The following is an 82,238-nucleotide window of genomic DNA, read 5'->3' on the forward strand; positions in this document are numbered from 1 at the left end:
GGCCTGGAGGCCACCCGCCGCATCCTCGCCGCTCCCCGGGACCACGACTCCGTACGGGTGGGGCAGGGCCCGTTCCCCGACCGGCCCCGCGTCATCATCCTGACCACCTTCGACCTCGACCGGTACGTCTACGCGGCGCTGTCCGCCGGGGCCAGCGGCTTCCTCCTCAAGGACGTCACCCCCGAGCAGCTGACCGCGGCGGTCCGTTTGGTCCGTACCGGTGACGCTCTCCTCGCGCCCGCCATCACCCGCCGCCTCGTACAGCGGTTCACCCGGGCCGGCGGCGACACCGCCGCCCCCCACCGCGACCTCGCCGCGCTCACCCCGCGCGAACTGGAGGTCCTCGGTCTGCTGGCCCGTGGACTGAGCAACGCCGAGCTCGCCGCCCGTCTTCACCTGGCCGAGGCGACCGTCAAGACGCACGTCGCCCGCATCCTCGCCAAGCTCGGACTCCGTGACCGGGTCCAGGCCGTCATCGTCGCCTATGAGACGGGCCTGATCAGCGTCGGCGAACGCGAGGCCGCGCAGCAGTCCGACGAACGGACCGGATGAGCGGCCCGACCGATGAGCCGCCGGTCTCCGCCACCGCGGCGGCGCTCCTCACCACCGCCCCGCCTCCACGATCCGCCGCAGGAACCGCTGCGTGCGCTCCTCCCGGGGCGCGCCGAACACCTCGTCCGGCGTGCCGCGTTCCAGCACCACCCCCGCGTCCAGGAAGCAGACCTGGTCGGCGACCTCGCGGGCGAAGGCCATCTCGTGGGTGGCGATGACCATCGTCATGCCCTCGCCCTTCACCTCGCGGACCAGGCCGAGCACCTCGCCCACCAGCTCCGGGTCCAGGGCGGCGGTGATCTCGTCCAGGAGCAGCAGGCGGGGCCGTACCGCCAGCGCCCGGACGATCGCCGTCCGCTGCTGCTGGCCGCCGCTCAGCCGGTCCGGGTACTCGTCGGCCTTCGCGCCCAGCCCCAGCCGCTCCAGCAGTTCGCGGGCCCGCGCCTCCGCCTCGCGCCGGGAGAGGCCGTGGACGCGCTGCGGGGCGAGCGTGATGTTCTGGAGAACGGTCAGGTGGGGGAAGAGGTTGTACGCCTGGAACACCACGCCGATCCGCCGGCGCACCGCGTCCGCGTCGGCCCGGGGGTCGGTGATCTCCTCGCCCTCCAGCCAGATCGCCCCGTCGTCGATCTCCTCCAGGAGGTTGGCGCACCGCAACAGGGTCGACTTGCCGGACCCGGACGCGCCGATCAGCGCGGTGACCGTGTGCGGGGCGACCTCCAGGTCCACGTCCCGCAGCACCAGCGACGTACCGAACGACTTGCGGACCGCCTCCATCCGCAGCACGGGCGCTGTGCTCATACCAGTCCTCCCTGGGCCCGTCGCCGGTCCATCCGGGCCGTCACCCAGTCGGTGAGCCGGGTCATCGGGATGGTCAGCGCGACGAAGACCAGACCCGCCACCACGTACGGGGTGTAGTTGAAGTCCTTGCTGGCGATGATCTGCGCCGCGTACACGGCGTCGACCGCCCCGGCGATCGAGACGAGACCGGTGTCCTTCTGGAGGGAGACCAGGTCGTTCAGGAGCGGCGGCACCACCCGGCGCACCGCCTGGGGCAGCACGACGAACCGCAGCGTCCGGCCGCCGCTGAGCCCCAGCGACCGGGCGGCGGCCCGCTGCGAGGGGTGCACGGACTCGATGCCCGCCCGGAAGACCTCCGCGACGTACGCCGAGTACGTCAGCACCAGAGCCGCGCCGCCCAGCAGGACCGGATCGTTGGTCACGCCCTCCAGACGCAGTGCGGGGACCCCGAAGACCACCATCAACAGGCAGATGATGAGGGGCAGTCCGCGGAAGAAGTCCGTGTACGCGGTGGCCAGCGCCCGGATCGGGAAGAACACCGGACCGCGCAGGGTGCGGGCCACGGCCAGCAGCAGCCCGAACGACAGCACGGCGCAGCCGCACACCGCCAGCAGCCGCAGATTCAGCCACAGGCCCTCCAGGACCTGCGGCAGCGCCACGCGTGCGTAGTGGGGGCTGAAGAACGTCTCCCGCGTACGGTCCCAGCCGGGCGAGCCCGTGATCAGCAGGAACAGCACCACGCCCGTCACCAGGGTGCTGGTCGCGGCGATCGCCGTGGCCCGCCGGGTACGGGCCCGCCGGTGGCGTTCGCGGGCGATCCGGCGCTCGGAGGGGACGTAGGAGTCCTCGCCGGCCGGCGTTTTGTGCAGCGTCACTTGAGCACCGGCGCGTCGACGGCGTCGGAGAGCCACTCCTGCTCCAGGGCGGCGAGCGTGCCGTCCTTCCGCAGGGCGTCCACCGCGCCGCTCACGCAGGAAACGATGGTGGACTCCTTGTCCAGCACCAGCCCGAACCGCTCAGGCTTGTCGGGGGAGTTCGGGAACTGTCCGACGACCTTCGCCTCGGGCGCCTCGGCCCCGGTGATGTAGAAGGCGGTGGGCAGGTCCACGACGATGGCGTCCACCTGGCCGGTCTTCAAGGCCGACTTGGCGAAGTCGTTGCGCTGGTAGACGGCGGGCTTCTGGTCGGGCTTCACCAGGTCGTTGATGAAGTCGAGGCTGGTGGTGCCCACTTGGGCTCCCAGCTTCACCTTCTTCAGGTCGGCCACGCTCGTCGCCCCGGCCGCCTTCGACGACTTCAGGGCGACGACGGCCTGGCGTACGTCGTAGTAGCCGGAGGAGAACGCGACGGCCTTCTTGCGGGACTCGCTGATGGAGACCTGGTTGATGTCGAAGTCGAACTTCTTCGCACCCGGCGCGAACGCGCTGTTGAACGGCACGTGCTGCCAGACCACCGCATCGCGCTCGTAACCGAGCTCCTTCGCCACGGCGTACGCGACCGCCGACTCGAACCCCTTGCCGTTGGACGGCTCGTCGTCAAAGAACCACGGGGCGTACGCGGGCTTGTCCGTGCCGACGGTCAGCTTCCCCTCCACCTCGGTGGCGAGCCCGCCCGGCGCGCAGGCCGCCTTCGTGGCGCCGGCCTGCCCGGACGCCTCCTTCTTCTCCGCCTGCGGGGCGCAGCCGGTCAGGGCGGCGCAGAGGGCGACGGCGGAGCAGACGGCGGTGACCGCGGTGACCAGGGAACGGTTGGCGAGATGCATAGCGGGAGACTGGCAGTGCCCGGGCCCCTCTGTCGAGATTTTCGAGCAGCTGTCCGCATAGTGGGAACGGGTGTTGCGGTGATGTGAACAGAGGCCCCTCAGCAGGCCGTACGCAGTCGACCCCTACCCCGCGCCGGGCTCCCGCAGGTCCACGATCCGCCGGATCTTGCCCACCGAGCGCTCCAGTGACTCCGGGTCCACGATCTCGACCCCCACCGACACCCCGATCCCGTCCTTCACCGCCCCCGCGATCGCGGCCGCCGCCCTCTCCCGGTCGGCCGCCGTCGCGTCCGCCCGCGCCTCCGCCCGCACCGTCAGCGCGTCGAGGCGTCCCCGCCGGGTCAGCAGGAGCTGGAAGTGCGGGGCGACGGCGGGCGTACGCAGCACGATCTCCTCGATCTGGGTCGGGAACAGGTTCACCCCGCGCAGGATCACCAGGTCGTCGCTGCGCCCGGTGACCTTCTCCATCCGGCGGAAATTCCGGGCCGTTCCCGGCAGCAGGCGTGTCAGGTCCCGGGTGCGGTAGCGGATCACCGGCATCGCCTCCTTGGTGAGCGAGGTGAAGACCAGCTCCCCCTCCTCGCCGTCCGGCAGCACCTCACCGGTGAACGGATCCACGACCTCCGGGTAGAAGTGGTCCTCCCAGATGTGCAGCCCGTCCTTCGTCTCCACGCACTCCTGCGCCACTCCGGGGCCCATCACCTCCGAGAGCCCGTATATGTCGACCGCGTCGATGGCGAACCGGTCCTCGATCTCCCGGCGCATCGCCTCGGTCCAGGGCTCCGCGCCGAAGATCCCGACCTTGAGGGAGGTCGTGCGCGGGTCGACGCCCTGCCGCTCGAACTCGTCCAGCAGCGTCAGCATGTAGGAGGGCGTGATCATGATGATCTCGGGCCGGAAGTCCTGGATCAGCTGGACCTGGCGCGCCGTCATCCCGCCGGACGCGGGGATCACCGTGCAGCCGAGCCGCTCGGCCCCGTAGTGCGCGCCGAGCCCGCCGGTGAACAGGCCGTATCCGTACGCCACATGGACCTTGTGGCCGGGCCTGCCGCCCGCCGCGCGGATCGACCGGGCGACCACGTCCGCCCAGGTGTCCAGGTCCCCTTCGGTGTAGCCGACGACGGTGGGGCGGCCGGTGGTGCCGCTGGAGGCGTGGACGCGCCGTACGTCCCGCTCCGGCACCGCGAACATGCCGAACGGGTAGTTGTCGCGCAGATCGGCCTTGGCGGTGAAGGGGAAACGCGAGAGATCGGCGAGCGTACGGCAGTTCTCGGGCCGCAGCCCCGCCCCGTCGAAGGCCGTCCGGTAGAAGGGCACGTTGTCGTAGGCGTGGCGCAGCGTCCTTTGGAGCCGGTCGAGCTGCAAGGACTCCAGTTCCGCGCGGCCGAGCCGTTCCGCCGCGTCCAGCATGGGCGTCATCAGGTCCCTTCCACTCCCGAAGCGGGCGACCGATCATTCGGTCGATCTTCCTGGGAGCAGTAATTCAGGAGGCCGGGGGCGCTGGCAAGAGGGGCGCACGGATCACCCGCGACCGGCCCGCGGGTTCACCGGGAAACCGGCCGGCGGCGAAGCCCGGTGCGTCCGGCCGCGGGTTGCTGTTTGGATGGACGCCATGCCGACCTTCTCCGCGTACGACACGACCCGCCTCGCCTACCACCTGGTGGGGGAGGGGGAGCCGCTGATCTGCCTGCCCGGCGGACCGATGCGGGCGAGCGCGTACCTCGGAGACCTCGGCGGGCTCTCCGCCACCCGCCGGCTGGTCCTGCTCGACCTGCGCGGAACCGGTGACTCCGCCGTGCCCGACGACCCCGCGACGTACCGCTGCGACCGCCTCGTCGACGACGTGGAGGCGCTGCGCGAACACCTCGGCCTGGACCGGATCGATCTGCTGGCCCACTCCGCGGGCGCGAACCTGGCCCAGCTGTACGCCGCCCGGCACCCGGAGCGGCTGCGCACCCTCACCCTGATCACCCCCTCCCCCCGGGCCGCCGGCATCGAGGTGACCGACCAGGATCTCCGCGAGGCCGCCGCACTGCGCGGCGGCGAACCCTGGTACGCCGAGGCCCGGGCCGCCCAGGAGGCGCTGCTCGCCGGCGGGCCCTTCGCCGAGCTGTGGCCCGCCGTCCGGCCGCTCACCTACGGCCGCTGGGACGACGCGGCCCGGGCCCACGCCGCGGCCTCCGCCGGGCAGACCAACCCCGAGGCGCGCGGCCGCTTCGACGAGGGCGCGTACGACCCCGCCGCCACCGTGCCGGCCCTGCGCGAGCTGGCCGCGCCGGTGCTCGTGCTCGCCGGGGAGTACGACGGGCACCCGAGCCCGGACCGTGCGACGGAGCTCGCGGCGCTCTTCCCGCACGGGGAGCACGCCGTCCAGCGGGGCGCCGGGCACTTCCCGTGGCTCGACGACCCGGGAGCCTTCTCCCGTACCGTGGCGGCCTTCCTCGACGGGGACGTCCTCAGCGTGCGGGCGGGCGGCGTCCGGCTCGCGTACCGGGTGTGGGGCGAGCCCTCCGCGCCGCCCGTCGTCCTCCTCCACGGCCGGGGCGGCTCCTCCCTCACCTGGACCCGGATCGCCGAGGAGCTGGCCGCCGAACACCGCGTGTACGCCTTCGACTTCCGGGGCCACGGGTTGAGCGACTGGCCCGGCCGCTACTCCTTCGAGCTGTTCCGCGACGACCTGCACGCCTTCCTGGAGGCCCGCAACCTGGCCGGCGCCACCGTCGTCGGGCACTCCATGGGCGGGGTGGCCGCCTACCTCCTCGCCCAGCGGGTGCCCGGCCTCATCGGGCGGCTGATCATCGAGGACGCCCCGACGCTCCTCCCGCTGAGCACGCCCCGCCCGCCCGCCGTGCGCCCCGAGGGCGAGAGCGACTTCGACTGGCCCGTGGTCCCGGACACCGACGCCCAGCTGAACGACCCCGACCCCGCGGCCCGCGAACGGCTGTCGGAGATCACCGCCCCGACCCTGGTCATCGGCGGCGGACGCGACAGCCACATCGACCAGGGGCAGCTAGCCCGACTGGCGGAGACGATCCCCGGCGCCGCGTTCGTCACCGTCGAGGCGGGCCACCTCGTCCACACCACCCGGCCGGACGCGTTCCTCGCGGCGATCAGGTCGTTCGGCCTGGTGTGACGTCAGCGGTCCGGCGTGACGTCAGCGGTCCGGTGGGGTCATCAGTGGTGCGGCGGGGCCGGGACCAGCCGGTACGCGTCGCCCGCGCGCCGCACGTATCCGGCGGTGGGCGGCGGGAAATGGGTCCCCAGCAGCAGGGCCGGGGTGTCGGCGAGCGAGTCGAGCAGCCGGCGCCGGGTCCTGGCCGCGAGGTCCGGCGCGATGTCCGCGCAGCTGCAGATCCCGGGATGCGACAGCTGGACGGGGTGGTGGATGCTGTCGCCGGTGACGAGCGCCTTCTCGCCGCGGCTGCTCAGCTCCACCGCCACCTGCCCCGGCGTATGCCCGGGGGCCGGCAGCAGGCGAACGCCCGGGGCGATGTCCGTACCCTCGTCCGCGACGTCGACGAGGTCGAGGAGCCCCGCCTCCCAGACGGGGTGCACGGAGTCCCGGAACATCTGCCGCCGGGGCCCGTCCATCTCGGCGTCGGCCCAGTAGTCCCATTCGGTCCGGGCGGTGAGATAGCGCGCGTTGGGGAACGTGGGCACCCATGTCCCGCCCTCGTCCCGCGTGTTCCAGCCCACGTGGTCGGTGTGCAGATGGGTCAGGACGACGAGGTCGACGCTCTCCGGGGCGAAGCCCGCCGCCCCCAGCCGCTCGGCGTAGTCGCTGCGGAGCTCGTGCCAGGCGGCGTTGGCCCGCTGCTTGCCGTTGCCGATGCCCGTGTCGACCAGTATCCGCGCCCCGTCCACCTCGACGGCGAAGGTGTGGCTGGCCAGGCGGAGAACGCCTTGCCCGTCGGCGAAGTCGGGGCGCAGCCAGGGCGTTCGGGCCACCAGGCCGGCGGTCGCGCCGGGGAGCAGCCAGGGGCCGGTTTCCGGCGGCAGGGCCGTCTCGTCGATGCGCCGGACGGTGTGGTCGCCCACGGACCACGAGGGGATGGGGTGCGGGGCGGCCGGGCCTGGCCGTGATGACCTGATCACAGGGGTAGTTCCCTCCCGAGCTGAGGCGATGGGTTCGCGTCAGTCGACCGTAGGCCCTGCGGTCGACGCGCTCCCCGGCGGCCCGGACGGCGGCGACGCCGTCCGGTGCTCCGCGTACGCCGCGCGAGCTCGTCGCGAACGCCCCCGGCGGTCCGCCGAGCCGCCGGCCCGCCGGAGGGAGACGCGCCCGGCTCAGCCCTCTGCCGCGCCCGCCGCCACCGCCTTCGCCCAGCGGTAGTCCGCCTTGCCGCTCGGGGAGCGCTGGATGCGGTCGGCGAGCACCAGGGCACGGGGGATCTTGTACCCGGCGAGCCGGGTGCGGCAGTGCGCCTGCACCGCCGCGAGGTCCAACGCCGGTGCGCCCTCGCGCAGTTCGAGCACGGCCGCGACCCGGTTGCCCCAGCGTTCGTCGGGCACGCCCGCGACGAGCGCGTCGTACACGTCCGGGTGGGACTTGAGGGCCTGCTCGACCTCCTCCGGATAGACCTTCTCCCCACCGGTGTTGATGCACTGCGAGCCCCGGCCCAGCACGGTGACGATGCCCTCCGCGTCCACGGTCGCCATGTCGCCCAGCAGCACCCACCGCTCGTCGCCCTTGCGGAAGAAGGTGTCGGCGGTCTTGGCCGGGTCGTTGTAGTAGCCGAGCGGGACATGGCCGCGTTGCGCGATGCGGCCCGGTTCGCCCGGCGCCACCGGCTCGTACGTCACCGGATCGACCACCGCCGTACGGGTGTTGACCTGGACCCGGAACCCTCGCTCGGGGCCCGAGTCGGCGGTCGCCGTACCGTTGAAGCCGGACTCCGACGAGCCGAAGTTGTTGAGCAGCAGCACGGTCGGCACGAGCCCCTGGAACTCCGCCCGCACCGAATCCGACATGATCGCGCCGGAGCTGGAGACGGAGAACAGCGACGAACAGTCCGTCCCGCGCAGCGGCCCGTTCAGGGCGTCGATCAGCGGACGCAGCATCGCGTCGCCGACCAGCGACACACTGGTGACCTTCTCCCTCTCGATCGTCCGCAGCACCTCTTCGGGGACGAACTTGCGGTGGATGACCACGCGTTGGCCGAAGTTGAACCCGATGAACGCGGTCAGCGTCGAGGTGCCGTGCATCAGCGGGGGAGTGGGGAAGAAGGTGATGCCGTCGCCGCCCGCCGCCACCCGCTCCGCCAGCTCCCGAGGACTGCTCACCGGCTCGCCGGTCGGCGCGCCCCCGCCCAGGCCGGAGAAGAACAGGTCCTCCTGACGCCACATCACGCCCTTCGGCATCCCGGTCGTGCCGCCGGTGTAGATGATGAACTGGTCGTCGGCGGAACGCGGTTCGAAGCCGCGTGAAGGTGAGCCGGACGCTTCGGCATCGGCGAAGGGAACGGCCTCCAGGCCCACGGGCGCGGCCGCCGGCCCCACCCGGACCAGGTGGCGCAGGGCCGGAGCCTGCGCGGACGCCGCCGCGACCCGCTCGTCGAACTCGCCGTCGAAGACCAGCGCCGCCAGGTCCGCGTCCCGGTAGAGGTAGACCAGCTCCTCCTCCACGTAACGGTAGTTGACGTTCACCGGCACCAGCCGGGCCTTCAACGCCCCCAGGACCGTCTGGAGGTACTCGACGCCGTTGTAGAGGTGCAGCCCCAGGTGCTCGCCCGGACGGAGCCCCGCGTCGATGAGGTGATGGGCGATCCGGTTGGCGGCGGCGTCCAGTTGGCCGTAGGTGAGACGCCGCTCGGCGCCCGTACCGGGATGGTCGACGTACAGGAGCGCCTCGCGGTCGGGGACCACGTCGACGACCGACTCGAACAGGTCGGCAAGGTTGTACTCCACCGTTCCTCCTGACCCCGGATGACTGGCGACTCGGCCGTCATTAGAGCGCCGGGCGGCACAAGTGGGAAGAGGCGGCGTCGAAAGAATCTGACTGACTGTCAGAAAACTATTGAACTGCGACCCCGCCTACTGCAACCTGTTCCAGGTCTGGAGACGGGAGTTCGTCATGGGCGGTACGGAACACCTCACCGTGGAGCGCCGGGGCGCCACGCTGGTGCTCACCTTGAACAGACCACAGGCCAGGAACGCGTTGTCGCTGCCGATGCTCGTCGGCCTGTACGACGGGTGGCTCGCGGCCGACGCGGACGACGGGGTGCGCTCCGTCGTCCTGACCGGGGCGGGCGGCGCGTTCTGTTCCGGGATGGACCTCAAGGCGCTGGCGGGCGACGGGATGGAGGGCGAGGAGTACCGGGAGAGGATGACCGCCGACCCGGACCTCCACTGGAAGGCGATGCTGCGCCACCACCGCCCGCGCAAACCGGTGATCGCCGCCGTGGAAGGCCCCTGCGTCGCCGGCGGCACCGAGATCCTCCAGGGCACGGACATCCGCATCGCCGGAGCGGACGCCGTCTTCGGGCTCTTCGAGGTCCGGCGCGGCCTCTTCCCGATCGGCGGCTCCACCGTCCGGCTGCCCCGCCAGATCCCCCGCACCCACGCCCTCGAAATGCTCCTCACCGGCCGCCCGTACACCGCCGAAGAGGCCGCCGCCATCGGGCTCGTCGGCCGCGTCGTACCCGCCGGCGCCGCCCTGGAGGAGGCCCTCGCCGTCGCCGAGCGGATCAACGCCTGCGGACCGCTCGCCGTCGAGGCCGTCAAAGCCTCCGTCTACGAGAGCGCGGAGCTGACCGAGAGCGAGGCCCTGGCCGCCGAACTCAAGCGCGGCTGGCCCGTGTTCGCCACAGAGGACGCCAAGGAGGGCGCGCGCGCCTTCGCCGAGAAGCGCCCGCCCGTCTACCGGCGCGCCTGAGCGCTGAGCCTTTGGAGTAAGCCATGACCGACGTCCTCAGCGCACCGCTGGTGGTCGAATTCCCCTTCACCCGCTCCCTCGGCCCCGTCCAGAGCGCCTTCCTCACCGGGCTGCGCGAACGCACCGTCCTCGGGGTCCGCACGGACGACGGCAAGGTCCTCGTCCCGCCCGTCGAGTACGACCCCGTCACCGCGAACGAACTCCGCGAACTCGTCGAGGTCGCCGCCACCGGCACCGTCACCACCTGGGCCTGGAACCCGTCCCCGCGCCGCGACCAGCCGCTAAAGACCCCGTTCGCCTGGGTGCTCGTCCGCCTCGACGGGGCCGACACCGCGCTCCTGCACGCCCTGGACGCCCCCGGACCCGACGCCGTGCGCACCGGGATGCGGGTCCGGATCCGCTGGACGGCCACCCGCACCGGGGCCATCACCGACATCGCCTGCTTCGAGCCGTACGAAGGTGAGCCCGGCCCGACCGAACCGGCCGCGCACGACGGGGAGTTCCCCGAACCCGTCACCGGCGTCGTCGCCCCCGCCCGCCTCGACTACGTCCACACCCCCGGCCGCGCCCAGAGCGCCTACCTCAAGGCCCTCGAAGGCCACCGCATTGTCGGAGAACGCTGCCCCGCCTGCCGCAAGGTCTACGTACCGCCGCGCGGAGCCTGCCCCACCTGCGGCATCGCCACCGGTGAAGAGGTCGAGGTCGGCCCGCGCGGCACCGTCACCACCTTCTGCATCGTCAACATCAAAGCCGCTCACACGGCGAATCTCGACATCGAAGTCCCGTACGTCTACGCCCACATCGCCCTCGACGGCGCAGACCTCGCCCTGCACGGCCGCATCGCCGGCATCCCGTACGACCAGGTCCGCATGGGCCTGCGCGTCGAACCCGTCTGGGCGGAGGGCGCCCGCCACCCCGACCACTACCGGCCCACCGGAGAACCCGACGCCGACTACGACACGTACAAGGAGCTGGTGTAGATGCCGGACGTGGCGATCGTCGCCTTCGCCCAGACCGCGCACCGGCGGCGTACCGACGACCTCACCGAGGTCGACCTCCTGATGCCCGTCCTCCACGAAGTCCTGGAGGCGACGGGCCTGAAGGCCAACGAGATCGGGTTCACCTGCTCCGGCTCCGCCGACTACCTCGCCGGACGCGCCTTCTCCTTCACCATGGCGCTCGACGGCGTCGGCGCCCACCCGCCGATCTCCGAGTCCCACGTCGAGATGGACGGGGCCTGGGCGCTGTACGAGGCGTGGGTGAAGATCATGACCGGTGAGGCGGACACCGCGCTCGTCTACTCGTACGGCAAGTCCTCGCCCGGCGAGGTCCGCGACGTCCTCACCCGCCAGCTCGACCCCTACTACCTCGCCCCGCTCTGGCCGGACTCCGTCGCGCTCGCCGCCCTCCAGGCGCGGGCGCTCATCGACGCGGGCGACACCGACGAAGCGGCCCTCGCCCAGGTCGCCGCCCGCAGCCGCACCGCCGCCACCGCCAACCCGTACGCCCAGCTCACCGGAGACGTCCCCGCCGGCGACTACCTCGTGCACCCGCTGCGCACCGGCGACTGCCCGCCCATCGGCGACGGCGCGGCCGCCGTGGTCCTCGCCGCCGGGGACACCGCCCGCGCCCTGTGCGCGCGCCCCGCCTGGATCCGGGGCATCGACCACCGTATCGAGGCCCACAGCCTCGGCGTCCGCGACCTGACCGAGTCGCCCTCCGCACGGCTCGCGGCCCGGCACGCCGGAGCCTTCGAACGGCCCGTCGACACCGCCGAGTTGCACGCCCCGTTCACCTCGCAGGAGGTCGTCCTGCGCAAGGCCCTCGGACTCGGCGACGATACCCGGATCAACCCGTCCGGCGGGGCGCTCGCCGCCAACCCCGTCATGGCGGCCGGCCTCATCCGGCTCGGCGAGGCCGCCGCCCGCATCCACCGCGGCGAGTCCGACCGGGCCCTCGCCCACGCCACCTCCGGGCCCTGCCTCCAGCAGAACCTGGTCGCCGTCCTGGAAGGGGAGAGCGCTCATGCCTAAGGAGCCCGTGGCCGTCGTCGGCATCGGCCAGACCAAGCACGTCGCCGCCCGGCACGACGTCTCCATCGCGGGACTGGTCCGCGAGGCGGCTCTCCGCGCCCTGGAGGACGCCGGCCTGACCTGGAGCGACATCGACGCCGTCGTCATCGGCAAGGCCCCCGACTTCTTCGAGGGCGTCATGATGCCCGAGCTGTATCTCGCGGACGCGCTGGGAGCCGTGGGCAAACCCATGCTCCGCGTCCACACGGCGGGATCGGTCGGCGGCTCGACCGCGCTCGTCGCCGCCAACCTCGTCGCCGCCCGCGTCCACCGGACCGTCCTCACCCTCGCCTTCGAGAAACAGTCCGAATCCAACGCCATGTGGGGGCTCTCCCTGCCCGTCCCGTTCCAGCAGCCGCTGCTGGCCGGCGCGGGCGGCTTCTTCGCACCGCACGTGCGCGCGTACATGCGCCGTACCGGAGCCCCCGACACGGTCGGCTCCCTCGTCGCGTACAAGGACCGGCGCAATGCGCTCAAGAACCCCTACGCGCACATCCACGACACCGGCATCACCCTGGAGAAGGTCCAGGCCGCCCCCATGCTCTGGGACCCGATCCGCTACTCCGAGACATGCCCCTCCTCGGACGGGGCCTGCGCGATGATCCTCACCGACCGGGACGGGGCCGCCCGCGCGCCCCACCCCGCCGCATGGGTGCACGGCGGCGCGATGCGCAGCGAACCGACGCTCTTCGCCGGCAAGGACTTCGTCTCCCCGCAGGCGGGCAAGGACTGCGCCGCCGACGTCTACCGGCAGGCCCGGATCACCGACCCGCGCCGGGAGATCGACGCCGTCGAGATCTACGTCCCCTTCTCGTGGTACGAACCGATGTGGCTGGAGAACCTCGGCTTCGCCGGTGAGGGGGAGGGCTGGAAGCTCACCGAGGCGGGCGTCACCGAACTCGACGGAGACCTCCCCGTCAACCCCTCCGGCGGTGTGCTGTCCACCAACCCCATCGGCGCGTCCGGCATGATCCGCTTCGCCGAGGCGGCCCTCCAGGTGCGGGGGAGGGCGGGCGAGCACCAGATCGACGGGGCGGCCAAGGCGCTCGGCCACGCCTATGGCGGTGGGGCCCAGTTCTTCGCCATGTGGCTCGTGGGATCGGAGCCGCCGCCGGGGTGAGCCGGTGGCCCGGGGTGGTCCGGTGGGCCCCGGCGGGGGACCGGATCACCCCGGCCGGTCGGCCCCCGGGGGGCGGCCCGCTCACCGTGTCAGTCGCCGGACGCCAGGGGGCAGCTGAGCGGCAGCACGCGTTCGGTCAGCCGGCCGGTGAGGCGGCCGTCGCCGATCTCCGCCTCGGTGAGCCAGTCCGCCGCCGTCAACTGCTCCACCATGGGCTCCAGTTCCCCGGCGTCGACGGCGCACCAGGAGGCGAGGGCCGCCAGATCGACGCCCTGGCCCTCGGCCCCCAGCCGTCCGTCGGCACTGGTCCGGACGGCCAGGGCCAGGGCCAGCAGCCGGGTACCGGCACCGGTCTTCTTCTTGCGGAGCTTCTTGTCGCCGACGACCTTCTGGGCCCATCCGCTGAGCTTGGGGCGTGTCTTCCTGCCGAAGTCGAACGGTCCCCGGCCGCTGTCGTCGGGCGTCAGGGTCGAGATGGTGATCGGGGTGGGGCTCTCCGGGCGGGACTCGAGCAGATCGTCGGCGGTGCACGGGATGGACAGCCAGCCGCAGTCCACGAGCCGGTCGATCAGCTCCTCGGGGTCCGTCAGGGGCAGCCCCCGCACGTCCTGCCCCACCAGGTTGCCGGTGCCGGTGAGCGCCGAGCGCAGGGTCAGCATCACCACCATCAGACGGGCCTCCGGGCCGGGCAGCGGGGTGTGATCGGCGACGTGCGCGAAGATCGTCCGCACGTGCTCCCAGTGCGTGGCGGAGGTCAGCAGACGGCTCGTGACCTGCCCCTCGCCGACCGGGCTGAGGCCGGTGCGGTGCTGGTGCTGGAGGCGTGCGGCGGCCGCCGCCTGCTCGGCGCGCCCCGCCTCGAGCCGTAGCTCGGTCTCGCCGGTGACCTCCGCCCAGGTGGTGAACGCCCTCGCCTTGCGGGCGTGGAGCTCGGCGAGCTCGGCGAGGTCGGGTTCGCTGCGCTGCTGGTAGGCGCGGAAGAGGTCGCCCAGCTCCATCAGCTCCTCGCGCAGGGCGACGGGGTGCATGTCGTGCGGCACGATCCGCTGCGCGATCTTCCCGTGCCGCGGGGTGCGCCGGGTCTTCGCGGAGCGGGAAGCGGGCACCTTCCGCGGGGGGGCCGGGGTGGCCGGTGCGGCCGGGGTGGCCGACCCGGACGCGGGGGCGTGGGAGAACTGCGGGGCGGCCGCGGCGACGCCGGGCGGGCGGCGCGCGGCGGAGTGGGCTCCGGCCGCCGGGGCAGGTCCGCCGGTGGCGGTGGCGACGATCTTCGCGGAGGGGTGAGCGGCCGCACAGCGCGCACAGCACTCCATCGCCCGCCACCAGCGGCCCTGCCGGTCGGAGATGACGGCCAGCACGACCGGGCCTCCGCACCGCCACGGCGTGCCCCGGTCGCGGGGGCCGGCGGGCTGGATGTGCAGGCGGCAGTCCTCGGCCTTGCAGACGCAGAACGCCCCGGCCCGAGGCTCGGCGGCGGCCTGCAGATGGGTCTTGATGTGCGCGACCGCGGCCGCGCGGCCGGCGGCGGCGGACGGCAGGAGCCGGGGCGCGCAGGCCGGACGGCTGCACGAGACGCGCACCGCCGCACCGCCCCGGTCGGCCGCGTCCACCCGCACCATCCATTCGCGTCCCACCAGTCGGTCTTCCGCCCCGTTCGCCGTGGCCTCCACCGTCATGCTGTGCCGTCCCCTCCGCTTCCGATGCGTCGCCGTACCCGCACGTGCCGCTGCCACGACGGGCGGGCACGGCGGTGGATCCAACGGTATGCGGCAAGAGCCCTTCGAGCGGACGAATTCGCCTCGATCCACTCCTTCAGGTGGTGCGGCGCTTCTCGGCCACCGGAGGGCCGTGCGTACGGCGTTCCCGTCCCGGGCCCGGCTCCGCAACGTGAGCCCGGCCACGTAACATGGCTGCATGTCCTTCCTCCGCCGCCGTAGCGCCGCAACACCCGCGGGCCCGGACTTCGACGTCCTGGCCATGGACCCGGGGGACTGGCCCGGCAACCTCGGCGCCGGTCTGCTCCCCGCGCCCGACGGCAGCTGTCAGGGCGTCTTCCTCCGTTACGACCTGTACGGCGGCCGCGGCCCGGCCATGATCATCGGCAATCTCCCGGCCGGTTCGCCCGCCCGCGAGACCGAGGACGGCCAGGTTCCCTTCGAGGTCGCGCAGTTGCTGCTGGCCCTGGAGAACGACGAGCCGATCGAGGTCGTCAGCAGCGAGGACGTCCCCGTGATGCAGGGCGACAATCTGCTGATCGTCCGCCGGGTGAAGCTCTCGGAGAGCCGCATCGCCTGCGTCCAGTTCGACCGCAGCGACGGTGTGCTCGTGACCATCGCCAGCTGGGACCGTCCCATCACCGACGATCTGTACACCCTCCTCAAGCCCCTTCCCGCAGAGTTGTTCCAGCAGGGCTGAAACGTATCTGCATAGGCCGCCCGCATATGCCGGGCGGCCTTTTTTCATGCCCGGACCGCCGGGGTGATGTCGATCCCGGCCCGGAACGCGTCCGGAAATGTGCGTTGACACGGATGGCAGGGGAGCGGCTACGGTAAGAAAATGTAACGAGTGTTCAATGTGTAGCGCTCGTTCAGTTTCTTTCGGCTTCCTTCCCCCCTTCCCGTCCGGAGGTCCCTCCCATGGCCAACCCCTACGGCGCCCTCTTCACGGCGCCGGGCTCCGTGGCCTTCTCCGCCGCGGGCTTCGTCGCCCGTATGCCGCTCTCGATGGCAGGCATCGGCATCATCGCGATGCTGTCCCAGATGCGAGGGGACTACGGTCTGGCGGGAGCCGTCTCCGCCGCCTTCACCCTCTCCATGGCCCTCTGCGGCCCCCGGATCTCCCGGCTGGTCGACCGGCGCGGCCAGGGCAGGGTGCTGCTGCCCGCCACCGGACTCAGCGTCGTCGCCATGGGCGTACTGCTCCTCTGCGCCCGCTACGACGCTCCCGTCTGGACGCTGTTCGTCAGCGCGCTGGCGGCCGGCACGATGCCCAACATGGCCGCCATGGTCCGCGCCCGCTGGACCCACATCCACCGGGGCTCCGACCGGCTGCACACGGCCTACTCGCTGGAATCGGTCGTCGACGAACTCACCTTCGTGGTCGGACCCGCCCTCGCGGTCGCGCTGAGCACCGCATGGTTCCCGGAGGCGGGCCCGCTGGCGGCGGCGGCGCTGCTCACCCTCGGCGTGCTCATGTTCGTACCGCAGAAGCGCACCGAACCGCCGGTGATCCAGCCGTCCGCGCACGATGCCCGCAGCACCTCGGCGCTGCGCGGCGGGCCGCTCGTCCTGCTGGCCCTCACCCTCGTCGCGGGCGGCACGATCGTCGGAACCGTCGACGTGGTCAGCGTCGCGTTCGCCGAGGAGCAGGGCTCACCGGCCGGTGCGGGCATCGTCCTCTCCGTCTACGCGGTCGGCTCGGCCGGGTCCGGACTGGTCTTCGGCGCACTCAGGCTCACCACACCGCTGCCCCGGCTTCTGCTCCTGAGCACGGCCGGCACCGCCCTGACGACGCTCCCGCTGCTGCTCGTCGGCGATATCGCCACCCTCTCCGCCGCCGTCTTCTTCTCCGGCCTCTTCTTCGCGCCTACCATGATCGTGGTGATGGGACTGGTGGAGAGGACGGTGCCGCCGGCCGTCCTCACCGAGGGGATGACCTGGGCGATCACCGGCCTCAGCGTCGGCGTGGCGCTCGGCGCTTCGGTGTCGGGCGGCATGGTCGACCGCTTCGGCCCCTCCGGCGGGTTCACGGTCGCGATCGCGGCGGGCGGCGCGACGGTGCTGCTGGCGCTGATCGCCCAGCGCCCCCTGGACCGACGCCTGCGGGGGGCCGCCGAAGCGTCCGCCGACCGGGCGGCCGACGAAGGGCGGGCGAAGTCCGCCCGGTAGACGCCGGGCCCCGCACCACCGGGAAGGGGACGGCCCGCCGTCCCCGCCCCGCTCCGACCACGACGCCCGGAGGGCACGATGCACACACCGCGGACAGACGGACGCCTCCTCAAGGGCGAACTGCGGCGGCGGGAACTCATCGAGGCCACCCTCCGGGTGGTCGCCCGCGAGGGCGTCGCAGGCGTCAGCCACCGGGCGGTGGCACGCGAGGCGAACCAGCCCGCCACCGCCGCCGCCTACTACTTCAAGAGCATCGACGACCTGCTCACCGCCGCGCTCACCGCCTGTATGGACCAGGACGCCGAACGGATGCGCCGCCTGGCCGAGGACGCGGACGGCAGCCCCGAGGGCCTCACCGCCCTCGCCGAGCTGCTCGCCGAGGTCGTGTCCGGTCCGGACCGGCTGCTCGCCGAGTACGAGCTCTACCTCCTCGCCGCCCGCCGTCCGGAGCTGCGCACGTCCACCGGACACTGGCTGGACGCCATCGCCGGGTACGCCCACCGCTACACACGGGACCCGGTCCGGGTGCAGGTCTTCAAAGGCGTCGTCGACGGCCTGCTCCTTCAGGGGCTGCTGACCGACACACCGCCGACCGCGGCGGAGTTCGAGGCGGTGCTCCGGCACGTTCTGCTCTGAGGCCCCTGGGCCAGGAGCCCCGCGCACGAGCGGCCACGGCCCGCCGTGACCTTCTCACGACGGGCCGCGCCACCGGCGGCCGCATTTCCGGCAGGTCTTTCGCAGAGCCCTGAACTACGCCCTGCTGCCCGCCAGTTCCGCCATCAGGCGCGTCACCTGGGCCGCTGAGGTGCCGAGCCCCGTGGGGCCGCTCAGGCGCCAGGGCGCGCCGTGCCCGCGCCGTAGGTCCTCCTCGCGGTACCGGCGGCAGCCCCGGTGCCAGATCAGGATGCCCGCGAGCCAGTGCTTGAGCTCCTGCACATAGCCCGCCAGTACCTCCCGCGCCTCGGCGTCCAGGTCGAAGTCGTCGTACAGAACCGGCAGTTCGACCTCCGCCACATGCAGGAACTGCCGCAGCCGGGAGTTCATCAGGTCGTGCACGATCGCCACGCCCGTTGGATAGTCGACGCCGAAGAAGTTCTGCACGACCAGGACGCCGTTGTGCACCTCGCCCTCGTACTCGATCTCCTTCTGGTACGAGAACAGGTCGTTCAGCAGGCACGCGTAGTCCGCGGCGGCGTTCTCCAGCGACCGCATGGGGCCACTGCGGTAGACCGCCTCGGGCACCTTCCGGCGGTGTGCGAGCCGGCACAGGCTCATCGTCAGGTCCGAACCGAAGGTCGCCCGCCGCATCTCGACGTAGTCGACCGGATCGGGGATACGGTTCTGCGCCTGGTTGGCCAGCTCCCACAGCCAGCTCTCCGTCATCGACTCGATCGCGGTCCGGAAGGTGCGCCGCGCCCCCGGGTCCATCGGCTCCGCCGTCCGGTGCCACAGGTCGCCCAGCGACCGCTCCAGCGCGTTCACCGGCTCGGGAGTCCCCTCGCCGTCCAGCGGCATGAAGAGGGAGAGCCGCTCGTTGGCCAGCCGGGCCCCGGCCAGGTCCCTGGTCCGCCCGTGCACCACGGGGAACCAGTCGTCACCGTACGTACCCCAGGCCAGCCAGCCGGAGGAGATGTCCAGCTCGTCCGGTGCGGCGTCCGGATGGATGCCCGCCGCGCAGAGGGGGAGGTCGATCGCGAGGAGCCGCTCCTCGTCCCAGATGTGCGAACCCGGCACTCCGGGCTGCGCCTCCAGGATGCCCATCCGGTGCGCCCAGTCGACCAGCCGGACCCTGGCGCCCTCCAGGTGCGGGCTCAGGGTCGTGCCGAACGGCAGCTTGAGATCGGGGACGATCGAGGGGCCGACGTGCTGGTGGGGCCGGTGGCTGTGGCTGCGGGCCCGGGCCGTCTCCGAACGCGGCGTGAACCTGATCGAGGCGGCGGACATGCCGAAGCCCGCCACCGCCTCGCCGGCCCCGCCGCCGTTCATGTACCGGCTGGAGCGCATGTGCCACTCATGGCCGCCGGACTGCCAGTCCTGGAGCCCCTTGACGTACGCGAGGACGGACGCGGTCCGCGCCGGATCGAGGCCCTTCTCCGCGCAGAGCGGGCCCAGTTCGGTGAGGGCGGTGTTCTCGAACTGATGGAGCCGTGAGGTCAGCAGGTCGTTGACGGCCTCGGCCGCTTCCTGTGTGGAGCAGCCGAGGAACTTCTCCAGGACCAGCACCCCGTTGCTGTTCTCGCCCTCCTCCTCGACCTCGCGCTGGTACGAGAAGAGGTCGTTGCGCAGGTGGACCCCGTCGGAGAAGGCGTCGCGCAGGACGCGCAGCGGACGGGCGTCGGCCACTTCGGCCGGGACCTCGGCATCGGCCGCGTACTCCACGAGCCCGGCCGACCAGGGCGCGCCGCCGACCTTGCGGCGCATCTCGATGTACTCGACGGGATTGGCGATGCGGCCCTCGTTGATGTTGGCGAGCTCCCACAGCGACTCGTTGAGGAGGTTCTCCGTCGCCTCCGCGAACCGGGCCCGCCAGGCGTCGGACATCGCGGGGATCGTCCGGGTCCACAGATCGGCGAGACCCGCCTCGACGGGGTTCTCCGGCTCCGGGGTCGCCGCCCCGCGCTCCATCGGCATGAAGGCGGGGAGCCGGTCGAGATACCGCTTGGCGCCCTCACGGTCGGGCGTGCGCTTGAACAGCTCCAGGAAGTGGTCGTCGAAGAAGAAGACCCACACATACCAGTCGGTCACCAGGGACAGCGCCTCGGCCGAGCAGTCGGGGTGGGTATAGGCGCAGAGCAGGGCGTAGTCGTGCGCCTCCAGGTCCTTCTCCTCCCAGACGCCGGACCCCTCCAGCATCCCCATCCCGCGCGCCCATTGGCGGGTGTGGACCCGCGCCGCCTCCACATGAGGGTTGAGCCGCGCCGGATACGGAACATAGAAGTCCGGCAGTGAGAAGGGCTGTGCCATGTGCGTGGCCTTTCCAGAAGGCTCCGCGCGGGGCCGCGCGGACCGGTGGTGTCCGCGCCAGCCCTACCCTTCGGCCATCCGAGGCACGCACAACGGCCATTAGTCACATAATCGCGGCCCTGGCGGAGACCTCAGTGAGTCCCGGATCGGCCCCAACGGTGAGGCCCGAGCCGGCGTCCCTCGGTGAGGTCCGAGCCGGCACCTTCGGTGAGGCCCGAGCCGGCGTCCTCGGTCGGGCCCGTGCTGCAGGGTCCGCTCAGTAGGCGGAGTCGACGTTGTCGATCGTGCCGTACCGGTCCGCGGCGTAGTTGGCGGCGGCGGTGATGTTGGCGACCGGGTCGGTGAGCTTCTTCGGGGTGCCCTTGACGTGGTAGGCGTCGAAGGTGGGCTGGATCACCTGGAGCAGACCCTTGGAGGGGATGCCGTTGCGGGCGTTGATGTCCCAGTCGTTGACGGCGTTCGGGTTGCCGCTGGACTCGCGCATGATGTTGCGGTGCAGCCCCTCGTACGAGCCGGGGATGTTCTTCTTCTTCATGATGTCGAGCGACTCGCGTATCCAGCCGTCGAGGTTGTTCTTGTACTGCTTCGGCGCGGCGACGGCCTTGCGCTCGGTGGAACGGTTGGCGGCCTGCTTCTCGGAGCGCGCCTTCTCGGCGGCCTTCTGCGCGGTGGCCTCGCGGTCGGCCACGGCCTTCTTCGCGGCGGCTTCCTTCGCGGTGGCCTTCTTCGCCGCGGACTCCTCGGCGGCCTTCTTGGCCGCCGCGTCCTTCGCCGTGGGGATACCGGCCGCTGCGACCGGCTCGACGGCCACGGAGGACCGGGCGGCGGAGGGCTGTGCGTCGCTCTGCTCGCTGGTCGCGGCGATGGCCGTGACCGAACCGGCCGCGACGAGCACGGCGGTGGCGAGCTTGTGCGAGCGGGTGACGCGGATGGTGCGGGGCATGCGTGAGCTCTTCCTGTTGGGGACGGGATCGGCGGCCTGTTCGCCGCGTGAGCAGAGACCGAGGGGGAAGGTCTGCGGCCGCCGGTGGGCGCTCGTCGCAGGCTCGGTCTCGGTGCTTGCCGGAATCCATGGTTAACGGGCATCCACGGAGGAGGCAATGACCCCTTTTACTACCCTCAATAGGAGATGAGCGGGAATGGTCGTTTTGCGGGATTTATTGCACGGTGGGAGAGGTGTCGCGCCCACTACCGAAGGTCGTAGGTGACGTGGGTCTCGTGGCATGCCTCACCTGCCGGGCGCCCCGGTGTGGCGCTGGGTCAGCACCCGGTCACCCGGGGAAGCGGTTCTGCGGCACACAGAACAGCGCGCTGCGGGCCCGGTGTGTCGGCACCGGTCCCGCAGCGCGCTTCCTCTTCGCAGTGGCCTTCTTCCATCAGGTCTTCGGCGCGCGGCCGCTCGCCCGTCCGCCCCTGGGGCTCAGCGCGGTCGCGCTGAGCCCCAGGGGCGGACGGTTGCCGCGCGGACTCAGCGCGTCCCGACCGCCGCCCGCACCGCCCGACGCGCCATCGCGCAGTCGTCGTGCAGCCTGCGCAGCAGCAACCGCTGCTCCTCCCCGGAGGAGAGCGCGCCCGGCCGGTCCTGGCCCGCGCTCACCGAGGGCGCTTCGCGCATCGTGCGCTGCACGGCCGTCTCGTAGTTTCGGATCTCCCGGGTCAGCACCAGCATCAGGTTCACCAGGAACGCGTCCCGCGCCGCCGGCCCCCTGGCCTGGGCCAGCTGGCTGATCTGGCGTCGCGCGCCGACCGCGTTGCCGAGCACCGACCACAGGGTGGCCAGGTCGTAGCCCGGCAGATACCAGCCCGCGTGCTCCCAGTCGACCAGCACGGGACCGGTCGGCGACAGCAGGATGTTGGAGAGCAGCGCGTCACCGTGGCAGAACTGGCCCATGCTGTGACGGCCGCCTGCGTGGGCCAGACCGTGCAGCAGCTTCTGGAGGTCACCGAGATCACGGTCGGTGAAGAGACCGAGCTCGTGGTAGCGGGCGATCCGCGAGGCGTAGTCGAGCGGCGCCTCGAACAGTCCGGCCGGCGGCCGCCAGGCGTTCACCTGGGCGATCGCGCCGAGCACGGCACGGATGTCGGCCCGCGGCGGGGCCTCCGCCGGGTGCCGGGTCAGCGCGGCCACCCGGCCGGGCATCCGCTCGATCACCAGCGTGCAGTTCTCCGGGTCCGCTGCGATCAGCCGGGGCGCCCGAACCGGGGGGCGGTGCCGGACGAACGCGCGGTACGCCGCTATTTCGTGCCGGAACCGCTCCGTCCACGCGGGGGAGTGGTCCAGTAAACACTTCGCCACGGCGGTGGCCCGCCCGGTCGTGCCGACGATCAGGACCGAACGGCCGCTGCGCCGCAGGACCTGCACCGGATTGAACTCGGGGCAGATGCGCTGTACGGAGGCGATGGCCATCCGCACCTGCGCGCCCTGCGGCCCGGAGAGGTCGATGCGCCCGCTGAGCGGTCCGGCACCCGGTCCCGCCGCCCGCCGGGGCCGGCCCAGACCCTGCGCCGGCGCACCGGGATGAGGGGCGAGGTACGGCCCGCCGCCCGTCCCCATGGGACGGAGCGGCCGGGGAGGGGCGGACACGGAGGACGATGCTGTGTACATGGGCGAGACAGATCCCTTCGTGCGCCGACAGGTCACGTGCGCCAACCCGGCCGACGGCCGTTCGGCACCCTGGGGAGTACCTAGGGCTGCCGGGCGGGGTGGCGCTTTCCTACCTGACACCGGGGCGCGGGTGGCAGACCATCTGGCGGACCCTGGCGAACCCTGGCGAATAGTCACAGCGCATCTGACAGGGGGTTAGTGTCAAGTCAGCCGAGAACCTGGGGGCTTGACGTGACCGGAGAACCCAACACCCGCCTTTGCGACCTGTTCGGCCTGGCCGGCTGGTCCAAGGGTGAACTCGCGAGAATGGTGAACCGGAAGGCGGCGGCCATGGGCCACCCGCAACTGGCCACCGACACCTCGCGCGTCAGGCGCTGGATCGACACGGGGGAATCCCCCCGTGATCCCGTGCCCGAAGTGCTGGCAGCCCTGTTCACCGAGCGGCTCGGCCGTGTCGTGACCATCGAGGACCTCGGGTTCGGCCGACGCGGGCGTATGGGGAAACGGCGTGACTCCGGGACGGAACACGATCCCGATCAACTGCCGTGGGCGCCCGAGCGGACGGCAGCGGTCCTCACCGAATTCACGGGAATGGACCTCATGCTCAACCGACGCGGCATGGTGGGCGCGGGCGCCGCGCTCGCCGCCGGCTCAACCATCGCCGGCCCCATGTACGACTGGCTGCACAGCAACCCCGCCCCGGCGGTCGACGCTCCACGCGCCAACGATCCCCAGCACGCCGACCCCGCCGGCTTCGACCGGTACGAAGCCGCGCCCGTGGGCTCCGACGAGATCGAGGCACTGGAGCGCTCGGTCGACGTGTTCCGCGCCTGGGACGCCTCCCACGGCGGCGGACTCCAGCGCAAGGCCGTGGTGGGCCAGCTCAACGAGGTGGGCGGCATGCTCGCCTACCGCCACCCCGACCACCTCCAGCGCCGCCTGTGGGGCGTTGCCGCCAACCTCGCCGTACTCGCGGGCTGGATGTCCCACGACGTCGGCCTCGAACCCACCGCCCAGAAGTACTTCATCATCGCCGCCCACGCGGCCAGGGAAGGCGGTGACCGGCCGCGCGCCGGCGAAGCCCTCTCCCGCGCGGCACGCCAGATGGTGCACCTGGGCCGCCCCGACGACGCACTGGACCTGATGAAGCTCGCCAAATCCGGCTCCGGGGACGCGACCCTGCCCCGTACGCAGGCGATGCTGCGCACCATCGAAGCCTGGGCGCAGGCATCCATGGGCCGGGGCCAGGCCATGCGGCGCACGCTCGGCGAGGCGGAGGAGCTCTTCGTCTCGGACAAGAGCGACGTGCCGCCGCCGAGCTGGATGCAGATGTTCGACGAGGCGGACCTGCACGGCATGCAGGCGCTGGCGTTCCGCACCCTGGCCGAACACGACCCGACCGTCGCGGTCATCGCCCAGCGCCACGCCAAACAGGCCCTCGAACTGCGGATCAACGGACGCCAGCGGTCCAAGATCTTCGACTACATCTCGCTCGCCTCGGCCTGCTTCATCGCCAACGACCCCGAACAGGCCGACCGCTACGCCCGGTTGGCGCTGGTGTCGATGGGGGAGACCTCCTCGCACCGCACCTGGGACCGGCTGCGCGAGATGTACCGGCTCACCGGCCAGTTCGCGGGCTACGGCAAGATCCAGGACCTCCGGGAGCAGATCGAGCGCTCCCTCCCGCACAGCCCGGCCGCCAAGAAGGCCAGGGGCGCGCAAGCCTGATCCCCGTACCGCCCGCGTCGCTCACCGGACGCCGAACCCGTTCCGTAACCCTGCCACCGTGACATCCCGGCAGGTCTCACACCGTCCCGCGCCTACGCGCTTCCTCACGCCCCGACCCGGGCGACCAGCACGCAACCGACGTCCAGGCGTTCAGCCGCGCCCGACTCCTCGACCACGCACCGTACGCACTCCTGTGCCGTGCGGGCCTGTGCGAGGCGGGGGGCGAGGGCGAGCAGTGCCTCCGGGCCCGCACCCCGGTCGCCGCGCGACGTGGGTCCGCCGGTGTGCAGCACCAGCACGTCGCCGGGGAGCAACCGCACCTCGTCCTGCTCGAAGGCCGCCCCGGAGGCGGTCTCGGAGGCCGCCCGAGGGGTGGTGGTGAGCCGTGCCCCGTCCAGCGACGGCAGCGGCCGTGCCGTTCCGTCGCGGAACAGCAGCGGCGCGGGGTGTCCCGCCCGCGCCCAGGACAGGGCGCCGGTGGCCGGGTCGAAGCGGCAGCACAGGGCGCTGCCCGGCGCGGTCCCCGCCGACGAAAGGAGGAGCTGGTCGAGGTGGCCCGTCAGGGCGCCCGGCTCGATGCCGGCGACGGCCATGCCGCGCAGCGCGCCCAGCAACATCGCCACGTCAGGGGCGCCCGGCATGCCGCGTCCGGTGAGACGGCCGGCGGCCAGCAGGGTCCGGCCGTCCGGCAGCCGCATCGCGTCGTACCAGTCGCCGATGAGGCCGCTCGACGAGAAAGGGGAAGGGGGGTAGTGAGCGGCGATGTCCAGAACGCCGGGGGCGGGCTGCGGGAGACGGAGGAGGTCGTGCCACGGCGGCAGGACCGTCCGCTCGGGCTCCACGGCCGTCCGGTGCTCGGAGCGCCGGGTGCGTTCGTCGTGCTCGTCGGGCTGTGCCGTGTCCCGGCTCCCGTCTACGGTCTCCTCACCGTGCCGCAGCTCGCTGACGTCCCGGAGCACGGCCCACATGGCGGCGGTGCAGCCCTCGGAGTCGAGGACCGGCTCGCCCGTCATGTGCAGTGTGCGCACCTCGCCGTCGGGGCGCACGATGCGGAACTCGCCGTCCATGGGCCGCCCGTCGACCAGGCAGCCCGTCACCATGGAGGTCAGCCGAGGCTGGTCCTCCGGCAGCAGTACGGACGGCAGGTCGTCCAGTGAGAGCGGGGAGGAACCGGGGGGCCGGCCGAAGATCTCGTACAGCTCCTCGGACCAGCTCACCTCGTCGGTGAGGAGGTTCCACTCCGCGTTGCCGACGCGGGACCGCGCGGCGTCGGCCGGTGGGCCGTCCGTCGTTCCGCGGCCGTCCTGGGGTCCGACGTCCTGACCGCGTCGGGCGTGCAGGCCGGCCCTGAGCTGCCCCAGACGCCCGTCGAGGTCGTCCAGGTGCTGAACGGCCAGATCGCACAGAGCACGCTGCAACCGCGCCTGCGAACTGTTCCCCTCGGCCTCCGCCACGCTCCGTCCCACGGTGTCCACGTCTCCGCGCAGCTGCCGCGTCCGGTGGATCAGGGCGTCGACGGCATCGTGCGCGGGAGGCTGTGGTGCGGGACGGTCCGCGAACAGATGGGACGGCATCTCGTACTCCGATACAGGCGCGGCGCGGCCGGGTCTCAGGGGTGGACCGTCATCGACTGTGGCACAGGCCGCGGCGACCCGTAAGAGGTTTGGCAATACTCGATACGTTGTTGCTTCTGGCATATGCCATAGGCCATACGGGGTCACGATTTCCCGAACGGGCGTACGTATCAAGGCTGTTGTGAAGGCCGACCGGCCTCGCGCCGGGTGACCCGGGCCGGGAATGCCGACGAGGGGCGCCGCGTTATGACACCAGAACGAAAACGAATCCCATTCCCGCTACGGGAGTGGAATCGTCGAACACCACGGGAGGCGCCCATGGCGCGCAGCGAACTCAGGCCCGTCGTGACCCTCCGGTCCACTGCCGGAACGGGCCGTACCTATGTGACCCGCAAGAACCGCCGCAACAGCCCCGACCGGCTGGAGCTGCGCAAGTTCGATTCCGCGGCCGGACAGCACGTCCTCTTCCGCGAGTCCCGCTGACCGCGCGGAACCGGACCGGCCGCACCGCGCAGACTCGTCCCCGGTACGCCACCGCCATCCGCGGTGAGGAAGGAACGCATCCATGAAGTCCCGCATCCACCCCGTCTCCCGCCTCGTGGTCTTCCGGGACCGCGCCGCGGACACCGCCTTCCTCACCCGCTCGACCGCCGACTCCGGCGAGCGCGTGACATGGGAGGACGGCAACGTCTATCCCGTCATCGACGTGGAGACGTCGTCGGCGAGCCATCCGTTCTACACCGGCGGCCGCCAGGTGCTCGACACGGCCGGCCGCGTCGAGCGGTTCCATCGCCGCTTCGGCGCCGGTGACCGCCGTCACGGCGACGGCGACGCGCCCCGGAGCTGACGGGACCGGGCCCGCACCGGGGGAGGGGCCAGGGCCGGAATCAATGATTCCGTGCTGTGGATCACATCGGGGGGAGCGGGTTCCCGGGAAGAGCGGTAGATGGTTTATCGTTCATCTATAAGTGGACGTGAGGGGACAGTGTCCCCAAGGCTCCCGCCGAGAGGCGACCGCCCTTCACCTCCGCAGCAGAGCCGCCCCGGCCGGATTCCCCCGATCCGGTCGGGGCTTCCCCGTATCCGGCCGCGTTCGCCGGTCACGTCGTCGCGTGGAGATCCTTCGCGTAGTGCTCGATGGCCGACCGGTACCGCTGGACGTGCCGGTCGTCACTGGTCGACGCCAGCAGCCGCAGCAGCAGCCGCATCGCCTCGTGGTGTTCGCCCGTGTGGAACAGGGCCATCGCCAGGAACGTCTTGAGCGCACCGTCGTCCGGGAACTCCTCGACGCCCCGGCCGAGCGTCTCCACGGCCTGCCCGTACCGCCCCAGCACCCGGTACGTACTGCCCAGCCCCAGCAGCGCCCCCCGCCGGTCCTCGGCCCCGAGCCCGGCGCCCGCCAGGCTGCGTTCGTAATACGGCGCCGCCTCGGTCTCCAGGCCCATGGCGTCATGGACGCACGCGGTCCGGTAGGCCACCTCCGCGTCGTCGGGGAACCGGGCGGTCAGGGCGAGCAGTCGCTCGCGCGCCTCCTCCTGCCTGCCCTCCTCGCGGAGCCGGTCGGTCTCGGCCAGCAGGTCCTTCTTCTCGCGTGTGCTCATGCGGCCATCCTCGCAGGCGGCCACGGGGCGGCCGGACTATTTGCGGCTCCGGCGCCCGCCCGGGTGTTTTCCGGCCCGGCGCGGGCATCCGTCCGCCATGACTTCAGAGGCGAAGGCCCGTACGGGGCAGGGGACATGGGCACGCGTACTGTTGCGGGTGACCGTCCTGACGGTGGTATTGCTGGGGCTGGTGGTGTTCTCCATCTTCCTGGCCAAAGTGACGCTCACACCCTCGCCGGCCTCCGCGGACATCGTGACGTCGAATCTGCGGCCGGGCCGCTCGCTGCGCCAGTACGCCGAGGACTACACCTTCCTCGCCGCGTGCAAGCAGGCGGGCGGAAACGTGCTGCTCGGCGTGCCCTTCGGGCTGCTGCTGCCGTTCCTCGTGCCGCGCCGCCTGCGCGTGGTCAGCATGACGCTGCTGACCGCCGCCGCCATGATCGTCGTGGAACTGATCCAGGGGGCCCTGGTCACCGGGCGCGCCTTCGACATCGACGACGTCATCCTCAACACGGCGGGTGCCCTGCTCGGGTACTTCCTGCTCGGCCGCCGCATCAGCCACCGCTACCACGCCTTCGCCCACCCGCCCCGGGCCGGTGCGGCCGGGCCCGGGACCGGACCGGAGCCCACGGACGCGACGACGGACGGAAAGCCCGCGCCCCGGTCCCGTACCAAGGCGGGCGCCAAGGCCGGGACCGAGTCCGGGGCCAAGGCCGGGACCGAGGACGCGCCGCCCTCGCGGGCCGACCGGACCAGGACGAAGCCCCGGGCGACGGCGGCATCCGGCACCGGCGCGAGCGCGAAGAGGGCCACCGGTTCGGGCGGGCGCGGCGCGGATGGCGGCGCGCCTCCCGGCGTCGGCCGCCCCTTGCTGGACCGGCTCCGCAGGCGCTGACCGCGGGGGCCCGCCGAGTCTCGGCGGGCCCCTCGTGCGTCTGCGTCCGTGTAATCGAACTGGCCTGTTTCACACGGGAGATGGAGTGAAACCGCCGTGGCGGGTCACACGCACTCCATGACGTCCAGCGACGCAACGACCCACCCCGCCCCGCAGAGCGGGAAGAAGAGCGCACCCCGTCCCGGACGGGGCTGGCTGAAGGTTCTCGGCATCTGCGCGGCCGTGATGGCCCTGCTGTTCGCCGGTGGCCGGCTCAGTCTTCTGCCGGGCCTCGACAGCCTCTTCGGGGAGAAGACCCACGACCGGTCCGGTCCCGCGGTCCTCAAGTCGATCCAGGACATGAGCGCGTACGAGGCGGCCTCGGGCAACTTCCAGGTCGTCGTCGACCTGGAGAAGGACGCGAAGTTCCTGCCCGACGCCGTGCGCGGGACCCGCACCCTCTTCGTCGGCGCGGGCACCGTGGGCGCCTCCGTCGACCTGGGGAAGGTCACCGAGAACGGGGTGGTCGTCAACGAGGACCGCACGACCGCCGAGATCCGGTTGCCGCACGCGAAGCTGGGCAAGCCGGCGCTCGACCCGGACCGCTCCTACGCCGTCTCCAAGCAGCGCGGCATCCTCGACCGGCTCGGCGACCTCTTCTCCGACAACCCGAGCAGTGAACAGGCGGTCAACCAGCTGGCCGTCAAGCACATCGGCGAGGCGGCGAAGGAGAGCGGGCTGACGGCCCGCGCCGAGAAGAACACCGCCGACATGCTCAAGGGTCTGCTCGGTTCCCTCGGGTTCGAGCGCGTGACGGTTCGCTACGGCGACGACCAGGGCTGACGGACCCCAGGGGCGGGCCCGGAGGCCGTTCAGCAGGGTCCGGGCCCGCCCCTCGTACCGCTCGCACCCGTCCCGCCACTCCCGCCTCTCCCTTGACGCGTACGCGGCGATGAGTATGGTCTAGGCCAAGTGCAAAACCTTTCCGGCACCTGTCATCAGGCTTGTCCGGCAAGGGATTTGCAGCCCTTCGCGCCTCGTTGGCCCCACACTCGCGAGGTCTCGCCGCCGAAGCCGGGCCCCCCACGGCCCGCCACCGCGCGGTGCGGTCTCATGTGAAGGAGAAGCATGCACGCCAAAAGGAAGACCGCACTGGCCGTCGGCGCCCTGCTCGGCCCGGTCCTCGCCCTGAGCCTCCCGGCGAGCTCCGCCAGCGCCCACGGCTACATCTCCGACCCGCCCAGCAGGCAGGCCCAGTGCGCCGCCGGAACGGTCAGCTGCGGTGCGATCAGCCATGAGCCGCAGAGCGTGGAAGGCCCCAAGGGCCTCACCAGTTGCAGTGGCGGCAACAGCGGGTTCGCCGAGCTCGACGACGACTCCAAGGGCTGGACCGTCACCCCGGTGAACCGCACACAGCAGTTCGAGTGGAAGCTCACCGCCCGCCACGCCACCAGCACCTGGCAGTACTACGCGGGCGGCGAGAAGATCGCCGAGTTCGACGACGGCGGGGCCCAGCCCGGCGCGACCGTCACCCACCAGGTCGACTTCGGCGGCAAGACCGGCCAGCAGAAGGTCCTCGCGGTCTGGAACGTCGCGGACACCACGAACGCCTTCTACGCCTGCATCGACGTCAACGTCAGCTAGCCGAACCTCTGTTCCGTCAGTCGAACCTTCCGTTCCGTCCACCGCGCCCCGGCCGGGCCCGAGCTCCTCCCGGCCGGGGCGCGGTGCTGCTCCGGCGCGTCCGAGCACGGCATGGCGCAGATACTCCACCGTAGTCGAACGGTTACCCTTCGTCAGTTGTCCGATCGATCGTCAGCGCCTGAGGGGATCCCCGAATGAACCGTATGCGTACCGTACTTGCCGCGCTCGGCATCACCGCCGGACTGATCACAGCGCCCGCCGCGAGTGCCGCACCGCAGCCCGACGCGCCCGCCGCCGACCGGCACGAACCCTGCACCGGCGCATACCGAGGCGACGCCCGGCTCGGCCCGAAGTGGCTGCCGAACAACCGCCTGGCCCCGGTCGGCCCCCTCCTCAAGGGCTATCAGCGCACCGGCAACCTCTCCCCGCAGAACTTCCTCAAGAAGTACTGGGAAGGGCCCGCCGACACCGGAAGCTGGAAGTACCCGCCCAACGACGGCTTCGGCGAGGTCAACGGGGAGATCGACAAGGAACCCGCCAAGCTCCGCGCCGGCCAGCGGCTCGACCGGTTCGGCTCCGAGTACGGCGGCTATCTGGCCCCCGCCGGCGACGCCTACGCCGAACGCGCCCTGCCGCCGCAGAACCTCAACACCCGTGAGGCGGCGACCCCCTGCGACTACCGCGTCTACAAGGTGGCGAAGCCCTTCTGGGTCTGGCAGGGCAGCATCGCCCCGTGGTTCGAGCAGCCCGGCGGCGGACAGCAGATCAAGCTCGACCCCGTCTTCCTGAACCCGGGCGAGGGAGAGCGGCTGAACGTGAAGTGGCTGCTGGACCACGGCTACCTCACGCCCGCCGGCGCGTAACACCCCGTGGACCGCGAGGCGTTGCACGCCGCACTCGTCGAGGGCCGTGTCCCCGGCGGCTATTACCGCATCGAAGGCGTCCACGAGCCCACCCCCACCCCGCCCGACTTCCTCTTCCTGCGCCGGGCGGCGGACGGCGGGTGGGAGACCGGGGCGTACGAGCGCGGCCGGGACGAAGTCATCGCCCGCCACCCGGACGAGGCCGCCGCCTGCGCCCACCTGCTGCGGCTGCTCGTCTGACCTCGCCCGCCGACCGTACGGGAACGGCGAAGCCGCCCGCCCGCGGTCGACCGGGCGGAGGCGGCCATCGGGCGCCCCCGGGTGCGCGAGGCGGCGGCCGGCGCGTGTGTCGGAGCGTGGTTCGCGCGGGCCGGGAGGCGAAGGTGAACGCATGAACAGTGCGCACATGCTCGCCGAAGCGTTCGACCGCGTCAGGGAGGCCGTCCACGCCGCCGCCGAAGGACTGGGCCCCGAGGATCTCAACGCCAGGCTCGACGACGGAGCGAACTCGGTCTCCTGGCTGATCTGGCACCTCACCCGGGTCCAGGACGACCACATCGCCGACGCCGCCGGGACCGAGCAGGTCTGGCTCACGAAGGGCTGGGCCGACCGCTTCGGGCTCCCGTTCGACCGGGCGGCGACCGGATACGGGCACAGCGCCGAAGAGGTCGCCGCCGTCCGCGTCGACTCCGCCGAACCGCTGCTCGGCTACTACGACGCGGTCCACGAACAGACCCTGGCCTTCATCCACGGACTGGACGGCCGCGCCCTCGACCGGATCGTCGACGAGGCGTGGTCGCCCCCGGTGACCCTGGGCGTCCGGCTGATCAGCGTCGTCGCCGAAGACCTCCAGCACGCGGGGCAGGCCGCCTTCGTCCGGGGCGTACGGGAACGCGCCTGAGCTCCGGCGGCGGACGAAGCGCCTCCGCACCCCGTGCACCCGCCTGACAGCGGTGCCATACTCGAAAGCAGTCCGCCACACAGGCTTGTCATCGTCCGAAAGGCGACTCGTATGAGCTGGGCATCGTGGACGACCAGCGGTGTCTTCGCGGGGACCGGCGGAGTCCGCACCGAAGAAGCAGGCATCCTGAGCGGAGACCTCACGGTGCACACGACGTGGTCCGACGGTCAGGCGTCGGTGGCCGTGCAGTACAGCGGCTCCTCGGACTGGTTCACCCTGGCCGGCAGCCCGGTGCCGTGCGCCTCCGAGGAGGAGAGCCGCGCGTTCCACCAGAGCGTCGTCGAGGCCGTACGCGCCGGAGCGGGCGCCTCCGTGCCTCCGGACGGGGCCGCCCCCGCCGTACCGCCCTCACCCGCCTCCTGAGAAGCCGTCCCGCCTCCCGGAAGGCCGCCCGGTCTCCCGGGGAAGTCCGGCCCACGCGGCGACCACTGCGTATCCACCGCCCCATAGAGTGACCGGACAAGATCCGTTCCCCCACCGGGACGGGCGGGCGGGACACGGGGCGAGGAGCGGCGTAATGGTGCGTGCGGGTGCACGGCGGACGCGGACGAGGAAACAACGGCCGTTCTGGGTGGAGCTCCCGCTCCTCATCGGAATCGCCCTGGTCCTGGCCCTGCTCATCAAGACCTTTCTCGTCCAGGCGTTCTCCATCCCGTCCGACTCCATGCAGAACACCTTGCAGAAGGGCGACCGGGTCCTCGTCGACAAATTGACCCCGTGGTTCGGATCGGAGCCCGAGCGCGGCGAGGTGATCGTCTTCCACGACCCGGCGGGCTGGCTCGACAACATGGCCGTCGACCCGCCCAACACCGTGCAGAAGGTGCTCAGTTTCGTCGGGGTCATGCCGTCGGCCGAGGAGAAGGACCTCATCAAGCGGGTCATCGGAGTCGGCGGCGACACCGTCGAGTGCGCGGGCGACGGACCGCTGAAGGTCAACGGCGCCGCCCTGGACGAGCCCTATGTGTTCCCCGGGAACACCCCGTGCAGCAACGACGACGGCGGAACCTTCAAGGTCACCGTCCCGCACGGAAAGCTCTGGTTGATGGGCGACCACCGCCAGGCGTCCTCGGACTCGCGCTACCACCGCGACGACCCCAACAACGGGATGGTCCCGGTGGACCAGGTCGTCGGCCGTGCCGTCGTCATCGCCTGGCCGGTCGACCGCTGGAGCAGCCTGCCCGTCCCCGACGCCCTCTCCACCGCGGCCGGGGCGGCGGCCCTCCCGGGCTCGGCGGTCGCGGTCGCCGCCGCCCCTCTCGTTTTGCTGCGCCGCCGCCGGGCGTCGCACTGACGGCGGCCGACCGCCCGGCGGCGGGCGCGGACTACCCGGGCCGCCCGAACTTCCTTACGTAGCGGCGCTGCCACGGAGTCTCGACCGCCCGCGGGTGATAGCCGCGGCGGACGAACGCCACCGCGTCCTCGGCGGGGACCCCGTCCAGAACCGCCAGACACGCCAGTGCCGTCCCGGTCCGGCCGATCCCGCCTCCGCAGGCGACCTCGACCCGCTCATCAGGGGCCCGTCGCCAGACTTCCCCCAGAAGCTCGCGGGCCTGGGCGGGGTCCGCCGGCAGCCGGAAGTCCGGCCATCGCAGCCATCGGGACTCCCATTGGACCGGGGGAGGGGTACGCCCCAGCAGATGGACGGCGAAGTCCGGCTCGGGACCTTCGGGCAAGGGGTTGCGCAGCCCCCGGCCGCGTATCAGGCGTCCGGAGGGCAAGGTTAGTACGGCGCGTTCGGCCGCGTCCCAGCTGTCGTTCATGCTGCTCAACCTAGCGGCCGGAAGAGGGCCGGGGGGAGCGAATGGGGTGCAAGATCAGAGATCGTGCACCCCATTCGCTCGACGTTCCCTCCCCGTGGCGGGGCTCAGGCGGTGACGCCCACCCGGGGCTCGGCGGCCGCGGCCCCCGCCTCTCCTGCCGGAACCGCCGACTCCCGGCGGGCGCCCTTGAGCAGGACGACCAGCGCGGCCGCCACGAAGGTGCCCACGGCGATCGCCAGCAGGTACAGATACGGTTCGCCGATCAGCGGGACGACGAAGGCGCCGCCGTGCGGAGCGCGCAGCGTGCACCCGAAGGCCATCGACAGCGCACCGCTGACCGCGCCGCCCGCCATCACCGAGGGGATCACCCGCAGCGGGTCGGCGGCGGCGAACGGGATGGCGCCCTCGGTGATGAACGAAGCCCCCAGCACCCAGGCCGCCCGGCCGTTCTCCCGCTCGGTCCTGGTGAACAGCTTCTTGCGTACGGTGGTGGCCAGCGCCATCGCCAGCGGCGGGACCATCCCCGCCGCCATGACCGCGGCCATCACCTTGAGGCTGCCCTCGGTCGGATCGGCGAGCCCGCCGACCGCGAAGGCGTAGGCCACCTTGTTCAGCGGGCCGCCCATGTCGAAGCACATCATCAGGCCGAGGACGATGCCGAGGATGACCGCGTTGGAGCCCGACAGACCGTTCAGCCAGTCCGTGAGGGCGCTTTGCAGCGCGGCGATCGGCTTGCCGACGACGATGAACATCAGGAACCCGACGACCGCCGACGCGATCAGCGGGATCACCAGCACCGGCATGATCCCGCGCAGTGTCGCATGGACCGGGACCCGCTGGATGGCCATCACCACGGCACCCGCGAGCAGACCGGCGACCAGACCGCCGAGGAAACCCGCGTCCACGGTGAGCGCGATCGCCCCGCCCACGAAACCGGGCACCAGCGCGGGACGGTCCGCCATCCCGTACGCGATGTACCCGGCCAGCACCGGCACCAGGAAGCCGAACGCGGCCGAACCGATCTGGTTGAGCAGCGCGGCCCAACTGTCCGCCCGGCCCCACACGAAGTGGTCGGCGACCGACTTGGCGTCCGCGATCTCGTAGCCGCCGATGGCGAACGACAGCGCGATCAGCAGGCCGCCGGCGGCGACGAACGGCACCATGTAGCTCACGCCGGACATCAGATACGTACGCAGCCGGACTCCGAAGTGCGCACCGCCCGCACCACCGGACTCATCGTCCTCACCGGCCCCCGGTCCGTCCCCGCCCTGCGGTACGGCGGCGATCTCGCCGCGCTCCGCCTTGCGGCGGGCCTCGGCGATCAGCTCGGCGGGCCGGTTGATGCCCGCCTTCACCCCGACGTCCACGAGCGGCTTGCCCCGGAAGCGGGCCTTCTCCCGCACCTCGACGTCGTGCGCCCAGATGACCGCGTCGGCCCGGGCGATGACGGCGGGATCCAGCTTGCTGAACCCGGCCGAACCCTGGGTCTCCACCGCCACCTCTATCCCCTCGGCGCGGCCCGCCGCCGTCAGGGACTCGGCGGCCATATAGGTGTGCGCGATGCCGGTGGGGCAGGAGGTGACGGCGACGATCCGGAAGGGGCCGTCCCCGCCGGCCGCCGCCCCCTCAGGCACGACGGCCTCCTTCTCCGACCCATCGGCCTCCGACCCATCGGCCTCCGGCGCGGGACCCTGGGCGGGCGCCTCGCCCGCGGTCGGCGCGGTCTCCTCGGCGGGCTCCTCGCCCCGGATCAGCGCGGCGACCGCGCCCGGGTCCCCGCCGGCGCGCAGGGCCGCGGTGAACTCCGGATCCATCAGCCTGCGGGCCAGCCCCGACAGGATCGTCAGATGGTCGTCGTCCGCCCCGGCCGGCGCGGCGATGAGGAAGATCAGGTCGGCGGGCCCGTCCGCCGCGCCGAAGTCGACGCCCCGGGAGCTGCGCCCGAAGGCCAGCGTCGGGGCGCTCACATGCTCGCTCCGGCAGTGCGGGATGCCGATCCCGCCGTCGAGGCCCGTGGGCATCTGCGCCTCACGGGCGGCGACGTCGGCGAGGAAGCCGTCGAGGTCGGTGACGCGGTGCGCGGTCACCATCCGCTCGGCGAGCGACCGCGCGGCGGCGTCCTTCGTTTCGGCGGACAGATCGAGGTCGACCAGTTCCGCGGTGATCAGCTCGCTCATCGCGGTGCTCCTTGCTCGGGGACCGCCCTGCGGCGGCTCGGGGGACATGGGGGCGGCGGGCTCGTTCGGGCGGGCCCCGGGGCGGGGCGTGCGGCGTTCACGCGGGCGGCGTTCACGGGGCGGGCTCGGTCAGCGGGCGGTCCAGAGGGATGTCGGCGCTGACCGCGACCGCCGGCAGATCGAGATCGGCCGGGGCGGGCATGAGGCTCCCCGCCAGCTGCACCGCCGCCGCACCGTGGGCGACGGCCGAGACGAGCGCCCGAGGCCCCTGCCCGCCCGCCGTCAGGAAGCCGGCGAGGGAGGCGTCCCCGGCGCCGACGTTGCTGCGTACGGTCTCCACGCGGGCGGTCGCGAAATACGAGCCCGACGCCTCCACCAGCAATTGCCCATCGGCCCCCAGGCTGGCCAGTACGGACCGGGCTCCGCGCTCGCGCAGCTCCTCGGCTGCCTTCAGCGCGTCGCCCACCGTGGCGAGGGGGCGGCCGACCGCCTCGGCCAGCTCCTGGGCGTTGGGCTTGATCACGTCCGGCTCCTCCCTCAGGGCGGCGGTCAGCGCCGCTCCGGAGGCGTCCAGCGCGATCCGCGTACCGGCCCGGTGGCCGCGCGCGACCAGCTCCGCGTACCACCGGGGCGGCAGTCCGCGCGGCAGGCTTCCGCAGCACGCGATCCAGTCGGCGGCCGCGGAACGGGTCCGCACCGCCTCCAGCACGTCCTCCGCCTCGGCGGCGCTGAGCTCGGGCCCGGCGGCGTTGACCTTGGTGAGGGTGCCGTCCGCTTCGACGAGCGTGACGTTGATCCGGGTGCTGCCGGCGACCGGCACCCCGGCGGCCTCGATGCCGTGCTCCCCGAGCAGCCGGGCGAGCAGCGCCCCCTCCGGCCCGCCCATCGGGGCGACGGCGACCGTGCGGTGCCCGGCCGCCGCGACCGCCCGGGAGACGTTGACGCCCTTGCCGCCCGGGTCGACGCGGTCCGCCGTGGCCCGCAGGACGCCGCCGCGGACCAGGCCGGGCAGCTCGTAGGTCCGGTCCAGGCTGGGGTTGGGGGTGACGGTGAGGATCATGCGCGCACTACTTCCGTGCCCCGGCTCTCGATGGAGCGGGCGTCGTCGGGGCTGAGGCCCGTGTCGGTGATGAGGAGGTCCACGTCGGTGAGGTCGCCGAAGCGGGCGAAGTGCCGCTGCCCGAACTTGCCCGAGTCCGCGAGCAGGACGACCCGCCGGGCGGCCTTGACCACCGCGCGCTTCACGGCGGCCTCGGCGAGGTCGGGCGTGGTGAGGCCGCTGTCGGGCGCGAACCCGTTGGTGGCGAGGAAGACGACGTCGGCGCTGATCTCGGCGTACGAGCTGAGCGCCCAGGCGTCGACCGCCGCCCGCGTCCGGTGCCGGACCCGGCCGCCGACCAGGTGCAGCGCGATGCCGGGGTGATCCGCGAGGCGGGCGGCGACCGGCAGTGCGTGCGTCACCACGGTCAGCGCGGCGTCGACGGGGAGGGCGGCGGCGAGCCGGGCCGTCGTGGTGCCGGCGTCGATGATCACATTGCCGTCTACGGGGAGCTCGGCCAGCGCGGCCTGCGCGATGCGGTCCTTCTCGTCAGCGGCCACCGAATCGCGCTCGGCGAGGTCGGGCTCGAAGTCGAGCCGTCCCGCCGGAATGGCGCCACCGTGCACCCGGCGCACCAGCCCCGCCCGGTCGAGGACCTTGAGGTCGCGCCGGATGGTCTCGGCGGTCACCTGGAACACCTCGGCCAGGGACAGCACGTCGACCCGGCCGCTCTCCTGGGCGAGGCGGAGGATCTCCTGCTGACGCTCCGGTGCGTACATGTGGTTTCGTATCCGTTTCATGCCCGAGTCTGTGGATTCTCGCTCAGATTACGTTCGTGGTGCGGGAATGTAAACACAATCGGGCGAGAAGTGGGCATGGATGGAGATCGGTCGGCATCCGGGGAACGGAAAAAAAGGGGAGACGCTGAGCGCGCGGGGCGGCGGGACGCACCCGTGATCAGTGCGTCCCGCCGCCCCGCGCGCTCAGTGCCTTCTGGAGACGCCTTCGCTCAGCGGCCGGGCCAGCAGAGGGGCCCCGGGGGCCTGATGCCCTCCGCTGGCGAGCATGCGGACCTCGCCCCGGTCGCTGATCTCGGCGCGGACGATGCCCGTCTCGTCCTCGTACACGGGAAATCCGCCCGCCCCGGTCCGGTCGGTCAGCCGGACGGTGACCACGTCGTCCTCGGCGCCGGACATCTGGAAGATGAGTTCGTAACGCTCCGTGTGATCCATGTGATCCATGACGGCCTCCCGGCCGGGCCTCGGCGACATCGGCCCCGCCCCCATTGTTTCCCACCGGGGCGAGCACCGCCCGGGGGAGCGGCGTCAGGAGCTTGGCGACGGCCAACGGGCGGAGGTGTCCGGTCGATCGGGTGACTCGGGGCGGTAGGACAACATGACTGGTCGCCGGAAGGGCTAGGCATGCGTGCATGAGACTTGAGCCCCGACGAACCAGCCGTCTTTCCCTACGCTCCCGCAACCTCAAGGTGACGGGAGCCGCGTGCGTGGCGGCCGCCGCCCTCCTGCTGACGGCCTGTGGTCAGAGCACGGACAGTGCGACGTCCGCGGCCACCTCCGAGGCCGCGAAGGTCCTGCCGCAGCAGACGACGTCGGCGTCGCCCGGTGCGGAGCTGACCGAGGACCAGCAGGAACGCAAGAAGGTGCTGGACGCCACGAAGGTCACCTTCGACGACGCCGCGAAGACGGCGGTCGGTGAAGTGGCCGGGAGCAAGCTGGTCGACCTGGACCTGGAGGGCGTCGACGACGACGACCGCGACGAGAGCCCCAGCCCGACCGCCACCGGCAGCCCGACCGGCGACGCGACGGGAAGCCCCAGCCCGACGAGCACGGCCAGTCCGACCGCCACCGGCAGCCCCACGGCGACCGGCTCCCCGAGCGCGAGCCCGGGAGCCGATGGTCCCGTCTGGGTCGCGGAGGTCGCCGAGAAGGACGGCACGATCCACACCGTGCGGGTCAACGCGGTCGACGGCAAGGTGATCGAGGCCCGCGTCGACGCGGACCAGGACGCGGACGACAAGCGCGAGACGGCCCAGTGGCTCTCCGAGGCCACGCAGACGCCCGAGCAGGCGGCCAAGGTGGCCACCGAGAAGAAGAAGGGGACGGTCACCTCCATCAGCCTGGACGACAACGACGGCAAGGGCGTGATCTGGTCGGTCGACGTGGTCGGCTCGGACTGGAAGAAGACCACGTTCGACGTGGACGCCAAGAACGACACCATCGTCCGCGAGGAGACCGACAAGGACTGACCGTCCCCGGACGGCGTCGGCCTCGGTGGAATGCCGCACCGGCCCGCCATCGAGGCGCTGGACAGGGGTACGCCGGATGCCGGCGTACCCCTTGCCGCTGCCCGGGGCCCGCCTTCCGCCTCTGCGCGTGCCGCCTCTGTTCCCGGCCCAACCCACCCGGCCGGCCGGCCGGTCACGGGGCCGGGGGAAACCCGTGGCGCAGATCGAGGACGTACCTCCGCCCGGGGCGGTCCCCGAAGGCGACGTCCTCCAGGGGCTCGAAGCCCGTCCGGGCCAGCACCGTGCGCGAGGCCCCGTTGTCCAGCGTCGTCTCCGCACGCAGAGCGGTGAGCCCGTACTCCGCGACCGCCGACGCGCAGACCTGCCGGACCGCCCAGGTCGCCAGCCCGCGCCCGGCGGCCTTCTCGGCCATCCGGTAGCCGAGTTCGGCGGAGCCGTTCTCGACGCCCACGAGATTGACCCGGCCCAGGACGACGCCCCCGGCGTCCTCGACCACGTGGAAGTGGTGCAGCCCCGCGCTCTGTTCGTCGAGCAGCTCGCGGTGGCGTTCGGCGAAGCCGGCGAAGTAGGCGTCGCCCCGGTCGGGGACGCAAGCGGCGAAGTACGCGCGGTTCTCCCGCTCGAAGGCGAGCAGGGCCGTGGCGTGGTCGGCGCGGAGACGGCTGACGATGGTCACACCGGGATGTTAGTCGTCCGCTCCGGCCCTCCCGGCGACCGCCGGAGCGTGCGGAGCCGGGAGCGGAGGAGCCGTGCACAGGGGGGCGGGGTTACGAGGGGAGTGGACGCTCCAGGACGTGCGCCAGCCCCCGCTCCGCGTCGTCGGTCGAGGCCCGGCGATAGGCCCGCTCGTACGCCGAGTCGCCCGCCGCCTGCCGGGCCTGGCGTTCCCACTGCTCCCGGATCGCGCTGAGCTCCGGGGTGCCGCGGTGGGGGTGGCCGATGATCCGCCAGTACGTGTGCCCCGTGCCGGACGTGCGGGCCGCGGCGACGCCGTCCCCCCGGGCGGCGATGGCTCCGGCGAGCAGGTCGAGCCCGAGGGCTATGCCGAGGCTGTCGTGCAGCTCGTGCTTGCTCGCGAGCATCGCGCGGGCATGGCTCTCGGCGAGACGGGGGCGGCCCTGCAACAGGTGGATGAGGGCGAGCTGATGGTCGGCGTAGGCCCGCCCCCAGTGCTCGCCGAAGCGCAGGCTTATCCGTTGCAGCCGGGTCGCCTCCTCGTACGCCTCGTCCAGCCGGCCGAGCGCCGACAGCGCGAAGAGCCTTATCACCCGGCAGCGCATCTGGGAGGGCGCGTCCGCGGGGTCCCCGGGATGGCGGCGCAGGGCATGGTCGCTGACCAGGTGCGCGGTCTGCGGCCGGCCCATCATCAGATAGGTGAAGCTCATGGAATGGGCCGCCGAGAGGGCCCCTTCGGCGTCCTGGCCCAGGCGGGCCGCCTCCTCGCACTCCGTACCGACGCGGCGGGCCGCCTCGTGGTCCCCCTGGAGGGTCAGCGTGATGCCGAGGGCCCACAGCGCCCGGGTGCGGTGCGGGCCGGCGGAGAGCGGCAGGGCCAGCACCCGCTCCAGATAGGTCCGGGCCTGGTGGAGATGTCCGCAGCAGCTCCAGAACAGACCGGCGCACCCGGCCATCTCCATCGCCCTCTCGGGGTCCTCGGTCAGCAGATGCTCCAGGGCCGCGCAGAGATCCGCGTGCGTGGAGGCGATCCTGCGGTACCACTGGACCTGCTGGGGGCCCAGCCAGCCCGTGTGCGCCTGCACGGCCGTCTGCGCGAAGTGCCGGGCGTGCCGGTCCGCGAGCAGTGAGTCCTCCGCGAGCTCGGTGAGCCACATGGCGCCGTACTCGCGCAGCGTGTCCAGCATCCGGTAGCCGCCGCCGGTCCGCCGGAGCACGGACTGCTCGGCGAGACTCTCCAGCGCGGGCGCGACCTCTTCGGCCCCGAGGGGCCCGCCCGCGCACACCGCCTCGGCGTCGGGCGTCATGATGACGCCGCGGAAGACGGACAGCCTGGCCCACAGCAGGCGTTCGAGCGGCGCGCACAGCTCGTGGCTCCAGCCGATCGTGGTGCGCAGGGCGCGGTGGCGGCGGGGCCAGAGCGTCTCGTCGCTGAGGGCGTCCAGCCGCGAAGCCAGCCGTCCGGTGATCTCCTGCGCGCTGCTCTCGCGGAGCTGGGCGCAGGCCAACTCGACGGCCAGCGGTATCCCTTCGAGCCGGCGGCAGATCTCGGCCACGGCGGCCGTGTCGCCCGGCGCGTCCAGCGACAGCCCCGGAACGACGGCGGCGGCACGTTCGTGGAAGAGCCGGACGGCTTCGTCGCCCTCGTCGCCCGCGGACAGCGGGGGCACCTCTATGGTGTGCTCGCCCTCGGCCCCCAGCACTTGTCTGCTGGTGACCAGGACGGTCAGCCCGGGTGCGGCGGCGAGCAGTTCGGTGACCAGCTGCCGGCAGGAGTCGACGACCCGCTCGCAGCAGTCGAGGACGAGCAGCAGACGTCGCTCGGAGAGCCATTCGCACAGTGCGGCCACCGGGCGGCGCGGGCTGTGGTCGAGGAGCCCGACGCCGTCGCAGACCGTCGTGGTGAGCAGTTGGTCGTCGTGCAGGTGGGACAGGTCGGCCCACCACACGCCGTCCTCGTACCGGTCCTGGACGCGCTCGGCGCTCCGCAGAGCGAGCCGGCTCTTGCCGACTCCGCCGCTGCCGCTGAGCGTGACCAGCCGGTGGTCTCGAAGTGCCCGGTCGATGCTGTCCAGTTCGCTGCCGCGACCGACGAAACTGGTCGTCACGACGGGAAGGTTGCCCATCACGCAGGCCATCCTGCCTCGCCGGGTCCCACGACCTCCGTTCATAGCGAAAAGCAGTCAGAAACGGCCGACAATGGCTCCTTCTCGATCGAAAGCCGAAGCCATGCGGAACATGTCGGGTGCTGACTCCCCGGCCCTCCGGCCGGAGCCCCTGCGTTACGTTGCTGCCATGACGAACCCCCCGCTCGCCGCCGGTCCCGAGCCGCGGCCGACCTGCTCCGAGCCGCAGACGGAGCACCCGGAGATCACTTACATCGGGTGCGCCCGGTGCGGCACGCAGATCGCGGGGCTCGACGGCCGGTACGCCTGCTCGGGCTGCGGCTGGGTGAACGAGTGGACGGAGGGCCACCGGCCCCTGCCCACGAGCCCGGCGTGATCCGAACCACCCTGCATGCATGATCCGAACGAACGACCCGGCCTGATCCGGACGCCCCGGCCTGATCCGAGTGGCCCGGCATGATCCGAACGGCCCGGCATGATCCGAACGAAAGGCCCCGGGCCCCGCGCCGCCCGCTCGGGTCGGTGTTTCGGCAGGTGCGGGGCCGTCTCGCTTCCCGGCGGGAATCGCGGCGGCCCGAGCCCACCACGTACACTCGCCCCCGCCTCCGCAGACCGCGGGGGCTTTCGTACCTGACCTGACCTGACCTGACCTGACGGGACATGCGCATGAGTACCGCCGACAGCACCGAAGCACCGATCTACGCCGGCCTCGTGGAGGAGCAAGGAGACGTGCCCGCCGAGGTGCGCCGGGTGGCCGAGGAGGTCCTGCGCGACGCGGACCGCGCGATCGACTTCGGCGGCGTACGGTCGTCCGCGGCCTTTCGCTAGGGCTGTCCGAGCCATCACCGGTGCAGCGGCCGCCCGTGATGGACATGTCCATCACGAGACGATAAACGTCGTGCAACTATTGCCATATTCTTGCGTAATCGAGGCGACGGCTTACTGAAGACCGTCGTCGGCGGGAGTGGGTGGGGCCGCGGGTCGGTCAGGTCCTTCATCGGGCTCTGGCGCCACCGCGGCCACCCGGCGGCCGACCGCTGAGCGCCCCGCGCCGGTCGAGCGGCCCACGCGTTCGCGTGGAGAGCGCTCCCAAGGGGCGGCGTCGGTGCGAACAGCCTGCGTCAGCGTCTCCGCCCCGGCCTCCGCGACCTCTCGCGCCTTCAGCTCCTGCCGCGTCCCGCCCCGGGACGGCTCACCTTCCGTCGCGGGCTCTCGGTGCCTGCGGACGCCGCCGATGCGGCAGGTCCGCCGCAGCCGATCCTTCTCTCCTGAGCGGTCGAGCCCTCCTGCCTCCACAACCGCTTATCGCGTGTAACAGGCAGGAGCTGTCAATGATTTACGAAATCAACGTGACATCTTGCGGACATTCGTCGGCGGTGGTTGAGTGTGGTCCGCCGCACAGCTCCTGGCTGTGGGCTTCCCGCACTCCTGCCCTAGAGGGGTCCACCGATGAGAAGTTCTGTTCTTCGTCGTACCTGTGCCACCGCCGCCGCCACCGTGCTGGCCGTCACCGGCCTGGCCGCCTGCGACTCCGCGGGCGAGAGCGCCGCGGACGGCAAGACGCGCGTCACCGTCAACTGCTGGCCCCAGCCGAGTGCGAAGATCGACCACAAGCGGTTCGACGAGGACGTCAAGGCGTTCGAGAAGCAGAACCCGGACATCGACATCACCGCGCACGACGCCTTCCCGTGCCAGGACCCCAAGACGTTCGACGCGAAGCTGGCCGGCGGTCAGATGGAGGACGTCTTCTACACGTACTTCACCGACACCGAGCGCGTCGTCTCCATCAACCAGGCCGCGGACATCACCGAGTACGTCAAGGACCTCAAGGCGTACAAGGACATAGCCCAGCCCCTGCGCGACGCCTACACGGTCGACGGGAAGATCTACGGCGTCCCGCGCACCAACTACTCCATGGGCCTGCTCTACAGCAAGGCGCTCTTCACCAAGGCGGGCCTCGACCCGGACAAGCCCCCGGCCACCTGGCCCGAGGTCCAGGCCGCAGCCAAGAAGATCGCGGGCCTGGGCGACGGAACCGTCGGCTTCGCCGAGTACAGCGCCCAGAACCAGGGCGGCTGGCACTTCACCGCCCACATCTACTCGCAGGGCGGCTCGGTCGTCAGCGAGGACGGCAAGAAGGCCGCGGTCGACACCCCCGAGGGCAGGGCCGTCCTGCAAAACCTCAAGGACATGCGCTGGCGCGACGACTCCATGGGCGCCAAGCAGCTCCTCATCATCAACGACACCCTCCAGATGATGGGCTCCGGCAAGCTCGGCATGTACCTCGCCGCCCCCGACAACGTGCCGCGCATCGTCAAGGAGGCCGGCGGGAAGTACGAGGACCTGGCGTTCGCCCCGATGCCCGGCGGCAAGGGCACCCTGATGGGCGGCGACGGCTACATGTTCAACAAGAAGGCCACCCCGGAGCAGATCAAGGCCGGGCTCAAGTGGCTGGAGTGGACCTTCCTCACCCCCGGCCAGGGCTTCATGAACAACTACGCCCGTGCCGCCGAGGACGAGTCCCCGGTCGGCCTGCCCGAGCCGCGCCTGTTCACCGGCGCCACCGACGCCAAGGACCAGGAGCTCAAGAAGGCGTCCGCCAACGTGCCGGTGGAGAACTACCAGGCGTTCATCGACGGCGGCCAGAAGCTCGACATGAAGCTGGAGCCCAAGCACGGCCAGCAGATCTACGCCGTACTCGACGGCGCGGTCTCCGCGGTCCTCACCAAGAAGGACGCCGACATCGACCAGCTCCTCAAGGACGCCCAGTCCAAGATCGACGGAATCCTGACCCGGGGCTGAGAGCCATGAAGACCACGTCCCACCCCGCTCCACCCGCGGTGACGCGGCCCGCCGGCGCGACGTCTCCTCCCGGGGACGCCCGCCCGGCGGGCCGCGGGCCCCTCGGCCCGCTGCGCCGGAAGATCGCCGACCAGGCCACCGCCTACGCGTTCCTCATCGGCGGCCTGCTCTGCTTCATCCTCTTCTCCTGGTACCCGGCCGTCCGCTCGGTGATCATCGCGTTCCAGAAGTACACCCCCGGCTCCGACCCCCAGTGGGTGGGGACCGCCAACTTCACCCGGGTCTTCCAGGACCCCGAATTCGCGGCGGCCTGGCGCAACACGCTCACCTTCACCGTGCTCGCCCTGGTCATCGGCTTCGCGATCCCGTTCGTCATGGCCCTGGTCCTCAACGAACTCCGGCACGCCAAGGCGTTCTTCCGCGTCGTCGTCTACCTCCCGGTGATGATCCCGCCGGTGGTCAGCGCCCTGCTGTGGAAGTGGTTCTACGATCCGGGCGCGGGCCTCGCCAACGAAGTGCTCGGCTTCCTCCACCTGCCGACCTCGAACTGGACCAACGGGGCGGACACCGCCCTCGTCTCCCTCGTCATCGTCGCCACCTGGGCCAACATGGGCGGCACCGTCCTCATCTACCTCGCCGCGCTCCAGGGCATCCCCGGCGAGCTGTACGAAGCGGCCGAGCTGGACGGGGCGTCCGTCTGGCAGCGCGTCAGGCACGTCACCATCCCGCAGACCCGCTTCATCATCCTGATGCTGATGCTCCTCCAGGTCATCGCGACGATGCAGGTGTTCACCGAACCCTTCGTCATCACCGGCGGCGGCCCCGAGAACTCCACCGTCACCGTGCTCTACCTCATCTACAAGTACGCCTTCCTCTACAACGACTTCGGCGGCGCGTCCGCCCTCAGCGTGATGCTCCTGCTGGTGCTGAGCGCCTTCTCCGCCCTGTATCTGCGACTCACCCGCACCGACTGAGTAAGGAGCGGCCGCCACTCATGACCCAGACAGCTCCGCCCCCGGTACAGCAGCCGCCCGCCGCCCTCGCCGAGCGGCCGGCGGACGGCCCCGCCGAGCGGTCCGTACGCACCATCGTCTCCCCGCTCGCGCTCGCCGGACGGCGCGGCAAGGTCACGTACTGGTCGGTGTTCGCCCTCGTCGTCGTCCTCTTCGCCTTCGCGTTCCTCTTCCCCGTCTACTGGATGGTCACGGGCGCGATGAAACCGCCCGAGGAAGTGGTGCGCACCCCGCCCACCCTGGTCCCCGAACAGTGGCGGGCGACCGGCTACACCGACGCCTGGGACCTGATGCGGCTGCCGACCCACCTGTGGAACACGGTGGTCCAGGCGACCGGCGCCTGGGTGCTCCAGATCGTCTTCTGCACGGCCGCCGCCTACGCCCTGTCCAAGCTCAAGCCCGCCTTCGGCAACGTGATCCTCGGCGGCATCCTCGCCACCCTGATGGTCCCGGTCCAGGCCCTCGTCGTACCGAAGTACCTGACCATCGCGGACATGCCGCTGATCCACGTCAACCTGCTGAACGACCCGCTGGCCATCTGGCTGCCGGCCGTCGCGAACGCCTTCAACCTCTACCTGCTCAAACGGTTCTTCGACCAGATCCCGCGCGACGTCCTGGAGGCCGCCGAGATCGACGGCGCGGGCAGACTCCGTACGCTCTGGTCCATCGTGCTGCCCCTGTCCCGGCCCGTGCTCGGCGTCGTCTCGATCTTCGCGCTCGTCGCCGTCTGGCAGGACTTCCTCTGGCCCCTGATGGTCTTCTCCGACACCGAGAAACAGCCCATCAGCGTCGCCCTGGTCCAGCTCTCCCAGAACGTGCCCCTGACCGTCCTCATCGGCGCCATGGTCATCGCGAGCATCCCGATGGTCCTGATGTTCCTGGTCTTCCAGCGGCACATCATCGCCGGAATCAGCGCGGGCAGCACCAAGGGCTGACCGACCGGCAGCACCGAAGGCTCCCAGGACCCGCCGCCGCCCCCGGCTTCCCGCCCCGCTCCGGGGCGGCGGCGTCAGAACCTCCAGCTCCTCCTTGTCGCGCGGACCGGCGCACCCGCCGGCGACCGCGCCCGTCCGAAAGGAACCCGCCTTATGGAAGGCAGCCAGCTCGCCGCCGAAGACTGGTGGCGCTCGGCCGTCATTTACCAGGTCTACGTCCGCAGCTTCGCGGACGGCGACGGCGACGGCACCGGCGATCTGACGGGCGTGCGGTCCCGGCTGCCCTACCTGGCCGAACTCGGCCTCGACGCCCTCTGGTTCACCCCCTGGTACCTCTCCCCGATGGCGGACGGCGGCTACGACGTCGCGGACTACCGGGTCATCGACCCGGCCTTCGGCACCCTCGCGGAGGCCGAGAAACTCATCGCGGAAGCCCGCGAGGCAGGCATCCGCACCATCATCGACATCGTCCCCAACCACGTCTCCGACCAGCACGTCTGGTTCAAGGCGGCGCTCGCGGCGGCCCCCGGCTCCCCGGAACGCGAACTCTTCCACTTCCGCCCCGGACGCGGCGAACACGGCGAACTGCCCCCCAACGACTGGGAGAGCGAGTTCGGGGGAGTGCCCTGGACCCGGGTCGAGGACGGTGAGTGGTACCTGCACCTCTTCGCCACCGAACAGCCCGACCTCAACTGGGCCCACCCCGCCGTACGCCAGGAGCACGAGGACGTCCTGCGCTTCTGGTTCGAGCGGGGCGTCGCCGGGGTGCGCATCGACTCCGCCGCCCTCGTCGCCAAGGACCCCGCCCTCCCGGACCTCGCCGGACACCCCGGACCGCACCCGTACGTCGACCGCGACGAGCTCCACGACGTCTACCGGGGCTGGCGGGCCATCGCCGACGAGTTCGACGGCATCTTCGTCGGCGAGGTCTGGCTCCCCGACTCCGAGCGCTTCGCCCGCTACCTGCGCCCCGACGAGCTGCACACCGCCTTCAACTTCAGCTTCCTCAGCTGCCCCTGGGACGGCGAGCGGCTGCGCCGGTCCATCGACGAGACCCTCGCCGAACACGCCCCGGTCGGCGCCCCCGCCACCTGGGTCCTCTGCAACCACGACATCACCCGGACCGTCACCCGCTACGGCCGTGAGGACACCAGCTTCGCCTTCACCAGCAAGGCGTTCGGCGTCCCCAGCGACCCGGAACTCGGCGTCCGCCGCGCCCGCGCCGCCGCCCTGCTCTCCCTCGCCCTCCCCGGCTCCGTCTACCTCTACCAGGGCGAGGAGCTGGGCCTGCCGGAGGCCGACGTACCGCTGGACCGCATCCAGGACCCGATGTACTTCCGCTCCCAGGGCCGGGCCCCCGGCCGCGACGGCTGCCGCACCCCGCTGCCCTGGGCGGCCGACGAACCGTACGCGGGCTTCGGCTCGATGGTGGAGCCCTGGCTGCCGCTCCCCGAGGACTGGGCGTCCCACGCCGCCGACCTCCAGGCCACCGACCCCGCCTCCATGCTGACCCTCTACCGCGAGGCCCTGCGGCAGCGGCGCACCCTGCCCGAGCTGCGCACGGGAGAGCTGCGCTGGCTGAGCGAGGAGCGGGACCTCCTCCTGTTCGCGCGCGGCACCGCCTTCATCTGCGCGGTCAACCTGGCCGAGGAACCCGTACGGCTCCCCGCCCACACCGGCGTACTCCTCACCAGCGGCCCCCTGGACGAGGAGGGCCGGCTGCCCCGGGACACGGCGGTGTGGCTGGCGGTCTGACACCGGGGCGACGCCGCGCCCCCGGCCCCGGCTCCGGACTCCGGCAACGGCGTCCGGGGCCGGGGGCGTTCAGGAGTGCCGGCGCCTCAGCAGGGTCGTGGCGATGGCGACCTGGGAGGGTTCCAGGGCGGTCCGGCCGTCCTCGATGTCCCACAGCGCGTTCTGGAGCACCCGTCCGAGCGTCCAGCCCGTGGCCCGTCGCCGGTCCAGACCGAGGGCCTCGGTGAGCAGGTCGAACCGGTACAGCACCGTACGGTCGACACCGCCCGCCACCACCCGCTCCCAGCGGATGTCCAGGGCGGGCAGCAGCTCGAACCCGGGGTCGCCGGCCAACGGCTCGGGATCGATGGCGAGCCACGGCTCACGCTCACCGGCCAGCACGTTGCCGTCGTGCAGGTCCCAGTGGAGCAGCCGGTCGCCCGCCTCGCCGGCCAGTTCGGCCACGGCGGACGCACACGTACGCACCAGCGCCTGTTCCGCCGGATCCCGCAACAGTGGCAGAGCTCCCGGCGTCTGCCCGACCATCGCGGCGGCGACATCGGCCAGCCGCCGCATCCCCGGCGGCGCGGGCACCGCCGAAAGACGCGCCATGAGCCCCGCCAGAACCTCCGTCACCGCCGCGTCGTCCGCCACGGACGACAGCGGGCGGTCCGCTTCCAGCCGCTCCAGCAACTGCACTCCGCCGACCGGGTCTGCCGCGAGCAACCTGACCACACCGTTGCCGTCCCAGACGCGGAGACCGTCGACCACCCCGGAATTCTCCTCACCGGGCGGCTGGAGCCTGAGCACCGCCGGCGTACCGTCCGCGCGGACCACCGGCAGCACGAGGGCGGCCATGCCGTGGGCGACGGGGCCGTCCCGCCGCAGCGACCAGCGGTCCAGGAAATCCCCGGCCAGCCGGGGCAGCGCCGCCAGCCACGCCCGGCTCCGGGCGGTGCCGGGTGCGCCGTACGACGCGACCAGCGCGCCGGGAACGTCGAATCCGCCGGAAGGGACGGAAGGGACGGAAGGGACGGGGGAGGTGGAGGGGCTCATGCCGGGCAACTCCTCGGAAGGCCCCCACGGCAGGGAGCACAGGGCAGAGATCGCGATTCTGCCGGGAGGGGGACCGGACACGCTGCCCCTTTTCCGTCGACGACAGCTCGGAGCCGGGTCCGGAAACCTCAAGCACCGCAAGGCAAGGCAAGGCAAGGCACAGCAAGGCAAAGAGACGCCACGCCGCGCAACACGGCACCGGCCAGAGCCGAGCACCGCAGCGCACCCCGGATGAGTACCCGAACTCAGGTCCCCTCTCGTGGCCGCCGCGACGATGAAGGCGACCGCGAGGGCGCACTCGGCAACCCGGACCACACCGGTCGCCCCTCATCAACCGAACCGCAGGAGAACCGTGCTCAGCACCGTCGCAGCCGCTGTCGTCCCTTGTCTCGGCCGTCTGACGGTCACCTCCGACCACCGCACCGCGCCGACGCCCGGCAGCATCATCGTCGCCAACCACACGTCCCTCGCCGACCCCGGCGTCGTCCTCGCCGGGCTGCTGTGCCTCGGCGTCCAACCCGTCGTCCTGGCCGCCGCCGGACTGTGGCGCATCCCGGTCCTCGGACGCCTCCTGGAAAGCGGCGGCCATGTGCCCGTACACCGTGGTTCCCACCGGGCGGCCGACGCCCTCGACACGGCGGCCGCCGCCATCGAGGCGGGCCGCCATGTCCTGATCTACGGAGAAGGCCGGCTGCCCCGCCGTACGGATGCCGCCGAGGCGCCGCCCGAGAGCTTCCGCAGCGGCGTCGCCCGCCTGGCCCACACAACGGGCGCACCCGTGGTGCCCCTCGGCCAGGCCGGCGCCCGCCGGGTGACCTCCGGCTCGGGCGCCAAGCAGCTCTCCGGGCTCCTCACCGCCCCGGCCCGCCGCCCCCGGCTCCACGTCCACCTGGGTGCGCCGGTCCACCTGCCCCCGGGCGTCGAGGCCGCGACCAACACCGCCCACGAGGCCGTCACCACCGCCTGGCGCACGGCGGCCTGGTTCTGTACGGGAGCGGGTTCCGGCCCCCATCGAGTGGTCGCGTACGCGGGGTGACCATAGATCCATGTGCCACACCGGCTCCTCGGCCACTTAAATCACCTAGGCTCCAAGGGGCATCGCATGGCGGGGGGACAGGGATGGGTAGGGCGGGGCGAAAAGAGCGGGAGCGGGAACTGGAGGCGGAAGTGACCGCCTTCGGCGAGATGTTGGCCGAGCACAGCTTCGCTCCGGGCCGTCCCGGAACACCGCCGAAGGCGTTGGACGACTATGAGCGCGCCCTCGACGCGTACGACGCCGCCTCCCGCGCCCTGCACCGCCGGAACCGGATGGAAACCGTTCCCCAGCTGCTCCAGCAAGGCATGAGCGCAATGGTGGACCTGGAGGCCCGCGTCGCCGGCGAGCCACTGCCCCAGCGGCTTCCGCCCTGTTTCTTCGACTCGCGTCACGGGTCGGCGACCACCGAGGTCACGTGGGCCCCCGGCGACGGTGCGAAGCGCCCTATCGCCGTGTGTGCGGCCGACGCCGTACGGCTCAGCGAGGGTTCGCCCCCTGTGCCCGGCGGACATCTCACGTCGGGCGAAGAGGCCGGCGGCCCGACTCCCCACCGAGCCGGCGGCCTGTCCTTTCGATGGGCGGCCGGGCTGCTCGCGCTGCTCGTCGGCTACGCGGCCGCCCTGGTAGCCGCAGGCGACTGGCCAGGGGCCTGGGCTGCCTTCATCGTGGCCGGTAACACGGGCGCAGCGGCCTTTCTCGGGGGGCTTGTCGTCGCCGGCGCCGCGGTCGACCTGTGGGTGCTGATACGCCGCGGCCATCGGACACGGGCGACATTGGTTCGATCGGCCGGTCCGCTCGGGGCTCATAGACACGTCTACGCGGTCACCGACTCCTCCGGCCGACGGCACGAGTACACGCGGCATGCGGGTGGCGGAACCGCGAGGCCCGTGCCGATCCGGTCCGTCTGGTATCTGCCGAAAGCGGACGGCAAAGGCAAGGCGGTGGGCTCCTGGGCGCCCGTCTGGCTTCCTCTCTGCATTCTCGTCGGCCTGCCCGTCTTTCTGAGCAGCGCGGCCGTCACCCTGTACCTGATCCCGGGGCGGCTGATCACCGCTCTCCTCTCATGACCGCCGCCCCTGGGTGCGCACCGTTCGCCTGAAGTCGGGGGCGTGATCGTGCGCCCACTGACGGAAGGTGCGAGCGGGCGTTCCCGTTATCCGCTCGAGTGTGAGGTAGGCGTCGTCGTCCGGGGCGCTCGTGTCGTGGGGTTCGTCTGCGACGCCTTCGACGCCGTCGTAGCTTTCGAAGCCGAACAGGAAGTCTGCGTTGGCGGCCGCGAAGCCGCCTTGGGCCCGGTAGAAGTCGCGGGCCTGTTCGGCGGAGACCTCATCGAGCGTGATCTGTTCCCCGATCGCTTCCGCGATCAGCGCGACCTGTTCGCGTTTGGTGAGACTGTCCGGTCCTATGACCGTGTCGATCCGGCCGAGGCGACGCGGGTCGAGCAGGTCGGCGAGGATGACGTCGGCGACGTCGGCCTCATGGATGGGATGCCCGATCTGGTCGGGAAAGGGCTCCACAGCTCGGCGATCGGCCTTGATCGCTGGTCCCCATATGAGGAGTGAGTTCGTCGCGAACTCTCCGGGACGCACGATGCTCCAGCTCAGGCCGGAGTTCATGACAGCCTGCTCGACGACGGTGTTGTACGTGGTGTCGTAGCCGGCCGTCACGGCGGCGGAGGAGACCACGACCACGTGCTCGACGCCTGCCCCCTGTGCGCGGGAGACGACCGCCTCGGCGGTCTCCGGGGCCGCGATCAGGACGAGTTGTGCGACACCGTCGAAGGCGGGTCCCAGCGTGGACGGGTCGTCCAGGTCGCCGAAGAGCACGTCCGCACCGTCCGGGAGTGAGGCGCGTCGCGGGTTTCGCGACATTCCGCGCACGGTGCGGCCGGCGTCGAGCAGCCCCGCGACGACCAGGCGGCCGATCGCCCCAGTGGCCCCGGTGACAAGAATGGGAGAGATTTTCTTTGAGTGAGACATAATTTCTCACTCTAATGCGTCGGCGTATCATGGCGCAATGGAGCTCTCCCCTCAACGTGCGCGGACCCGCCGGGCGATTCTCGACGCCGCAGCAGCACAGTGGTCGCGCGATCCCACTGTCGGCCTCGGCGACATCGCCACCGCAGCCGGCGTGGGGAGAGCAACGATCCACCGGTACTTCTCCGACCGGCAGGTCCTGCACGCCGCGCTCATCACCGACTCATGGACGACGCTGCGAGCGGCGATCGAGCAGGCCGGTCCCGCCACGGACTCGGCGCTCGACGTGATCCAGCGGATCATCACCGCGATGGTGCACGAGGGCGACCGGATGAGCTTCTTGTTCACCGCCACCGATGGCACGCCCTCCGAGGCCGACGCCGGTATCGCACGAGAGGTCGACGAGCTGATCCTCGCCGAGATCGAACGAGGCCGGCGGGAAGGGGCACTCGACTCTGTTGTTCCCGCCAGGTGGATCGAGCTGATGATCTGGAGCACCGTCTACACGGGCCTGCGAGCCGCCGCCGATGGACTGGTGCCACGGCACGGCGTCGACGAACTGGTACGCCGAACCCTCCGCCGAGCGGTGAGCGAGCAGCCCACGGTGTGACGCTGCTCGCGCGGCGCTTGGGGCTTGCGCGGCGTGTGAGATTTGTGTGGTGTGAGGCTCGCACGGCGCATGAGATTCGCGCGGCGTGTGGGACTTGCGCGGCACCTGGGCCGTGGCCCCCCCGGCGCACCCCTGCGTGACCGGCCCGCGGTGACCGCGCCCGACCGCTTCCGGGGCCGCTCCCGGGTGGCGGCGTCGACTCCGGCGGCGTAGGTATGGAAGGCGTGCTGTTCCGGGGTGGACGCGTCACCTCGGCGCGCGCGGGCCGGCAGCGGCCGATGACCACAGGGCCCACACGCCGGACCGGCGCCGGCGGACGGCGGCCTGGGACCCGGGGCGAGGAGAGACGGATCCCCATGACGGCGGCAGAGCAGAGCACCCCGGCGCACGGCGTTCCGTGCTGGGTCAGTCTCATGACCCGGGACCTGCCGGCCGCACAGGACTTCTACTCCACTCTTCTCGGCTGGACCTTCCGCTCCGGCACCCTCGGCCCCGGCTTCTCCGTCGCGCACCTCGACGGCCTGCCCGTCGCCGGGATCGGGCAGATCGGGCCGGGCCTCCCCACCGCCGCTGCCTGGACCCCGTACTTCGCCGTCGCCGGAGTGGACGACACCGCCGCCCGCGTACGGGAACGCGGCGGCACGATCGCCGTCGGCCCGATCCGTCTCGGCCCCGGCAGGGGAGCGGTGGCCGCGGACCGTGACGGGGCCGGGTTCGGATTCTGGGAAGGCCGGACCCCGCCCTGGTCGATCGGCCGCGGCAGCGCCCCCGCCTCCCTGGAGCTGCGGACGAGCCATGCATTCGACGCCGCCATCTTCTACGCCGAGGTCTTCGGCTGGGACCCCGTCGAGCCCGGCGGCTGCGAGGTGGGCTATGTGTACGAGGAGGACACCGTGGTCGTACGGCAGGGCGGCAACACCCTCGCCACCCTGCGCGGCGGGGGCGAAGCCGCGTCGCCCGACCCCCGGCTGCGCCCCCGGTGGCACGTCCGCTTCCCGGTCGAGGACCTGACAGCCGCCACCGAGGCCGCGCGCGAGGCCGGCGGAACGGCCTCCCTGCCGCTGGTCTCCCCGGACGACGGCCCCCAGTCGGTGATCAGCGACCCGGACGGCGCGCTCTTCACGATCAGCGCCCGCCGGAAACCCGCCTGATCGACAGGGCGGCGGGGAAGGGGAGGGGGTTTCAGCAGGTGCGGAACACGTACCCCGGGCGTCCCGAGGGCCTTACGTCCAGATCCCGGTGGACCACGGAGAGCTTCGCGCCCACGGCGGAGCAGGCCCTGGCGAAGTCGCGGGCGGTGTACTCGATGACGAAGACCCTGTTGCCGTACGCGGCGGCGTAGTCGGCGCACTCGTCGTAGCGGCCGCACTCCTCCGCGACCGCGAAGTCGAAGCCGATCGCCTTGCGCTTCCCCAGCAGGTCAGTGGTGTTCTTCTGGCCGATCGCCAGCCCCGCCGCATGCGCCCGGGTGGCCAGCAGCTTGGCGAACGCGGCGTTGTGCGCCCGGGTGAGCCGGCCCCCGGAGCGCTCGTACGAATCCAGGTTGTCCGGCTCCACCGCCTGGAACCCGGCCTTCGCACAGCCGTCGATCCAACCGCCGACGATCTTCGCCAGGCGGGTGCGCTTGGCAGCGGTGGAGGTGTCGAGCAGTGCCTCGCCCCAGGCTTCGTCGTTGACCGGACGCCCCTTGCCGTCGCGCAGCAGCAGGTCCGGGTTCTTCTTCTGCCACTGGTCCAGTGCGTCGGGCTGGGTCTGGAAGGCGTTGACGTAACAGACGTTGTAGAGACCGCGCACCGGCTTGTCGCTCCGGTCGCGCGATACCGCCTTGACCCCGGCGGGCGGGGTGTAGGCCCCGCCGATCTGGTAGTCGAAGGCAGCGTCGGCCTTGGGGAGGACGACCTTGCGGGCGGGCTCGGCCTGGGTCCCCGTGGCGAAGGCGCTGGACAGCAGGAGCCCCGCGCCGGCCGTCGCGGCGACCCCGCCGACGAGGGCCGCGAGGGTGCGTCGGCGGCGGAGGAAGGGGGCGACGGCGTGCTTGGACATGGATGGGGCTCCTGTGCGTGGTCTGCGTACCTGCCCCCGCATCATGGACAACCGATCATGAGCGAATCGTGAGCGTCACCGGGCCGGGTCCGAGCCTCCGGCCGCATCTGTGCCCGCGCTCCTTCGCGCGTACCCCCGCCGCCTCCGCCCCGGGGCGAGCCGCAGCACGAACACCGCACCACCGCCGGGCCGGGCGTGCACCGACAGGCCACCCCCGTGCGCGACCGCTACCCGGTGCACCAGCGAGAGGCCGATGCCCGTGCCCCCGCCCGGCGAACGGAACCGCTCCATCAGTTCCGGCAGCCGCCCCGGCTCCACCCCCGGACCGCGATCGGCGACCGAGACCTCCGGCCCCCGCACGGTCACCAGCGGACCGGCCCTCTCCGGCCCCCGCACCGTCCCCGGCGGACCGGCCCCCTCCGGCTCTCCGGGCGCACGACCATGGCGTACGGCGTTGTCGAGCAGGTTGCGCACGGCCACCCGCACCAGCGCCGCGTCGGCCTCGACCACCGACTCCTCCAACCGCAGCGTCCACCCGCCCCCGGCCCCCGGCAGCTCGGCGCACGCCTCCTCCACCAGCTGGTCCAGGCGCAGCGGCTCCAGCCGGAGGGCGTCCACCCCGGCCTCCAACCGCCCCCGCGTCAGCAGGTTCTCCACCACATCGGCCATCCGGTCCGCCGCACGCCGGATCCGCGGCACCTGGGCGTCCGGGCCGCCCGCACCGTTCTCGGCCATCTCCACCGCGCCCCGCATCACCGCCACCGGTGTCCGCAGCTCGTGCGCCGTGTCGGCCAGCAACCGCTCCTGCTGCTCCAGCGCCTGCCAGGCCGGCCGCATGCTCCGCCCGGACAGCACATGCCCGGTGAACGCCGCGAGAGCGGCCAGGGCGGCGCATCCGGCGACCAGGGAGACGACCAGACTCCGGTGCTCGGCGGCCCCATGACCCGGATCCCCGACCGCGACCGCCGCGCCCGCCACCTCGTCCGTGGCGTCGTGGTAGAAGGGCACGGCCAGCAGGTGAACGGGTTCTCCCGCACGGTCGCGCGCCTGGGCCCGCACCGTTTCCTCCGCGCGCATCGCCGAGCGCGCCGCCCGTGCCACAGCCCCGGCCGGCACGTCGAACCGCTGGACACGGCCCCGGAACACCGTGGCCGTTCCGCCGCCGGGCCGGCCCTCCAGCACCAGGATCTGGGGCGTGCCCGCGGTCGCCTCGTCGTCATCGAGGCCGTCGAGACGGATCCGGTCGTCCTCGTAGTAGACGAGCGAGGCGGCGACGGCCGCACGGCGTCGCATCTCGTCGAACTCGGCGGCCCGCCGGGACTGGTCGTCGGTACGGATCACCAGCCAGGACAGGCAGCTCAACCCGATGACGGTGATCAGCGTGTAGGCGGCGGTCAGCCTCAGTTGGAGCCGGCGCAGCCGCGCCCTCGCCGGGGAGCCGCGCCGCCGCCGTACGGGCCGGACCATCAGCAGCTCCCCGGCCCCTCGCCCAGCAAGAACCCCTGTCCGCGCACGGTGCGCACCAGGCCCGGGGCCCCGAGCTTGCGCCGTACGCCCGCGACGACGGCGTCCACCACATTGGAGACCGGGTCGGCCATCTCGTCCCAGCAGTGCTCCAGCAGAGCGGTACGGGTGACGACGCTGTCCCGGTGGACCAACAGCTGCTGGAGCACGGCGTACTCCTTCGGGCTCAACGACAGCAGCACCCCGCCCCGCCGCACCTCGCGCCGCGCCAGGTCCATCACCACGTCCGCGCAGCCCAGGAACGCCGGCAGCCGCTCGGAGGCCCGCCGCGTCAGGCTCCGTACCCGCAGTACGAGCTCACGCATCGCGAACGGCTTCGCCAGGTAGTCGTCCGCCCCGCTCTCCAGCCCGCGCAACCGGTCGTCGAGCGCGTCCAGCGCGGTCAGGCACAGCACGGGCACGGCCCAGCCGGCCCGCCGCCTGTTCTCCAGCGGCACGAGGGAGTCCCCGGAGGGCAGCATCCGGTCCAGGACCACGCAGTCGTACGCGTTGACGTGCAGCATGACGTCCGCCTCCGGCCAGTCGTACGCACCGTCGACGGCGAAGCCCGCCTCGCGCAGTCCCGAGGCGACGACCGCCCGCAGGTCGTCGTCGTCCTCCACCAGCAGCACGCGCAAGGAGGAGCCTCCGAGTCTTTCGGGAGAAGGAAGGATGGAGAGAAGGGGCGGGGGATGAGGTAGGGGACTGGGACCGTTCCCCGAAAACGGCGGACCATCGCGCCCGCACGACTTGAACCGCCGTACGACCGGGACCGCCGTACGACCTGGACCGCGGTACGACCTGGGGCCGGGGGAGAGACCCGCCATCCTAGAGTGTCCCCGCCCACCTGCCTCGGCCCGCCCATTCTCTGCCGCGGGCTGGCCCTCCGAACTCTCCCGCCCCGCGGGTCGCCCGAACCTGCCCGCAGGTCAGCGGGACCCGCGCCCGCCCCCGCCAGTCAGCCCGGCCGCCCGCCGTCGAGGGTGTCGGCGGCCTCGGCCACCACCGCCTCGGCCACGGTCGCGAGGGCCGGCGAGTCCAGCTTCCACTGCTGCCAGTACAGCGGCACATCGACCGTGCGGTCCGGCGCGAGGACCACCAGCCGGCCGGTGCGCAGCAGGGGGTTCGCCTGGACGGTGGGCACCATGCCCCAGCCCATCCCCGCCACCACGGCTTCCACGAACCCCTCCGACGTCGGCACGAAGTGGCGCCGGGCACTGGCGCGCGGCCCACAGCCGAGCGAGCGGACGAAGGCGTCCTGGAGATCGTCGCGCCGGTCGAAGCCCACCACCGGGGCGTCCGCGATCAGATCGCGCAACGGAGTGTCCGTCCCCCGCCCGAGCCGGCGCCCGGCAAAGGCGGCGCTCGCCACCGGCAGATAGCGCATCCGGCCCAGGCTCCGCACCGAACACCCGGTCACCGCTTCCGGCGACGAGGTCACCGCCGCCATCACCAGCCCCTCACGGAGCAGAGCGGCCGTATGGTCCTGGTCCTCGCGGCGCAGCTCGTAACAGAGCCCCAGCTCCTCCGGTACGCGACGCAGGGCCGCCATGAACCAGGTCGCCAGGGAATCGGAGTTCACCGCGATCGACAGGCGGGTCGGCTCGCTGGGACCGGTCAGTCCCAGCGCCGTACGCGCGTCACGCTCCAGCCGGGCCAACTGGCGGGCGAAGCGCACCACGACCTCACCGGACTCGGTGGGCCGCACGGGCTTCGTCCGCATCAACAGCACGCGGCCCGTGCGCTGTTCCAGCGACTTCACCCGCTGGCTGACCGCCGAAGGCGTCACATGCAGAGCGTTCGCCGCCGCGTCGAAGGTGCCTTCGTCGACCACGGCCAGCAGGGTCCGCACCTGGTCGAGGGGGAGTTCTGACATCACAAGCGCTAATGATACGTAAGAATCATTAGCTGTACAGGAATACCGAAGGCTCCCTAGCGTCGACTCCATGACCAACGCCCTGACCACCGCGGCCGCCGGATTCGGCACCGGCCTGTCCCTCATCGTCGCCATCGGCGCCCAGAACGCCTTGGTCCTGCGCCAGGGCGTCCGCCGTGACGCCGTCCTGCCGGTGGTGGCCATCTGCGCACTGTCCGACGCGGTGCTCATCGCGCTCGGCGTCGCCGGAGTCGGGGCCGTCGTCGTGGCCTGGCCGTCCGCTCTGACCGTGGTCTCCCTGCTGGGCGGAGTGTTCCTGATCGCCTACGGCGTCCTCGCCGCGCGCCGGGTCTTCCGCCCCTCCGCCCTGCACCCGCAGGACGCCCCCGCGGGGGCGAGGCGAGGCGTCGTGCTCGCGTGCCTCGCGATGACCTGGCTCAACCCCCACGTGTATCTCGACACCGTGTTCCTGCTCGGCTCCATCGCGGCCGATCGCGGACCGCTGCGCTGGACCTTCGGGCTGGGCGCGATCCTCGCCAGCGTGTGCTGGTTCGCCGCACTCGGCTTCGGGGCCCGCCTTCTCAGCGGACTCCTCGCCCGCCCGTCCTCATGGCGCGTCCTCGACGGTCTCGTCGCCGCGATGATGATCGGCCTCGGAGCCCGGCTACTCCTCGCGGCCTGACCTGCACCGCGGATCGCCGGGGCTTTACTCGACTCAGTGACTCAGTGACTCAGTGACTCAGTAACTCAGTGACTCCGCAACTCAATGGCTCCGCAACTCAATGACTCGGCACTCGACGACGCGATGACTCGACGGGAGGTCTCTTGCCCGTCCGGGCCCCCACGGGGTTGACGCGCAGGGGCAGTTCGCCGTTCTGTTTGGCTTGGCGAGGAGGCGGTGGGGCCTGCGCTTCCACCGGACGAAGGGGTCGGCCCGGCATCGGTGAGCGAAGACGTCGGGATAGAAAAAAAACCGCTTAGTCTGTATCTTATCAGCGCGTGTGCACCGCATGACGGCTCGCCATCACTTGACCCCTTGGGGGGAGTTATGCCCGAAGCAGCAGTGTTGTCCGACCCCGTATCGGCGTCGGCCACGGGTTCGGAGGCTGAAATGGCGTATCCGGTGGCAATGGAACTGGTGCACCGGACCAGGGCGGAGGACGCGTTCCCGCGTCACTGGACACGCCTGGGCCCCGACCGGTTCGCCGTGGAGACGGTGCTCCCGCACGACCACCCGTTCTTCGCCCCGGTCGGAGCGGACCGCCACGACCCGCTCCTGGTCACGGAGGCGATGCGCCAGGCGGCGATGCTGGCCTTCCACGCCGGATACGGAGTTCCGCTCGGCTACCACTTCCTGATGGCTGATCTGGACTACGTGTGCCACTCCGACCACCTGGTCGTGGGGGGCCTGCCCACCGTGATCGACGTGGAGGTGTCCTGCTCCGAGCTCAAGTGGCGCGGCGGGCTGCCGGTGCAGGGCCGTGTGGACTGGGTGGTGCGCCGCGCGGGGAGACTGGTCGCGACGGGGATGGGGGCGACGAGGTTCACCAGCCCGCAGGTCTACCGCCGGATGCGCGGCGGATGCGCGGTGCCGGGCGTGGCGATACCGCGTACAGCGCCCGTTCCCGCCGCCCGGGCGGGCCGCGACCGCGCCGAGGACGTGGTGCTGTCGGAGAGTTCACGCGAGGGAGTGTGGGAGCTGCGGGTCGACACCCGTCACCCGACGCTCTTCCAGCGGCCCAACGATCATGTGCCGGGGATGCTGCTCCTCGAGGCGGCACGGCAGGCCGCGTGCCTGGCCGCCGGCGAGGGCGGGTTCGTCCCCGCCGAAGGGCGCACCCGGTTCCACCGGTACGCGGAGTTCGGCAGCCCGTGCTGGATCGGCGCGGAGATCCTGCCGGGCGCCGCGCCGGGCGAGGCGAGGATACGAGTGACGGGCGATCAGGACGACAACCCGGTCTTCGCCACCGTGTTGTCCGGGCCTCTCGCCACAGGCTGACTCGGGCTGAAGGGGACTGGCTCGGGCTGCATCGGGCTGACTCGGGCTGACGTGGGGCTCGGGAGTGCCGCAGCCCTGGAGCCCTGGGAAGGCCGGAGCCCGGGGAAGGCCGGAGCCTCGGAGTCCCGGGAGGCCGGAGCCCGGGAGCTCCAGGCCGTGAACTGTTTTGTCGTCGGTGCCGTGCAGGGTGATGTCGGTGTATGAGAGGTGCGTCGGGTGATTCTCGTAACGGGTGCGACGGGGGCGGTGGGCCGCGAGGTCGCCGGCCTGCTGGCGGGGGCCGGGCCGGTGCGGATCCTGGCGCGGCGTCCGGACCGGGTGACGGTGCGGGGGCCCGAAGTCGAGGTCGTCGCGGGGGAGTACGGGGACCGCTCCGCGCTCGACCGGGCGCTGCGGGGGATCGACTCGGTGTTCCTGGTGACGAACAGCCCCACGGAGCCCGACGACGAGAGGGTCGCCGCGGCGGCCGGAGCCGCCGGGGTCCGCCACATCGTGAAGCTGTCGATGATGGCGGTGGAGGAGCCGGACGCGGACGACTTCATCACCCGGCTGCAACGGGGCAACGAGCGAGCCGTCCGGGAATCGGGAGTGCCCTGGACCTTCGTACGCCCCCGGACGTTCATGTCCAACACGCTGTCCTGGGCCTCCGGCATCCGGTCGGACGCCGTGGTGCGAGCCCTGTACGGGGACGCGCCCGTGGCGTGCGTCGATCCGCGGGACGTCGCGGCCGTGGCTGTCGCCGCCCTCACCGGGACGGGCCACGAAGGAAGGGCGTACGCGGTGTCGGGGCCGGAAGCGATCACCGCGCGGGAGCAGACGGCTCAGCTCTCCCAACTGCTGGGGCGGCCGTTGCGCTTCGAGGAACTGAGCCCGGACCAGGCGCGCGAGTCCCTGCTCGCCAAGTACCCCCGGCCCGTGGCCGAGGCGTTCCTGGAGAGTGCGGAGCGCCGGCGGGCGGGCGCGAAGGCGGCCGTGACGCCCGCCGTCGAGGAGCTGACGGGCCGCCGGGCCAGGACGTTCCGTACCTGGGCGGCAGACCACGCCGAGGCGTTCGGCCCGTCCGGGCCGACTTCAAGGACCGAAGGATCCCCGACTTCAGGGACCGAAGGATCCCCGACTTCAAGGACCGAATGATCCATCGTTCCCGCACCCTGTTCGTATGTTCCCCTGGAAATCAAACCGGTACGTTGGTTTGATATTTCCCATGACGCCGCTTATTCGCTCCGACAGGGAGTCCCCGGCCTCAGCGGCTCCCTGTCCGTGCCTCCCTGCCGACAGTCCTTCCCCCGAGCGGAGGCTCCGGTGACCAAACAGGAACGTGCCACGCGCACGCGCAAGGCCCTGATCCACTCCGCGGCGACCGTGTTCGAGCGACACGGATACGGCCAGGCGCGCCTGGCGCTGATCAGCGCCGGTGCGGGGGTCAGCACGGGCGCGCTGCACTTCCACTTCGAGAACAAGGCGGCGGTCGCGGAAGCCGTGGTCGCGGAGGCGTCACACGGTCTGCTGGACCTGTCCGGCAGCATCCGCCGGAAGGCGAACACGGCTCTTCAGGCACTGGTCGACACGTCGCACGCGCTCGCGGACCTGCTCTGCCAGGATCCGGTGACCCGGGCCGGATTCCGGCTCAGCCATGAAGGGGAGAGCGCCGACGAACCGAGCCTGCGCACCCAGTGGCGGCACTGTGTCCGGGAACTGCTGGACGAGGCAGCCGCCGACGGGGCCCTCGCCGACGGAGTCTCCCGCCAGGACGCCACGACCACGACCGTGGCGGCGACGACCGGGTTCGAGGTACTGGGACGGTACGACGCGGAATGGCTCTCCAGGCCCACGGTCACCGGCTTCTGGCGGTTGATGCTGCCCCGGCTCGCCACCGCCGAGGCATTGGCCCACCTCGACCCGTCCGGGACCGCGTCGGCGGCGACGCCCCCCACCCGGCACGAGGCCCGCGGGCCGGCGTCGACCGCACCGGCCTGACCTGGGCAGATCCGCACCGGCCTCACCTGGAGATCCGCCCCGGCCCGACCCGGGGAGATCCGCCCCGGGCCCCCGGCTCGCGAACGCCCCCCACCCGCAGCGCCGAACCACCCGCAGCGCCGGACGGTACGCCGCCGGAGCGTGCCCGGCCCGGGCGGCGGACCGGAAAGACCGCCCCAGGCCGAGTCAGCGCGCCGTGTCAAGACGGCGTCCCCCTCGTCCCCCTATCCGCCCGACCAGCGCGAAGACGGCCAGGGAGACCGTCGCCGCGGCCCCCGTGGCCAGCATGTCCCCGACGTGCCGGCCCAGTTCCGGGCGCAGGGCGTCGATGAGCACGAACAGGACGACGGCCCCCACGAGGCCCGCCGCCACCCCTGCCGGCCAGGAGCGGTGGCGGGCCCAGAACCACTGGACGAGCCCCGTGCCGACGAGCGGGGCGACAGAGAAGTGCTGCCTGTCGAGTGCGACGAGCACGCCGCACCCCAGCCCGCTGACCACCCAGCAGGCGACGGCCACCAGCGCCGCCTCACTCCACGCGACGGCCCGGCTCACCACTCCCGCCCCTCGCAGAGCACCTCGCTCGCCGTTTCGAGCATCCGCGTCTTCCTCCCCCGCTCCCCGGGGCCTCAGAGATGTCGAGGCCCCCCGGCGCACCATGATGACTGGTCGGGCGCGGCGCCTCATCCGCCGGGGTACCCCGGACGGGCAGGTCCGCGGAACGTCGTGGCACGAGTGCGGGACCGCTTCGGTGAAGTGGACGGACACCGCACCCCTGAACGGGTTCATGAGTTGCGGGCCGGGCGGGCGGCGGAAGCCGACGCGGGCGACGGCCGCCGACCCGGCGGCACCGCAGAAGGCCGGTCGCTCCGCTCCGACCCCTCCCGCCCTACACCGGGCCGAACCAGCGCACCAGCGCGGCCTTGAGATCCCGCGCGTCCTCCGTCCCGCCCCGAGCGCTCCACACCGCGTAGCCGTCCGGCCGCAGCAGGACCGCCTCCGTCGGAAGCCCGTCACCCTCGGCGGTGGCGGCGACCACATCCACCCGGCCGGCCCACGGGCGCGCCACCTCGTGCACATCCGGACGCCCCGCCGCGTCCAGCAGGAGGCCGCGTCCCGAGTGCAGCAGCGCGGCCAGCGCGACCGGGCCCCGCTCGGTCCTGAGGCGCAGGTCATGGACGAACCGGCCGGCCACCGGGTCCTCGGGCCGCCCCACGTCGTAGACCGTACGGGTACCGCTCACCATTCCGGCGAGGTACGCGTTGACCTCCTCCAGCTCCATGAGTTCACCGAAGAGCTGCCGCAACGCATCGGCTGCGGGGTCCGGGTTCATCAGCGCCACCTGCGCCCGCACGTTGTACAGCACCTCGGCCGCCACCGGGTGCCGCTCGCTGTGATACGTGTCCAGCAGGTCCGCGGGCGCCCAGCCGTTCACCTCGGCGGCCAGCTTCCAGCCGAGGTTGACCGCATCCTGCAGACCCGTGTTCAACCCCTGGCCGCCCGCGGGAAAATGCACATGCGCGGCGTCCCCGGCCAGCAGGATCCGGCCCCTGCGGTACTCCTCCGCCTGCAACGCCGCATCGCTGAACCGCGTCAGCCACTGCGGAGAGGACATCGCCACGCGCTCGCCGGTGATCCGCTCCGCCTCCCCCCGGAACTCCTCGAGCGTGACCGGGGAATGCCGATCGGGGTGCGGCCCGCGGAAGTCGTACGTTCCTATCCGGCTGCGCCCGTACGGATTGACCCAGAAGATCGTCCATCCGCGCTCCGTACGCTGCCAGCCGGCCGGCGCCCGATGCGGCTCCGCCAACTCCACCTCGCCCATCAGACAGGACATCGTCGGCAGCGTCCCGGAGAACCGGATGCCCGCCTGCTTCCGTACGGTGCTGCGCACCCCGTCACAGCCCACCACCCATCCCGCACGCAGCACCGACTCACCGCCGGCGCCGCGCACCGTCAGCCTGACCTCGTCGCCCGCCTCCTCGACGGCTGTGACGTCCTGGCCTCGCCGGATCACCGCGCCGAGGCTATGTGCGCGTCGGGCGAAGACGTTCTCCGCGTACGCCTGCGGACTGCTCAGCAGGGCGGGGAACTCCTCCACCACAGGGGCGAGGTCCAGGCCGAACAGGCCCCCGAAGTGGAACGGCACCTGCCGGTGCCGGTGTGCCGTCGCCCTGTGCGGGCCGGGCTGGACGGCCTCGAGCAGACCGCGCCGGTTCAGCGTCTGCGCGGTGCGCGCGTGCAGGGTCCCGGCCTTCGACTCGCCTGTCGGCGCGGGCAGGCGCTCCAGCACCGTGGTGCGTACACCGTGCAGGGCCAACTCCGCCGCGAGCAGCATCCCCACGGGGCCGCCGCCCACCACCGCGACATCGGTGTCCCGGACCATCTTCGTTCCCCTTTCAACGGGCGTCATCGACGCCGGACGCGCGTGGACCGGCGAAAGCGCCGGCTGTCTTCCCGGCGGCGGGTCCTGCTCATCCACGGTCGGTGGGAAGGCGATGTCCGCTCCGCCCGCGCAGGAGCAGTACGGCCGCGAGTGCGGAGATCGCGAAGACGACGCCCGCGGTGGTGAAGGCGAAGGCGTAGCCCGATGCTTCCGCCGCCTCACGGGCGGTGGCCCCGGCGCCGAGGGTGCTGGTGTGCGAGGCGGCCAGTGAGGTCAGTACGGCGAGGCCGATCGTCGGTCCGGTCTCCAGCGCGGTGTTGACGACGCCCCCGGCCAGACCTGACTGTTCCGCCGGAACGTCGTTGAGCATGGTGATGGTGGCGGCGGAGAAGACCAGGGCGATGCCGGCCGGCAGCAGCAGCAGTCCGGCGAGGGCCGGGCCCGCGTACGGGCTGTCCTGGGTGAGGCGGCCGAGGAGGAGGAGACCGGCGGCGGCCAGCGACAGCCCGGTGGCGATGACCGTCCGGGAGCCGAGTCGTGCCACCAGACGGCCGCCGAGCGGCCCGACGGCCAGCAGGACCGCGGTGAAGGGCAGGAACGCCGCCGATGTGCGCAGCGGAGACAGGTCCGCCACCTGCTGGAAGTAGAGGGAGAGCAGGAAGAACACGGTCGCCGTGCCGGCCGAGGCGATGAGCACCGCCCACAGCGCGGTCGCCCGACGCCGCGACGCGAGGAAGCCCGGTGGGAGCAGCGGGTCGGGGGCCCGCCGTTCGACGAGCGCGAAAGCGGTGAGCAGGACGACGCCGAGGGCGCTCGGCACCGTCACGGCGGCCGAGGTCCAGGAGGTCTCGGCCGCGTGGACCAGGCCGTAACTGAGCAGTGCGAGGCCGGCGGTGGCCAGGACGGCGCCGAGCACGTCGACCTTGCCGTCCGCTCGTGTCCCGGCATCGCGGGGCAGCACCCGGGGCGCCGTCAGCACCACGGCCGCCGCCACCAGAGTGGGGACGAGGAAGGTCCAGCGCCAGGAGAGCCACACGGTCGCGGCCCCGGAGAGGAGGGTGCCGAGTGCGGCGCCCAGGGGGGCGAGCGCACCCCAGACGCCCATGGCCCGGGCGCGGGCTTGCGGGGTGTGCTGAAGCGAGACGGCCAGGGCCATGGCGGCGGGGGCGGCGAAAGCGGCGCCGGCGCCCTGGACCAGGCGGGCCGACAGCAGTGTCGTCACGTCCGGGGCGAAAGCGCCGACAGCGGAAGCCAGGCCGAACAGCGCGGTGCCGACGACGAAGACGCGGCGACGTCCGTACAGGTCGGCGATGCGGCCGCCGAGGAGCAGCAGACCGCCGAAGGACAGTCCGTAGGCCGCGCTGACCAGTGTCAACTGGGCGACGGACAGGTCCAGTTCGGTTCTGAGGCTGGGCAGGGCCACGGACAGCATGGTGATCGCCAGCACCAGGACCACCTGGACGGCGGCCAGCAGCGCGAACGCCTCTTTCGAACGGCCCGGTGAGGGACCGGGCGGAACCGTGGTGGTGGCGGACAGGGAATCGTCTGCGACGGGCATCGAACGCCTTGCTCTGAGCGGGGCGGCACGGTTGCCGCCCATCGGTCGGGTGGGCGACGCCGTCCCGGCCCGCCAGGAACGGCGGGTCGGGACGGCGTCGAGGCCGCCGCGGGACGGAGCCGGCCTCACATGCGGAGCAGAGGCGGGCGCGGCCGCCTCTGCTCAGGCGCTGGCCCCGCCATCGGTCACCAGGTCGTGGCCGACGACGAAGCTGGAGTCGTCCGAGGCCAGCCAGAGCACGGAGGCGACGATCTCGTCGGTCTCGGCGAGCCGGCCGAGCGGAATGGTGCCGTTCAGCCTGGCCGCACGCTCGGCCTCGCTCTCGCCCGGCATGAAGGTCATCGGGGTGTTGGAGGCGCCGGGGCTGACCGCGTTGATCCGGACGCCGTCCTTGATGTGGTCGAGCGCGGCGGCCCGGGTGAGGGTCGACACGGCGGCCTTGGAGGCCGCGTACGCACCGGTGCCGGGGTAGCGGAGGTGGTAGCCGATGTTGGAGGCGGCGTTCACGATGACGCCCCCGCCGTTGGCGCGCATGTGCTGGATCTCGTACTTCATGGTCAGCATGACGCCGGTGAGGTTGACCGCGATCTGGGTGTGCCACTGCTGCTCGTCGATGTCGCCGGCGGGGCCGAGCGCGGCGAAGATGCCCGCGTTGTTGTGAGCGATGTGCAGGCCGCCGTGGCGGGCGACCGTGGTCTCGACCAACGCGCGTACGGAGTCGGCGTCGGTCACGTCGACCGTGACGGCGCTCGCGGTGCCGCCCTCCTGCTCGATCAGCTTGACGGTCTGCGCGGCGTTCTCGGCGTGGAGATCGGCGACGACGACCGTGGCGCCGCGCTCGGCGAAGGCACGGGCGCTGCGGCGGCCGATGCCGGAGCCGGCTCCGGTGACGAGCGCGACCTTGCCGTGGAACGTTGCGGACATGCGAAGTCTCCTGACGCGAAAGGGGGAGGGCGGAGCACCGATATTTCTGTGCCGCCTGACACATAAATAATGCACGCGCCTCTTCGGCAGGTCAAGGGATATATTTGACGCACGACACAGAAAGGTGGCCGAGCATGGCAGGCAGAGGCAGACCGCGCGCCTTCGACCGCGACGAAGCACTGCGCAAGGCGCTCGGGGTGTTCTGGGAACGCGGCTACCAAGCCACCTCGATGAGCGATCTGACTGCCGCCATGGGCATCAACTCGCCCAGCGTCTACGCGGCTTACGGATCCAAGGAGAAGCTGTTCAAGGAGGCCGTCACCCTCTACACGGCGACCGAGGGCCGGTACACCCGCCGCGCCCTCGAAGCGGAGCCCACCGCCCGCGCGGCCGTGACCGTGATGCTCCAGGACAACGCCGCCGCCTACGCCGACCCCGCCACCCCGGCAGGCTGCCTCACGGTGCTGGCCGCCCCCATCCCCCTGCGGGAGAACTCCTCGGTCGCCGCCCACCTCGCCCGTATGCGCGCGGAAGTCCGGGACCTGATCCGCCTGCGTGTGGAACGGGGCATCGAGGACGGTGACGTACGACCCGAAGCGGACGCGACGGCCATCGCGCTCTTCTACAGCACCGTGCTCAACGGCCTGTCCATCCAGTCCCGCGACGGCGTTCCGCTCCCAGGACTCCAGCAGACGGTCGACGGCGCCATGGCCGCATGGGACGCCCTGGCAGCTCCCGGCCGGTGAGGACGAAACCCGAGCCGGCGGGTTCGGGCGGCCGCTGTCCCTGAGCCCGACCGGGCCGGGGCGGGTGACGTCCCGCCCCGTCCCGGTCGGTGTGGGGAGGGGCGGTCAGGCGCGTTCGGAGGCGGTGACGCGGATGGAGAAGACCTCCTGCCCGTTCTGTCGGCCGGTGACCAGGGTGCTGATGAGGCCCAGCTCCCTGCGGCGTACGGGGAGGGACTCGATCCAGCACGGGGCGTCCAGTTCGACGTACCGCGAAAAGCGTGCGTCGAAGCTGGTGGGCAGGGTCTCGGCGGCGCTCGACTCGGCCTGGGCGACCTGAGCGGCCGCCTCGAGGAGGACGAAGCCCGGCACATGGTCGTGGGCGTGGTCGAAGAAGATCCGGTTGGTCACGTCCACTCTCAGCTGCCACCGGTGGGGTTCACCGACCGGGCTCAGGACGGCCTGGTCAAGCGGCGTCTGCTCGCCGCGTTCGGCGGGGTCGAGGGCCGGGCCGAGGGCCAGGGCGCGGGCGGTCGAGGCCCGTGCGTCGGCGTGGACGCCTCTGAGCCGGTCGTACAGGGCCGGCGGGTGGGCGATGTAGCGGACCCGGGCGATGCCCAGCGGTTCGTCGTCGCGGGTGACCATGACCTGCGCGGCGAAACGGCTGGATCCCCTCCTGCGCCGCTCCGCCTCGGTGTGAGTGATCGTCATGCGTATGGTGCCGGGACCCGGGTGGGTGCTCAGCGCCGCGGTGACCACCGAGGTGTCGAAGGTCTCCCATCCCAGTCGGTGGTCCAGAGGTATTCCGTGAGCGGCGTGCGACAGCATCGTCAGCGCCTGACGGATCGTCTCGGCCAGAATCAGCGGATGGTAGGCATCGCGGTGCGAGGTGTAGAAAGCGTGGTGCGAGGGCCAGGCGGCGAGGACGGTGTGCGAGACGCCGTCGCCGTGACTTCCCCAGCCGGTGATGAGCACCTGGTCCGCGAGGGATTTGCGCGCCAGGTGCGCCGACACCGGTTGGATGCTGACGATGGGCATGAACGAGCCAGTGGTGACTGCCATTCGGGTTCCCCCCGGAAGCCGTGCGGGCATGAGGCCGACAGTTACTGCACGTACATTCGAGTCATCTCCGAAGTAACATAGAGATTACTATTTTCCTTGTCGAGAGGGGCCGGAGGCCGACTCGTGGCGCCACGCGAACTCAAGCAGCAACGCAGTGCGCGCACCCGCGCCGCCATCTTCAGGGCAGGCGCGGAGGTGTTCGCCGAGTCGGGCTTCGCGGGTGCGAGTGTCAGCGGCATCGCCCGCCGTGCCGAACTCACCCTCGGGGCACTGTACTTCCACTACCGGTCGAAGGAGGAGCTGGCGCGGGAGATCATGCGCGCCCAGCCGACCCGCGTTCCGGTGGCCTTCGACGCACACGGTCTCCAGGCCGCGATCGACACCTCGGTCCTGTGGGCCACGCGCCTGCTGGAGGATCCCGTACTGCTGGCGGGGGCCAGACTGGTCATGGACCAGGAGTACTTCGTCGATCCGCAGGACGGAAACTCGTACGAGCAATGGACGGACGTCCTGATCCCGTTCCTGCGGGAGGCGGCCGAGAGCGGGGACCTGAGGGAGGGTGTCGCCCCGGAGCCGCTGGCGCGGCTCGTGGTCAATGCGGCGACCGGACTCCAGATGAACGAGCAGCTCTCCACCGGCCGGCGTCATCTCCCGGACCGGGTGAGGGAGATGTGGCAGTTCCTGCTGCCCCTGATCGCGACGGAGGAGTGCGGCGCGCAGATCGTCATGCTCCGGGAGCCGTCCAGTACATGACCGGGCGGCGAACACCGGGAGCCGGTTCGTACGGGGCCCGTCCGCAAGGGGCCGCGAGGCGCCCGTACGATTTAATCGGCCCGTGGACAATATTTCCGGGATGTTATCGGGCAAGACCGTCATGATCACGGGAGCCTCGGGAGGCATCGGGGCCGCAGCCGCCCGCCTGTTCGCCGAGGAGGGCGCCTCCGTCGTCCTCATGGCACGCGGCTCCGACCGGCTGAAGGCGCTGGCCGAGGAGATCAACAGCCGCCGGGGCCACGCCGTTTCGGTCCCCGGCGATGTGCGAAGACCCGACGACGTGGCGCAGGCCGTCTCGAGAGCGGTCGAGGAGTTCGGGGGACTCGACGCCGCCTTCAACAACGCCGGCTGGGGTTCCATGGGCCCCGCGCTCCATGAACTGGACGAAGACGCCTACGACGTGGCCATGGACGTCAACGTCCGAGGGACCTGGAACTGCATGCGTCGGCAGATCCCCGTCATGCTCGGCCAGAAGAACGGCGGTTCCATCGTGAACATGTCCAGTGTGGCCGGGCATTGCGCGACAGGGGCCAGCGCTCCCTACGTGGCCGCCAAACACGCGGTCCTCGGACTGACCCGGGCAGCCGCCGCCGAGTACGGCGGACAGGGCATACGGGTCAACGCGCTGATGGCGGGCAGCACCCGAACCGGCCTGCTGGAGCCCTACATCGCCAACTCGCCCGGCATCGAGGCGGAGATGACGCGAAGGGCGATACAGAAGCGCCTGGCCGATCCCCGCGAGGTCGCCCAGGCCGCTCTCTGGCTGTGCGGCGACCGTGCGTCGTTCGTCACCGGCGGGGCCGTTCCCGTGGACGGGGGCTGGAGCGCGGCGTGACCGGAGGCCGAGGGCGGGGCCCGAAGGGCCCTTGTCCCTCGCCCCCGTTCACCGGCGCGGGGCCGGCAGGCCGAGGGGCCCGCCCTGCGGCCGCAGGGGCAGCGGTCCGCCGGGGGAGGCCGTGCGCAGTGCGGGGTGAGTCGTCGGCGCGGGCTCGGCGTCGGCCAGCCGGCTGTAGGCGGAGGCCGCGGACACCAGCGTCACATGGCGGTGCCAGCCCGGATACGATCTCCCCTCGAAATCCTGGAGGCCGAAGCCCCCTTCCATCCGGCGCACGGCGCCCGGGGTCCAGGCATGCGCTCCGGCCAGTTCCGTCAGCTCGTCCAGGGGCTGTTGCATCAGACTGGTCAGCCAGAGGGCCGACGTGCCCCGGCCGTCCGCCGGGTATTCGGCGAACAGACGGCAGAAGCGCTGAGCGTACGATCCGTGCGGCAGGCCGACCACGGCGGTGAGGACCCGTTTCGCTCCGGTCACCCCGCCGTGAGAGGTGGCCAGAACCGTACGCGCCGCCTCGCCATGGGCGTTGAGGAAGCGACGCGCGCTCACCAGAGGGGCGACGTCACTCCCGCGCGGGTTCCGGCCGGGCAGCGGGAGCACGACCGGGAGGTTCTCGGGGACGGCCACGAGGAAGTCGTGCCCCCGCCGCCGCAGACCGTGCAGCAGGCGCTCGCCCTGGTCGAAGCACCGCAGGTCGGTGACCAGGGGCAGCGGGGTGGAGAGCGAGGCGGCCAGACTGTCGGCGAAGGCCAGGACATGGACCCAGTCCGGGACGGGCCGCACCCCGTCAGGGATGCGGGCACGACTGCGCAGGCGCTCGTCGGCCCATTCCCCCGGCAGGTGCAGATGCCAGTCGACCGGGATCTGGCAGCGTCCCTCCGCAAGGAACAGACCCATGCCCACTTGGCAGTTGACGGTCCGGCCGTGGGCGGGATCGAAGCGTCGATGCACGCCGCACGACTGATTGCCCCGCTTGGGCACGACGGCGGTTCCCACCGTCCAGGCCGTTGGACGCAGCCGCTGCTCGACCCAGCGGGCCAACTCCGCCCTCGCCGGCTGCCACTCCCACGGACTGGCGTTGACGAACCGGTGCATCGACTGGGAGGCGGTGGGGGAGTCGGTCACGGCCGCTGCCAGACTGCGCACGGACTTGCGCCCCTCGACGGCCAGCAGGCCGAGCAAGTAGGCCCCGGCCCAACGGCGTTGGTCGGCTCTGGGTAAGTGCGTGAAGATCTGATCCGCGAACTGCGCGACCCTCCGCCCGGCGGCGTGGACGGAGGAGGGGTCCGACTCGTATACAGCGGTGGTCATGGCTGTTCCCTTCGGGGCGGCTCGGGGCGACCCAAAGAATAATAGAGTTCGCTATTGTTTTATCGCATTGAACCAGCCAACCCCCGGGCCGGGCCTCCGCCGGCCCCCCTTCTCCCGCGAGCGCGTGCGAACCAGCCAACCCGAATCGACGAGCTTGATGTCTCTGACCTGCGACTGCACACTGACCGGCACGACAACCGGACACCCGGATCGGCCGAACAACGCAGTCCGCGTGGGATCGCGCCAACGTCACTGTTCCCAGGCGGCCCCGTCGTCGAGCACGGTCGGACGGCGCCCGCGGGCCTGGGCTTCCAGGGAGCGCGGACGGCGTGTCACCACCGACCCGGTGTCGACGGAAGGCAGCTACTTCTTGCCCATGACCGACGAACGCAAGCGGAGATGAGCATGGTGAGGCAGGAACGTGCCGTACGCACCCGGCGGGCACTGCTGGAAGCCGCCGCCGCGGAGTTCGACCGCCACGGCTACGACGGCACGTCGCTGAGCCGCGTCTGCCGCACCGCCGGAATCACCATCGGCGCTCTGACCTTCCACTTCGCCAGCAAGGCCGAGCTGGCGGACGCCGTGCAGTCGCAGGGGCAGTCGATCACCCGCACCGCCCTGGAGAATCTGCCGGACCACCCCGCTCCCGCTCTCCACCAGGCCATCGACCTCATGCTCGAACTCGCCCGGCTCCTCGAGGCGGTGCCGACCGTGCGCTCCGCGGCCCGGCTGAGCCGTGAACGCCCCAAGCCGGATCTGGCGTGGACGGCGTCCTGGGCGGTGCTCGCACAGGATCTGTTCGAGGATGCCTACCTGGACGGCCAGTTGAGCGCGGCGGTGCGCCCCGCGTCCCTGATGTCGCTGTCGATGTACCTGACGATCGGCGTCGAGTGCCGTGCACGGGCGGATCAGGAGGACCCGAGGCCCGGGGACCGCGGACCGAACGCCGTCGACGAGCTCAGACAGGTCTGGGACTTGATCCAGCACGGCATCTGCCGTCGCCCGACCATCGATCTCTGAGCGAACGGACATCCGAACCATTCGCATCACAGTGCGAAACTCGCGGACGATTTAGTCAAGTCGGCATTGCCGCTCCGCACGCCACCCCGGATGGTGGGAAGCCGCGAACGACACACCTACAAGGAGTGAGCGTGGTGGCGACGAATCCAACGAGCGGGATCTCACCGGACAGCGTCCGCTGCGGTCCCGCGCTCCTCGCCGCGGCGTCACCCCCGGTACCGGTGTGAGGGACGCGGGGGAGCGGCCGGACTGCTCCGGCCGGACCGGCTGACCTCCGGTCGCCCGTAGCGGGACCGGTCCGTGTCACCGCGGTCCGTGGTCTGTTCGCGGCCCGCCCGACAGGGGCCGCCGGAACGGGACCTCCCGCACCGGAACGGCCCCGTTCCGAAGCGGCCCCATCGGTTTCACCAGCTCGGATTTCCGGTTGCCCCCACACGGGGCGGCCCGCACAGTCGCGCCTCGAAAAGTCTTCTGTGGAGGGTTTCATGGCGACAGTCGAACGTATGGACGTAGTGGTGGTCGGCGGCGGAATCGCCGGATCCGCCCTCGCGGCGGCACTGGCGGAGGACGGGTACGACGTGCTGCTCCTGGAGCGGCAGACCGTCTACCGGGACAAGGTCCGCGGCGAGGTGATCAACTGCTGGGGCGTGGTCGAACTGCTCCAGCTCGGGCTGGAGGAGAGCCTGCTCAAGGCCGGAGGCAGCTACGTCGACCGCTTCATCGGATACGACGAGATCGTCGAACCGGAGGTCGCGCAGGCCAACGCCATCCCGCTGGACGAGATGATCCCCGGCATCCGCGGAGTGCTCGACGTGGGCCACCCCGAGGCGTGCGAGGCGCTCGCGACCGCCGCCGCCGAGGCGGGAGCCACCGTCGTCCGCGGGATCGGGGACGTCACCGTGACGGGCGGAGCGAACCCCGTCGTGACCTACGAGTACAACGACGTCGAGTACGACGTACCGTGCCGGCTCATCGTCGGAGCGGACGGCCGCACCTCGACCGTACGACGCCAGCTCGGCATCTCCCTGACCCAGACGCCGCCGAACTCGCTCGGCGGCGGGATGCTCGTCGAGGACCTGCACGACTGGCCGGTGAACGTCACCTCGATCGGGACCGAGGGCGACCTCCTCTACTTCGTCTTCCCCCGCGAAGGCGCCCGGGCCCGGCTCTACCTGCTGCACGACGTCGCCCAGAAGGGCCGCTTCTCCGGCCCGACCCGCCAGGCGGACTTCCTCAAGGCGTTCCGCTTCCGCTGCATCCCCGGCAGCGAGATGTTCGCCTCGGCCACACCCTCCGAGTCCTGCGCCTTCTATCCCATGAACGACGCCTGGACCGACTCCCCGGCGGTGCCCGGAGGCGTCCTGATCGGCGACGCGGCCGGGTGGACCGACCCCGTCGTCGGGCAGGGCCTGTCCATCGCACTGCGGGACGCCCGGCTGGTACGGGACGCCCTGCGCTCGCACACCGACTGGACGGTCGACGCGCTGGCCTCCTACCGGGAGGAACGCGAGGAGCGGATGCGCCGACTGCGTATCTCCGGCTCGGTCAGGACCACGATGAACATGACCTTCGGCCCCGAAGGCGCCGCGCGCCGCTCGGCCTACGCCAAAGCCTGGCCGACCGACCCGATTCTGGCCGGCTCCCGTCTCGCCACGTTCAAGGGCGCTTTCGGCGTCCCCGCCGAATCGTTCGAACCCGCCACCATTCAGCGCCTGTTCGCGCTGAAGTAACCCGCAGAGCCGACAGGGAAGGAACACCATCCATGCACGTCAAGACCGATGCCGCCGACGCGCGGATCCGCAAGAACGGCTGCGACATCCGCGAGCTCTACCCGTGGAACGGCGTCGTCACGCCGCCCTGGAACAGCACCCTGTGCTCGATCCGCCCCACCGAGTCCAGCACGCCCCACGGCCACGCCACCGACGAGACGTTCATCTTCATCAGCGGTGAGGGCTTCCTGCGGGTCGGAGCGGAGGAGCGGACGATCACCCCGGGGGACGTCGTCTACATTCCGCACGGCACCGACCACGTGGTGACGAACACCAGCGATTCCGCGCCGCTGTCGTTCGTCAGCATCTACTGGCTCCAGCCCGCCGACGACAAGCAGGACGCCTGATGACCGGCAAGGCGGACGGCGCCCCGTCCCCGCGGCGGCGCGTCAACGTCACCTTCTCCCCGCCGACGCCCAACGGCGACCTGCACCTCGGTCATCTGGCGGGGCCCGTGCTGAACAGCGACGTGTGCGCCCGGTCGCAGAAGATCCTGGGCCACGACGTGGCCTTCGCCACCAGCACCGACGACAACCAGACCTATGTCGTCACCACGGCCGAGCGGCTCGGCACCATCCCCGAGACCCTCATCCAGCAGGCGCTGGACAGCGTGACCCGCTCCCTGGACCTGGCGGGCGTCGACGTCGACCTGTTCGAGCGGCCGGACGCCGACTACACCACCTTCGTCCGGGACTTCTTCACCCGGCTGTGGGAGCACGGCGCCTTCGACCTCCGCGAGATCGAGCTCCCGTACGACGAGGCCACGGGCGAGTACAAGGCCGAGGCGTTCGTCACCGGCCGCTGCCCCACCTGCCTGGCCCACGCCCGGGCCGGGGTGTGCGAGGCGTGCGGCCTGTACAACCTGCCCGGCGCCCTGCTCCCGGTCGCGGACACCGCGTCCGCCCTGCCCAGCCGAACCGTCTCCGTATGGGTCCTGGACCTCGAACGCTACCGGTCGATGATCACCAACTGGTACCGGACGACCGACGTACAGCTCCGCCCCGACCTGGCCAAGGTCGTCTCCGACACCCTCGCCGGCCGCCTCCCCTACATCCCCCTCACCTACCCCACCGCCTGGGGCATCACGGTGGACTGGGACGGGCCCGACGTACAGCCGCAGGCCATCAACGCCTGGCCGGAGATCTACGTCGGCCATGTCTACTGGCTCCAGCAGGCGCGCATGGACGAGTTCACCCCCTGCGACGAGCTCGTGCAGTTCATCGGCATCGACAACGGCTTCTACAACGCGTTCGTGTACGTGACGCTCGCACTGCTCGCCGCCCGCCACGGCATGTCGATCTCGCTGCCCAAGACCCGCACCATCACCAACCAGTACTACATGCTGGAGGGCCGCAAGTTCTCCACCAGCAAGGGCGACGTCCGGTGGGCGAAGGACTACCTGGAGACCGTGGGGCGTGACCGGGCCCGATTCGTGCTCGGCCTCACCAGCCCGGAGCTCCAGCAGGCCGAGTTCAGCGAGCCCATCGCGGCCGCCACCATCGAGGCCCGGTACGACGCCCCCCTGCGGGTCATCACCGAGGCCCTCGGCAGGACCCTGACCGGCCGAAGCGTCAGTGCGGCCCCCTCCGCCTGGTGGCAGGCCGCGATCACGGCCTCACGCGGCCGGTTCGAGGACGCCTTCCGGCTGGAGACGTTCAGCGTGCGCCGGGCGACCGAGGCCGTGGCCCTGCACCTGGAGGTCCTCGCGCTGCGCTGCGGCGCCATCCGGACCGACGACGAGAGCGACGTCTCCGGAGCGCTCCAGTTCCTCTGGACCCTGCGCACCCTGGGCTGGCCGGTCACCCCCGACCTGAGCGACCACATCTCCCAGGCGTTCTCCGCCGAGTCCACGGCCGGCAAGGCGCCCCTGCTCGCCGACCTCGACACACCGCCCGTGGGCGCTTTCCGGGGCCTGACCGTACCGCCCGCCCCGACGCCCGCCGGCTGAAACGGCCCACGCCGCTTCCTCCTCCGTTCCACGTTCCCTCACCGCACCCCTTTCACGGACAAGGATTTCCGTCATGCTGCGCACCTTCATGAACGCCAAGATCCACCGCGCCACCGTCACCGACAGCAACCTCAACTACGTCGGATCCATCACCATCTCGCCCGAGCTGCTCGACGCGGCGGACATCGGGATCCACGAACTCGTCCACGTCGTGAACGTCAACAACGGCGCCCGGTTCGAGACGTACACGATCCTCGGCGAGCCCGCCGCCAACCAGGTGGTCGTCAACGGGGCCGCCGCCCGCCTGGTCGAGACCGGCGACAAGGTCATCATCATCAGCTACGCCCAGCTCACCCCGGACGAGGTCGCCGACCACAAGTCGCGGGTCGTCCACGTGGACGACGCCAACGTCATCACCGAGACGGCGCTCCTGAGCACCTGAGCCGCTCGTGCCCGGACCCGTACGACGTTCCTGCATGCACGACAAGTCGAGGATGCGTGAAACGTGAAGAGCCAAACGATCCATCCGGTGCTGGGAGTGGGGTTCGGGCCCGCCAACCTCTCCCTGGCGGTCGCGCTCGAGGAACGCGGCCGCGCCGAAACCGCCCACTTCATCGAACGGTCCGCCGGCTTCCAGTGGCAGCGTGAGCAGTTGCTGTCCGGGGCCGACATCCAGAACAACCCCTTCCGGGACCTGGCCATGCCGCGCAACCCGGCCAGCCCGCACACGTTCGTCAAGTACCTCGCCTCCCGCGGCTCGCTGACGGACTACCTGCACCTGAACGCGAAGTTCCCGCTGCGCCGCGAGTACGCCGACTACCTCACCTGGGTGGCCGACGCCTTCCGGGAGCAGGTGGACTACGGCCGATCGGCCGTGGGGCTCTCACTCGTCCAGGGGGACGACGGCGGCGAGGTGTTCCGTGTGGAGACCGACGACGGCGGCGCCTACCTCGCCCGTACGGTGTCCGTCGGCACCGGCCGGTCGCCGCGCGTCCCGCCCGCCTTCCACCGAGGTCTCGGGCCGCGCGTCTTCCACTCGACGCGCTACCTCTCCTCCATCGAGCAGCTGGGCGACCGGCCGCTGCGGGTGGCGGTGGTCGGCGCGAGCCAGAGCGCGATCGAGATCATCCTCGACCTGCTGGCACGCCCGCAGGTCCGGCAGGTCGTCTCCATCCACCGCAGCATCGGCTTCCGCCTCAAGGACACCAGTCCCTACAGCAGACGGGTGTTCCTGCCCGAGTTCGTCGACTACTTCCACCCCTTGTCCACTGCGAAGAAGCGCAGGCTGCGCGGCGAACTGCGGTCCATCAACTACGCAGCCTGCGACCAGGACGTCATCGACCGCCTCGCGGGCGTCCAGCACGAGTACCAGCTCACGGGATCCGACCGGCTGCTGATGAAGCCGTTCTCCGAAGTGGTCCTCAGCCGGGAGCAGGGGCAGACGCAGCGACTGGTGCTGCGCGACGTCAACCACCTCACCGAGGAGTCCGTGGACGCCGACGCGGTCATCCTGGCCACCGGCTTCCGGGACTTCGGCAGCGAGCAGGGGGACGAGCCCTACCACCCGCTCCTGGAGGGGATCGCCCACCGGCTGCCGCTCGACGAGGAGGGCGTCCCCGTCGTCTCACGGGACTACTCGATCGAGCTCAAGTCCCAGGCGGACAGCCCGCAGCCGCTCAGGGTCTACCTCAACGGGCTCTGCGAGGCGAGTCACGGCATGGGCGACGCGGGCGCTCTGGCCATGCTCTCCGTACGGGCGACGGACATCGCCGACTCGCTCCAGCGGAACCAGGCGCACGACCGCGAGGAACTGCTCGCCTTCGGGACGTCCCCGTGAGCTGGTTCCCCGCCACCGCGGACGTCGTCGTCGTCGGCGGCGGCATCATCGGGCTGGCCACGGCCGAGCGGCTGACCGACGCCGGTCTCACCGTGGCCGTGGTCGACGAGTCCGGTATCGCCGGAGGCGCCACAGGCGTCTCCGGCGGTCTCGTCCGCGCCTTCGCACCGTCCGGCGGCGACCAGGATCTGGCCGCCGCCGGACTGGCCGTCTACCGGAAGCGGGGATGGCACGGCACCTGGCCCGCCGTACGGGGCCGCGGCAGCCTGACCTTCCTCGCATCCGGTGACCTCGCACAGGCGCACCCCGCGGTGACCGCCCTCCGGGAAGCGGGGCACAAGGCGGAGATCCTCACCGCCGAGGACGTCACCACCCGCTTCCCCGGACTCCGGCCGGCCGCGGGGGAGTACGCCGTGTACGAGGAGGAGGCCGGCTGGCTGCCGGCACGCGAAGTCTCCGCCGCCCTCGTCCGCGACGCGGGCCCGCTCCTGCGTCAGGTCCGGGCGCGGGCCACCGGCCTGCTCGCCTCCGGTTCCCGTGTCACCGGTGTCGAGACGAGCGCGGGGACGATCCGGGCGAGGGCCGTGCTGCTCGCCACCGGTACCGGCAGCACACCCCTGGCGGCGACCGTCGGCGTGAGACTGCCCCTGCGCACCCGGGCGGTCGGCTACTGCCTGTTCCGCCTGGGCGGCGGGGCCGTGAACACGGACCTGCCCGTCGTCGTCGACCGGGTCGCCGGTTCGTGGCTGCGGCCCTGGGACTCGGCGTCCGTCGTGCTCGCGGGCGTCTTCTCACCGAGGACGGACGTGCCCGCCGAGGTGCGCCACGGCGTCCCCGAGCAGGAGGTGGAGCGAGTCCGTGACGTGCTGCTCCGGCGGATCCCGCATCTTGCGGAGGCCCAGCCGGTGGGCGGTGTGATGGCCTACGACGCGATGTCCCCCGAGGGGGTCGGGTCGGTGGAGGCACGGCCCGAGGTCGCCGGCCTGGTCACCGCGACCGGCTGGAACGGCGGCGGCTTCAAACTGGCGCCCGCCGTGGGCGAGCGCGCGGCCGGACTGCTGCGGGAGGCGATGGCCTGATGCCCGATGCCGTACGCCTCAACCCCACCGACGAGATGCTGCACAGCGCGGCCGCGACCCTGGGCTCCAGCCGGATCGTCCAGGTCCTGTGGTCGTTCCCGCACCCGGTGCGGGCCGACGCGCTGGAAGCCGAGTGGCAGCGCCTGGACCGGGGGCGACTGAGCCGCCGGGCCGTCGCCTCGGCGATCCCCGGAGCACGGCGCAGCTGGGTCCGCGCCCGCAACGCGGAGCGCTTGAGCATCAGCGCGGACCGGGTGACCGGCCGCACGCTGATGGAATGGGCCGACGTACAGGTGAGGGTCCCGCTGCCGCCCGGCTCGGACGCGTTGTGGCGACTGGCCGCCGCACCGTACGGGAGTGGGAGCGTGGTCTCGTTGACCGTGCCGCACTTCCGTTGCGACGGCCTCGGCATCTTCAACGCCATCGCCTCCGAGGAGCCGTCCAGCGCCATCGCGGCACAGGGCCCCGGCCCACTGGCCGACGCGGCCGACGTCCTCGGGCAGGCCGTGCGAGCCGGCGCGGCGACCGCTCGACGGCTGCCGCGGCTGTGGAGCGACGCCGCCGAACGGGCGCGGCTCGTCTCGGCACTGCGGCGGCCGCCGAGCGGTCCGCCGCCGGGCGACCACGCGGAGCCGCGCTTCTTCACGTCGCTGGTCCTGGAGACGGACGCGGTCGCGTGGGAGGAGCGGGCGCGTGCCCAGGGCGGAACGGTGAACAGCCTGTTCATCGAGATCGCCGCCAATCTGGTGCGCGCGGCCGTCCGCGACGGGGCGCCCGAGCCGGTCCAGGTGGGCCTGCCGATGACCTTGCGGGAGTCCCAGGACGACGGCCGGGCCAACGCCCTGATCGTCCTGCCGCTGACGGTCCCCGGCGGACCCGCGCGCCACACCACCCTGGGGCCGACCCGAGAGGCGACGGGAAAGCTGCTGGGTCGCGGGACCGAGCGCGGCAGCACTCTCGTCCCGGAGCCCCTGTGGCACCTGCTGCCCGACCGCCTGGCTCACCGGCTGCTGAGGCCGGGGGCGCAGCAGACCGATGTCGTCGCCTCCAACTTCGGCCGGACGCCCGACGTGGTCGCGCGCTTCGCCGGGCAGCGGGCCGGCACCGTCGCCGTACGCACGATGAACGTGCCCGGTGTGGTGCCGGACAGGGCCCGGATCCGGGCCTCGTTGTGTCTTGTCCGCACCGGTGACCGGATGGCGGTGACCGTCACCGGCATGCCCGACCACTTCGGTGACGGCTCTTCCCTGGGGCGGTTGGTGAGCGAGGAGCTCAACGCCTGGGGCCTCACGGTGGACCGGTGGTGGGGAGCCGAACCGGTCTCGCACGCGCCGGACAGCGCTTAGGCGCTGCCCGGCCCCGGTCCGCCGGGCGCCCCCGAGGCGCTGCCCGGCCCCGGTCCGCCGGACGCTCCCGGTGCCTTTCGTTTCCGACCGCAGAGAGAAGGTACTGGTTCCATGTCGGCAGCACCTACAGCCGCCCCCCTGCCCGAGCGGTGGTTCCGGGCGACCCCGGACTCCGCCCGGCTGCCCCGTCCCCGTCTGCTGGCCCGCTCCCTCATCCACTTGAGGGAACTCGACGAACAGATCGGCTTCTACGAGGAGTTGACCGGCACTCCGGCGGATCTGCGCATGCCCATCCCCGACTTCGGCGGCCTCGAACTCGCCGCCGTGGGGAACATGCTGCTGATCGCCAGCATCAGACCGTTCACCGACATCCAACGGCGTACGACGCACTCGGTCATCGTCCCGTCCCTGAGCGGACAGCTGGACCGACTGCACGACATCGGAGGGACGGTGCTGGAGCCGCCCGAGACGATCCTCCCCGGCAGCCGCGCCCGCGTGCGGTACGCGGACGGGACGATCGCCGAGCTGGTCGAGCACCGTCCCCGGCCGGGTGAGCGCCCACGTCCCGGCCGGCACACGGCGCACCACGACGGGGCGCCGCGGCTGCTCGTGCGCAGAGCGGTCAGTGCCTCCGCCTTCCCGGCAGCCGTCGCCCAGTACGAGAGCATCCTCGGCACGGGCTGCGATACCCGCCTCCAGCTGAACGGCATCTCGCCGATCAGGCTGGCGACGGTCGGCGACCTGCTGATCGTCGGCACGGACGGACCGGAGTACACCGTGAGCGCGGATATCGACCTGGCGCTCGTGATGACCGGGCCGCTGGACAGCGCGTACGTGGAGAGCGCACCCGCTGCGGAGCGGCCGGCCGGGGCCGCGTCCGCCCGACACCACGTCGTCAGGCTCCGGGGCGGCACGCTCGCCGAGGTGTGGGACACGTCTGTCGGACTGCACCGCGCCGCGGTGCCCGCCGGTCGTGGCGTCCGGGTCGCAGAGGCCGGTACGCCATGACCACCGACGAGCGGGTCGCGATACCCGATACGACGGGAACCGCGGGTGGCGAGGGGAAGGAGGTTCGTCGTCTGGATCGGGTGATCATTCGTTTCGCGGGTGATTCGGGTGATGGTATGCAGCTCACGGGTGACCGGTTCACGTCGGAGACGGCGTCGTTCGGGAATGATCTGTCGA

At 71.8% G+C, this 82,238-nt stretch carries 79 protein-coding genes (1 of these 79 only partly in view); 48 read left to right on the forward strand and 31 right to left on the reverse strand.

What is annotated here, in order from left to right; all coding sequences use genetic code 11:
* Window positions 1-552 carry the 3' portion of a response regulator gene (locus tag ACLJPL_RS23800; RefSeq protein ID WP_411082938.1) on the forward strand. 189 nt of this gene lie to the left of the window's left edge, so the window shows 552 of its 741 coding nt (coding positions 190-741); the start codon falls outside the window, past its left edge; it ends in the stop codon at window positions 550-552.
* A 48-nt stretch (window positions 553-600) separates the two neighbouring features.
* Here ACLJPL_RS23800 and ACLJPL_RS23805 read toward each other — a convergent pair whose 3' ends face one another.
* The 4 genes from ACLJPL_RS23805 to paaK all read right to left on the reverse strand — a co-directional run bounded on the left by ACLJPL_RS23805 (window position 601) and on the right by paaK (window position 4,534).
* Window positions 601-1,353: an amino acid ABC transporter ATP-binding protein gene (locus tag ACLJPL_RS23805; RefSeq protein WP_411082939.1), complete on the reverse strand. Its 753-nt coding sequence runs from the start codon at window positions 1,351-1,353 to the stop codon at window positions 601-603.
* Entirely contained in the window at window positions 1,350-2,228 is an 879-nt protein-coding gene (locus tag ACLJPL_RS23810) for an amino acid ABC transporter permease (protein ID WP_411082940.1), read from the reverse strand. The genes ACLJPL_RS23805 and ACLJPL_RS23810 overlap by 4 nt, the downstream gene beginning before the upstream one ends.
* Window positions 2,225-3,115, reverse strand: a complete 891-nt coding sequence (locus tag ACLJPL_RS23815; RefSeq protein WP_411082941.1) for an ABC transporter substrate-binding protein — start codon at window positions 3,113-3,115, stop codon at window positions 2,225-2,227. The genes ACLJPL_RS23810 and ACLJPL_RS23815 overlap by 4 nt, the downstream gene beginning before the upstream one ends.
* A gap of 123 nt (window positions 3,116-3,238) precedes the next feature.
* The gene (gene paaK / locus ACLJPL_RS23820; RefSeq protein ID WP_411082942.1) at window positions 3,239-4,534 is read right to left on the reverse strand and encodes a phenylacetate--CoA ligase PaaK; all 1,296 of its coding nucleotides are present in this window, start codon (window positions 4,532-4,534) and stop codon (window positions 3,239-3,241) included.
* A 193-nt stretch (window positions 4,535-4,727) separates the two neighbouring features.
* Between paaK and ACLJPL_RS23825 the strand changes: the two genes are divergently transcribed.
* Window positions 4,728-6,248, forward strand: coding sequence for an alpha/beta fold hydrolase (locus ACLJPL_RS23825; protein WP_411082943.1), 1,521 nt, complete (start codon window positions 4,728-4,730; stop codon window positions 6,246-6,248).
* Window positions 6,249-6,289: 41 nt separating this feature from the next.
* Here the strand turns inward: ACLJPL_RS23825 and ACLJPL_RS23830 are convergent, their stop codons facing one another.
* Complete coding sequence (locus ACLJPL_RS23830) at window positions 6,290-7,153, reverse strand: MBL fold metallo-hydrolase (protein WP_411082944.1); 864 nt, start codon at window positions 7,151-7,153, stop codon at window positions 6,290-6,292.
* 249 nt (window positions 7,154-7,402) lie between these two features.
* On the reverse strand, window positions 7,403-9,022 hold the full coding sequence (locus tag ACLJPL_RS23835) for an acyl-CoA synthetase (protein WP_411082945.1): 1,620 nt from the start codon (window positions 9,020-9,022) through the stop codon (window positions 7,403-7,405).
* Between the two features lie 166 nt (window positions 9,023-9,188).
* Between ACLJPL_RS23835 and ACLJPL_RS23840 the strand changes: the two genes are divergently transcribed.
* From ACLJPL_RS23840 to ACLJPL_RS23855, 4 genes are read left to right on the forward strand one after another with little or no spacing between them, the layout of a single operon-like run.
* On the forward strand, window positions 9,189-9,989 hold the full coding sequence (locus ACLJPL_RS23840) for a crotonase/enoyl-CoA hydratase family protein (RefSeq protein WP_411082946.1): 801 nt from the start codon (window positions 9,189-9,191) through the stop codon (window positions 9,987-9,989).
* Window positions 9,990-10,012: 23 nt separating this feature from the next.
* A complete protein-coding gene (locus tag ACLJPL_RS23845) occupies window positions 10,013-10,969 on the forward strand; it encodes a Zn-ribbon domain-containing OB-fold protein (RefSeq protein ID WP_411082947.1) in 957 nt (318 codons plus the stop codon).
* Window positions 10,970-12,022, forward strand: coding sequence for a thiolase domain-containing protein (locus tag ACLJPL_RS23850; protein ID WP_411082948.1), 1,053 nt, complete (start codon window positions 10,970-10,972; stop codon window positions 12,020-12,022).
* A complete protein-coding gene (locus tag ACLJPL_RS23855) occupies window positions 12,015-13,181 on the forward strand; it encodes a thiolase domain-containing protein (RefSeq protein ID WP_411082949.1) in 1,167 nt (388 codons plus the stop codon). The genes ACLJPL_RS23850 and ACLJPL_RS23855 overlap by 8 nt, the downstream gene beginning before the upstream one ends.
* 89 nt (window positions 13,182-13,270) lie before the next feature.
* Here the strand turns inward: ACLJPL_RS23855 and ACLJPL_RS23860 are convergent, their stop codons facing one another.
* Window positions 13,271-14,857 (reverse strand): hypothetical protein, encoded by a 1,587-nt coding sequence (locus ACLJPL_RS23860; RefSeq protein WP_411082950.1) that lies wholly within the window; start codon window positions 14,855-14,857, stop codon window positions 13,271-13,273.
* A gap of 238 nt (window positions 14,858-15,095) precedes the next feature.
* On the opposite strand from ACLJPL_RS23860, the gene ACLJPL_RS23865 reads away from it, so the two are divergent.
* The 3 genes from ACLJPL_RS23865 to ACLJPL_RS23875 all read left to right on the forward strand — a co-directional run bounded on the left by ACLJPL_RS23865 (window position 15,096) and on the right by ACLJPL_RS23875 (window position 17,704).
* A complete protein-coding gene (locus ACLJPL_RS23865) occupies window positions 15,096-15,596 on the forward strand; it encodes a hypothetical protein (RefSeq protein ID WP_026242033.1) in 501 nt (166 codons plus the stop codon).
* A gap of 221 nt (window positions 15,597-15,817) precedes the next feature.
* Complete coding sequence (locus ACLJPL_RS23870; protein ID WP_411082951.1) at window positions 15,818-17,068, forward strand: MFS transporter; 1,251 nt, start codon at window positions 15,818-15,820, stop codon at window positions 17,066-17,068.
* Window positions 17,069-17,146: 78 nt separating this feature from the next.
* Entirely contained in the window at window positions 17,147-17,704 is a 558-nt protein-coding gene (locus tag ACLJPL_RS23875) for a TetR/AcrR family transcriptional regulator (RefSeq protein WP_411082952.1), read from the forward strand.
* A 114-nt stretch (window positions 17,705-17,818) separates the two neighbouring features.
* Here ACLJPL_RS23875 and ACLJPL_RS23880 read toward each other — a convergent pair whose 3' ends face one another.
* The 3 genes from ACLJPL_RS23880 to ACLJPL_RS23890 all read right to left on the reverse strand — a co-directional run bounded on the left by ACLJPL_RS23880 (window position 17,819) and on the right by ACLJPL_RS23890 (window position 22,637).
* Window positions 17,819-20,032, reverse strand: coding sequence for a terpene synthase family protein (locus ACLJPL_RS23880; protein WP_411082953.1), 2,214 nt, complete (start codon window positions 20,030-20,032; stop codon window positions 17,819-17,821).
* Window positions 20,033-20,288: 256 nt separating this feature from the next.
* Window positions 20,289-20,975, reverse strand: a complete 687-nt coding sequence (locus tag ACLJPL_RS23885; protein ID WP_411082954.1) for a transglycosylase SLT domain-containing protein — start codon at window positions 20,973-20,975, stop codon at window positions 20,289-20,291.
* 525 nt (window positions 20,976-21,500) lie between these two features.
* Window positions 21,501-22,637 carry an aminoglycoside phosphotransferase family protein gene (locus ACLJPL_RS23890; protein ID WP_411082955.1) on the reverse strand — a complete coding sequence of 379 codons (1,137 nt, stop codon included), beginning with the start codon at window positions 22,635-22,637 and terminating at the stop codon, window positions 21,501-21,503.
* Window positions 22,638-22,868: 231 nt separating this feature from the next.
* On the opposite strand from ACLJPL_RS23890, the gene ACLJPL_RS23895 reads away from it, so the two are divergent.
* Window positions 22,869-24,365 carry a hypothetical protein gene (locus ACLJPL_RS23895; RefSeq protein ID WP_411082956.1) on the forward strand — a complete coding sequence of 499 codons (1,497 nt, stop codon included), beginning with the start codon at window positions 22,869-22,871 and terminating at the stop codon, window positions 24,363-24,365.
* A 104-nt stretch (window positions 24,366-24,469) separates the two neighbouring features.
* Here ACLJPL_RS23895 and ACLJPL_RS23900 read toward each other — a convergent pair whose 3' ends face one another.
* Complete coding sequence (locus ACLJPL_RS23900; protein ID WP_411082957.1) at window positions 24,470-25,939, reverse strand: PP2C family protein-serine/threonine phosphatase; 1,470 nt, start codon at window positions 25,937-25,939, stop codon at window positions 24,470-24,472.
* Between the two features lie 318 nt (window positions 25,940-26,257).
* Between ACLJPL_RS23900 and rpmG the strand changes: the two genes are divergently transcribed.
* Both rpmG and ACLJPL_RS23910 read left to right on the forward strand, forming a co-directional pair.
* On the forward strand, window positions 26,258-26,422 hold the full coding sequence (gene rpmG / locus ACLJPL_RS23905) for a 50S ribosomal protein L33 (protein ID WP_411082958.1): 165 nt from the start codon (window positions 26,258-26,260) through the stop codon (window positions 26,420-26,422).
* An 82-nt stretch (window positions 26,423-26,504) separates the two neighbouring features.
* A complete protein-coding gene (locus ACLJPL_RS23910; RefSeq protein ID WP_411082959.1) occupies window positions 26,505-26,786 on the forward strand; it encodes a type B 50S ribosomal protein L31 in 282 nt (93 codons plus the stop codon).
* A gap of 253 nt (window positions 26,787-27,039) precedes the next feature.
* Here the strand turns inward: ACLJPL_RS23910 and ACLJPL_RS23915 are convergent, their stop codons facing one another.
* On the reverse strand, window positions 27,040-27,540 hold the full coding sequence (locus ACLJPL_RS23915) for a tetratricopeptide repeat protein (RefSeq protein ID WP_411082960.1): 501 nt from the start codon (window positions 27,538-27,540) through the stop codon (window positions 27,040-27,042).
* 97 nt (window positions 27,541-27,637) lie between these two features.
* Between ACLJPL_RS23915 and ACLJPL_RS23920 the strand changes: the two genes are divergently transcribed.
* From ACLJPL_RS23920 to lepB, 8 genes are all read left to right on the forward strand, one after another.
* The gene (locus ACLJPL_RS23920; protein ID WP_411082961.1) at window positions 27,638-28,435 is read left to right on the forward strand and encodes a VanZ family protein; all 798 of its coding nucleotides are present in this window, start codon (window positions 27,638-27,640) and stop codon (window positions 28,433-28,435) included.
* Window positions 28,436-28,552: 117 nt separating this feature from the next.
* Complete coding sequence (locus tag ACLJPL_RS23925; protein ID WP_411082962.1) at window positions 28,553-29,257, forward strand: DUF4230 domain-containing protein; 705 nt, start codon at window positions 28,553-28,555, stop codon at window positions 29,255-29,257.
* A gap of 285 nt (window positions 29,258-29,542) precedes the next feature.
* The gene (locus tag ACLJPL_RS23930; RefSeq protein ID WP_411082963.1) at window positions 29,543-30,058 is read left to right on the forward strand and encodes a lytic polysaccharide monooxygenase auxiliary activity family 9 protein; all 516 of its coding nucleotides are present in this window, start codon (window positions 29,543-29,545) and stop codon (window positions 30,056-30,058) included.
* Window positions 30,059-30,252: 194 nt separating this feature from the next.
* Window positions 30,253-30,921, forward strand: coding sequence for a TNT domain-containing protein (locus ACLJPL_RS23935; RefSeq protein ID WP_411082964.1), 669 nt, complete (start codon window positions 30,253-30,255; stop codon window positions 30,919-30,921).
* Between the two features lie 6 nt (window positions 30,922-30,927).
* Window positions 30,928-31,161: a hypothetical protein gene (locus ACLJPL_RS23940; RefSeq protein ID WP_411082965.1), complete on the forward strand. Its 234-nt coding sequence runs from the start codon at window positions 30,928-30,930 to the stop codon at window positions 31,159-31,161.
* A 151-nt stretch (window positions 31,162-31,312) separates the two neighbouring features.
* Entirely contained in the window at window positions 31,313-31,822 is a 510-nt protein-coding gene (locus tag ACLJPL_RS23945; protein WP_411082966.1) for a mycothiol transferase, read from the forward strand.
* Between the two features lie 111 nt (window positions 31,823-31,933).
* Window positions 31,934-32,245: a hypothetical protein gene (locus tag ACLJPL_RS23950; protein ID WP_411082967.1), complete on the forward strand. Its 312-nt coding sequence runs from the start codon at window positions 31,934-31,936 to the stop codon at window positions 32,243-32,245.
* A 154-nt stretch (window positions 32,246-32,399) separates the two neighbouring features.
* On the forward strand, window positions 32,400-33,173 hold the full coding sequence (gene lepB, locus ACLJPL_RS23955) for a signal peptidase I (protein WP_411082968.1): 774 nt from the start codon (window positions 32,400-32,402) through the stop codon (window positions 33,171-33,173).
* Between the two features lie 31 nt (window positions 33,174-33,204).
* On the opposite strand, the gene ACLJPL_RS23960 is transcribed toward lepB, so the two are convergent.
* The 5 genes from ACLJPL_RS23960 to ACLJPL_RS23980 form a co-directional block, all read right to left on the reverse strand.
* A complete protein-coding gene (locus ACLJPL_RS23960; protein ID WP_411082969.1) occupies window positions 33,205-33,642 on the reverse strand; it encodes a protein-tyrosine phosphatase family protein in 438 nt (145 codons plus the stop codon).
* A gap of 104 nt (window positions 33,643-33,746) precedes the next feature.
* A complete protein-coding gene (locus tag ACLJPL_RS23965) occupies window positions 33,747-35,819 on the reverse strand; it encodes a fructose-specific PTS transporter subunit EIIC (protein WP_411082970.1) in 2,073 nt (690 codons plus the stop codon).
* Window positions 35,820-35,931: 112 nt separating this feature from the next.
* Window positions 35,932-36,879, reverse strand: coding sequence for a 1-phosphofructokinase (gene pfkB / locus ACLJPL_RS23970; protein WP_411082971.1), 948 nt, complete (start codon window positions 36,877-36,879; stop codon window positions 35,932-35,934).
* On the reverse strand, window positions 36,876-37,637 hold the full coding sequence (locus ACLJPL_RS23975) for a DeoR/GlpR family DNA-binding transcription regulator (RefSeq protein WP_411083022.1): 762 nt from the start codon (window positions 37,635-37,637) through the stop codon (window positions 36,876-36,878). The genes pfkB and ACLJPL_RS23975 overlap by 4 nt, the downstream gene beginning before the upstream one ends.
* Before the next feature lie 204 nt (window positions 37,638-37,841).
* The gene (locus ACLJPL_RS23980; RefSeq protein WP_411083023.1) at window positions 37,842-38,090 is read right to left on the reverse strand and encodes a DUF6296 family protein; all 249 of its coding nucleotides are present in this window, start codon (window positions 38,088-38,090) and stop codon (window positions 37,842-37,844) included.
* Between the two features lie 197 nt (window positions 38,091-38,287).
* On the opposite strand from ACLJPL_RS23980, the gene ACLJPL_RS23985 reads away from it, so the two are divergent.
* Window positions 38,288-39,124, forward strand: coding sequence for a PepSY domain-containing protein (locus tag ACLJPL_RS23985; RefSeq protein WP_411082972.1), 837 nt, complete (start codon window positions 38,288-38,290; stop codon window positions 39,122-39,124).
* A gap of 172 nt (window positions 39,125-39,296) precedes the next feature.
* Here ACLJPL_RS23985 and ACLJPL_RS23990 read toward each other — a convergent pair whose 3' ends face one another.
* Window positions 39,297-39,800, reverse strand: a complete 504-nt coding sequence (locus ACLJPL_RS23990) for a GNAT family N-acetyltransferase (RefSeq protein WP_411082973.1) — start codon at window positions 39,798-39,800, stop codon at window positions 39,297-39,299.
* Between the two features lie 91 nt (window positions 39,801-39,891).
* Complete coding sequence (locus ACLJPL_RS23995; protein ID WP_411082974.1) at window positions 39,892-41,925, reverse strand: ATP-binding protein; 2,034 nt, start codon at window positions 41,923-41,925, stop codon at window positions 39,892-39,894.
* Window positions 41,926-42,094: 169 nt separating this feature from the next.
* Here ACLJPL_RS23995 and ACLJPL_RS24000 point away from each other — a divergent pair, with 169 nt between their 5' ends.
* From ACLJPL_RS24000 to ACLJPL_RS24025, 6 genes are all read left to right on the forward strand, one after another.
* Window positions 42,095-42,301 carry a hypothetical protein gene (locus tag ACLJPL_RS24000; RefSeq protein WP_411082975.1) on the forward strand — a complete coding sequence of 69 codons (207 nt, stop codon included), beginning with the start codon at window positions 42,095-42,097 and terminating at the stop codon, window positions 42,299-42,301.
* Between the two features lie 290 nt (window positions 42,302-42,591).
* The gene (locus tag ACLJPL_RS24005; RefSeq protein ID WP_411082976.1) at window positions 42,592-42,753 is read left to right on the forward strand and encodes a hypothetical protein; all 162 of its coding nucleotides are present in this window, start codon (window positions 42,592-42,594) and stop codon (window positions 42,751-42,753) included.
* 621 nt (window positions 42,754-43,374) lie between these two features.
* A complete protein-coding gene (locus tag ACLJPL_RS24010; RefSeq protein ID WP_411082977.1) occupies window positions 43,375-44,727 on the forward strand; it encodes an ABC transporter substrate-binding protein in 1,353 nt (450 codons plus the stop codon).
* Window positions 44,728-44,732: 5 nt separating this feature from the next.
* Window positions 44,733-45,701, forward strand: coding sequence for a carbohydrate ABC transporter permease (locus tag ACLJPL_RS24015; protein ID WP_411082978.1), 969 nt, complete (start codon window positions 44,733-44,735; stop codon window positions 45,699-45,701).
* A 20-nt stretch (window positions 45,702-45,721) separates the two neighbouring features.
* On the forward strand, window positions 45,722-46,675 hold the full coding sequence (locus ACLJPL_RS24020) for a carbohydrate ABC transporter permease (protein ID WP_411082979.1): 954 nt from the start codon (window positions 45,722-45,724) through the stop codon (window positions 46,673-46,675).
* 153 nt (window positions 46,676-46,828) lie between these two features.
* Window positions 46,829-48,430 (forward strand): glycoside hydrolase family 13 protein, encoded by a 1,602-nt coding sequence (locus ACLJPL_RS24025; protein WP_411082980.1) that lies wholly within the window; start codon window positions 46,829-46,831, stop codon window positions 48,428-48,430.
* 69 nt (window positions 48,431-48,499) lie between these two features.
* Here the strand turns inward: ACLJPL_RS24025 and ACLJPL_RS24030 are convergent, their stop codons facing one another.
* Window positions 48,500-49,465 (reverse strand): aminoglycoside phosphotransferase family protein, encoded by a 966-nt coding sequence (locus ACLJPL_RS24030; RefSeq protein ID WP_411082981.1) that lies wholly within the window; start codon window positions 49,463-49,465, stop codon window positions 48,500-48,502.
* Between the two features lie 352 nt (window positions 49,466-49,817).
* On the opposite strand from ACLJPL_RS24030, the gene ACLJPL_RS24035 reads away from it, so the two are divergent.
* Window positions 49,818-50,501 (forward strand): lysophospholipid acyltransferase family protein, encoded by a 684-nt coding sequence (locus ACLJPL_RS24035; protein WP_411082982.1) that lies wholly within the window; start codon window positions 49,818-49,820, stop codon window positions 50,499-50,501.
* Between the two features lie 131 nt (window positions 50,502-50,632).
* The gene (locus ACLJPL_RS24040) at window positions 50,633-51,568 is read left to right on the forward strand and encodes a hypothetical protein (RefSeq protein ID WP_411082983.1); all 936 of its coding nucleotides are present in this window, start codon (window positions 50,633-50,635) and stop codon (window positions 51,566-51,568) included.
* Here the strand turns inward: ACLJPL_RS24040 and ACLJPL_RS24045 are convergent.
* Window positions 51,563-52,480, reverse strand: a complete 918-nt coding sequence (locus ACLJPL_RS24045) for an SDR family oxidoreductase (protein WP_411082984.1) — start codon at window positions 52,478-52,480, stop codon at window positions 51,563-51,565. The two genes, ACLJPL_RS24040 and ACLJPL_RS24045, sit on opposite strands and share 6 nt — an antisense overlap.
* A 37-nt stretch (window positions 52,481-52,517) precedes the next feature.
* Here ACLJPL_RS24045 and ACLJPL_RS24050 point away from each other — a divergent pair, with 37 nt between their 5' ends.
* Complete coding sequence (locus tag ACLJPL_RS24050) at window positions 52,518-53,087, forward strand: TetR/AcrR family transcriptional regulator (RefSeq protein ID WP_411082985.1); 570 nt, start codon at window positions 52,518-52,520, stop codon at window positions 53,085-53,087.
* Window positions 53,088-53,443: 356 nt separating this feature from the next.
* Window positions 53,444-54,238, forward strand: coding sequence for a VOC family protein (locus ACLJPL_RS24055; protein WP_411082986.1), 795 nt, complete (start codon window positions 53,444-53,446; stop codon window positions 54,236-54,238).
* Window positions 54,239-54,269: 31 nt separating this feature from the next.
* Here ACLJPL_RS24055 and ACLJPL_RS24060 read toward each other — a convergent pair whose 3' ends face one another.
* From ACLJPL_RS24060 to ACLJPL_RS24075, 4 genes are all read right to left on the reverse strand, one after another.
* The gene (locus ACLJPL_RS24060) at window positions 54,270-55,130 is read right to left on the reverse strand and encodes an endo alpha-1,4 polygalactosaminidase (protein ID WP_411082987.1); all 861 of its coding nucleotides are present in this window, start codon (window positions 55,128-55,130) and stop codon (window positions 54,270-54,272) included.
* Window positions 55,131-55,205: 75 nt separating this feature from the next.
* Window positions 55,206-56,597, reverse strand: a complete 1,392-nt coding sequence (locus ACLJPL_RS24065; RefSeq protein WP_411082988.1) for a sensor histidine kinase — start codon at window positions 56,595-56,597, stop codon at window positions 55,206-55,208.
* Window positions 56,597-57,271 carry a response regulator transcription factor gene (locus tag ACLJPL_RS24070; protein ID WP_411082989.1) on the reverse strand — a complete coding sequence of 225 codons (675 nt, stop codon included), beginning with the start codon at window positions 57,269-57,271 and terminating at the stop codon, window positions 56,597-56,599. The genes ACLJPL_RS24065 and ACLJPL_RS24070 overlap by 1 nt, the downstream gene beginning before the upstream one ends.
* Before the next feature lie 320 nt (window positions 57,272-57,591).
* On the reverse strand, window positions 57,592-58,512 hold the full coding sequence (locus ACLJPL_RS24075; protein WP_411082990.1) for a LysR family transcriptional regulator ArgP: 921 nt from the start codon (window positions 58,510-58,512) through the stop codon (window positions 57,592-57,594).
* Between the two features lie 67 nt (window positions 58,513-58,579).
* Here ACLJPL_RS24075 and ACLJPL_RS24080 point away from each other — a divergent pair, with 67 nt between their 5' ends.
* The 4 genes from ACLJPL_RS24080 to ACLJPL_RS24095 all read left to right on the forward strand — a co-directional run bounded on the left by ACLJPL_RS24080 (window position 58,580) and on the right by ACLJPL_RS24095 (window position 62,485).
* On the forward strand, window positions 58,580-59,191 hold the full coding sequence (locus ACLJPL_RS24080; RefSeq protein ID WP_411082991.1) for a LysE/ArgO family amino acid transporter: 612 nt from the start codon (window positions 58,580-58,582) through the stop codon (window positions 59,189-59,191).
* Window positions 59,192-59,638: 447 nt separating this feature from the next.
* On the forward strand, window positions 59,639-60,508 hold the full coding sequence (locus ACLJPL_RS24085; protein WP_411082992.1) for a ScbA/BarX family gamma-butyrolactone biosynthesis protein: 870 nt from the start codon (window positions 59,639-59,641) through the stop codon (window positions 60,506-60,508).
* 216 nt (window positions 60,509-60,724) lie between these two features.
* Window positions 60,725-61,642 carry an NAD(P)H-binding protein gene (locus ACLJPL_RS24090; protein ID WP_411082993.1) on the forward strand — a complete coding sequence of 306 codons (918 nt, stop codon included), beginning with the start codon at window positions 60,725-60,727 and terminating at the stop codon, window positions 61,640-61,642.
* Window positions 61,643-61,810: 168 nt separating this feature from the next.
* Window positions 61,811-62,485, forward strand: coding sequence for a ScbR family autoregulator-binding transcription factor (locus tag ACLJPL_RS24095; RefSeq protein ID WP_411082994.1), 675 nt, complete (start codon window positions 61,811-61,813; stop codon window positions 62,483-62,485).
* A gap of 186 nt (window positions 62,486-62,671) precedes the next feature.
* Here the strand turns inward: ACLJPL_RS24095 and ACLJPL_RS24100 are convergent, their stop codons facing one another.
* From ACLJPL_RS24100 to ACLJPL_RS24115, 4 genes are all read right to left on the reverse strand, one after another.
* Window positions 62,672-63,037 carry a hypothetical protein gene (locus ACLJPL_RS24100; RefSeq protein WP_411082995.1) on the reverse strand — a complete coding sequence of 122 codons (366 nt, stop codon included), beginning with the start codon at window positions 63,035-63,037 and terminating at the stop codon, window positions 62,672-62,674.
* A gap of 334 nt (window positions 63,038-63,371) precedes the next feature.
* Entirely contained in the window at window positions 63,372-64,868 is a 1,497-nt protein-coding gene (locus ACLJPL_RS24105; protein ID WP_411082996.1) for an FAD-dependent monooxygenase, read from the reverse strand.
* A gap of 88 nt (window positions 64,869-64,956) precedes the next feature.
* Window positions 64,957-66,426, reverse strand: a complete 1,470-nt coding sequence (locus ACLJPL_RS24110; RefSeq protein ID WP_411082997.1) for an MFS transporter — start codon at window positions 66,424-66,426, stop codon at window positions 64,957-64,959.
* 162 nt (window positions 66,427-66,588) lie between these two features.
* Complete coding sequence (locus ACLJPL_RS24115) at window positions 66,589-67,350, reverse strand: SDR family NAD(P)-dependent oxidoreductase (RefSeq protein WP_411082998.1); 762 nt, start codon at window positions 67,348-67,350, stop codon at window positions 66,589-66,591.
* A 134-nt stretch (window positions 67,351-67,484) separates the two neighbouring features.
* Between ACLJPL_RS24115 and ACLJPL_RS24120 the strand changes: the two genes are divergently transcribed.
* Complete coding sequence (locus ACLJPL_RS24120) at window positions 67,485-68,096, forward strand: TetR/AcrR family transcriptional regulator (protein WP_411082999.1); 612 nt, start codon at window positions 67,485-67,487, stop codon at window positions 68,094-68,096.
* Between the two features lie 105 nt (window positions 68,097-68,201).
* Here the strand turns inward: ACLJPL_RS24120 and ACLJPL_RS24125 are convergent, their stop codons facing one another.
* Entirely contained in the window at window positions 68,202-69,137 is a 936-nt protein-coding gene (locus ACLJPL_RS24125) for a ScbA/BarX family gamma-butyrolactone biosynthesis protein (RefSeq protein WP_411083000.1), read from the reverse strand.
* A gap of 123 nt (window positions 69,138-69,260) precedes the next feature.
* Between ACLJPL_RS24125 and ACLJPL_RS24130 the strand changes: the two genes are divergently transcribed.
* Together ACLJPL_RS24130 and ACLJPL_RS24135 are read left to right on the forward strand one after the other, a co-directional pair.
* On the forward strand, window positions 69,261-69,890 hold the full coding sequence (locus ACLJPL_RS24130; RefSeq protein WP_411083001.1) for a ScbR family autoregulator-binding transcription factor: 630 nt from the start codon (window positions 69,261-69,263) through the stop codon (window positions 69,888-69,890).
* A gap of 100 nt (window positions 69,891-69,990) precedes the next feature.
* Window positions 69,991-70,746 carry an SDR family NAD(P)-dependent oxidoreductase gene (locus tag ACLJPL_RS24135; RefSeq protein ID WP_411083002.1) on the forward strand — a complete coding sequence of 252 codons (756 nt, stop codon included), beginning with the start codon at window positions 69,991-69,993 and terminating at the stop codon, window positions 70,744-70,746.
* 48 nt (window positions 70,747-70,794) lie between these two features.
* On the opposite strand, the gene ACLJPL_RS24140 is transcribed toward ACLJPL_RS24135, so the two are convergent.
* Window positions 70,795-72,054 carry an IS701 family transposase gene (locus ACLJPL_RS24140; protein ID WP_411083003.1) on the reverse strand — a complete coding sequence of 420 codons (1,260 nt, stop codon included), beginning with the start codon at window positions 72,052-72,054 and terminating at the stop codon, window positions 70,795-70,797.
* 405 nt (window positions 72,055-72,459) lie between these two features.
* Between ACLJPL_RS24140 and ACLJPL_RS24145 the strand changes: the two genes are divergently transcribed.
* The 10 genes from ACLJPL_RS24145 to ACLJPL_RS24190 form a co-directional block, all read left to right on the forward strand.
* Window positions 72,460-73,074, forward strand: a complete 615-nt coding sequence (locus ACLJPL_RS24145; RefSeq protein ID WP_411083004.1) for a TetR family transcriptional regulator — start codon at window positions 72,460-72,462, stop codon at window positions 73,072-73,074.
* A 485-nt stretch (window positions 73,075-73,559) separates the two neighbouring features.
* Entirely contained in the window at window positions 73,560-74,804 is a 1,245-nt protein-coding gene (locus tag ACLJPL_RS24150) for an NAD(P)/FAD-dependent oxidoreductase (protein WP_411083005.1), read from the forward strand.
* Window positions 74,805-74,836: 32 nt separating this feature from the next.
* Window positions 74,837-75,190, forward strand: a complete 354-nt coding sequence (locus tag ACLJPL_RS24155) for a cupin domain-containing protein (protein WP_411083006.1) — start codon at window positions 74,837-74,839, stop codon at window positions 75,188-75,190.
* On the forward strand, window positions 75,190-76,791 hold the full coding sequence (locus ACLJPL_RS24160) for a class I tRNA ligase family protein (protein WP_411083007.1): 1,602 nt from the start codon (window positions 75,190-75,192) through the stop codon (window positions 76,789-76,791). The genes ACLJPL_RS24155 and ACLJPL_RS24160 overlap by 1 nt, the downstream gene beginning before the upstream one ends.
* Window positions 76,792-76,864: 73 nt before the next feature.
* On the forward strand, window positions 76,865-77,233 hold the full coding sequence (gene panD / locus ACLJPL_RS24165; RefSeq protein WP_411083008.1) for an aspartate 1-decarboxylase: 369 nt from the start codon (window positions 76,865-76,867) through the stop codon (window positions 77,231-77,233).
* Between the two features lie 63 nt (window positions 77,234-77,296).
* Window positions 77,297-78,628: a SidA/IucD/PvdA family monooxygenase gene (locus ACLJPL_RS24170; RefSeq protein WP_411083009.1), complete on the forward strand. Its 1,332-nt coding sequence runs from the start codon at window positions 77,297-77,299 to the stop codon at window positions 78,626-78,628.
* The gene (locus tag ACLJPL_RS24175) at window positions 78,625-79,707 is read left to right on the forward strand and encodes an NAD(P)/FAD-dependent oxidoreductase (RefSeq protein ID WP_411083010.1); all 1,083 of its coding nucleotides are present in this window, start codon (window positions 78,625-78,627) and stop codon (window positions 79,705-79,707) included. Before ACLJPL_RS24170 ends, ACLJPL_RS24175 begins: the two co-directional genes overlap by 4 nt.
* Window positions 79,707-81,053, forward strand: a complete 1,347-nt coding sequence (locus ACLJPL_RS24180) for a hypothetical protein (protein ID WP_411083011.1) — start codon at window positions 79,707-79,709, stop codon at window positions 81,051-81,053. Before ACLJPL_RS24175 ends, ACLJPL_RS24180 begins: the two co-directional genes overlap by 1 nt.
* 111 nt (window positions 81,054-81,164) lie before the next feature.
* Complete coding sequence (locus ACLJPL_RS24185; RefSeq protein WP_411083012.1) at window positions 81,165-82,061, forward strand: lactoylglutathione lyase; 897 nt, start codon at window positions 81,165-81,167, stop codon at window positions 82,059-82,061.
* Window positions 82,058-82,238 (forward strand): hypothetical protein (locus ACLJPL_RS24190; RefSeq protein WP_411083013.1); only part of this gene is annotated, 181 nt, incomplete at its 3' end. The genes ACLJPL_RS24185 and ACLJPL_RS24190, both read left to right, overlap by 4 nt.

This window comes from Streptomyces sp. cmx-18-6 (assembly GCF_046548915.1).
Lineage (GTDB): Bacteria > Actinomycetota > Actinomycetes > Streptomycetales > Streptomycetaceae > Streptomyces.

Coding starts and splice junctions, on each gene's coding strand:
- ACLJPL_RS23950 (WP_411082967.1), top strand. CDS start 31,934: ATGAGCTGGGCATCGTGGACGACCAGCGGTGTCTTCGCGGGGACCGGC.
- ACLJPL_RS23945 (WP_411082966.1), top strand. CDS start 31,313: ATGAACAGTGCGCACATGCTCGCCGAAGCGTTCGACCGCGTCAGGGAG.
- ACLJPL_RS24115 (WP_411082998.1), bottom strand. CDS start 67,350: ATGTCCGCAACGTTCCACGGCAAGGTCGCGCTCGTCACCGGAGCCGGC.
- ACLJPL_RS23935 (WP_411082964.1), top strand. CDS start 30,253: ATGAACCGTATGCGTACCGTACTTGCCGCGCTCGGCATCACCGCCGGA.
- ACLJPL_RS23910 (WP_411082959.1), top strand. CDS start 26,505: ATGAAGTCCCGCATCCACCCCGTCTCCCGCCTCGTGGTCTTCCGGGAC.
- ACLJPL_RS23965 (WP_411082970.1), bottom strand. CDS start 35,819: ATGAGCGAGCTGATCACCGCGGAACTGGTCGACCTCGATCTGTCCGCC.
- ACLJPL_RS23995 (WP_411082974.1), bottom strand. CDS start 41,925: ATGGGCAACCTTCCCGTCGTGACGACCAGTTTCGTCGGTCGCGGCAGC.
- paaK (WP_411082942.1), bottom strand. CDS start 4,534: ATGACGCCCATGCTGGACGCGGCGGAACGGCTCGGCCGCGCGGAACTG.
- ACLJPL_RS23865 (WP_026242033.1), top strand. CDS start 15,096: ATGTCCTTCCTCCGCCGCCGTAGCGCCGCAACACCCGCGGGCCCGGAC.
- ACLJPL_RS23850 (WP_411082948.1), top strand. CDS start 10,970: ATGCCGGACGTGGCGATCGTCGCCTTCGCCCAGACCGCGCACCGGCGG.
- ACLJPL_RS23885 (WP_411082954.1), bottom strand. CDS start 20,975: ATGCCCCGCACCATCCGCGTCACCCGCTCGCACAAGCTCGCCACCGCC.
- panD (WP_411083008.1), top strand. CDS start 76,865: ATGCTGCGCACCTTCATGAACGCCAAGATCCACCGCGCCACCGTCACC.
- ACLJPL_RS24030 (WP_411082981.1), bottom strand. CDS start 49,465: ATGAGCCCCTCCACCTCCCCCGTCCCTTCCGTCCCTTCCGTCCCTTCC.
- ACLJPL_RS24120 (WP_411082999.1), top strand. CDS start 67,485: ATGGCAGGCAGAGGCAGACCGCGCGCCTTCGACCGCGACGAAGCACTG.
- ACLJPL_RS24000 (WP_411082975.1), top strand. CDS start 42,095: ATGACGAACCCCCCGCTCGCCGCCGGTCCCGAGCCGCGGCCGACCTGC.
- ACLJPL_RS23855 (WP_411082949.1), top strand. CDS start 12,015: ATGCCTAAGGAGCCCGTGGCCGTCGTCGGCATCGGCCAGACCAAGCAC.
- ACLJPL_RS24105 (WP_411082996.1), bottom strand. CDS start 64,868: ATGGTCCGGGACACCGATGTCGCGGTGGTGGGCGGCGGCCCCGTGGGG.
- ACLJPL_RS23915 (WP_411082960.1), bottom strand. CDS start 27,540: ATGAGCACACGCGAGAAGAAGGACCTGCTGGCCGAGACCGACCGGCTC.
- ACLJPL_RS24140 (WP_411083003.1), bottom strand. CDS start 72,054: ATGACCACCGCTGTATACGAGTCGGACCCCTCCTCCGTCCACGCCGCC.
- ACLJPL_RS24060 (WP_411082987.1), bottom strand. CDS start 55,130: ATGTCCAAGCACGCCGTCGCCCCCTTCCTCCGCCGCCGACGCACCCTC.
- ACLJPL_RS24180 (WP_411083011.1), top strand. CDS start 79,707: ATGCCCGATGCCGTACGCCTCAACCCCACCGACGAGATGCTGCACAGC.
- ACLJPL_RS23840 (WP_411082946.1), top strand. CDS start 9,189: ATGGGCGGTACGGAACACCTCACCGTGGAGCGCCGGGGCGCCACGCTG.
- ACLJPL_RS24065 (WP_411082988.1), bottom strand. CDS start 56,597: ATGGTCCGGCCCGTACGGCGGCGGCGCGGCTCCCCGGCGAGGGCGCGG.
- ACLJPL_RS24010 (WP_411082977.1), top strand. CDS start 43,375: ATGAGAAGTTCTGTTCTTCGTCGTACCTGTGCCACCGCCGCCGCCACC.
- ACLJPL_RS23985 (WP_411082972.1), top strand. CDS start 38,288: ATGAGACTTGAGCCCCGACGAACCAGCCGTCTTTCCCTACGCTCCCGC.
- ACLJPL_RS23845 (WP_411082947.1), top strand. CDS start 10,013: ATGACCGACGTCCTCAGCGCACCGCTGGTGGTCGAATTCCCCTTCACC.
- ACLJPL_RS23870 (WP_411082951.1), top strand. CDS start 15,818: ATGGCCAACCCCTACGGCGCCCTCTTCACGGCGCCGGGCTCCGTGGCC.
- ACLJPL_RS24145 (WP_411083004.1), top strand. CDS start 72,460: ATGGTGAGGCAGGAACGTGCCGTACGCACCCGGCGGGCACTGCTGGAA.
- ACLJPL_RS23975 (WP_411083022.1), bottom strand. CDS start 37,637: ATGTACGCACCGGAGCGTCAGCAGGAGATCCTCCGCCTCGCCCAGGAG.
- ACLJPL_RS23880 (WP_411082953.1), bottom strand. CDS start 20,032: ATGGCACAGCCCTTCTCACTGCCGGACTTCTATGTTCCGTATCCGGCG.
- ACLJPL_RS24185 (WP_411083012.1), top strand. CDS start 81,165: ATGTCGGCAGCACCTACAGCCGCCCCCCTGCCCGAGCGGTGGTTCCGG.
- ACLJPL_RS24155 (WP_411083006.1), top strand. CDS start 74,837: ATGCACGTCAAGACCGATGCCGCCGACGCGCGGATCCGCAAGAACGGC.
- ACLJPL_RS24025 (WP_411082980.1), top strand. CDS start 46,829: ATGGAAGGCAGCCAGCTCGCCGCCGAAGACTGGTGGCGCTCGGCCGTC.
- ACLJPL_RS23980 (WP_411083023.1), bottom strand. CDS start 38,090: ATGGATCACACGGAGCGTTACGAACTCATCTTCCAGATGTCCGGCGCC.
- ACLJPL_RS24135 (WP_411083002.1), top strand. CDS start 69,991: ATGTTATCGGGCAAGACCGTCATGATCACGGGAGCCTCGGGAGGCATC.
- ACLJPL_RS24160 (WP_411083007.1), top strand. CDS start 75,190: ATGACCGGCAAGGCGGACGGCGCCCCGTCCCCGCGGCGGCGCGTCAAC.
- ACLJPL_RS23875 (WP_411082952.1), top strand. CDS start 17,147: ATGCACACACCGCGGACAGACGGACGCCTCCTCAAGGGCGAACTGCGG.
- pfkB (WP_411082971.1), bottom strand. CDS start 36,879: ATGATCCTCACCGTCACCCCCAACCCCAGCCTGGACCGGACCTACGAG.
- ACLJPL_RS23805 (WP_411082939.1), bottom strand. CDS start 1,353: ATGAGCACAGCGCCCGTGCTGCGGATGGAGGCGGTCCGCAAGTCGTTC.
- rpmG (WP_411082958.1), top strand. CDS start 26,258: ATGGCGCGCAGCGAACTCAGGCCCGTCGTGACCCTCCGGTCCACTGCC.
- ACLJPL_RS24110 (WP_411082997.1), bottom strand. CDS start 66,426: ATGCCCGTCGCAGACGATTCCCTGTCCGCCACCACCACGGTTCCGCCC.
- ACLJPL_RS23930 (WP_411082963.1), top strand. CDS start 29,543: ATGCACGCCAAAAGGAAGACCGCACTGGCCGTCGGCGCCCTGCTCGGC.
- ACLJPL_RS24055 (WP_411082986.1), top strand. CDS start 53,444: ATGACGGCGGCAGAGCAGAGCACCCCGGCGCACGGCGTTCCGTGCTGG.
- ACLJPL_RS24020 (WP_411082979.1), top strand. CDS start 45,722: ATGACCCAGACAGCTCCGCCCCCGGTACAGCAGCCGCCCGCCGCCCTC.
- ACLJPL_RS23825 (WP_411082943.1), top strand. CDS start 4,728: ATGCCGACCTTCTCCGCGTACGACACGACCCGCCTCGCCTACCACCTG.
- ACLJPL_RS23960 (WP_411082969.1), bottom strand. CDS start 33,642: ATGAACGACAGCTGGGACGCGGCCGAACGCGCCGTACTAACCTTGCCC.
- ACLJPL_RS24045 (WP_411082984.1), bottom strand. CDS start 52,480: ATGTCTCACTCAAAGAAAATCTCTCCCATTCTTGTCACCGGGGCCACT.
- lepB (WP_411082968.1), top strand. CDS start 32,400: ATGGTGCGTGCGGGTGCACGGCGGACGCGGACGAGGAAACAACGGCCG.
- ACLJPL_RS24005 (WP_411082976.1), top strand. CDS start 42,592: ATGAGTACCGCCGACAGCACCGAAGCACCGATCTACGCCGGCCTCGTG.
- ACLJPL_RS24125 (WP_411083000.1), bottom strand. CDS start 69,137: ATGGCAGTCACCACTGGCTCGTTCATGCCCATCGTCAGCATCCAACCG.
- ACLJPL_RS23925 (WP_411082962.1), top strand. CDS start 28,553: ATGACGTCCAGCGACGCAACGACCCACCCCGCCCCGCAGAGCGGGAAG.
- ACLJPL_RS24150 (WP_411083005.1), top strand. CDS start 73,560: ATGGCGACAGTCGAACGTATGGACGTAGTGGTGGTCGGCGGCGGAATC.
- ACLJPL_RS24085 (WP_411082992.1), top strand. CDS start 59,639: ATGGAACTGGTGCACCGGACCAGGGCGGAGGACGCGTTCCCGCGTCAC.
- ACLJPL_RS23920 (WP_411082961.1), top strand. CDS start 27,638: ATGACTTCAGAGGCGAAGGCCCGTACGGGGCAGGGGACATGGGCACGC.
- ACLJPL_RS23900 (WP_411082957.1), bottom strand. CDS start 25,939: ATGCCGTCCCATCTGTTCGCGGACCGTCCCGCACCACAGCCTCCCGCG.
- ACLJPL_RS24015 (WP_411082978.1), top strand. CDS start 44,733: ATGAAGACCACGTCCCACCCCGCTCCACCCGCGGTGACGCGGCCCGCC.
- ACLJPL_RS24080 (WP_411082991.1), top strand. CDS start 58,580: ATGACCAACGCCCTGACCACCGCGGCCGCCGGATTCGGCACCGGCCTG.
- ACLJPL_RS24050 (WP_411082985.1), top strand. CDS start 52,518: ATGGAGCTCTCCCCTCAACGTGCGCGGACCCGCCGGGCGATTCTCGAC.
- ACLJPL_RS23890 (WP_411082955.1), bottom strand. CDS start 22,637: ATGTACACAGCATCGTCCTCCGTGTCCGCCCCTCCCCGGCCGCTCCGT.
- ACLJPL_RS23860 (WP_411082950.1), bottom strand. CDS start 14,857: ATGACGGTGGAGGCCACGGCGAACGGGGCGGAAGACCGACTGGTGGGA.
- ACLJPL_RS23815 (WP_411082941.1), bottom strand. CDS start 3,115: ATGCATCTCGCCAACCGTTCCCTGGTCACCGCGGTCACCGCCGTCTGC.